Here is a 114055-nt window from a genome sequence, read left to right as displayed (position 1 = left end):
CCAGGTGCGCGCCCAGGGCGGCGGCACGGAGGCGCTGCGCGACCCCGCGCTGCGGACCGTCGTGGCCGAGGACGGCACGGCCGTGCTCGGCGTGACCCTCGCCATCATCGGCATGGTGCTGCACATGATCACCGGGCAGGTGGTGTGGGAGGCGTCCGCGTCGATCGCGATCGGACTGCTGCTCGGCTACGTCGCCTACCGCCTCGGCCGCGACGCCCGCGACCAGCTCATCGGCGAGGCCGTCGACCCCGAACTGAGCGACAGGATCCGCGAGTTGCTGGCGGCCGAGCCCGAGATCGACAGCGTCGAGGCGCTGTTCACGATGCGGATGGGGCTCGACTCCACGATGGTCGCGGCCCGGATCGACCTGGTCCCCGGGATGGACAGCGAGCGGGTCGAGGAGGTCTCGGTGCGCATCAAGCGGTCGCTCGGCGAGGCGGTCTCCGAAGCCGGCGAGATCTTCCTGGACATCACCGACCGGCCGGTGGAGGAGGAACGGAGAAGCCCCGCCGCGACGGGGGAGCGCGGCGGGGCCTGAACGTCGGATGCCCGACGGTCACCGGTTCATGCGCCCCGGAAACAAGAAAATCTCTCCGGGCCGGTCAGTCCCCGGTACTCAGCTTCCGGCGGCCGGTTCGAGGACGAACACGGGGATCTGCCGGTCCGTCTTCGTCTGGTACTCGGCGTACGGGGGATACGCGGCGACCGCCCGCTCCCACCACACGGCCTTCTCGTCGCCGGTGACCTCGCGGGCCGTCAGGTCCCACTTCCCCGGTCCGTCCTGCAACTCGACGTGCGGATCGGCCTGGACGTTGAAGTACCACACCGGATGCGTGGGCGCGCCGCCCTGCGAGGCGACGACGGCGTAGACCCCGTCGTGCTCGACACGCATCAGCGGGGTCTTGCGGATCTTCCCGCTCTTGGCGCCCACCGTCGTCAGCAGGATGACGGGCAGACCGGTGTCCGCCAGCGTTGTCCCCTTGGTACCGCCCGAGCTCTCGTACAGCTCGACCTGGTCGCGGACCCACTGCGACGGGCTGGGTTCGTACTCGCCCTCAAGAGGCATGGCATTCGTCCCATCTCGCGTTCTACGGCTGTCTGGCACCGAGATTCAACACCAGCCGGTGCGTGATTCATCCATACCGCGGCTCTCTTCGGCCACGCCCCCTCCACCGGGTGATGACCTCGGAGGTAATCGCACCGGAAGGACCTCTCCGGCACAGTCGGCACCCCGCACGATCACCGGCCGAGGGAGAGCGCCCGATGTCCACGACCCCGACCACCCGCACCGTCGTGGAAGACCTGCTGCACCGGATCGGCCACGCCGAGCCCGAGCGCATCGCCGAGTTGTACGCCGAGCACGTCGACTGGAGGCTCGACTGGCCCGAGGACGAGCACGGTCGTCCAGCCACCCCGTGGATCCGGCACCGTGCCACTCGCGCCGATGTCGCCGACCACTTCCGGGATCTCGCAGCCCACCATGTGCCGGGACAGGTGGGCACGGAGATCGAGCGCATCCTCGTCGACGGCCAGGACGCGGTGGTTCTCGGCGAGATCCGGCTCACCGCCAGGCCCACCGGACGGCCGTATCGCGCCAGGTTCGCTCTTCATCTCACCGTCCGGGACGGGGTGTTCGTCCGCTGTCACGTGTACGAGGACAGCCTCGCCGTGACCTTGGCCTTCGCCCAGGCGGACTGCGGGACTCCGGTCGCGGGCGGGTGACGTCGGACCGGTCCCGCGACCGTGATCGTCGAGTCGGCCGGGGCCATCAGGTTCGGCCAGATTGTAGGTACCACCGATCTGGCCGAACTTCAGGTGGCCCTATAGGTGCCTCGGGCATCTAATGAAGATCGGCAAGACGCACTCTTCGTCTGCGAGGTCTTCCATGACGGATCTGACGGAACTGACGGCTCCGACCGACCTGCCCGAACCCGTCTCCTTCCCACAGGACCGCACCTGCCCCTACCACCCGCCCGCCGGCTACGACCCCCTTCGCGCCGCCCGCCCGCTGACCCGCGTCACGCTCTACGACGGCCGCACGGCGTGGCTCGTCACCGGACACACCGCCGCCCGCGCACTGCTGGCCGACCAGCGGCTGTCCACCGACCGCAGTCAGCCCGACTTCCCCGTGACCAACGAACGGTTCGCGGCGGTCCGGAACCGCAAGGTCGCCCTGCTCGGCGAGAACGACCCCAAGCACCGCACCAAGCGGCGGATGATGATCCCCGCCTTCACCGTCAAACGCGCCGCGGCGATGCGGCCCGACATCCAGCGGATCGTCGACGAACTGCTCGCCGCGATGATCGACCGGGGTCCGACCGCCGACCTGGTGTCCGCGTTCGCGCTGCCCGTTCCCTCGATGGTGATCTGCGCGCTGCTCGGCGTCCCGTACGCCGACCACGAGTTCTTCGAGGCCCAGTCCCGGCGCCTGCTGCGCGGTCCGAAGGCCGAGGACAGCCAGGACGCCCGCGATCAACTGGAGGCGTATCTGGGCGAGTTGATCGACCGCAAGCGGCAGAGTCCGGGCGAGGGGGTGCTGGACGACCTCGTCCGGGACCAGCTGAACGAAGGGGCGCTGGACCGCGAGGAGTTGATCTCCCTCGCGATCATCCTCCTCGTCGCGGGCCACGAGACGACCGCCAACATGATCTCCCTGGGCACCTACACGCTGCTGCTCCACCCCGAGCGGCTCACCGAACTCCGGGACGATCCAGGGCTGTTGCCCGACGCGGTCGAGGAACTGATGCGGTCGCTGTCCATCGTGGACGGGCTGATGCGGCAGGCTCTCGAGGACATCGAGGTGGACGGCACGACGATCCGGGCCGGCGAGGGGGTGATCTTCTCGGCCGCGGTCATCAACCGCGACGAGGACGTCTACACCGCCCCGGACACCCTGGACTGGCACCGGCCCACCCGCCATCACGTCTCGTTCGGCTTCGGCATCCACCAGTGCCTCGGCCAGAACCTCGCCCGCGCCGAACTGGAGATCGCCCTGCGCAGCCTCTTCGAGCGGCTGCCCACGCTGAGCCTGGCCGTGCCGGCGGAGGAGATCCCCTTCAAACCCGGCGACACGATCCAGGGGATGCTGGAACTCCCCGTGACCTGGTAAGAGGCTGCGCACCATGCACACGGAAATCCACATCGACAAGGACATCTGCATCGGGGCGGGCCAGTGCGCCCTGGCCGCCCCGAACGTCTTCACCCAGGACGACGACGGCTACAGCACGGTGCTGCCGGGCAAGGAGGACACGGACGACCCGATGCTCAGGGAGGCGGCACGGGCCTGCCCGGTGAGTGCGATCACCGTGTCGGACACGGTGGGCTGAGCGGGTACTTCATGGAGGGCGGCGGGCTCGTCGGGCTGAGCGGCTCCTGGGCGCGCTGGCGGGCCGGCTGGGCCGAGCGGTTCCTGAGCAGGGGGTGGCCGGCCCGCCGGGCCACCCCCTCCTGCCGCGAAGCCGGCACCCGCCGGCCCGCCCGCCTCAACCCATCACCCCAAGCACCCCCACCTCGACTCCCCGCAAACCCTTCCGCCCCGCGACCACCTCGTACGCGGCAACCCGCCCACCCTCGACCCTCACCCGGAGAGCCAGCAACAGCCGTCCCCCCGGCGCGACCACGATCCCCACGTCCCCGTCGACGAGTGCGAGTGTCGCGAACCGGGTCCGGTGCCGCAGCAGTACCGTCCCCTCCGCGACCGCCCGGGCCCCACGCAGCTCGGCCGAAACGCCGGGCGGCAACACGGCGGGGTCGGCGTGCCGGACGACGTCGGGGGCGAGGACGTCGAGCAGCGCGCCCAGGTCACCGCCCCGCGCGGCGGACAGGAACGCCTCGACGACCTCCCGGTGCCGGTCGAGTTCGGCGCCCGGCACCACCGGCGTGCCCCGCACCTTGTGCCGGGCCCGGCTGGCGAGCTTCTTCGCGGCGGGCCGGGACCGGTCCAGGACGGCGGCGACGCTGTCGAACGGCACCGCGAACAGGTCGTGCAGCACGAACGCGACCCGCTCCGCCGGACCCAGCGTGTCCAGCACCACCAGCAGCGCGAGCCCCACCGAGTCGGCGAGTACGACCTCGTCCTCGGGCAGGTCGTCGGTGCTCGGCTCCGGCAGGTCGTCGCCGTAGGGATCCTCTCGTCGGGACGCGCGCGAGCGGAGCATGTCCAGGCAGATACGGGAGACGACCGTCGTCAGCCAGGCGGTGAGGTTGTCGACGCCGTCGTCGCCCGTACGGCTGAGCCGGAGCCAGGCCTCCTGCACCGCGTCGTCCGCCTCGGCGAGCGAACCCAGCATCCGGTACGCGACCGCCCGCAGCCGCCCGCGCCGCTCCTCGAACCGCTCCGCCAACTCGTCGTGCCCCCGCATGGGTCACCTCTCCTCGCCGTGCTCCGTCACCAGTCCGACGAACCCGAACCGACCGAGGTGACCACACCATGCTGCTGCACATCGACTCCAGCGCCGACACGACCGCCGACTCCGTGACCAGGCAACTCACCCAGGCCTTCGCGCGGACCTGGCACACCCACCACGGCAGCACGGCGGACCACCGCCACCGCGACCTGTCCGCCGCACCGGTGCCGGCGATCACCCCCGCCTACACCACCCTCGGTCGCCGCGTGGAACGCGAGGGATTCGTCCCGCCCGCCAAGGTCCCCGCCCTGATCGAGACCGCGGACGAACAACACGAGTGGGAGCTGACCCTGCCGCTGGTCACCGAACTGCTGGGCGCCGACACGCTGTTGCTCGGTGTCCCCATGTACAACTTCTCCGTGCCCGCGACCCTCAAGGCATGGATCGACCGCGTCACCTTCCCCGGCGCGCTCACCGACCCGGACACCGGCGAGAGCCTCCTGCGGCACACTCGCGTGGCCGCCGTCATGGCACGCGGCGGCGGATACGGCCCCGGCACCCCGCGCGAGCACTTCGACTTCCAACAGCCTTACCTGAAAGCCTACTTCGGCAACCTGGGCGTCCTGCCGGAGAACCTCCACCTCGTCGTAGCCGAACTCACCCGGGTCGATGTCCTGCCCCAACTGGCCGGCCTGGAGCACCTGGCGGCAGCTTCCCTCGCCCAGGCCCGTTCCGCGCTCACGGAACTCGCCGCCGCCTGACCTCAGTTGGCGCGCGACAACGCCAGGGCCGCCTCGCGCGCCTCCGCCGCCGGCTCCGTGCTCCCCGTGATGCCCGCCGTGACCATGGCCCCCTCGGCCAGCAGGAACAACTGCCCGGCGAGTACGTCGGGCAGCCCCGCTTCCGCCACGAGCCCGGCGAGATACGCGCGGAACGCCCGCTTGTGCGCCCGTACTTGGGTCACCACCCGCTCCGAGGTGGCGCCCAGTTCGCCGTAGGAGTTGATCCACGCGCAGCCGCGGAAATCGGCCTCGCCGAACCACTCCTCCAGCCAGTCGAAGACGGCCGGAATCCGTTCCTGTGGATCATCGTGCCGCTCGACGTGCTCGGCGAGGCGTCCGCGCCAGCGCAGGTCACGCCGTTCGAGATACGCCTCCACCAACTCCTCCTTCGCGGGGAAGAGTTGGTAGAGCCGCTTGAGGGAGAGCCCGGATGCGGTGCGGACGGCGTCCATGCCGACGGCCTGAACTCCCCGTCCGTAGAACAGCTTCTCGGCGGCGTCCAGTGCCTGCTCCCGGGCGACCTCGCTGTCCATCGAACCGACCCCTTCTTGACCTGAGAACGTGCGTTCTCTACGTTAGCAGTCATCTGGAGAACGCACGTTCTCCGAATCTTGCCGCTCTGGAGACGACCATGGCCGACCGCCCTCCCCTCCCGCCCTTCACCCGTGAGACCGCCGCCCAGAAGGTGCAGGCCGCCGAGGACGCCTGGAACACCCGTGACCCGCAGCGGGTCGCGCTCGCCTACTCGGAGGACTCCGTCTGGCGCAACCGCGACATCTTCGTCACCGGCCGCGCCGAGATCGTCGCGTTCCTCACCGCGAAGTGGGCCCGCGAGCAGGAGTACGCGCTCCGCAAGGACCTGTGGGCCTTCGACGGCAACCGCATCGCCGTCCGCTTCCAGTACGAGTGCCGGGACGCCGACGGGCAGTGGTGGCGGTCGTACGGCAACGAGCTGTGGGAGTTCGACGAGCACGGCCTGATGACCCGGCGCGAGGCCAGCATCAACGACCTGGCCATCCTGGAGCAGGACCGTCGCGTCTTCGGCACGCGGTCCGAGGAGGAGCGCGGGCGCTCGTTCCCCCTTCAGTAGGCTCCCCGGGTGATCGAACAGGACTCGAAGCCCTTCCTCTACGTCGTCTGCGCCGCAGGGATCGCCGCCGGCGTCGGCCAACTCATCGCAGCCGCGCAGGAGTTGGACTGGGAGGTCGGGGTGATCGCGACCCCGGTCGCCGCGTCCGGCTTCTTCGACGTCCCCGCCGTCGAGGCGCAGACCGGCCGCTCCGTCCGGTCCGCCTGGCGCGTGCCGGGCGACCCGCGTCCCTTTCCGCCGCCGGACGCGGTGGTCGTCGCGCCCGCCACCTTCAACACCATCAACAAATGGGCGGCCGGTACGGCGGACACCCTCGCCCTCGGCACCCTGTGCGAGGCGTACGGCCTGGGCGTCCCGATCGTCGTACTCCCTTGTGTGGCCGACGCGTTGGCGGCCCACCCCGCCTACCAGGAGAGCCTGGTACGGCTGCGCGGGATGGGCGTGCGGTTCGGGGACCCGTACTCCGGCGAGGACCAACCGGACGGCGGGCGACCGGAGTTCGGCTGGGAGAGGGCGCTGGACCTGCTCTAGCCGCAGGTCACGGTCGGTCCCGCCAGCATGCCCCCGGTGTACAGCGCCTGGCCCTGCGGCATCCAGTACCCCAGCTTCGAAACCACCGTGGAACAACGGGACTTGAGGGCGACCCGGACCACCACCGTGTCCGGGTGGCCCGGCTGGAGATCGGTGAGCGCGCAGTCCAGGGCGTGCGGGAGCCGGTCCTGCGACGGGTGGCGGCCGACCAGCGGATTGACGCAGCGCGGGTCGGACGTGGTCAGCTCCGCACCCGTGCCCTCCTCCGCGATGAGCCCGAACCGCGCGCTGCCGTCGCCCTCGTCGCTGTGCCGGTGGACCGTGTACGTCAGCGTGGTCACCGAGTCGGGCCGCAGCGTGCTCCGGTCGACCTCGATGCCGTGGGTGACCTTCGGCCTCGGCGCGGTCAGGGTCAGCGTGGAGCGGACGGTGCCCTGCAGGTCCACGCCCTCGGGCGCGGAGCGGACGCGCACGGTGGCCGTGAAGGCGTACGTCCCCGGGCCCGGATACTGCCCCGACCCCGGCAACGTGCCGGACGCGGCCGTCCCGCCGTCACGCTCGGCGGTCCAGGTGCCCGAGGTGCGGCACGTGTACCGGACGGCCGACCTGAGCTGTCCGCAGGTCGCGGGAGCCGAGACCGCCATGGTCGGGGTGCCGCTGCCCGCGCAGAGGCTGACGACGGCATGCTGGCCGTGCGCGCCGTGCAGGGTGCCCGCCGGCGCGCACAGGGTCGACGGCGGCTCGGGCGGGGACGGTGCAGGGTCCGTGCCACCCCACGCGGGCGACACCAGGGCCAGCGGCAGCGCGGCCGCCCCCATCAGCAGAGTCCTCAATCCGGTCGAACGTCTCGGCACCGCGTTCCTCCCGTACGGCCACGACCGGCCTGGTGCCGGTCGCCTGCGCCGAGGATGCGGGACTCCGGTCGCTGCCCGGTCGCTCCCACGCCGGGCGGCCGGGACTGTCACACCAACGCCGGACGGCCTTCAGTGCCCCAGGCGGACCCGCAGTTCCGGCTGCAGCAGCTCTCCATGTGCCGCGACGAGGTCGTCGCACAGGTCCCAGATCCGCTCGACCGGCAGGGCCGCCGCCGTCGCGGGGTCGGCCATCGCCGCGTGCCGGATGTGGCGCGGGTCGCCGTCGGTGGCCGCGCGGACCACCAGGTCGGTGACGGAGACATAGGCGCTGTTGAGGGCCGCGCACTGCGGGGGCAGGGCGCCGATCCGGGTGGGCTGGACCCCCAACGCGTCGACCAGGCACGGGACTTCGACGACCGAGTCGGCGGGGAGGTTGTCGATGAGGCCGCGGTTGGGGACGTTGCCGTAGACCGTGCGGGGCGTGCCGGTGACGATGCTGTGGATGATCTGCGGGGCGTACTCCAGCGTGCCCTCGACGGGGAGCGGGATACCGGAGGCGAGGGCGTCACGGGTGCGTTCGTAGCTCGCGGTGTTCTCCTCGACGATCTCCAGGTACGCGCCGACCGGCAGCCTTAGCCGCTCGATCTCACTGTCGTGGTGGAGATACCAGGGCACGTACTCGGCGGAGTGCTCGCTGGTCTCGGTGGGGTAGTGGCCGAGTCTGCGGTACATGTCGACGCGGACCCGGCGCAGGAGTTCGGGGTCCTTCGCGATCGTCTCGTCGAGGAGTGGGTAGAGGTTCTGCCCGGCTTGCTCGAAACGCAGCACCCACGCTTGGTGGTTGACGCCCGCGGCCAGGTAGGAGACCTCCTCGAAGGGGACGCCGACCAGCTGGGACAGGTCGTGCATCGTCCAGTACACCGAGTGGCACAGGCCCGTCGCCTTGAGGGCGGGGGCGATGCGGCTCAGGTAGAGGAGGTTCATAGCCATCGGGTTGGTGTAGTTCAACAGGTGCGCGTCGGGGCAGAGTTCGGCCATGTCCTCGGCGAGCGACCGCAGGACCGGGAAGGTGCGCAGCGCCCGGAAGATGCCGCCGATGCCGAGGGTGTCGGCGATCGTCTGGCGCAGGCCGTAGCGGGCCGGGATCGCGAAGTCGGTGCGGGTGGCCTCGTTCATGCCGACCTGGACGATGTTGACGACGAAGTCGGCGTCCGCGAGGGCCGATCGGCGGTCCAGGTGCGCGGTGATCTCCGGCCCGGCGCCGCGTACTTGAGCGATGTGCCGGGCGGCGCCCTCGGCCGTCGCGAGGCGTTCCGGGTCGATGTCGTGCAACGCGATCCGGGCGTGGGCGAGTTCGGGGAACGCGAACAGGTCGGCGAGCAGGCCCTGCGTGAACACCACACTGCCGGCGCCCACGAAGGCGATCCTGACGTCGGTCATCTGGCTCCTCTGAGGATGGGTCAAATACCGTGCGTGGCTCATCCCTTGAGGCCGCTCGACGTCAGCGACTGGATGAACGTCTTCTGCGCCAGCAGGAACGCCACCAGCACCGGCACCACCGTGATGACGTTGCCCGCCATCACCGCCGACCACTTGGTGTGGTGCTGTCCCTGAAAGGTCGTCAGGCCCAACTGGAGCGTGTACTGGGTGTCGTGGTTGATCGCGATCAGCGGCCACGACAGGTCGTTCCACGTGGACAGGAACGTGAGGACGGCGACCGTGGCGAGCGCCGGCCGGGCCAGCGGCATCACGATCGAGAACAGCACCCGCAGCCGCGAACACCCGTCGATCCAGGCCGCCTCCTCCATCTCCCTCGGCAGCGCGAGGAAGAACTGCCGGAACAGGAACACCGCGAACGGCGTCACCAGCGACGGCAGGATCAGCGCGCCCAGCGTGTCGATCAGCCCGAACCACTTCATCACCAGGAACGTCGGGATCATCGTCAGCTGGAACGGCACGACCATCGTCGCCAGCATCAGTCCGAGCAGCAGCCGCGACCCGGCGAACCGCATCCGCGCGAACGCGTACCCGCCGAGCGACCCGAGCAGCAGATTCGACACCACCGCCACCGACGCCACGATCAGCGAGTTGGCGAACCAGCGCGGGAACATCGCGTTGCCCAGCACATAGCGGTAGCCGCCCAGGTCAATTCCCTTGGGCCACAAGGCGGGTGGGAAGCGGTTGATCTCCGCGTTCGTCATCACCGAGCTCAGCAGCAGCCACACGAACGGCAGCGCGAAGCACAACGCCAGCGGCGCCAGCACCAGATGCCACGCACTCACCCGTCGCGCGCTCATCGCACACCCCCGTCCGTACGGCCCTGCCGTCGCCGTACGACCCGCAGCGCGCCGCCCGCGACCAGCAGCGCCACCGCGAGGACGTACGCGGACGCGGCGCCGTAGCCCGCGGTGAACATCTGGAAGGCCTGCTGCCAGACGAAGTAGACGATCACCGTCGTCGAGCCCAACGGGCCACCCTTCGTCGTCACATAGATCAGGTCGAAGACCTGGAGCGAGGTGATGAACTGCCACAGCAGCAGGAAGACGGTGACCGGGGTGAGCGCGGGTAGCGTCACATGGCGCAGCACCTGCACCCGGCCCGCGCCGTCGATGCGGGCCGCCTCGACGAGTTCGGGCGGCACGTCCTGGAGCGCGGCCAGGTACACCACGACGCAGAAGCCGACCCCGCTCCACAGCGAGATCAGCACCAGCAGGTACAGCGCCTGGTCCGGGTCGGCGAGGAAACCCTGTGCGGAGATGCCGAGGTGGTGCAGCAGCGCGTTGGCGACGCCGAACTCCGGGTCGAGGATGAACGAGAACAGCACGCCCTGCGCGGTCGCCGACACCACGAACGGGATGAACACCAGCGTGCGGTACAGGCCGATGAGCCGGATTTGGCGGTTGAGGGCCAACGCAAGCGCGAGTCCGCCGACCAGGCTGAGCGGCACGTACAGGGCCGCGTACAGCAGCGTATTGCCCACCGCCGTACGGAAGTTGGGGTCCTGGGCGAGGGCGCGGTAGTTGTCGAGGCCGACCCAGCGGCCGGGCGTGACCAGGTCGTCGGCGCGGAACGAGAGCAGCAGCGACCAGACGACGGGCACGACGCTCAGCCCGAGGATCACCACGACCGACGGACCGATGAACGCCCAGGCCGTGGACCGCTCTTGGCGGGCGCGACGGCGGGCGGCGCGGCGCGCGGCCTGAGCGGTCGCGGCGGGTTGCGCGGGGAGGGTGAGGGCGCGGGGCAGTGTGGACATCGGGGTCTCCCGGAAGGGGGAAGTCACCTGGGGATCAGCAGGGCCGCGTCGGCCTTGTCGGCGCACGAACGGAGCGCCTTCTCGGGGGAGTCCCGGCCGAGCAGGACGGAGACGATCGCCTCGCCCAGTGCCTGCGAGATCTGCGGATACGCGGCATGGACGGGCCGGACGCGGGCCGAGCGCAGGGTGTCGGTGAAGACGTCGAGCCCGACCGTACGGGCGCTGTGCTCCCGCCACTCAGGTCGCGCGGCGGTGCCCGTGCTCAGCGGCAGCCCGCCCGCCGAGATGTCCCAACGGACGTCGTGGACAGGGGAGTTCATCCACTGCACGAACTCCACAGCTGCCCGGGACCGGGCCGAACCGTTGTCGAAGACCGTCCACGTGTCGGGCCCGGAGATGGTGACCGCGTGCCCGCTGTACGTCGGCAGCGGCACGACCCCGTAGTCGATCTTCGCCGTGATGATGTCGGGCAACTCCCAGGGTCCGGTCGCGACCATGGCCATCCGGCTGTTGAGGAACACCTGGTAGAGCTGCTCGCTGCCGGGCTTCGTGTCGAGGTACACGCTCTTGTCGCGGCCGAGTTGGGCGAGTGTGCGCAGCGCCCGGACGCCCTGGTCGGCGAAGCCGATGTGCTTGCCGTCCGGGGCGACGACCTCGCCGCCGAGATCCCACAGCATCGGCCACAGCCGCCACACCGTGTCCTCGTCGCCCACGGCCGGCCAGCCGGTGCCGAAGACGCCCCGGTCGTGGTCGGTCAACTGCCGTGCCGTGTCGGTGAATTGCTCCCAACTCCAGCCCGGCTTCGGGTAGTCGAGCCCGGCCTGCCGGAACAGCTTCTTGTTGTAGACGACGGCCAGCGAGTCGAGCACCGCGGGCGCGGCCCGCACCCGCCCGTTGACGGTGACCGCGTCCCGCACCGGCTTCCAGAACGTGTTCCACGGTGTCGGCCCGTTGTGCATCGCGGACGTCAGGTCGACGACCCGCGGGCTGCGCGCCACGCTCGCCAGGTCCGAACCGAAGATGTAGGCGATGTCCGGGTAGGACCCGGCGGCGAGCGCGGCGGTCACCTTCTGGAGCATCGCGTCGGCCAACACCCCGCCGCCGCCCGGGTCCACACGGATCGTGGGGTGGGTCCGGTTGAACTCGGCGACCAGTGCCTCCACCGCCTTGCGGCCCGTGTCGACCTGCCCGTGCCACAGCTCCACGGTCACCCGGCCGTCCGCGCCGACCCCGTCCGAGGCACCGCCCGCACACCCGCTCGCGGCCCCGAGTGCGGCGGCCCCGAGCAGCAGCCCACGGCGTGACATCCCGTTGCCCATCACGGCCTCCTCACCGCACCTTGCGGACGTAGTCGGCGCTGCCGGGCGTCGACACGTCCACGTCCCGGCGCACGATGCTGAGCCTCCCGGCGAAGCCCGAACGGGCTTTGCGCAGACCGGAGTCGGAGTACTCGATGACGATGACCCGGTCGGCGAAGGCCTTCGCGTACTCCCCGCACTCGTCGTACTCCGCGCACTCCTCCGCGATCGCGAAGTCGAGGCCGAGCTTCTTCCTGAGCCCCGCCAACTCCACGGTGTTCTTCTGGGCGATGGCCAGGTGCCGGGCGTGCGCGTGCCGGGAGAGCAGGGCGATGAAGGCGGTCGCGTCGTTCGCCGTCAGGAGGCCGCGGGAGCGGGTGTAGCTGTCGTAGTTGTCCGGCTCGACGGCGTCGAAGCCCTTCGCCGCGCAGCCGTCGATCCACCGGTTCACCCGCGCCGCCACCCGCTGCCGCTTCGCCGCCGTACCGATGTCGAGCAGCGCCTCGCCCCAGTCCTCGTCGACCACCACCTCGCCGTCCGCGTCGCGCAGCAGCAGGTCGGCCGGCCAGGAGGCGCGCTCGTCCGGCTGGGCCTGGAAGGCGTTGACGTAGCAGATGTTGTAGAGGCCCGGCGCGGGCGACGCCGTACGGTCACGGCTGACGATCCGGACGCCGGCCGGCGGGGGATAGGCACCGCCGATCTGGTAGTCGAAGTCGGCGTGGAGCGGCGGGAGTTGGAACGCTCCGGGCGCCGGAAGCGAGGCGCTCGCCGATGGGCCGGGGCGTCTCGACGGCATGGGGCTCTTCGACGGGGTGGAGCTTCTCGACGGTGCCGCGCGGGACGGGCTCTCCGACGGCGCCGCGCGCGACGGCCGGTCCGGCGCCGAGCTGTTCGAGGTTCCGCACGAGGTCAGAACCGCGGCGGTCGCGACAGCGCCGCTCAGGACAGCGGCCGTCCCGAGACCTCCGACGCGGGAGACACCCTTGACGGGCATGTCCGCTCCATCAATCGCGGGTACGACCCCGCCTCGGACCGGATGGAGCCGCGGTCCTGGCGACTGTGGCCGGGCTTGGAACCTGTCCGCTACCGGCTGGGCGCACCTCTGCGTACCGCGCCGCACGCGCGGGCACGTCCAGGATCAAAGCGCCCGGCCGCGCCACTCGTCAAGGGTGCGCGCACATGAGCGACTTCGAGTACCCACGAAGTCGTACGCTCCGAAGCGGTACCGAACTCGAAGGCAGGAGCAGCAACGATGCAGTACGTGAAGCTCGGTTCGACCGGCCTGGACGTCTCGCGGATCTCTCTGGGCTGCATGACCTACGGACTCCCGGACCGCGGCACCCACGAGTGGACCCTCGACGAGGAGGCGTCGCGCCCGCTGATCCGGCAGGCGCTGGAGGCCGGGATCAACTTCCTCGACACGGCGAACGTGTACTCCGACGGCACCAGCGAGGAGATCACCGGCCGGGCGCTGAAGGCCTTCGCCCGCCGTGACGAGGTCGTCCTCGCTACGAAGGTGCACGGCAGGACGCGTCCCGGACCCAACGGTGCCGGACTCTCCCGCAAGGCGATCATGTCCGAGATCGACCACAGCCTGGAGCGACTCGGCACCGACTACGTCGACCTCTACCAGATCCACCGCGCCGACCCGCACACCCCCGTCGAGGAGACGATGGAGGCGCTGCACGACCTGGTGAAGGCGGGCAAGGTCCGCTACATCGGGGCGAGTTCGATGTACGCGTGGCAGTTCGCCAAGCACCAGCACATCGCCGAGCGGCACGGCTGGACGAAGTTCGTGTCGATGCAGAACCACTACAACCTCCTCTACCGCGAGGAGGAGCGCGAGATGCTGCCGCTCTGCGCGGACCAGGGCGTGGGTGTGCTGCCCTGGAGTCCGCTGGCGCGCGGCCGTCTCACCCGGGACTGGGGCACCACCACCGAGCGCAGCAGCACCGACAACTTCGGCAACCGCCTCTACCAGGACGGCGACCGGGCCATCGTCGAAGCGGTCACCCGGATCGCCGGCGACCGGGGCGTCCCGCGCGCCCAGGTCGCCCTCGCCTGGCTGCTGCACCAGAGCACGGTGGCCGCGCCGATCGTCGGTGCGGCCAAGCCGCAGCACATCGAGGACGCCGTGGCCGCCGTAGAACTGGAGCTGAGCGACAAGGAGTTGGAGGAGCTGGAGCAGCCCTACACTCCGCACGCGATCAGCGGGCATTCCTGACGCAGCTCGGCAGGGCTTGCTCCCGGTCACCCTGAAGCGGCTCAACAGGGCTTGTTCCAGGTGCTCTTGACGGACCGTCAGTGCGGGCCGTGCGGTGCGAATTCCGTGCCGCACGGGCCCGCCCCGGCGCTCTCCGCCAGCGGCACCCGCTCGCCGCTCATCGAGATCGTGCGGTAGAAACTCCCGATGCGGTCGGCCGAGCGGCCCACGTAGTGCCCGATGAACGAACGGCGGAAGCGGTCCGGGCTGCGGTTGGGCTGCGAGCCGTGCACCAGGCTGCCGTTGAAGAACAGGACGTCGCCGGGCGCCATGTCGACCGGTACGGGCGTGAGCCCCGGCGGCGGTGGCACGTACTCGCGCGCGAAGGACACCCCGGGATCCGCCTCCTCCGGGCAGAACACGTCCATGCGATGAGTGCCGGGCACGACCTCCAGGCCGCCGTTGTCCCGGTCGATCTCGTCGCACGCGATCCACGCGGCCACACACGTGCCCGGCTCGGCCCGCAGATAGAAGTTGTCCTGGTGCAGCGCCTGGCCGCGCGCTCCCGGCGGCTTGAAGTAGAACATGCTCTGCGCTGCCAGTACTTCCTCGCCGAACAGGCGCTCCAGGACGCTTCGCAGACGCGGGTCCAGGAGGAGACGCAGGGCGAGTCGGCTGATCTCGTGAGGGTGCATCACCCTCGGGTGGGTCCGGAGGGGATCGTCGGAGACGCGTGGTTCGAAGTGCCCGGGGACCGGGCCGGACGCGTGCAGCGCCGTGAACTCCGCGCAGAGCCGGTCGATTTCGTCGTACCTGAACAATCCGCGCGCGACCGTGAACCCGTCCTCCTCGAACGCGCCGATGTCCGTGGCCGTCATAGGGACCTCCTCGGTGTTATGTCACACCACAGTGTCAGGAGGCCGGGCGTGTGCCTATTGGTTGGTCGTGAACTCCCTCATCGGTGATGGCGGGGAAGCCGTCAACTCCCGTGACGCCAGTGACTCGTCGGGCAATGGGCCGGGCTGCCGGAACATGACCTGGGAAAACCGGATGAAGGCCGTCCCCTCGTCCGACGCTCGGGGTCCGCCGGGCGGCCTCCGGTCAATGGTTTCGGGATTTCCCGTGTGGATACGGTGGCAATCCCATAACGGACCCGATTGACGAATCGTCAAATTGGGTGGACCGGACCGCAATGCACAAAACCCAGGGAGACCTTGTTCCGCCTCGCTGGCCTGTGCAAAGGTGTGCCTGTCGGCGCGCGGGCACATAGATGATTCCCCTCCGCGCGCTCGAGGCCGCTCCCGTACGTCACCCCCCTTGCTTCAAAAGAGCTGCCCCAGGCGGACGTTCGGGATGCCATCAATCGGACGGGTGGACTTTGTCGACCTGTCGACGGGGTCGCATACCCGCCGGTATGGACCGAATTCCACGTTTCACCTGGAGGAATGCAGCCGTGAAGGACGCAGGTCCCTCGAATTCCCCGAGTTCCGCTCACCACTTCGAAGTGACCGACGAGCAGCTCAGCGCCGAGCTGAAGAAGTGGACGGGGACGACGCCCGCGCTGCAACCCGTCGGCGAACTGCTGGACCGGCACTGGGAAGCGGCCTTCGCCTATGCGCGGCTGTGCACCGACGGACCGCATCACGCCGGAATGCTCACCACGGCCGCTTTCACCCGGCTCTTCGGGGAATCCCTGCGGCAGTCGGGACCGACCGCGGCCTGGCGCCCCCAGGTACTGGTCACCGTGCGCCGTATCGCCGCGGAATGGGTCGCCGACCACCGGCAGGAAATGCTCCACCCCGATCTGCGCTGGGCGAGCGGCGACGGCGACCGCGGCGCGGCCCGGATGCTGCCCGTGCCCGAACGGCGCCTGCTCTCCCGGGCGTTCCAGCGGCTGCCCCAGTCGGCCCGCACCCTGCTCTGGCACATCGAGGTCGAGTCCGAACCCTTCTCGATACCCGCCGGACTGCTGGGCCTGGACGAAGGAGGCGCCGACGTCGAACTCGGGCGCGCCCGCGGCCGGTTGCGCGAGGAATGCCTCCAGGTCCACCGCGAACTCGCCCAGGACGACGAGTGCATGCGGTACATCCGGCTGCTGGACGTCACCTTCCGGCGCGGCGGCGCGGAGGTCGACCCGGACCTCGCCATGCACCTCAGCGTCTGCAAGCACTGCCGGTACACCGCCGACCAGTTGAACCAGTTCAACGCCGGGCTCGGCATCGCGCTGGCCGAAGCGGTGCTCGGCTGGGGCGCGCGGGCCTACCTGGAGGTCAGGGCCGGCAGCCGCGTGCTGCCCGCCGAGGTGTCGTCCGCCTCGACCGAACTCGCGGTGCACCCCGGCCCGCGGCGCGGCGAACTCAGATCGGCCCACAAGGCGGCCCGGCGCGTCCGCCGCCGCAACCTCGCCGTGGCCGTGCTGACCGTGAGCGGACTGGTCGTCCTCCCGCTCGTCCTGTGGTCCATCGGCGGCTCCGGCGGCGACAAGACCACCACGGAGAGCCAGGCCGCCGGCGCCGCCGGCACGGGCAAGGAATCCGCCGACCCCTCCTGGGCCAGCAAGAACGACACCACCCAGGGCACGCTCAGCGGCCGGCTGCACAACGTCGAGTCCGGCCTGTGCATCGGCGTCGCCGGCAACAAGCCCCTCAAGGGCAACGACGCGGAACTGCAGACCTGCTCCTCGGCGGCCGGCCAGCAGTGGTCGTACGAGACGGACGGCCGCCTGCGCAGCACCGCCGACCCCGGCCTCTGCCTCGACTCGCACCTCGCCTTCGAGGTACAGCTCGCCCCCTGTACGAGCGCGTCCTCGTCGACCGCGAAGAACATCCGCTACGACTTCACGCTCCAGGGCATCCTCGTACCGCGCTGGAACCAGGACCTGGCGCTGACTCCCGCCTCCACCGACGGCGGCGGCGCGCTCGTCCTGAAGAACCGGGCGGACGGCTCGGCGCAGCGCTGGGTCTTCGACACCTCGAAGGCCGACCCGCAGATGCAGGTCGTCAACTGGGACACCGACAGCACCGGCTCGCCGACCCCGACGACGAAGAAGGCCACCCCGACGCCCTCGAAGACGCCGACGGCGACGCCCACCCCGACGCCGAGCGCGTCGACCCCGCAGTCCACGCCGACGACCTCGGCTCCGACCATGGACTACTGCGACTACTACCCGTCGTACTGCACGGGCGGCAGCCAGGGCGGCTGGGGCGGAGGCGGCGGATACGGGGGCGGAAACGGCGGCGGAAACGGCGGCGGTGGACACGGCCGCTGAGCCTCAGTGCGGCGGATGCGGCGGAGGTGGCGGCATGGTCGAGATGCCCGGCGCCGCCTCCGGCCACACCAGCAGCACCGGACAGGGCGCGTGATCGACGGCGAACCGGACGGCGGGCCCGAGACTGTGCGGGCCGAGCCGCGCCCGGTCGCCGTCCCGGGCCAGCACCAGCAGATCGGCGTCCCCGGCGGCGGCCACCACCTCGCGCTCCACGCGCCCGGCCCGCTCCGTCAGGGTGCACGGCCGCCCCAGCCGCTCGGCCGCCGCCTCCAGCAGCTCCGCAGCCGACGTACTCCCCAGGTCCTCCAGCCGGGTCCCGGGATCGCGCTGCGGACCACCCCGGCCGAGCAGCCCGGCGAACGCGCCGTGCGCGACCCCGGGCAAGTCCGGTCCGCTCACATGCAGCAGCACCACCTCGTCCGCCTCCGGCGCATGCGTCCGTACGGCGTCCACGCAGGCGGGCCATGTGCCCTCGACCAGCCAGGCGATCACACGCATTCGGCCTCCCTCGGTGTCAGAGAACCTGGAGCGACACCCACAGTGCCAGCACCGCCGGGACGAGCGCGGACGGCACGGCGAGCAGCCCCAGCTTCGTGAACTCCTTGAGATCCACGCCGTGTTCGTGCTGATGCACGATCCGCCGCCACAGCAGCGTCGCGAGCGACCCGGCGTAGGTCAGGTTCGGTCCGATGTTCACCCCGAGCAGCACGGCGAGCACGGCCCCGGGCCCGGACTGCGCGGTCAGCGGCAGCAGGACCAGGACCGCCGGCAGGTTGTTGATGAGGTTCGCCAGTACGGCGGCCAGGGCGGCGATCCCGAGGAGCGCCGCGATGCCGGTCCCGCCCGGCAGGAGGTGCCCGAGCGCGTCCGAGAGCCCGTTGTCCACCACGGCCCGCACCACGATCCCGAGCGCCAGCACGAACGCGAGGAAGGACGGCGCGGCGGCCCGCACGACCGTGAGCGGGGTCGCCTGCCGCCGTAGCAGCGCCCGGCCGGCGAGGACCAGCGCGCCCGCCAGCGCGGCCCAGGCCGGATCGATGCCGATCGCCGAGGTCAGCACGAACCCGGCGAGGGTGCAGGCGACGGTCGCCAGCGCGAAGACCGGCAGTTCGGGCTTGTCGCCGGACGTAGGGGAGGGTGCCGCCGCGGCGAGGTCTCGGGCGAAGAAGCGCCGGAACACCAGGTACTCGGCGCCGATCGCGACCAGCCAGGGCAGCACCATCAGCCCCGCGAAGCGGGTGAAGCTCAGGCCGCTCGCCGCGAACGCGAGGAGGTTCGTGAGATTGGAGACCGGCAGGAGCAGCGAGGCGGTGTTCGAGAGGTGCGTGCAGGCGTAGACGTGCGGCTTCGGACGGACACCCATCCGGGACGCCGTCGCGAACACGACCGGGGTCAGCAGCACGATGGTGGCGTCGAGACTCAGGACGGCCGTGATCAGCGAGGCCAGCGCGAACACCGCCGTCAGCAGCCGACTCGGACTGCCCTTCGCCCACTCCGCCATCCACGCCCCGCAGGCCCGGAACAGCCCCTCCACATCGCAGAAGTGGGCCAGCACGAGCACCGCCGCCAGGAACCCGACCACCGGCCCGAGCTGCTCGGCCTCCGCCCGTGCGTGGTCGAGCGAGATCGCCCCGGTGGCCACGGCGATCCCGGCGGCGGGGACCGCCATCACCGCCTCCGGCCACCCGAAGGGACGTACGACGGCCCACACGAGGACGGCGACGAGCAGGACGACGGACAGGGTTTCGGCGAGCGGGGTGTTCAGGGGACGGTCCTCCGGGACGCGGGACGTGGTGCCCGCCCCATGTAACCAGGCCGCGGCGCGCAACCCGTGATCAGGAACCCGTACCCGCGCTGAACACCGTCAGACGCACCGAGGACGAGTTGCCCGACACAGGCACCGCGCCGTTCGTCCACGTCACGTGCAGCGCGTCCTTCTCGTCGGGCGGGGTCACCGCCAGCCGGCTGGGGGTCGCCGTCTTCGCGCCGCTGATCTCCGGGTTGGAGAAGGTCAGGCCCGCCCAGGCGCTCTGCCCCGGCTTCAGCGTGACCGTGGTGGCGGTGCTGCCGGACTCGCGCTGCGGGTCGTCGCCCAGCTGCGTGCCGGACGCGTTCAGGAACGCGGCGCCGGGATAGCCGCGGACCGTGCAGGTACGGCCCGACGCGTTGGTGAGGACGATCGGGAAGTTCTCCTGCCCGGCGCCCGGGTCGTTGCCGCCGACCTTCGCCTTCAGCTCGGAGGTGTGGCACCGGCTGCTGCTCGCGGTGCCGGTGTTGGTGCTCGTGCCGCCGGAGCCCGAGGACGTGGAGGTCGACGTGGAGGAACCCGACGAGGTCGAGTCCGAGCCGGTGGCGGTGTCGGTGCCGCCCGACGTGGAGGCCGGCGTGCCGGACCCGTCGGCCGAGGCGTCGCCGCCCGCCGGCGCGGCCGTACCCGACTCGGTCTGCGGGCTGCTCACCGTGCCGCTGCCGTCGCCACAGGCCGTCGTCAGGCCCAGTACCGCGACCGCGCTCACGAGCAGGGCCGCCCGGCGCAGGGACTGAGACGTGTTCGCCATCTTCAACACTCCTGGAAGTTCACCGCACAGCGCCTCGCGCGCTGTCACAAGGGTCCGATGCGGGTGCGCGTCGAAAGGTTCGCGGGATCACCGGATTTTTTTCTGACAGTGATGTCGACAGTGATCAGGTGACCCGCAGCGACCGGAGTATGCGCGCGGTCGCGTCGCCGCTGTGCTGCCGGATCTGGACGTACACCTGGGGCTGCGCGGCGCCGCCGACCATGCGGAGCGCGGTCTCCGAGAGGGTGCCCGTGCTGCCCGAGCAGTCGCTCCAGGTGCGGATCGTGCCGCGCCAGGTGGCGTTCGAGTAGGCGCGGCTGCCGTCGTAGCGGCAGCCGGAGTGGGCGATGCCGTCCACCTCGCTCGTCACGCTGCCGTGCTCGCTCAGGCCGATGAACACGCCGTTCACGTCCGCCGACAGGTCCGGCCACTTCGACAGGTCGTCGGCGACGGCCAGCCCCGGCTCCTGCCCGGCCGTCAGCCCGAGGGCGTGCGGATTCCAACCCGAGTCACGCAACTGACGGCCCCACGCATTGGGCACATCGGCCACGATCCGGCCGGTGCTGTCCTTGACCCGCAGATCTGAACTCCCGGGTGACGACGACAGGTTCAGCACCGCGGTGGCCGCGCCGGCGGCCACCACGACGAACAGCCCCGCCATCAGCGCGACACTCCGGTGCCGACTGTGCGGCCTGCGTTGCCTGCGCGTGGGGGCAGCCTCGGCGGTCAGCCGCTCCAGCTCCTCCGCGAACTCCCGCGCCGTCGGCCAGCGCCGCTCCCGGTCCGGCTCCAGCGCGCGGAGGAGGGCACGCTGGACGTCGGGGGACACGTCCGGCCGCAGCCGGTCAGGTCGTACGACCTGACCGGGCGCCCCCGGGACCGTGCCCGTGAGCAGCTCGTAGCCGACCGCGCCCAGGCTGTACACGTCGGCGCGCTCGTCGATGCCGTACCCGGGCTGTGCCTGCTCCGGCGGCTGATAGCCCGCCGAACCAGCGGCCAGGGTGAGGCCGGACCCCTGCGCCAGGCTCTTGGCCAGGCCCAGGTCGGCGAGCAGGACGCGATAGCTGCCGTCCGGGGCGGTGCGCAGCAGCACGTTGGTCGGCTTGATGTCCCGGTGGACGATCCCCGCCTTGTGCAGAGCGGCGGCGCCCCGGGCGGCCAGCGCGGTCAGCCGCAGCGCCTCGGGGACAGGCAGGGGGCCCGCGGTGAGCAGATCGGCGAGGGTGCCGGCGTCGGCGTACTCCATGACGAAGTACGGCCGCCCGTCGGGCAGCTCACCGATGTCGTAGACCTGCACCACCCTGTTCGAGTCGGCCCGGCGCAGCAGGCGGGCCTCGGAGAGGAAGCGGTCGACGATGTCGAGGCGGTGCGCCCAGTTGTCGGCGAGGACCTTCACGGCCACCGGGGCTTCGAGCACGTCGTCGTGCGCGAGCCAGACCGTGCCGAACGCGCCGGTGCCCAGGCGGCGTTCGAGTCTGTAGCGGCCGATCTGTTCGACGAAGTGCATGGGACTATCATGCCTGCTCGTAGACCGAGGCGGAGGAGTGGATCCAGTGCGGGACACGGTACGGACCGAGGAGCTGGCGCGGCGGGCCGCGGCCGGTGACACGGGTGCCCTGGACGAGCTGCTGCGGTCGATCGGCCCCGAGGTCCTGAGGCGGTGCGGGCGGTTCCTGCCGTGCCGTGAGGACGCCGAGGAAGCGGCGCAGGACGTACTGATGCAGGTCGCCCGGAAGATCGGCACGTTCGAGGGCCGCAGCCTCTTCAGCACCTGGCTCTACACGGTGGTCGCCAACGGCTCGCGGCAGAAGTACCGCGAGCTGAAGCGGCGGGCCGCCGAGCAGCCGGCCGAGATCGACACGTCACAGCACGTCGACCCGCGCACCACGAGCGTGATCGCCGGCTCGAAGATCGACCTCCTGGAGGCGCTGGAGCGCCTGGAGCGGGAGCAGCCGCACCTGGTCGCGCCGCTGGTGTACCGGGACATCTGCAATCTGGAGTACGCCGACATCGCCGAGCGCCTCGGCATCCCGCTCGGCACCCTCAAGTCCCGGCTGCACGAGGCCCGCCGTCAGGTCAGGCCCTGGCTGACCGACCTCTCCTGAGCCGACCGACCTCTCCTGGCACGGCTCAGACCTCGTCGAAGAGGGACAGCTCCGCCCAGATCGTCTTGCCGTCGGCCGTGTGCCGGCTGCCCCAGCGCTGGGTGAGCTGCGCGACCAGGAGCAGGCCGCGCCCGCCCTCGTCCCAGGTCTTGGCGCGGCGCAGGTGCGGGGCCGTGTGGTTGGTGTCGGAGACCTCGCAGATCAGCGTGGTCGCGTCATGGATCAGCCGGAGCCGGATGGGGTGCGCGCCGTAGCGGATCGCGTTGGTGACCAGCTCGCTCACCACCAGCTCGGCCGTGAACCCGGCCTCGCTCAGGTTCCACTGGTCGAGCTGTTCTACGACCTGCTTGCGGATCGGGGCGACGAGTGACGGGTCGGCCGGGATGTCCCAGGTCGAGACCTGCTCGGCCGGAAGTCCCTGCGTGCGGGCCAGCAGCAGCGCCACGTCGTCGGCGGCACCGCCCGGCGGGAGCACGGCGTGCAGGATCCGGTCGCAGGTCTCGTCCAGGGAGTCCGAAGGGGCGTACAGGGCGTCGAACAGCAGCCGTTGACTGTCGTCGAGGTCCCGCTCCCGGCTCTCGATCAGCCCGTCGGTGTACAGCGCGAGCACGGTGCCCTCGGGCAGCTCGAACTCGGCCGACTCGAAGGGCAGCCCGCCCAGGCCCAGCGGCGGTCCCGCGGGCAGGTCGACGGGCTCGGGCGGACCACCGGGCCGGATCATGACCGGCGGCGGATGCCCGGCACGGGCCAGCGTGCAGCGCCGCGACACCGGGTCGTACACCGCGTACAGGCAGGTCGCGCCGACCTCGCCCGGGCTGCCCTCGCCGCCGGCCTCCGCGGACAGCCGTACGACGAGGTCGTCGAGGTGGGTCAGCAGCTCGTCGGGGGCCAGGTCGATGTCGGCGAGGGTGCGGACGGCCGTGCGCAGCCGGCCCATGGTGGCGGAGGCCTGGATACCGTGGCCGACGACGTCCCCGACGACCATGGCGACCCGCATCCCGGACAGCGGGATCACGTCGAACCAGTCGCCGCCGACCCCGGCGCGTGCCGCCGGCAGATAGCGCGAGGCCGCTTCCAGGGCGGCCGTGCGCGGCAGTTTGCGCGGGAGCAGGCTGCGCTGGAGGGCCAGCGCGGTCTCGCGTTCGCGGGAGAAGCGGCGGGCGTTGTCGATGCAGACGGCGGCGCGGGCCGTGACCTCCTCGGCCAGCAGCACGTCGTCGTCGGCGAACGGGTCGATGCGCCGGTACCGGGTGAGGACCGCCACGCCGAGGGTGACGCCGCGGGCCTGGATCGGTACGGCCATCGAGGAGTGGATGCCGTACTCCTCCACGCGCCTGGTGCGGGTGCGGTCCCAGGCGAGCCAGAGTTCGAGGGCCCGGCCGGAGGCGACGAGCGTGCGGCCCGCGACCAGCGCGTCGGCCTGCGGGGACTGCTCCGGGTACAGGTTCAGCTGGCCCGGTTTGGCGACGGCCTCGGGGCTGCCCTGCTGCACCGACTGGTGCGCGGCCCGGCGCAGCCGGATCGGCGCGGTGATCGCCGTCGGGGGCTCACCGCCGTGCTCCTGCGGGTCCAGCAGGTCGATGCTGACGAAGTCGGCGAGGGCCGGCACACAGACGTCCGCGAGCTCTTGGGCCGTACGGGTGACGTCGAGGGTGGTGCCGATGCGGACGCTCGCCTCGTTGACGAGTTGCAGCCGCTCCCGCGACAGGTAGTTCTCGGTGAAGTCGTGCGCGGCCAGGCACACGCCCCGCACCCGGCCCTCGGCGTCGGTGATCGGCGCCATCCGGGCCAGCCACGCGTGCGCGGTGTCCTCACCGCCGGTGCGCATGTAGATCTGGAAGTCCTCGGCGGTGCCGGAGGTGAGCACGCGCAGCATGTACTGCTCCAGCTCCGAACTCTGCGTCTTCCCGCCGATCTCGGTGATCCGCAGCCCCTGGATGCGCTCCTCGGGCAGCCCGATCACATCGGCCATCGCGTCGTTGACCCGGCTCAGCCGCAGTCGCTCGTCGTAGACCGCGATGGCGCACGGCGACTGGGTCAGCGCGGCGGTCGCGAGAGGGTCCTCGGAGGCGGGCGGACCGCCCCCTTCCAACGGTGTCACGACGAGCCAGTCGCCAGGCCCGCCGTCCCGGGGCCGCCGGTGGTGGGCCAGCAGCCACACGGGCACCGCTCGCCCGTCGCGATGGCGCAACGAGACCGTGCCGTCCCAGCGGGCACCCGTGATCCCGGGCAGCGCCTCGGCACCGCCGGCCAGCAACCGCACGGCCGGGCGGCCCACGACCTCGTCCGCGGTGTGGCCGAGGAGCCGCCTGGCCCCGTCGTTCCACTCCACCAGAGTGCCCGCGTCGTCGATGACAACCCGCGCCGTCGCGGCATCGTCGAACGGGTAGACCGGTCTCATCGTCGCCACTCCATTGCGCGCACTCACAGTGAACAGACACGCCACTTGCGTTCCAGCCTAGTGCGTCACAGTCCCGCGCGGACGAGAACCCCCAGGGCCGGGGGCCGCGGTGGGCAAGGGGGAAAACCGGTCGAAGTGGCACACGGGACAGCTGTCCGCCTCCGCACCCTTGACGGCCCGGAGTGGCACCCCGTCAGAATCTGTTCGGTCACGATCAGTTGTGAGTACTTCTGGGCCCTGATGAGGGAGAGCCGCCATGACGGTCACTCGCAGATCGGTTTTGATCGCTTCCACGGCCGCGCCGACGGCCGCATCACTCCTGTCCGCCCCGCCCGCACACGCCGCCGCAGCGGGCGTGTCCGGCCGCCGCACGGTCCCCCTCCGGGACGGCTGGCGCTTCGCGCTGGTCAACCCGGGCGGGATCACCGACCCGACCGGCGCCTACGCCACGGCAGCCGCCCCGGACTACGACGACTCGGCCTGGCGCCAGGTCGCGGTCCCCCACGACTGGAGCATCGAACAGACCCCCACCACGGCATACGGCACGACCAGCGGCACCGGGTTCTTCCCCGGCGGCCTCGGCTGGTACCGCATCGCCTTCACCCTGCCGCCGGTCTTCACGGGCAAGCGGATCTCGGTCGAGTTCGACGGCGTCTACATGGACTCGTACGTCTTCTGCAACGGCACGCAGGTCGGCCAACACCCCTACGGATACACGGGGTTCGCCTTCGACCTCACCGACCTGGTGCACACCGACGGCACCACGGAGAACGTCGTCGCGGTGCAGGTACGGAACCAACTCCCCAGCAGCCGCTGGTACTCGGGCAGCGGCATCTACCGCGAGGCCCGCCTCGTCATCACCGAACCGGTGCACGTCGAACGGTGGGGCACGTACGTCACGACCCCGGACGTCACCGCCGAGCGAGCCGTCGTACGGGTACGGACGACCGTGCTGAACGAGTCGGGCACCGCGAGCGAGGTCGAGATCGGATCGCGGGTCGTCGACCCCGGCGGCCGGACGGTGGCCCGCGCCGGCTCCACGGTCACGGTCGCCGACCGCGGCACCGAGACCCATGAACTCACCGTCCCCAAGCCCAAGTTGTGGGGCATCGAGACCCCGGACCACCGCTACACCCTGGAGACCGAACTGCGGGTGGCCGGCAGGAGGGTCGACACGTACAGCACCCCCTTCGGCATCCGCACCTACCGCTTCGATCCGGACGAGGGCTTCTCCCTCAACGGCACGCACACCAAGATCAAGGGCGTCGACCTCCACCACGACCAGGGCGCCCTCGGCTCCGCGATCAGCCTTGACGCCGTACGCAGGCAGTTGAGCATCATGAAGTCGATGGGCGTCAACGCCTTCCGCACCTCGCACAACCCGCCCTCGCCCCAAATCATCCAGGCCTGCGAGGAGTTGGGCATCGTGATGATGGTCGAGGCCTTCGACTGCTGGCACACCGGCAAGACGACCTACGACTACCATCGTTTCTTCGACGACTGGTGCGAGCGGGACGCCACCGAGATGGTCCTCGCCGCCCGCAACTCGCCCGCCGTGGTGCTGTGGTCCATCGGCAACGAGATCCCCGACTCCACGTCCACCGCGGGCCTCGCGATGGCCGACCGCATCATCGGCGCGGTCAAGGCGGCGGACGACACCCGGCCGGTGGTCATCGGCTCGAACAAGTACCACGGGATCCCCGCCAAGGGCTCCGCCGCCGACCTCATGCTCGCCAAGCTCGACGGACTCGGCCTCAACTACAACACCGCCAAGTCGGTCGACGGCCTGCACGCGGCCTATCCGGACCTGTTCCTCTTCGAGTCGGAGTCCTCCTCGGAGACCTCGACACGCGGCGCCTACCAGGAGCCGGAGCACCTCAACACCGGCGAGAACTACACCCCGGGCCGGCGCGACACCTCCTCGTACGACAACAACCTCGCCTCCTGGACGATGAGCGGCGAGTACGGACACAAGAAGGACCGGGACCGGAAGTGGTTCGCGGGCCAGTTCCTGTGGTCCGGCATCGACTACATCGGGGAGCCGACGCCGTACGACGTCTTCCCGGTCAAGGCGTCCTTCTTCGGCGCGGTCGACACGGCCGGCTTCCCGAAGGACATGTACCACCTCTTCCGCAGCCAGTGGGTCGGCGAGCCCATGGTCCATCTGGTGCCGATGAGCTGGAACCACCAGCCGGGCGACACGGTCGAGGTCTGGGCCTATGCCAACGTCGACACCGTCGAGCTGTTCCTCAACGGAAAGTCCCTGGGCGTAAGGGAGTTCGACACCAAGACGACCACCGACGGCCGCACCTACCTGGAGACCACCGAAGCCACCGGCGACGACAAGACCTTCACCACCGGCCCCTACCCGGGCAGCTACACCAGCCCGAACGGCAGCGCGGGCAAGCTCCACCTGATGTGGAAAGTCCCGTACGAGCCGGGCGAGTTGAAGGCGGTCGCGCGCAGCGGCGGGAAGACGGTCGCATCGGACGTGCTGCGCACGGCGGGGGCCGCGCACGCCGTGCGCCTCACGGCCGACCGCAAGTCCCTTGCCGCCGACGGCCGTTCACTGGTCTTCGTGACCGCGGAGGTCGTCGACGCCCACGGTGTCGTCCTGCCCGACGCGGAGGATCTGATCGCCTTCGAGGTGAGGGGCGGGTCACTGGCCGGGCTCGACAACGGGCGGGAGGAGAGCGTCGAGCGTTACCAGGCAAGCACCCGAACCGCCTTCCACGGCAAGGCACTTGCAATCGTGCGGTCCGGTACGAAGGCGGGCTCGCTGAAGGTGACGGCGCGGGCGGAGGGGCTGCGGGGCGGGACGGTGACGGTGCGGACGACGCCTGGCCGGGACGTGGCCGCGACGTCGGCGCCGCGCTTCGAGGCCGACCACCCGGCGCCCCTGAACTACCCGTACGCCGACGCGAGTTACTCGGGCCGACCCGACACGCTCCCCGCCGCCATGCTCGACGGTGACTCGGCGACCGGCTGGTCCAACGCGTTCGCGAAGTCGGCCACGGCTCTGCTGCCGGGGTTCAGTGGGGCTCGTGCGGAGGACTGGGTGTCGGCGGACTGGGGGAGGGGGCGGTCCTTCGACCGGGTGGAGGTGTCGTTCACGCTGGACGGGACACACAGTCTGCCTGCGGCGGTGGCGGTCGCGGTGTGGGACGGGCGCAGGTGGGTGCCGGTCGCGGAGACTGCCGTCGACTGGGCCACGGCCTCGGACGCTCCGACCGTCATCACCTTCGGTGCCGTGCGCGGATCGCGGGTGCGGTTGACGCTGACGAGCAGCCACCCTGGGACTGCTCAAGGGGCCCTACGGATCAGCAAGTTGGAGGCTCCGGCAGGGTAAGGAACAGGTAGCGAAGTCGTCGACGGCCCGGACGGGAACGTGGCCTGTCCGGGCCATTGACGGGGTGTCGGCAAGCGGAGCCGCTGAACTACGGCTCACGCTCCACGAGTTCCCTCGGGCTCTTGTGTGCGGTCAGCGTGTGGAGTTCGGCCTGGTCGAGTGGTCGGTGTACCTCCACGTACTCGCCGTGCGGCAGGCGCTTGATGATCCCCGTCTCGCGGCCGTGCAACACCCGTTCCGTGTCCCGTAGTTGGAGACCCAGGCAGATGCGGCGGGTCACGACGAAGGCGACTGTCGGTACGACGAACACCGCCACCCGCACGGCCCACGTCACCGTGTTGATCGACAGGTGGAGGCGGGTCGCCACGATGTCGTTGCCGCCGCCGGCGAGGAGGATCAGGTAGAGGCTGATCCAGGCGACGCCGATGCCGGTGCGGGTGGGGCGGTTGCGGGGGCGGTCCAGGAGGTGGTGTTCGCGTTTGTCGCCGGTCCGCCAGGACTCCAGGAACGGGTACACGCCGATGAGGACCAGGAGGAGCGGGAAGACGACGATGGGGATGAGTACGCCGAGTACCAACGTGTGGCCCCAGAAGGTGATTTCCCAGCCCGGCATGACGCGGACCAGGCCCTCCGCGAAGCCCAGGTACCAGTCCGGCTGGGCGCCCGTGGAGACCTGGTCGGCGCGGTAAGGGCCGTAGGACCAGACGGGGTTGATGGAGGCCACCGCCGCGAGGAGGGTGAGGGCGCCGAAGACCAGGAAGAAGAAGCCGCCCGCCTTCGCGAGGTAGACCGGCATGAACGGGGTGCCCACGACGTTGCGTTCGGTGCGGCCGGGGCCCGCGAACTGGGTGTGCTTGTGGTGGACGACCAGGATGAGGTGCACGACCACAAGTGCCGCCATGATGCCCGGGATCAGCAGGACGTGGAGTGAGTAGAAGCGGGACACGATGTCGTGGCCGGGGTACTCGCCGCCGAACAGGAACATCGAGAGGTACGTCCCGACGATCGGGACCGACAGCAGCGCGCCGTCCACGAAGCGCATACCCGTGCCCGACAGCAGGTCGTCCGGGAGCGAGTAGCCGAAGAGGCCCTCGAACAGGCCGAGGAACAACAGGGACCAGCCGAACAGCCAGTTGAGCTCCCGCGGCTTGCGGAACGAACCCGTGAAGAAGTGCCGCATCATGTGCGTGAGCATCGCGGCGATGAACACCAGCGCCGCCCAGTGGTGCAACTGCCGGACCAGCAGCCCGCCCCGCACGTCGAAGCTGAGATGCAGCGTCGAGGCGTAGGCGTCGGACATCCGGATCCCGTTCAGAGGCACGTAACTCCCGTGGTACGTCACCTCGTTCATCGACGGGTGGAAGAACAGGGTGAGGTAGATGCCCGTCAGGATCAGGACCACGAAGCTGTAGAGGCAGATCTCGCCGAGCAGGAACGACCAGTGGTCCGGGAACACCTTGCGCAGATACTGCTTGCCGAGGGTGTGGATGCCGAGGCGGCCGTCGAACCAGTCGGCGACGCGTTCGCCCCGCGAGGGGTCGGAAGTGCGGGTCACTGGTCCGCCCCCTCGTCCTCGTCCTTGTGGACGTGCGTGAGCTTCTCGGGGTTGGTCACGATGTAGACCCCGGACACCTGGTCGCCCTCGGGCGTGAGGTCCATGACCATCACCGCGTACGGCGAGTCGCCCTCGAACAGCACGGCCGCGTCGTCGCCGTTGACGCGGCGGTAGCGCAGCTCCAGGTCCTGGGGGCCACGGCGTCGGCTCGCGAACGAGTTGATGAGGCGGACGGCCTTGTCCCGGCCGTGCACCGGGCGCAGTCCCGCCGGCTTCCGGTTGCCCCCACTGTCGGTCCACACCGTGACGTCCGGCGCGAGGATCTCCATCAGCGCGGCGAGGTCCCCGCCGATCGCCGCCCGCACGAACCGCTCGGTCGCTTCCCGCCGCACCCGGGGATGCGCCTCGTACAGCGGCCGGCGCGCGTGCACATGGGCCCGCGCCCGGTGCGCGAGCTGCCGTACGGCGGCCGGGGTGCGCTCGATGATGTCCGCGATCTCGGTGTGGGCGTACCCGAACACCTCGTTGAGGACGAAGACCGCGCGCTCCAGCGGGGTCAGTGACTCCAGGACGACCAGCATGGCCAGCGACACGGACTCGGCGCGCAGGGCGGGGTCCACGGGATCGTCGTCGGCGGGCTGGTCGACCAACGGCTCCGGGAGCCAGGGGCCTACGTACGTCTCGCGGCGGCGGGTGACCGTGGCGCGGCGCTGGAGCGCGTGGTTGACCGCGATGCGGACGAGATAGGCGCGCTGGTTGGTGATCGTGTCGAGCGGGGAGCGCCGGGCGCGCGACGTCCAGGACAGCCAGCTCTCCTGGAGGACGTCGTCGGTGTCGGCGACGCTGCCCAGCATGTTGTAGACGAGGCCGAACAGCAGCTCCCGGTGGTCCATGAAGACAGTGGTCGCCTCATCGGTGACAGCGATCCCGGAAATCTCGGACATGTATGCGCCTCCCCAGTGGCGTGCTCACTACTGCGAGGGGCGGCGGGGGTCGGAATGTGACAGCCGACGGCCTGAATGTGACGTACGTCTCGGGAAAATCGCGCGGTGTCACACCCGTCGGCCGGTCGCCCTCTTGAACGCGAGTCCGACGTGCGGTCGGACGCGTAGCCGGATGTTCGGAAGTTCGGATGCAAGGAGTCGGCATCGTGTTCAAGAAGTGGCACGGCAACCCCTGGGCGATCCTCATCACGCTCTCGCTCGGGTTCTTCATGACCCTCCTCGACCTGACGATCGTGAACATCGCGATCCCTCAGCTCGGGGAGGACCTCGGCGCGTCGCTGGACGAGATCCTGTGGATCGTCAACGCCTACACGCTGGCGCTGGCCGTCCTGTTGATCACCGGCGGCCGCCTCGGCGACCTGCGCGGCAAACGGAACCTGTTCGCCGCCGGAGTAACCGTCTTCACCCTGGCCAGCCTCGCCTGCGGCCTCGCGCAGGATCCCGCCCAGCTCATCGGGTTCCGCGCGGTGCAGGGGTTGGGCGCGGCGCTGCTCATGCCGCAGACCCTGTCGATCATCGCCGAGGTGTTCCCGGCCGACCGGCGCGGTGTGGCGATGGGCATCTGGGGCGCGGTGGCGGGGGTGTCGGGCGCACTCGGTCCGATCCTCGGCGGGGTGCTGATCACCCATCTGTCCTGGCGCTGGATCTTCTTCGTCAACCTGCCGATCGGCGCGTTGGTGCTCGTGCTCACCATGGCGGTCATCCCGGGCGCCGGGCGTACGGTGCGGCGTCGTTTCGACACCCTCGGCGTCGTCCTTGCCTCAACTGCCTTGTTCTGCCTGGCGTTTGGACTGACGGAGGGACAGCGGTACGACTGGAACGCCGGGATCTGGAGCCTGTTCGGTGCGGCCGTCGTTCTCTTCGCCGGGTTCCTGGTGCACGAGCGCGGTCTGCAGAACGGTGAACCCCTGGTCCCCTTCTCGCTGTTCAAGGACCGGAACTTCAGTCTCATCAACTTCGTCGGCGTCACCGTGTCGTTCGGTGTGGTCGGGATGTTCCTGACGCTGACGATCTATCTGCAGTCCGTGCTCGGCTTCAGTGCGCAGAAGGCGGGGCTCGTGCTGTTGCCGGTGGCGCTCGGCTCGTTCGTGATGGCCGGGCCCGCGGGGGCGCTCGCGGACAAGGTCGGCGGCAAGTTCATTCTGATGGGCGGCTTGCTGGCCTGGGCGGGTGGACTGGTGTGGGTCGTCGGTGTCGCGGACGTCGGTACGGGGTGGTTGACCATCGCGTTCCCCTTGTTCCTCACGGGGTTGGGGGTCGGCTGCACGTTCGCGCCGATGGCCACGGAGGTCATGCGTAACGTTCCGCCCCGGCTCGCGGGGGCCGCGTCCGGTGTCACCAATGCGCTGCGGCAGGTCGGGTCGGTGCTGGCCGGGGCGGTGATCGGGGCGATGCTTCAGGCTGAGCTTGCGTCTTCCTTGACCGAGCAGGCACGGGCTCGGGCCGGTCAACTCCCCGTCGCTTACCGGGAGTCGTTCGTTGCCGCGTTCTCGAAGGCGGAGTCGGATGTCGGTGCGGGGCAGCAGGGGGGTGCGCCGGGTGGGGTTCCGCATGGTGTTGCCGAGCGGATGCGGGTGCTTGGTGGGGAGGTGTTCGGGCACGGGTTCGTCCATGCGATGGGGCCCGCCGTTTATGTCGCTGTCGCTGTTCTGCTGGCCGGTGCGCTCGCTTGTCTTGCCGTGCGGCGACACCAGGGGCCTTCCGGTAATCCGCATGCCCTGCCCATGTCCGAGCCTGAGTTGGAGGAGGCCGCGCGATGACTGTCGGTGGCGTGGGCTTTGGAGGTACATAGTTGGCTGCGGGTGGGTGGGGGCTGGTCGCGCAGTTCCCCGCGCCCCTAAAAAGCGGACTCGGCTTTGCCGGTCCGCTTTTTTAGGAGCGCTGTTCTGCAGCGCGTTCATCAGTCGCCCTCAAGTCGCGTCGTGGAACACCAAGCCCAACGCGTGACGTCTGCCGGAGCGTACGGTGCTCACCCCGTGTCGCATCGGGCCGGACGACCAGCCGCGTTTCGTGCGTACCGGGCGGTCGCGGGTCGTGAACACGAGGCCGTGGCCCTGCTGGAGCGGGGTCGCGGTGGCCCGGGACTGGGCTCGGGGGCGTTGCTCGACCATCAGGAACTCGCCGCCCGTGTAGTCGGTGCCGTACTCGTCGAGGCCGATCACCACCTGGAGCGGGAAGACCAACTCGCCGAAGACATCGCGGTGGAGGGCGTTCCAGTCGCCCTCGCCGTAGCGGAGCAGGATCTGCGCCGAGCGGTCCTGGCCGGCGGCATGGCAGCGGGCCAGCCACTCGTCCAGGTCGTCCGGCCAGGGGGACGGGCGGTCGAGGCGGGCCGCCCAGTCCCGGGCGATCGGCAGCAGGCGCGGGTAGAGCGCGGCGCGCAGGGCGGCGATCGGTGCGGGCAGGTCGTGGGTGAAGTAGCGGTACTCGCCGGAGCCGAAGCGGTGCCGGGCCATGTCCACGGTGGTGCGGAACAGTTCCGGCTTCTCGTACAGCGCGGCCAGGTCGCGGCACTCGGCGGGTGTGAGCAGCTGTGCCGTCGGCGCGCTGCCGTACAGGTCCAAGTCCTCGGCCAGAGCTGACCAGTTGGTGGCGTCCATGACCAACTCCCTCCTTGTCCTCGTCATCCGTCAGCCGAGCATCGGCTGCAACGCGCCCTCGTGGGTGAGCAGTTGAACCTTGCGTTCGACACCGGCGGCGTACCCCCGCATCGAGCCGTCCGCGCCGATCACGCGGTGGCACGCGCGGACCAGCAGGAGCGGGTTGGCGCCGAGTGCCGCTCCGAGTGCCCGGACTTCGGCGCGCGGCACGCCCAGGCGCTCGGCGAGGGCGCCGTACGTCGTCGTGGTGCCGTACGGGATCTCGTCGAGGGACTGCCAGACGCGCTGCTGGAACTCCGTTCCCTCGGCGGCGAGGGGGAGTTCGAAGCGGGTGAGGTCCCCGGCGAAGTACGCGGACAGCTGGCGGGTGGCCTCGGTGAAGGCCTCGTCGTCGCGTTGCCAGTCGGCGGGGATGGCCGGGTGGTCCGGCATGGTCAGGGAGGTGAGGGTGGTGCCGGTCGGCGACTTCTCGCCGGTCAGGAGCAGCTCGCCCAGGGGGCTGTCGGTGAGTGTGCAGACGGTGTTCATGGAGACGAGTCTGCTCCGGAACCGTGGTCGGGACCGGCGGGATTCGGACATGGAGGTGGGACCCGCTCGGTACCGTCGGACGTACCTCTTGACCTGGTGGTATTTACGGGTAAGTACCCGAGCGGTACCGTGTTGGCATGCCAGCTCTCAACGTGGAGTTCAGCGAGCGCGAGCTTGAGGACCTGCGGCAGATCGCCAAGGAGCGCGGTACCTCGATGAAGGCGCTCGTGCGGGAGGCGGCCGCGGCCGACATAGCCCGGCACCGCGCGCTGCAGGAGGGCGCCGAGGCGTTCCGCCGGTTCTTCGCCACGCACGCCGACGAGTTCGCCGCCGCGTTCCCGGACGACGAACCGGCGGCCAAGGGCGAGGGGCGGGTCGCCTGACGCATGCCCGTCACTCCGGTCATCCATATCGACGTGCCCTGGCTGCTCCAGCGCCATGAGGAAGTCCTGCCGGACCAGCCCACCATCAACGACTTCTCGGCGTTGGTCGCAGCCGTCGCCCGACACCGCGTCGATCCGCCCCGGCTCGGCATCGACTCCGACCCGGCCTGGCGGGCCACCGCCCTGCTGCACACCCTCGCCCTGCTCAAGCCCCTGCCCTCGGCCAACGCCCGCTTCGCCTGCGCCACGGCGGTCGCCTACATGTTCGTCAGCGGCGTCGGCATCGATCCGCCCTACGGCGCCCTCGTCGACCTCGCCCGCGATCTGATCTCCGGCAAGACGGATGTCTACGGCGCGGCGGACCGGCTGCGTTCCTGGCAGATCTGAGCGGCAAGCCTGGCAGGTAGGTCTGTCTAGCGGTCCTCGTCGAGCCGGGCGATCTCGTCGCGCTCCAGCGGGGTTTCGCGCGAAGGTGCTTCGCCGGCCGCGGCCCGGGCGTCGCCCTGGCGAGGCGTCTCGTCGGCCGCGGTTCGCGGGTCGCCCCGGCTGGAGAGTTCGCCACTCGCCGCCCGCCGATTTCCCTCCGGGGGCGTCTCGCCGACCGGGGCCCGTGCATCCTCCCGCCAGGTTGTCGCGCCGGACGCCGTCAGGCTGCCCAGCAGGCCCAGCAGTTCCGCGCTGCGGCTCCCCGGCTCGGCGTGGAAGACCACCACGCTCAGCGCGTTCGTACCGGGGATCTCGAACTTGTTCGACCGGAGCTCGAAGTCGCCGACGAGCGGGTGGGTGAGGAGGCTGGTCCGGCCGAGCATGGGCCGTACCTCGTGGCGGCTCCACAGCAGCCGGAAGCGGTCACTGCGCACGGACAGCTCGCCCACCAGCTCCACCAGCCGGGGTTCGTCGACGTCGGGGCCGATGTGGCCGCGCAGGGTCGCCACGCCCTCGGCGGTCAACTCCTCCCAGTCACGGCGCAGTTCACGCTCGTCGGGGTCGAGGAACACCGCCCGCAGCAGGTTCACACCCGGCGTGTAGTTCGGGGACAGCGCCCGGCACAGCGCGTTGGCCGCGAGGCAGTCCGTGAACCGGTTCTGCACGTATGCCGGGTGGCCGGACCAGGTGTCGAGCAGCTCGCGGACGCTCACCGGTACCGCCTCGGGGCGCCTGACCCGTCGGCGGGACACGGCGGGCCGCTCCGGCTGCGCGAGGCTCAGCAGATGGGCGGTCGCGGAGGTGTCCAGGCGCAGCACCCGGGCGAGCGCCTCCAGCACCTGCGCGGACGGGTTGCGGTCGCGGCCCTGCTCCAGCCGCAGGTAGTAGTCGGAGCTGATACCGGCCAGCAGGGCGACCTCCTCCCGGCGCAGCCCCGGCACCCGGCGCAGCCCGCCGCCGCTCAGGCCCACGTCCTCGGGCCGGATCCGCTCCCGGCGGGCCCGCAGAAACTCCCCGAGCGCGTTCTTGCTGTCCACACCACCACCGTAGGTCCGAATCCCCGGAGGTGCGTGTCCCTGCCACTACCAGGAACATCCGGGTACTGCCTGCCCGGCCGGAACCCGCGCAGAGTCGATGGCAGGACCGAACCGTCCACCCCCCCCTGTGAAAGGCGCGCCATCATGGCCGACACCGTCTCCGGCGGCACCCTCACCCTCGCCGAGGGCCTCACCCTCACCCGCATGGGATACGGCGCCATGCAGCTCGCCGGTCCCCACGTCTTCGGCCCGCCGAAGGACCGCACCGAAGCGGTGGCCGTCCTCCGCGAGGCCGTCGAGCGGGGCATCACCCACATCGACACCAGCGATTTCTACGGCCCCGTCGTCGTCAACGAGATCATCCGGGAGGCCCTTCACCCCTACCCGGACGACCTGCGCATCGTGACCAAGGTCGGCGCCCGGCGCGGCCCCGACGGCAGCTGGATCATGTCCCGGCACCCCGAGGACCTCAAGGCGCAGGTGTACGACAACCTCCGCAACCTCGGGCTCGACGCGCTCGACGTGGTGAACCTGCGGGTCGGCACCGATCACGGCGCCTTCGAGGAGTCGATCGGGGAGGAGTTCGGCGCCCTGGCCGAACTGCAGAAGGCCGGGCTGATCCGGCACCTCGGGGTGAGCACGGTCTCCGCCGCCCAGCTGACCGAGGCCCAGGCCATCGCGCCGGTCGTCACCGTGCAGAACCTGTACAACCTGGCCAACCGGGAGGACGACGCCCTCGTCGAGCGGTGTGCCGCGGAGAACATCGCGTTCGCCGCGTACTTCCCGCTGGGCGGCTTCACCCCGCTGCAGTCGCGGACCCTGTCCGAGGTGGCCGCGCGGCTGGACGTCTCGGCCCAACAGGTCGCCCTGGCCTGGCTGTTGCAGCGGTCGGCGACCACCGTCCTGATCCCCGGCACCTCCTCCCGCGCGCACCTGCGGGACAACATCGCCGCCGCGGACCTGGTGCTGCCGGCCGACGCGATCGCCGAACTCGACACCATCGGCCGGGCCACCGACTGACGCGGGGGAGGGCGGGGGTGGGCCGCCCCCGCCCTCGGGGCCGCCGACCGAGGGCGGGAGGAGCAAGGTCGGCGGCCGTTTGGCGCGGGAGAGCCGCCGTCCAGCGCGTGGCCTCCGAGAAGGGCCGAACCCAGTGGACCGCGGTGAGCCGTGTGCCGGGAGCGTGCGTGACGCACCGGCGTGTGCGCATGGTTCACACGGGGCGCATGGAAAGTCGAAAGCCGGTGCTGGTGAACCGAGTTGTCACCGCATCTGACTTTCTTTCAATGGTATGGAAGTTACCCAAGTGCCTTGTTGGGTCGGGTGGGTTGTGCAAGGGTGAAACACCCGCGCGCGGGGGCTAATGCCCGGGGCTCATTCACCTGTTGATGAACCGAATCCGAGGAATCCACTTCGTGTCCATCCCGCATCCCCCTCGTCCTCCTTACCCGCCGCCGGACGGCGGGGCCCCCGAGGAATCCGACGAGACCCTGGCCGCCCGGCTGCGGGGCCGTCCGGAGGGCGAGGCCGCTCATTCCGTCGCGCTGCTCATGGCACGGCACTGGCGGCCGGTCGAGGATTACGCGGGCATCTGTCTCGCCGCCGAGGGGACCGTGCCCGCCATGGCCGCGGCGGCCGCCTTCCACCGGGTGTTCGACCGGCTGACGTTCGGCGAACACGGTGTGGCGCTGCGGCCCCGGCTGCTGCTGACCGTGCGCGACACGATCCGCGAGTGGTCGACGGAAGAGCGGATATCCAGTGTTGTTCCCGACCTGGGGAATCCCTCCGGGGGCCGCGCCATGCGGGCCGCGAAGTCGATGACGGCGGAAAATCGCAAGCTCGCCGAGCGCTCTTTCCAGACCCTTCCGCCGTTCGCCCAGTGTCTGCTGTGGCACACCGAGGTCGAGGCCGAGTCGATAACCGTGCCGGCGGCCCTGCTCGGCATGGATACCGACAACGCGTCGGCCGCTCTCCAGCAGGCACACGAAAAATTCCGCGAAGGCTGTGTACGCGCACACCGGGAACTCGCACCGACCCAGGATTGCCGCTTCTACAACCGACTCCTCGACGTCCCGATTCGGCGCGGTGGCGGACTGCTGCCGGATGTCCAGCAGCATCTCGCCCAGTGCCGCCACTGCCGTTTCGCCGCCGAACAACTCAGCTATTTCGAAGGCGGGTTGGGCGTCCTCCTCGCCGAGGCCGTGCTCGGCTGGGGCGCCCGCCCCTACCTCGAGTCACGGCCCGGCCGCGCCCGCCGAGACCCACGGACCAGGACCGTGTCCCGGCACGGCGGACACACCGGCGGCAGCACGGGACGGCACCGGCTGCTGTCCCGCATCCCCGCACCCGGCCGCCGTCTCGTGGACGCGGCCCGGTCCGCCCGGTCGGAACGGTCGTCCCGATCGCTGTTCGTCGGCGTCGGCCTGATCGGTGCCGGGGTCCTCGCGACGGTGTTCGCCGTCGTCCTGTGGCCGGACCACAGTGGCGGCACCTCCGGTCCCGTCGCCTCCAGCACCACCAACAGCGGCTCCGGACACGTGTCGTCGTCGGTACCCGGCACCGCCCGGCTCCCCGCCACAGCCCAGCGGACGCGGCTGCACAACGCCGCCGCCGGCCTGTGCCTCGACATCCGCGGCACCGCGAAGGCCGGCGCCGGCACCGTCCTGGCCGTCTGCTCGTCGGCCGAGACCCAGGAGTGGTCGTACGACACCGACGGGCTGCTGCGCAGTGTGGCGAGCCCCGGGCTGTGCCTCGACTCGCACGCGGACGCCGGTGTCGTCGTCCTCGGCACCTGCGCCGACGCGAAGACCGGGCGCGGCGACGATGTCCGCTACGACTTCACCGTGCAGGGCGAGTTGCTGCCCCGCTGGGACTCGCAACTCGCGCTCACCTCCACCACCAAGGACCCGGGTGCCGACATCGTCCTCAAGGTCCGCGACGGCTCCACCGCACAGCGCTGGCTGACCGACTCGGTGACGGCCAGCCCCGGTTCGCTGTCGATCGCCGGCACGGGAGCCCCGTCACCGCGCCCGGCGAAGGTCGCGGACCGGCTCAACTGACCACATCGGAAGGCAACGTGCCGGTCAGGTAACCGGCGGCATTCTGTACGGCGGCCAGCGCGATCCGGAGCACCGTCTCCCGGGTCACGCCGCCGACGTGCGGCGAGAGCACCACGTTCGGGGCCTTGAGCAACCGCAGGGCCGGGGTTGGGGGTTCGGGGTCGAAGACGTCCAGGCCGGCACCCGCGAGGGCCCCGGTTTCGAGGGCGTCCGCGAGGGCGTCCTGGTCGATCAGGGCGCCCCGCGCGGTGTTGATCACGAACGCGCTCGGCCTGAGCAGCGCGAGCCGCTCCGCGTCCAGGAGATGCCGGGTCCCGTCGGTGAGCGGCGCGTGCAGGGTGACGTAGTCGGAGACGCGCAGCAGTTCGTCGAGCGGGACGTGCCGGGCGCCGCCGAGCCTGGCGGTCGTCTCCTCGGGGACGGGGCGGCGGCCGGCGTAGACGACGGTCATGTCGAACGCGGCGGCGCGGCGGGCGACTTGCTGCCCGATGGCGCCCAGCCCCACGATGCCGAGCGTCTTGCCGGACAGCTCGGTCAGGGATCGCTGCAACCGGGGGAGCGCCCGGTCGCCCCCGACGAGCGCGGTGTGCGCGGGGACGAGTTGCTTGGCCAGCGCCAGCATCAGGGCGAAGGTCTGCTCGGCCACGTTCCGCGCCTCGGCACCGCTGGAACCGATGGTGCAGACGACGACCCCTTGGGCGCGGGCGGCGTCCAGGTCGACGTAGTCGAAGCCGTGACTCGCGCACTGCACCAGCTCCAACTCCGGTGCTGCGGCGAGGTGTTCGGCGGTCACCGGGGAGAGCGCGGTGATGACGACGTGCGCCGCGCGCAGGGCCTGCGGGTCCTCGTCGACCGTCTCGACGACGGTGACGTCCACCCCGTCGGGCAGCAGCGTCGCGAGTCCGGCGCCTGCTTTCCGGCCGCCCATGTGGGGTGGGACGACGGCCAGGACGTTCTTCGTGGAGGGCATGCGAAATCCTCGTCGGGGTGGGGGAGAAGGGCGTCTGTGCGTACGTCAGGACCGGGTGGCCGACTCGACGAGTATCCGGGCCAGTTCGCTGGGCTGGGAGAACATCGGCCAGTGGCCCGTGTTCATCCGGACCAGCTCCCAGCGCCCGCGCTCGACCAGTTCGTCGACCGGGGCCGGCAACTCGTCGCCGTCGAGCAGGCACTTGATGTAGGTGGCCGGGAGGTCGGCCAACGGGTAGGCCAGGACCGCCGGTTCGGTGAGCGCGGCACCCGGGTGTGGGGTCCCCTCGGTGACGATGCGCGTGATCTGCTCGTCCGTGAGGTCCTGGCCCGCATAGTCCGCCGGGTCCAGGGGCGGCCAGTCGCCGCCGTTCTCGTCGAGCGACTTCCTGATGAAGTCGCTCGGGAAGCTGTCCAGGAACGACTCCCCGTCGACCGGCACGTTCGCGTCGACGAACACCACCCGGGCCAGCCGGTCACCGATCCGCTCAGCGGCTTGGCCCACAGGCACACCGGAGTAGCTGTGCCCGACCAGGACGACGCCCCGCAGATCGAGGCGCTCGATCTCGTCGACGATGTCCTGGACATGGGTCTGCTGCCCGGCCGGAACCCCCTGCTTCTCCGCCAGCCCGGACAGGCTCAGCGCGTGCACCTCGTGCCCGGCCCCGCGCAGCTCGGACACCACCTCGTCCCACGCCCACGCACCGAGCCACGCGCCCGCCACCACCACGAATCGAGTCATGCTCCCAACGTAACCGCCGGGTCTGACAACGACCTTCCCGGAACGATCAGACCGCCCGCGCCACGGCCCGCACCGGCGCACCGTCCGCCCCCGGCAGCCGCAGCGGGAACAGGAACAGCTCCAGGTCCGGGAGACCCACCACCTGATCGAGACCCGTGAGGTTCTCGGCGATCACCCCGCCCGCGCCGCACAGCACACGATGCGCGGGCAGCCCCAAGTCGGCCGTCACATCGCCGGGTTCGGGCGTCGGATCGACACTCAGCGCGTCGACCGCGACCGTACGGACCCCCGCCGCGACGAGTGCCTCGGCCGCCTCCGGGGTGAGCCACGGGTGGGCGAGGTAGCGGTCGGTGCCCCAGTACGCCGACCAGCCCGTGGCGAGCAGGACGAGGGAGCCCGGCCTCAACTGCCCCAGCGCGGGCGCCAGTAGGTCCGGCGTGATCGGCGCCCGGTCCGGCAGCCCTCGTACGTCGGCCACCATCGCGTGTCCGCCGAAGCGTTCCAGAGGGAGTTCGTCGAGGCGGGGCCACGCGTCGTCCACGTGGTACGGGGCGTCGACATGCGTGCCCGACTGCGAACCCATGTGCAGCTGAAGGACGTTGACGCCGTCCCGGTGTGCGCGCAGGGCGACCGAGACCTCGACGGCCGGGTCACCGGGATACACGGGCATCCCGGTGACCACAGGTACCGACAGGTCGATCCAGGTCGACATCAGCCGGCCTCGGCAGCCACGGTGGGTGCCTCGATCGCCACGCCGGGGCCGGTGATCGGCGGCACCGGGACCTCGACGGTGCGGGCCAGCCGTGCGCCCTCGGGGCCGTACGCGGCGCGGGGTTCGGGGAACAGCCGGAGCAGGCCCAGGAACAGCACGGCGGCCACGGCCAGCGACAGGGGCAGACTGATGTCGACGCCGTTGGCGAGGTCGCCGAGCGGGCCGACGAACTGCCCCGGGATGTTGGTGAACAGCACACCGACGACGGCGGCCACCCACCAGGCGGTCATGCCGCGCCAGTTCCAGCCGTGCGCGAACCAGTAACGCCCGCCGCGCTGACGGCGGTTGAAGACCTGGAGCGCGTCCGGGTCGTACCAGCCGCGCCGGGTGTAGAAGCCCAGCATCATCACGACCATCCACGGCGTCGTACAGGTGATGATCATCGTGGCGAACGTCGAGATCGACTGCACCAGGTCGAAGCCGAAGCGCCCGATGAAGATGAACGCGATCGACAGCACACCGACCAGGAACGTCGCCTGCACCCGCGACAGCCGGGGGAACACCGAGGAGAAGTCGAGCCCGGTGCCGTAGAGCGAGGTCGTGCCCGTCGACATGCCGCCGATCAGGGCCAGCAGACAGACCGGCAGGAAGAACCAGCTCGGCGAGATCGCGAGCAGTCCGCCGACGAAGTTCGGGGCGGCCGGGTCGACGTACTTGGGGGCCTTCGCGGCGATGATGCTCGCGGTCGCCAGGCCGAAGACGAACGGCAGCAGGGTCGCGATCTGGGAGAGGAACGCGGCCCCGACCACCTTGCGGCGCGGGGTGTTCGCCGGGATGTAGCGCGACCAGTCGCCGAGGAACGCGCCGAAGGAGACCGGGTTCGAGAGCACGATCAGAGCCGCGCCGATGAACGACGGCCAGAACAGCGACTGGGTCGCCGCGTCCGCCGAGGACGTGAAGACTCCGGCGTACGACGGGTCGAAGTCACCGGCGAAGGCGATCGCGCCGAGCAGGAACAGAACCGTCGCGGACAGCACGGCGATCTTGTTGACGAACAGCATGAACCGGAAACCGTAGACGCACACCGCGAGGACGAGCACGGCGAACAGCGCGTACGCGACGACGTAGGAGAGCGTGCTCTGCTCCAGGCCGAACAGGCGGTGCGCGCCGCCGACCAGGGCGTCGCCGGAGCTCCACACCGAGATGGAGAAGAACGCCACGGCGGTGAGCAGGGACAGGAACGAGCCGACGACCCGGCCGTGCACACCCAGGTGCGCGGAGGAGGCGACCGCGTTGTTCGTGCCGTTGACCGGGCCGAACACCGCCATCGGACACAGGATCAGCGCGCCCACGACGACTCCCAGGAGCGTGGCCGCGAGGCCCTGCCAGAAGGAGAGGCCGAACAGGATCGGGAAGGCACCCAGCACGCAGGTGGAGAAGGTGTTGGCACCGCCGAACGCGACCCGGAACAGGTCGAGCGGGGTGGCGGTGCGGTCCGCGTCGGGGATGCGCTCGACGCCGTAGGTCTCGACCTCGGTCAGGGACTGGCTCGGCGCGGCGGGGGAGGGCTGCTCGGACAAGGGGGACAAGGGGGCTCCAGCGGGGGACGGCGGTGGAGCGCGTTGTAGCGCGGTGGCGGAGTGGACGGCCGTTCACGCGCGCGGGGTGGGCGGGGTGAACGGATGCCGTCCTCAGGGGGTCTGCCGACGTTATGGCCGGCCGCGACACCCGCACCAGAGGACGGTTCATCCATCTTCCGTGCCGTGGGTGGAGGAATCATCCACCGCTGTTCCTATGCGGTGTCGCCCGGGGCGTCCTCCGGTTCGGCGTCGGGGCCCTGGGCGCGGACCCGCTGGACGTGTTCGAGGGAGTCGCGCAGTTCGCTGAGCCAGTCGTCGGTGTGACGCTGGACGAGACGCACGCACCAGGCGAGCGCGTCGCTGCGGCTGCGCGCCACGCCGGCGGCGATGAGGGTGTCGAGGACCTGGCGCTCGGGCTGGCGCAGCCGGGTCATGACGGGCGCGGAGATGTGCGTGAACAGGGACCGCTCCCCGGCGCACTCCACACCCCAGGAGACCTTCCTGCGGAACCGGTGCTCGGCCTCGCGCGCGAGGGCGATCCGGGTCTTCCGGGTGCGCTCGCGGAACTCCTGGACCCGGCCCTGGACGGCCGCTTCCTTCTCGGCGTCCGAGACGTCCTCGGCGAGCTTGGGCGCGGGGATGCGGCCGATGACGGTGACCTCCTCGCGGTCGACCGTGACCTCGACCAGCTCCTCGAACAGGTCGTCGGGCAGACGGCCGGTGAACCAGCCGCGAAGCTTCTCCTGCTGCTCTGTCGTAATCATGTAATGACGATTACTCGCAAGCAGAGCGAACGCAAGGGGCTGCGGCGGAGTGCGCCGAGAGCTGAAGTGGAATGTTTCGGGACTGTTTCAGGCCGATTGGTGAGCATGGGTAAACCGGCCATCCGACCTGATTCGGCGATCAAGAACCGCGCAGTTCCGGGCTTGATGCGATCGGATTCTGTTACTTCACGCCACTGATTCAACACGCAAGGTTACTGAAACCTGTGGGTGGGATGTGAGTTTCCGCGACGGACTCGGCAGAGTGGCGCCCGCCGGTCCGGCACCGACCGAGCAGGGCCGGCATCTCTTCGAACCGATCGGTTCGTGATCGGTTCGTATCGAGCGGAAGGATGCACACAATGCGGAACACCGCGCGCTGGGCAGCGACCCTGGGTCTGACGGCCACCGCCGTCTGCGGACCCCTGACCGGGTCCGCCCTCGCCGCCCACGGAGCCGGCCCGGCCGCGCTCTACGCCCCCTCGGCCCTGGTGCTCACCATGGGCCACGGCGACGACGCCGCCCTCGCCACACCGGAACGCGCGGTGACCCTCACCTGCGCGCCCACCTCCTCCGGCACCCACCCGGCCGCCGCCGAGGCCTGCGCCGAACTGCGCGGTGTCGGGGGCGACTTCGACGCCCTCACGGCCCGGGACGGCGTGCTCTGCAACAAGCTCTACCGCCCCGTCGTCGTCACGATCGACGGTGTCTGGCAGGGCAGACGCGTCTCCTACGAGCGCGTCTTCTCCAACGAGTGCGTGAAGGACTCCTACGGATACGGAGGCGTCTTCACGTTCTGAGAGACCGGGACCGCGCGGTCTCCGTGAGCAACAGGGAGGGTCCGTAGCTGGGGAGTGCGTGCCCCTGTCGCGGAGTACCGCGGTCCCGCAACCAGGGGTCGGCCGGGCGGTGTGGGGTCGCCCGTGCCGGCCCCTGTCATCGTTCGGGGCTCTCGGCCTGCGCCGGCAGCACCCGGAGTGGCGGAAAACGGCCGAGCAGCCCCGAGGCACGCAACAGCCGGTCGATGCGCGGCCCGTCGGACACCACACGCAGCCGCCCGCCCCGCTCCCTGGCCCGCCGCTCGGCCCGGCACAGCACGCGCAGCCCCGAGCAGTCGAGGAACTCGACGGGCCGCAGATCCACCAGTACGTCGGGCTCGTCGACCGAGGTCGCGGCGTCCAGATGTTCCACGACGAAGCCGGCCGTCGCCATGTCGATCTCGCCCGAGACCTCGACCACCGTGAAGGGGCCCCCGGACCGCGTGCGGGCACAGGAGTTGGCCGCGGGGCTGTCGCGTTCGTCCGCTTCCGCTGTCATGGCCGCTCCACCTCGGCACGGGGCGCATTCGGTCTCGGTAGTTACCCCGGAGGAGCCCCGAACATCCCCGACACGCCGTCCGCAAGATCTGGTTCACTCGACATGGTGAACTTCGGTCAGAAAGGTTGACTTTCTGTCAGTAGGGCAATGAAGAGGGGCCGCCGTCTCCCTGCGGACGGCGGCCCCTCGGTCTGTGCGGCTCAGGCTCGGGCGGAGCCGGTCACATGTGGACGACCGGTGCGGCGTCCGCCTCCTGCTGCGGAACCCCGCGACGGTAGAGCGCCAACGCGATCAGCGTGCCCGCGGCGAAGAAGCCCGCCGACCACCAGAACGCGGTGGTGTAGCTCTCGATCGTCGCCTGTGCCTGGACCAGCTTGCTGCGCGCGTCCTTCCCGGCCAGGTAGTCGGTCGCGGCGCTCGCGGCCAGCGTGTTCAACAGCGCCGTACCGATCGAACCGCCCACCTGCTGCATGGCGTTGACCGTCGCCGAGGCGACACCCGCGTCCTCGGCGGCCACACCGCCCGTGGCGAGCTGCATCGCCGGCGGCATCACCATGCCGAGACCCGCGCCGATCACGATCAGCTGCGGGAGCACGTGGGTCGCGTAGGACGAGGTGGTCCCGATGTCGGTCAGCCAGGCCATGCCGACCATGGCGATGGCGAAGCCCAGCGGAATGATCACCTTCGGGCCGAGTCGCGGCACGAGCATCGTGGTGCCGATCTGCGCCATGACCATCAGTGCGCCGATCATCGGCAGGAACGCGACACCGGTCTTGGTGGGGCTGAAGCCCAGGTTCAGCTGCAGGTAGTAGGTGAGGAAGAGGAACACACCGAACATGCCCGCACCGGTGATCAGCACGGCGAGGAACGAGGCGCCCCGGTTGCGGTCGAGCAGGATGCGCAGCGGCAGCAGCGGGTGCGCGGCCCGGTTCTGCCACCAGGCGAAGGCGGCGAGCAGCACGACGCCCACGATCAGGAAGCCCCAGGTCTGCGGCGAACTCCAGTCGTGCGTCTCGGCGTTGGAGAAGCCGTAGACGAGGGAGAACAGACCACCGGCGACCAGGACCGTGCCCGGCACGTCCAGCTTGGAGCCCGCGGCGTCGCGGTGGTTGCTCAGCAGGACCCAGCCGCCCGCGAAGGCGACGAACGCGATGGCGACGTTGACGTAGAGCGTCCAGCGCCAGTCGAAGGCGTCGGTCAGCACGCCGCCGAGCAGCAGGCCCACCGCGCCGCCGGCGCCGGCGATGGCGCCGTAGACGCTGAAGGCCCGGGCGCGTTCACGGGCGTCCGTGAAGGTCGTGTTGAGCAGGGACAGCGCGGCCGGCGCGAGGAGCGCGCCCGCGACACCCTGGAGGGCGCGTGCGGTGACCAGCATCTCGAAGCTGGTGGCGGCGCCGCCGAGCGCGGAGGCCGCGGCGAATCCGACGACACCGGCGAGGAAGGCGGTCTTCCGGCCGAACAGGTCGGCGATACGGCCGCCGAGCAGCAGCAGGGAGGCGAACGCCAGGGCGTACGCGGTGACGATCCACTGTCGGTTGCCGTCGGAGAAGCCGAGGTCCTTCTGGGCCGACGGCAGGGCGATGTTCACGATGGTGGCGTCGAGAACCACCATCAACTGCGCGACGGCCACGATCGCGAGGATCCACCACCGCTTGTTGGAGGACGCGGACTGCGCCTCCCCGGCACCCGACCGGGTGTCTTCGGTCAATGTCTTCTGGGACATCGGGAACCACTCCAGGGAAGTCGTTCGGGGTTTACCAAAACGTAAACGAAACGGTTTCGTACACATCGGAGACTAGACCACTTTCTGCGAAACGGCAACGTTTCGCAGAAGGCAGGGAGCAGGCATGCGCAGTGGCGTGTTCGAGGTCGACGGGGCCGGGCTGTACTACGAGGTACGCGGCACCGGCCCGGCGCTGTTGATGATCAGCGGGGCCGGGGGAGACGCCGGCTACTACTCCGGCATCGCCGAGACGCTTTCCGACGCTTTCATGGTGATCTCCTACGACCGGCGCGGCAACTCGCGCAGTACCGGCAGGTCGGAGGCCCCGATGGACCTCGCCGTGCAGGCGGCCGACGCCCGCGCGCTCGTCGACGGACTGGCCGACGGCCGGGCGCTGGTCTTCGGCAACAGCGGCGGCGCGATCATCGGCCTCACGCTGGCCGCACTGCACCCGGAGGTGATGACGGGCCTCATCGCCCATGAACCGCCCGCAGCCACCGTCCTGCCCGACGGCGACCCCGGCCGCGACTTCTTCGCCGAACTGGCCGCACTGTACGAGCAGGGCGGGGCACCCGCGGCCGGTCGCCGGTTCGCGGAGACGACCCGCGGCGAGGGGACGTACCGCTGGCCCGCCGACCTCTGGCAGCGGTTTCTCGGCAACCAGGACCACCTCTTCGGCGCGGAGTGGCCCGGCTTCGCCGCCTTCCGGCCGGACGAGGCCGCGCTCAAGTCGGCCCCGTTTCCTGTCGTGTTGGGCGCGGGCGTGGAGGACCGCGGTACGTACTACGCCCGGCCGTCGATCGAGATCGCCCGCCGGATCGGCGTGCCCTGGGTCGAATTCCCCGGCATCCACATGGAGTTCCTGCGCAACCCGCTCCAATTCGCGGCGGCCGTACGGGTGTTGGCGACCCAGATGCACAGCCGCACGGGCGATGTCCCGCACCTCTGGCAGGGCATCGCTCAGTGAGGACCGAGCAACTCCGCGACCAACACCCGCCGCAGCCACGCCCGATAGGCGTCCCGAGTCCAACCCCGATGCCTGCGCAGGAGTTGATGCATGTGCGGTGACGCCAGGGCGTAGAGCGTGTCGGCGGCGGTGTGCGCGTCGAGGCCCGGGCGGAGGGCCCCGCGCTCCTCGAGTGCCGTGGCCAGAGCCAGATGTACGCCGTACGTCGCCTCGGCGCCGGCGTCCGCCGACGCCCGCATGTCCGGGTCGGCGCCGGCCGCCTCGACGGTCACCATGATCAGGTCACCGGCGCGTTCCAGCAGGTCGGTCATCTGGTCGACGGCACGGCCGATCGCGCGCTCGGGGTCGGGCTCGTCCCGGATCGCCAGGGTCTCGGGGCGCTCCGGGACGGCCACCGGTTCCTCGTCCCCGGCGAGCGTGACGCCCAGGGTGTGCCCGAACAGGGCGGCCTTGGTGGGGAACGCGTCGTACAGCGTGCGCTCGCCGACACCGGCCAGCGCCGCGACTTCTTTCATCCGGGTGCCCGTGTATCCGTTCTCCGTGAAGAGCCGCGTGGCCGCCTCCCGGATGCGGGTGCGGGTCGTCGCTGCCGCCTCGGCGCGCTTGACCGAGCGATAGGGCCTCTTCTGGTTGACGGGTTCAGGCATGGGGAGGAGTCTAGAGGAAATCGGCGCAGTCGTACTGCGGTGAAATGAACGAGGAGCGTGAGAGCCATGCCGGAGCTCGCCGGAATCCATCACGTGAAGATGCCCGTCACCGACCTCGACCGCTCACGCGACTGGTACGGCCGCGTCCTCGGCTTCAAGGTCACGTACGAGTTCCAGGACGCGGACGGAGTCGTGCGCGGGGTGGCGGGGGAGGTCCCGGGGCTCGGTGACTCGATGCTCTGCCTGCGCGTCAACTCCCAGGCTGCGCAAGGCTGTCAGGGCTTCGACCCGGTCAGCTTCGCGGTCCCGGACCGCACCGACATCGAGGCGTGGGCCGCCCACCTCGACACCCTCGGCATTCCGCACTCGCCGGTGATCGAGGCGTCGATCGGCTGGCTGCTGGTGTTCAACGACCCGGACGGTCTCGACCTGCATCTGTACAGCTGGGCGGCGCACGGGGTGGATCACGGGGATGTCGCGGGCTATGGCCGCCCGGTCGCCTGAGGGACGGTTCGCTCCGGGTTTCGGATGCTGTATTCCTTGACGGGAATATAACCAGCGAGGCATGTTGGGGTCATGTCCGACGCCTCGCTCTGGACCGCCCTCGCCGATCCCCACCGGCGGGCCATCGTCGGCCTGCTCCTGGAGCGGCCCCGGCCCGTCGGCGAGATCGTGGAGGCATGCGGTCTGAGCCAGCCGAGCACGTCGAAGCATCTACGGGTGCTGCGTGACGCGGGCCTGGTCCGCGTACGGCAGGACGCGCAACGCCGTGTCTACGCCCTCGACCCCGCGCCGATCGCCGAGCTCGACGCCTGGCTCGCCCCTTACCGCGAACTGTGGAACCGCAGCCTGGACAGGCTGGGACAGAGGCTCGACGAGACCTCGGACGACGACACCTCGCCACCCACCCCGAAGGACTGATCCACCATGTCCGTCGACCTCACCGGTACGTATCTCACCCTGGACGACGGCCGCGCCGCCGTCCGTTTCAGCCGTACCTACGACCAACCCCTCGACCGCGTCTGGCAGTTCGTGACCGACCCCGACGAACTCGCCCAGTGGTTCCCCTCCCGCGCCGATTTCGACCTGCGTCCCGGCGGGGCGGTCACCTTCAGCGGGGACCCCAACATGCCCGAGTCGACCGGCCGGGTCATCGCCGTCGACGCGCCCCGGCACCTGTCCTTCGAATGGGGCGGCGACGAGCTGCACTTCGACCTGGAGGAGGTCGAGGAGAAGCGCACCCGCTTCACGCTCACCAACGTTCTCGGCGCCGCGGACACCGCGTCCCGCAACGGCGCGGGCTGGGAGGTCTGCCTGGCCGCGCTGGACGCGAAGGCCCGTGGTGAGCAGGTCGAGGGGCCGCACGCCGGTGCAGGTGCGCCCTGGAAGGCGTTCTACGAGGGCTACTTGGCGGCCGGGGTGCCCTCCGGCGCGGTCGTGCCGGGCCTGGACTGACGCACCCCGGGCCCGGTCGACCCGTCACGCCATCTGCCGCCGCACCAGCTCGTGCAGCCGACCGCCCGTGTCCGCCAACAGCTCTGCGGGCGGCCCCTGTTGGGCGACCTTGCCGTCCTCCATGACGACCACGCGATCGGCGTCGAGCACGGTCGACAGGCGGTGCGCGATGACGATCCGGGTGGCGTTGAGGGCCTTGGTGCTCTCGATCACCGTGCGCTGCGTCTCGTTGTCCAGCGCGCTGGTCGCCTCGTCGAAGAAGAGGATGCGTGGTCGGCGGATCAACGCCTGGGCGATCATGAGGCGTTGACGCTGGCCGCCCGACACCGCGCCGCTGCCGGAGACGATGGTGTGCAGGCCCATCGGCATCCGCTTGATGTCCTCGGCGAGTCCCGCCATCTCGGCCGCCGCCATCGCCTCCTCCGGTGTGAACGGCTCGGTGCCACAGATGACGTCCAGGATGGAACCTGTGAACGGCTGCGCGTGCTGGAGCACCACCCCGCACTGCCGCCGCACCGCCGACTGGTCGAGGGCGCCCAGGTCCTGGCCGTCGTAGAGGACGCTGCCGGAGACCGGTTTGTCGAAGCCGATGAGGAGGCGGAGCAGGGTGGACTTGCCGCAGCCGCTGGGGCCGACGATCGCCACGAACTCGCCAGCGCGGACATGGAAGGACACGTCGTCGAGGACGAGGGGGCCGTCGTCGGCGTAGCGGAAGGAGACCCGGCGGGCCTCGATCGCGCCGGACAGCCGGCCGGGGCGGGTGCTCGCGGTGCGGACCTCCGGGGCGGCGTCCAGGACCGGCCTGATCTCCTCGAAGAGGGGGAGCGCGGACACGGCCGAGACGAAGGCGCCGGTGAGGCTGGTGACGGAGGTCAGGAGCATCGTCACCGAGGTGTTGAAGCTGAGGAACGAGGCCGCCGACATGGAGCCGCGCGCCGGGCCCGCGAGGATCATGAACATCAGCAGGGTGCAGACCGGCAGATACACCGCGCCCATCACCGTGGTGAGGTTCTTGATCCGGCCGACCCTCTGCTGCAACTCCCGGCTGCGGGCGAACTCGGAGGCCCAGGCCGCGTAGGCGTAGTTCTCGGCCGCCGCGACGCGGAGTTTCGGCAGGCCGCGCAGGGTCTGGAACGCCTGGTTGTTCAGCTTGTTGTTGAGGACGACCAGCTTGCGCTGCCAGCGCACCTGCCACAGGCCGAGGCTCAGAAATATGGCCGCGATCACGACGAGCATGCCGATCGCCGCGAGCGCCATCGAGGGGTTGTACCAGAACAGCAGGCCCAGGTTCATCACGCCGACCGTCACCGACTGGGCGACCACCGGTCCGACTCCCGCCAGCAGACGGCGGATCGAGCTGATGCCCATCGCCGCACTGGCGAGTTCACCCGTCGAGCGCTCGGTGAAGAACTTCGTCGGGAGTCTCAACAGCCGGTCCCAGACGGCCGGTTGGAGCGTCGCCTCGATACGGCCCTCCAGGCGGAGGATCGTGAGGTTCTCCAGCAGCATGAAGGCCGCCGCGACGACGCTGGTGATCATCACGGCCAGACAGACCTGGACGATCAGGTTCGTCTGCGCCTTCGGCACGAACTCGCCGAGCACCTTGCCCGTCGCGATGGGTACCAACGCGCCGATGGCAACCGTCACCAGCCCGCTGATCAGCAGGTTCGTCAGGTCGCCGGCGGTGCCCTGCATGCTGAAGCGCAGCAGCCCGAACGGGTTGAGCCGGCGCTCGGGCAGCGGACGGTAGAACATCACCGCGCGCGGTTCGAACTCCTCCGCGTTCGCCTTCTCGACAGGTGTCTCGCGCCCGGTCGCCGGATGGACGGCGACATAGCCGCCGCGCCGCCACAGCAGTGCGACCGGCGCCCCGGACAAGGCCCGATGGCCGACCAACGGGCCGACATTGTCCCGCCACCAGCGCCCGTCGAGCCGTACGGCCCGCACCCGGACCCGGGAGGCGAGGGCGATGCGCTCGACCGGGTCGAGGCGGTCGCTCTCGCTGCCGCTCTGCGCGGGCTCGGCGAGGGAGAGGCCGCCCGCCTCGGCGACCAACTTGCAGGCCGCGTACGACGCGTCGGCGTCCGCGGCCGTCGTACGCCGGGCCGAGGACTTGCCGATCGACGCCAGCAGGGTCCGGTCGGCCTGTGCGCGCACCGCCTCACCGGCCTTGATACCGGCGGCGGTTCGCGTCTCGTGGGTGCGCTCCAGCTGCTCGATCCACTTGTCCAGCGTGGACAGCAGCCGGTACTGCTGGTCGACCATGCCCTGCCAGACACCGGGGTCCATCAGCAGATCGGCCGCTGCCTCCGCGCCGTACATCGAGCCGTACTGCACGCTGCCCGGCGGGACCTGCATCCAGAAGACGTCGTCGTCGGTGGGCGCGGCGGCCCGTTCGGTGGCCATCGGAGCCTGGAAGAGGATGGAGAGTCCGCGGCCGACACCGAGGGCGAGGGCGTATTCGAGCGGGCTCGAAGTCGGCGGCACGTACTGGGGGTTGCCGTACTCGTCGTACGACCAGGTCTGGGTGTTCGCGGGCTGGTACAGCTCACGCAGGTTGATGCGGTGCACCACGCAGTCGCGCAACGGGCGGGCCACCAAGGTGTGTTGGGGACCGGTGACCGGGCCGAGCAGCAGTGAGCCCGCCTCCAGCCGGCCGAGGTGGTGCCAGTGGCCCTGCTGTACGGCGTCCACCGCGAACAGGTCGATGGCGCCCGACGCTACCAGCCACAGCACCTGCGGGCCTTCGAGGTCGAGGCGGTTGGACCCGGCGCAGTCGATCGGCGTGCCCAGGTTCCCCAGCGCGCCGAGGACCAGGTCGCCCTCGTGAACGGACGTCATCTCACCGCTCCTTGACCAGCGTGGCGTACGCGCCGCCGGCCGCCACCAGGGCGTCGTGCCGCCCGCGTTCCACGATCGTCCCGTGTTCGAGGACGACGATCTCGTCGCTGTCGCGCACCGTGCTGAGCCGGTGCGCGATCACCACGCAGGCGCAGCCGCGCTTGCGCAGGTTGTCCATCACGACCAACTCGGTCTCCGCGTCCAGCGCGCTCGTCACCTCGTCGAGGACCAGGATGCTGGGCCTGCGCACCAACGCCCTTGCTATCTCCAGGCGTTGACGCTGACCGCCGGAGAAGTTGCGCCCGTCCTGCTCGACCCGGCTGTGGATGCCACCGGGCCGCCGCATCACCACGTCGTACAGGGCCGCGTCGCGCAGCGCGTCCTCCACGGCCTCGTCCGGGATCGACGGGTCCCACAGCGCCACGTTGTCGCGGACCGAGCCCTCGAAGAGGAACACGTCCTGGTCGACGAAGGAGACGGAGGCGGCGAGGGCGCCGCGCGGGATGTCCTCCAGCCGGTGGTTGTCGATGCGGATCACGCCCTCCCAGGGCGTGTAGAGACCCGAAATCAGCCTGGAGACCGTGGACTTGCCGCTGCCGGAGCCGCCGACCAGTGCCACCTGCTGGCCCGGGCCGACGGTCAGGTCGAAGCCGGTGAGCAGCGGCTTGTCGAGCGGGCTGTAGCCGAAGGTGATGTTCTCCAGCTCGACGTGCCCTTGCAGCCGGCGGGTCGAATCGGCGCCGCCCGCACGGGAGTAGAGGGGATCGGCCTGGAAGTTCTCGACGTCCTTGAGGCGGGCCACGTCGGCCGCGAAGTCCTGGATGCGGCCCGCGACGCCGTTGAGCCGGGTGATCGGCGCGGTGAAGCGGGTGACCAGTGCCTGGAAGGCGACCAACAGGCCTACGGAGATGTGTCCTTCGACCGCCCGCATGCCGCCGATCCAGAGGATCAGCGCGCTGTTGAGGGAGGCGAGCGTCGGCGCGACCACGCCCAGCCAGGCGCTCGGCACCCCGAGCCGCTGCTGTTCCTCCAGGGTGGTGGCGTGCTGTCCGGCCCACTTGCGGAAGTAGCCGTCCTCGCCGCCGGTCGCCTTCATCGTCTCGATCAACTGGAGCCCGGTGTAGGCCGTGTTGGTGAGCCGGGCGCTGTCGGCGCGCAGCTTCGCCGTACGGGTCGCGCGCAGCCGGATGACGACCCGCATCGCCACCACGTTCAGCAGGGCAACACCTATGCCCACATACGTGAGTTGGGGGTCGTACGTATAGAGGAGGAACGCGTAGAGCACCACGACCACCGCGTCCACGCCCGCCGCCGAGAGGTCGCGGGCCAGGGTCTCGGCGACGGCGTCGTTCGACTGGAGGCGCTGCACCAGGTCGGCCGGGCTGCGCTGGGAGAAGAACGTCACCGGGAGCCGCAGCAGATGGCGCAGGAAGCGGGCGCTGGAAAGAGTGGAGGAGATGATACGGCCGTGCAGCAGGTTCGCCTGTTGCAGCCAGGTCAGCGCCAGCGTGAGCAGGACGCACGTCCCCATCGACGCGAACAGGACGCCCAGCAAAGACGTCTGACCGCCTATCAGGAACATGTCGATGTAGGTCCGGCTGAGCGCGGGCATCGCCGCACCGACCAGTACCAGCAGCAGACTCGCGAGCACGGCGGCGGGCATCGTGCCCGCGGTGCCGCGCAGCCGGGCCGGCATCGCGCCCAGGACGCCCGGCTTGCGCCCGCCCTTCTCGAAGCCGTCGCCCGGTTCCATGACGAGGACGACACCGGTGAAGCTCGCGTCGAAGTCCTCCATGGGTACGAACCGGCGCCCTTTTCCAGGGTCGTTGATGTACACCCCGCGCCGGCCGAAGCGGCGCCCCATGCCGTCGTAGACGACGTAGTGGTTGAACTCCCAGAACAGGACGGCGGGGGAGCGCACTTCGGCGAGTGCGGCCGTGTCCATCTGCATGCCCTTGGCCGTGAGGCCGTAACTACGCGCTGCTTTAAGGAGGTTGCTGGCGCGCGAGCCGTCGCGGGAGACGCCGCAGGCGATGCGGAGTTCCTCCAGCGGGATGTGACGGCCGTAGAAGCCGAGCACCATCGCGAGGGAGGCGGCGCCGCACTCGACGGCCTCCATCTGGAGGACCGTGGGTGAACGGACCGTCTTCGCGCGGCCCTTGGGGACCGGGCGTTTCGGCGGGGCGGAGCGGCGCCGTGAACGGGTGTCCTGTGCGGGGCTCATGGCAGCAGCCAATCGAGGGGGCGCTGATCGGCCAGCCGGATCGAGGCCGAGGCCATGGTCATGGAGGTGAGGGCGAAGGGGGGTCCGTCCTGGGACGACCACTTGTAACCGCTCTTCGTCCGCGCCGACTTGTCGAGCTTCACCAGCACGGCCACCGGGCGGCCCTTCTTGGTGAACTGCTCGCCGAGCTGGCTGTCCCCGAGGAACGCGGAGATCTGCTGCGCCGACTCGGCGGACCGGTCCACCGCCTTCACCCGGCCGCGCAGCACGCCGTACGTCTGCGTCGGAGCCGACGAGACGGTCAGGTCGACGGAGGCGTTCGCGGGGATGGAGGCCGCGTTCTCGGCGGGCACGTACACCGTCGCGTAGAGCGGATCGGTGGCGTGCGCGACCTTCTCCACGGCGGCGACGTTCGCGCCGGTCTGGATGATCTGGCCGATGGTCGCGGCGAGCGCGGTGACCCGGCCCGCGGCGACCGTGCGCACGACGGAGTCGCCGTCGCTCGTACGGACCTTCAGCACAGGGGAGTCGGCGGGCAGCTGCTCGCCTTCCTGCGCGAGGACGGCGGTGACCTGTCCGGCCACGGGACTCTGCAGGATGTAACTGCCCTCCCCGTGCGTGAGGATGGCGGACGCGCTGACGGTCGACGCCACCGATCCAGTCACCGCCCACACGGACGCGGCGGCCACCACGACCACCGTCACGGCGAGCACGAGCCAGCCCTGCGGACGCGCGAAGCGCACCGGAAGATCGAGCTCTTCGGGCGACTGGAGCTTGGCGAGGGCCTGTTGGCGGAACTGCACGGGACTTCCCTCACCTGTGGGAGAGATCTTTTACGGCACCCGAAATCCCGGAGCCGGGAAACGGCTCCGGGACTCGGTGTAACAAGGTGCGATCAGAGACCGGCGACCAGGTTCGTGACCGGGGTCACGTTCAGGCCGGTGGTGCCCTCGACCGTGCCGATGACCGAGTCGACCAGGCCGGAGACCGGGACAACGCCGTCGACCAGGCCGGTGACGGTGCCAAGGGCGTTCACGGACAGACCACCGGAGACGTTGTCGAGCTCGGCGTCGGAGATCTCGACGGTCTCAACCTGGGGGGTGGAGTTCATGGGGGAACTTCCCTTCATATGGATATTCACAAGGGGGGAGCGGCCCCCCTCTGGGGACAGACGACGGCCGCGACCGCAGGCGCCGAGCGCCGTTTCCGGAGCCCTCGTGGCTCCTGCGGTGCGATGGATCAAAGCACGCCGCCGGTGGACGCAGCCAATCAAACTCCGGTCCCACCAGGGCACTTGAGCCCCAGGAGCCCCGATCCGTGCAGGCGTGGGCACGAGGTGTCGGCGACTTCTTCACACGCTGCACGGCATCGTTCCGCGGGAGGGCTTGCGGCGCCGAAGCGGAATGGGGCACTCCCCACCAAAGGCGTTGCTGGGGGCGTGTGCATGTGCAGATCCGTCGAGTCCGGTGACTTCGTTGGGTACGCGCTGTGCAGATTCCCTGAAGCGAGGATTCCGTCCACTGTTCTCGACGGAACGTCGCCGACCGATCGCTGTCCGTGTCGGACCCGGAGTTGATCGGGAGCGGACCGGGAGTGTGTGAACTGCCCACTGGCACGGGCAGGTTTGGGCGGCACCGATTCGATCAAGACATCCGGCCGCTCACCGCGCGCCGGACGGACGGGGGCCGCTGCGCCGCAGGTACTGGCCCGCAGCCCCTTCGTACCCCTGCCGGGTCAGGGCTTGGACATGGCCGATTCCCGGTTTCGTAAAGGAAGTTGGGAAACGGAATTGAACGCGCCACGTGACACGTGCGTATCAACGGGCATCCAGGCGCCCCCCATAAGCCGTCGCCCCGGCGGCACAGACCCCGGTCCCCAGGAGGTCGAGCAGTTTGAGTCACAAGCGAATTCCGAAGCGCAAGGCCGTCATAGCCGTCGGAGGTGTCGCTGCTCTCGGAGCGGCGGCGATCCTGCTGCCGAACGCCAACGCGTCCCAGGACAACTCGGCAGGCGCCGCCACCCCCAAGACCCTCAAGGCGACGGGCGCCTCCGACCTCTCCTCGCAGCTCGCCGGACTGCTGGGTGACGCCTTCGCCGGGTCCTACTACGACAGTGCCACGCAGCAGCTCGTCGTCAACGTGATCTCGGGCGACAACAACAACGTGGTCGTGCAGGCGGAGAAGGCCGGCGCCAAGGTGCGCGAGGTGCAGAACAGCACCGCCGAACTCACCGCCGCCGCCCAGGTGTTGAAGACCAAGGCCACCGTCCCCGGCACCGCCTGGTCGGTCGACCCGAAGACCAACAAGATCCAGGTCCTCGCGGACAGCACCGTCACCGGCTCCGACTGGGACACCGTGCTGTCGACCGTCAAGAGCCTCGGCACGAACATGGCCACGGTGAAGAAGACCGCCGGCTCCTTCAAGACGCTGGTCTCGGGCGGCGACGCCATCTTCGCCCAGACCGACCAGGGCGGCGTGCGCTGCTCCCTCGGTTTCAACGTCACCGCGAGCGACGGCACCCCCGCCTTCCTGACCGCCGGACACTGCGGCGTCGCGGCGAAGCAGTGGTCCGACTCGCAGGACGGCCAGCCGATCGCCACGGTCGACCAGGCCACGTTCCCCGTCAACGACTTCTCCCTCGTGAAGTACGACGACCCGGCGACGCAGACCACGAGCGACGTCAACGTGGGCAACGGCCAGACGGTCCAGATCACCCAGGCCGAGGACGCCACGGTCGGCACCCAGGTCTTCCGGATGGGCTCCACCACCGGTCTGCACGACGGCACGGTCACCGGCCTCGACGCGACGGTCAACTTCCAGAGCGAGACCGACCCCAACGGTGTCGACACCGTCAACGGCCTCATCCAGACGGACGTCTGCGCCGAGGCGGGTGACAGCGGCGGCTCGCTCTTCACCCAGGACGGCGGCGCGGTCGGCCTCACCTCCGGCGGCAGCGGCGACTGCACCAGCGGCGGCGAGACCTTCTTCCAGCCGGTCACCGCCGCGCTGACCGCGACCGGGGCCACCCTCGGCGACGCGGGCGCGGGTGCCGGCGCGGGCGACGACACCGCCACGGCGGACCCGTCGGCGACCGCCGCCGACCCGTCCGCGACCGACGGCACGGGCGACCAGTCCGGCGCCGTGGACCCGAACGCGACCGACGGCACCGGTGACCAGTCCGGCGCTGTCGACCCGTCCGCGACCGACGCCAGCGGCACGGGCGAGGACCAGAGCGGCACCGGCCAGGACACCGGCAACGGGGCCGACGACGGTTCGTCGCTCACCTCGAACCACTGATCCGACCCCTTCCATCAGGTCGGCGGTGGATCGGTCCGGCCCTCCGGCGGGAGGGCCGGACCGCCTGCGTTCACGTCGGTCCCGGCTCCCGGGCCCGCAGCAGAAGCAGTGCCACGTCGTCGTTCCGCTCCCGTGCCGCGGCACTGTGCCGCACGAGTTCGTCGGCGATCTCCTCCAGCGGCAAGTCCCCTGCCGCTGCGAGGCGTTGGCCCAGTTCGGCCAGGGCGTCCTCGATGTCGACGCCGGGTGACTCGATGAGCCCGTCGGTGTAGAGGACGAGGACGGAGCCGGGCGCGAGATCGACCTCCGTCGTCGGATAGACGGCGTCGGCGTCGATGCCCAGCAGCGGACCGCCCGCCAGGTCCAGCACCCGTACCCGCCCGTCCGGCCGGCGCAGTAAGGGCGGCGGATGCCCGGCGCGCGCCATCACGGCCGTACCGCGCGCGGGATCGAGCCGTAGATACAGACAGCTCGCGAAGAGTTCGGAACCGAGGTCGATCAGCAGCCGGTTGGTGCTGCGCATGACCTCCTCCGGAGCCTGACCGACGGTGGTGTACGCGCGGACGGCGGTCCGGATCTGCCCCATCAGACCGGCCGCGGTCACGTTGTGCCCCTGTACGTCACCGATCACGGCCGCCAGGCCCTCGGAGGTCACGAGGTCGTAGAAGTCGCCGCCGATCTCCATCCCTTGAGTGGCCGGCAGATAGCGGGCGGCGGCCTCGATGCCCGGCAGCGGCGGCAGCGAGTGCGGGAGCAGCGCCTCCTGCAAGCCGTGCGCCAGCTGGTTCTTCGCGTCGTAGAGCAGGGCACGCTCCAGCGCCTGCGCGATCAGCCCGCCCAGACTCGTCAGCACGGCCCGCTCGTCCGCGGGGAAGACATGCGGCTCCCCGTAGGCCAGGACACAGGTGCCGACCGGGCGTCCGGACGCGATCAGCGGGAGATACGCCCAGGCCGCGAACCCGTCCGGGGTCGCGTGCCGGCTCGGATACAGCCGTTCCAGCTCCTGCCGGGAGTCGAAGAACGCGGGCACACCCCTGTTGAGGGCGGCCGTGCCCGGTGTCGTGCCGTTCAGCGCCATCCCCTCGAAGCGCTCCACGACATGCGGGTCCGGATAGCCGCGGTGCCCCAGTACATGCAGCCGCCCGCCCTGCGAACCGAGGACGACCAGCGCCTGGCTGCCCACGGCCGGGGCGACCTCGTCCGCGATCAGCTGCACCACGTCCTCCACCCCGACCGCCTCGGTGAGCGCCCCGGCCAGGCTCAGCACCTGCGAGATGGTCACAAGCCGCGAGGGCCCCTCGCCCAGCTGCGGTGCCGCGCGGCTCAGCTCCGTCACCGCCCGCGCCCGGCTGATCCGTACGCTCAGCCCGGTCGTGCTCGGATACAGCCGGAACGACAGCCACTCGCCCGGCGGCCGCAGCGCCACGAACGACGTGACCTGCTGACTGAGCAGCGCGGCCCGGTAACGGTCCTCGTACACCGGGTCGTTGAGCCAGGGCACCGCCGCCCACAACTGGGTGCCGAGCAGACTGCTCACCGACATGCCGAGCAGCTCCCCGGCCGCCGCGTTCGCGAAGCCGACCCGCCCGTGCAGATCCAGCGAACACAGCCCGTACGGCAGCCGGGCCACCATCCGCGCCGCCTCTACCGTGCCCAGCGTCCCGGCCACGCTCGCCGCGGGCCCGGTGGCGAGCAGATCGGGCTCCGCCCGCACCGGGTGGCGCTCCTCGGCGGCACGCTCCAGCCGCACCGCGAGCCGGTCGCAGGCGGAGGTGAGCTGGTCGCGGTCCCGGTCGGAGAGGACCGGCGGATGCGAACCGGGCCAGGTCACGAAGACCGAGCCGTAGACCGTCGACGCCGTGGCGATCGGCACTGCGGCCAGCGCGAAGGGGTACGGCAGCACCACCGCGATGCGCGGATAGCGGCGGGCCATGTCCTCCTCGCCGCCGACCCAGATCAGCCGCCGCTCGCGCACCGCCTCGGCGACCGGGATCGGCGCGCTCAGCCCGACCCGCTCCCAGGGCGCCGCGAAGGCGCGCGGCAGCCCGGCCATCACCGCCATCTCCAGTACCGGCTCGTCGGGCGTCAGCAGATACACCGCGCCCGAGTGCGCGTGGACGCCGTCCATCATCGCGGCCAGCGCGAGAGACAGCATCGGCCGCCCGACCGGCGCTCCGGCGACCACCGGAGCCTGCCCGTCCGACACGCCGACCACCTCCTCGTACGGCCAAAGGGGCGCGCCTGTGTCGAGAACCCGAGCGCGCGGAGGCCCGAAGGGCTGAGCACGGTCGGGCTCTCGACACAGGCTCCGTCGCCCCGGAGGCCGTCACTGTCACAGCGCGGTCTCAGTGATCAGGCTCCACCCTGGGGGCCCGACGCGCACGGCGAGCGAGCTCGTTCCCCGGCGGGGAAGCGCGCGCCCGTACCCCGAAGGCCCGGGTCGTATACCTCCCGAATCGAAGCGCGCGGCGGCGTACGAGCGCCTCGCGTGCGCCCCCGCGCACCCTGTTGGCCGGATCTCCGGGCTCGCGCGCTGTCACGGTCGCGAACAATGGGGCACACGCGAAACCACCGTGAAACCGGCGAACGGCTAGCTGAGGGGACGGCAGTGATCCGGCTACTTCTGGTGCACGACGCGTGTCTGGTGCGATCGGTCCTGGCGGAGTGGCTCCGCCGCGAACCCGGCCTCGGAGTCTGGGACACCCCGTGGCACTCCGCACCCGGTCGCGTCCGGTCCGTACGGCCGGACGTCTGCGCGGCGGACCTCGACTGCGACGACGCGTACGGAATCCCGCCACTGGGCGAAGTGGGCCCACGCGGCACCGGCCCCACCCCTCCCGGCCTCCTCGTCCTGGCCACCGCGCACCGCCCCGGCCTGCTGAAACGCGCGCTGGAGGAGGGTGCGCTCGGCTACGTCGACAAGGCGAGCCCACCGGACCGGCTGGTGCACGCCATCCGTCGCGTCGCCGAGGGGAAACGTTTCGTTGACGACTCGCTGGGCTTCGGATTCCTCAAGGCCGCGGAGATGCCGCTGACCCGCAGAGAGCTGAGCGTGTTAACCCTGGCCGCCGAGGGCGCCTCCGTCGCGGAGATCGCCGGGAGCCTGCACCTGTCCCACGGGACCGTGCGCAACTACATGGCGGCCATCACCCGCAAGACCGGCGCCCGCAACCGCATCGACGCGATCCGTATCTCCCAGGGCGAGGGCTGGCTCTGACGACCAACTGCCCACCAGGTCCCGATAGAGCGGAGAGCGACGGAGCAGATCGCTGTGCGTACCGAGCGCGGTGTCCTGCCCGTCCATGACGAGCACGCGGTGGGCTCGGCGCGCGGAACTGATCCGATGCGCGACGACGACGAGCGCGGCACCGCTCCGCTCCCGCCGGGCGAAGGCCCGCTCGGCGCGTTCCTCCGCTTCCGGGTCGAGGTGGCAGGTGGCTTCGTCGAGGAGGGCGAGGGGGGCGTAGGAGAGGTAGGCCCGGGTGAGGGCGATCAACTGGCGTTCGCCTGCGGAGAGCGCGGCCGGGTCGACGGGGGAGTCGGGCCCGCCGAGGGTTTCGAGCAGCGGGGAGAGTCCGACGGCTTCGGCCGCGGAGAGCAGCTCCGCCCGGGGCACGGGGTCCGGTCGCAGGTGGCTCAGATTGTCGGCGAGGGTCCCGCCGAATACGTACGCCTCCTGGGGTATCAGCACGCGCTGGGCGACTGTCTCGGACACCGGACGTCCGTACATCCGGATCGTGCCGTGTCCGGGCTTCAGCAGCCCGGCGGCCAGGGCGGTGAGCGTGGATTTCCCGATACCGCTCGGGCCTACGACGGCCAGGTGGGCGCCTTGGGGGAGGGCGAGGGTGAGGTCGCGGAGGACGGGGGCGCCGGCGGCGCCGTAGGCGAAGGTCACGGAGGTCAGGGAGAGGGCCGGGGGGTTGGGGTTGTCGGGGGCGCGTTCGGTGGCTTGAGGGAAGGGGAAGTGGACAGGTTCGCCAGCCAGTTGTGAGGCGGGGTGGGGGACGGTGGTCTGAGTACCGCTCGGGTCCATGACGGCCAGGTCGGCGCTTTGGGCGAGGGCGGGGTCGGTATCGCGAAGGACGGGCTCGCCAGGTGGTGGTGCGGTGAGGTGGGGGACCGGGGTCGAAGGTCCGGAGGCCGACGCAGGTGTCAGGCGGCGCAGGACCACCGCGAGGCGGGAGCCGCTGGTGCCCAGGCCGTGGACCAGGTTCTGGAGGGCGGGCAACAGGGACTGGGTGACGTAGGCGAGGGCGCCGACCAGGCCGCCCGGGGTGACGCCGTGGCCGAGGAGCCAGGGGGCGGTGGCGAGGAGCAGCACGATCGGCAACTGGCCGCCGATCGCGAGGGACGCCACGCGTAGGACGCCCCAGCGGGCCAGTGAACGGGCGGCTCGCAGTTCGGCGTCGACGAGGTGCCCGGTGTCGCTGGCGACCCGTTCCTCGGCACCGGCCGCCGTGATGTCCCGCAGGCCGGGGCAGACGGTGCCCAGCCGGTCGGCGAGGGCCTCGTCGGCGAGGAGGAAGGTCTCCTGCCGCCGGGCCAGCGGACGCAGGGTCGCCGCGAACAGGCACACCCCGGTGACGAGCGGTGGTGCCACGACGAGAAGCAGCAGCGGGTCGAGTGAGCAGAGCCCTGCCAGCGCGCCCACGGCGGTGAACACGAACGACCGGGACACCATCACCAGCCCCGCGAAGGTGTCCCGGGCCAGCTCCACCTGCTGGGTCAGCCCCGACAACGCCCCGCCGTCCGCCTCCCGCACCCCGCGCGCGACGACCCGCTCCACGAGCAGATCCCGGAGCGGTTCGACCAGATCGGCGACACCGCGGTAGACCCGCCCGGTCCCGAACGCCCCGACGACGACCCCGACGCCCGCCACCCCGAGCCACGCGAGCCCGACCCCACCCCGCCCGACGAGAAACCCGGTGTCCAGTGCACGGGCGAGCCCGTACCCGACGAGAAAGGTCTGCCCGGTTTCCAGCACGGACCAGACGGCGAGACGGACCAGCACCGGCCGGCGGGCACGGAGGAAACGGAGGCCGCGGCGGGGGAGGGTGCCGGTGTCGGGGGGTGGGGTGGTCTTTCGCGGTGGGGCGTCGGGGGGAGGGGGTTGGTGTGGTCGGCGGTGGAGGAAGCGCAGGCCACGCCGGGGCGATGGCTCGGCCTCCGCCGACCGGGTTTCGGGTTGCGCGGGTTCTTGCCGTCGCGGGTGAAGGAAGTGCAGGCCGCGCCGGGGGACACTGCTGCCGTCGCGGGGCCGGATGGGGCGCGTCGTCGCCTTCGGCCGGGCATCCAGCGGTGTCGGCTCCTCTCGCTGCCGCCGGAGGAAGCGGAGGAGATGCTGATGGATGCCGCCGCCGCGCTGGGGGGTGCTGCCCCTGTCGTGGGGCTGGGGGGATGGCATGGTCTCTGTCGACCGGGCTTCGGGCGGCGCGGATTCCTGCCGCCGGTGAAGGAAGCGCAGGCCGCGCCGAGGGGCGTTGCTGTCGGGGTGGGGCTCGATGGGTCGCGTCGGCTCGTTCGACTGGGCTTCGGGCGGTGGCGGTTCCTGTTGTTGCCGATGCGGGAAGTGGCGGTGCCGATGGATGTCGTCGCCGGTGCGCCGTTCGGTCTCCGTCGGCTCGGCGCTGGGCGGCGCCGGGTTCTGTCGTCGCTCGCGTAGAACAGGGAGACCGCGCCCACGGCCACCACCGTCGTCGTCTGTTCCGGTGCGGCGTCCGGTCGTCTCGGCCGCGCCACTCCGTCGATGTTCCCCGGGCCCGCGCCGCGTCAGTTCTTCCGCGAGGTCCGTCGGAGGGTTCGGTTCCGGGTGAACGCCAATGTCTTCGTGGCAGGTGGGCACCCCCTGGCCTACCCGATCGTCCCCGTTCGGCATCGGCCCGCTCCGTCCGTCCGCCCGCTCCTCCCCGCCCGGCATCGGTGCCCCCTCCCCACCTGACATCAGCCCGCCCCGCCCTCTGCGTCCCGAACTCCTTCGCGCGAGCCCCTCTCCCCGCCTCCGGAATCCTCGATGCCCCGCCTCGCCCCCTCCGCCTCCCCGAACACCCCCCGATACCCCGCCACCTCCCACAACTCCGCATGCGCCCCCACCGCCCGCACCCGCCCCCCGTCCAGCCACGCCACCAGATCCGCGCGGGCCGCCGTAGCCGCGCGGTGGGCGATGAGGAGGCGGGTGCCGTTGGAGTCCGGGCCCGTGAGGGACTTCGTGATGCGGTGTTCTGTGATCGTGTCGAGGCTGGAGAGGGCGTCGTCGAGGATCAGGACACGGCCCTCATGGGCGAACGCCCTTGCCAGGCCCAGGCGTTGGGACTCGCCGCCGGAGTGGGGCGCGTCGGCGACGGGAGTGGCGTAGCCGTGCGGGAGGCGGCGGATGAACGTATCCGCGTGGGCCTTTCGCGCCGCATCCCGGACGCCGGCGGGTGACGGCGACCGTAGGCCGAACGCGATCGTGTCCTCCATCGTCGTGCCAAGCAGGGCCGGGCGGTCGAAGGCGTAGCCGATCGCGGTGCGCAGCTCGTCGTGGCTCAGGTCTCGGAGGGGGATCCCGTCGAGGAGGACCTCGCCCGCGTCCGGGTCGGTCAGGCGGCCCGCGACCGCCGCGAGGAGGGACTTGCCGGCGCCGGAGCGGCCGACGACAGCGAGGGTCGTGCCGCCGGGGACCACCAGGTCGATGCCGTCGAGGACGGTGCGTTCGCCGTGCCGGGCGGTCACGCCGCGCAGCTCCAAGTGGCCGGGGCCCGGCGGGAGTTGGCGGTGTCCGTGGATGGTGGCCGGTTCGGCGAGGATCTCGTCCAGGCGCTGGGTTGCCGCCTTCGCGCGGAGCAGGCCCGACAGTTGGCCGACGAGCACTCCTACGCCGGTCGCCAGCACCGCGTACCGGGACGCGGCCAGCACCTCGCCCACCGTCACTCGCTGTCTGGTCAGCAGGTAGCCCGCCACGGCCACGACGGCCAGTTGGAGGAGGGGCGCCACGGTGACCGCCTGCGCTGCGGCCCGTCCCTGTACCCGCCACATGCGGTGGCCCGCGCGGGAGAGTTCGGGCAGCGGTCGCAGGATCCGTACCGTCTCGCGGTCCGCCGTACCCGCCGCCTGGATCGTACGGAAGCCGCCCATCGCCTCCGCGAGCGCCGACGCGATCCTGCCCTGGATCCGCTGGTAGCGCGTCACGCACTCCGAGGTGTCCCGGGCGAAGGCACGGAGGAGGAAGGTGAGGACCGGCGCCCCGGCCAGGAACACGGCCGCCAGCCACGGGTCGATCAACGCCAGTGCGACCACGCCTCCGACCGGTGCCGCCAGTGCCGCGAGCAGCGCGGCCACCGCACCCGGTGCCGTCCCGGCCTGCGCGGCGTTCCCGACGAGCCGGGCCACCAACTCCCCTGCTCCGAAACGGGTGTTGGCCCGTGGGCCCACGGCAAGCACATGTCCGGTGACGCGTCGGCGCAGCCACGCCGTCGACCCGGCCGTGACCGTCCCGCCGAGCACCGTCCCGCACGCGTCCAGCACTCCGATCAGCAGCACCAGCCCCGCGCACCCCCACACCCAGCGCGCCGCCGGGGCATGCGCCAGCAGGTGGTCCAGGGTCCGGCCCAGCACGGCGGGCAGCAGTAACGCGGCCGCCGTGGACGCCGTACTGACCGCGCCCAGCGCCGCACAGCGCACACCGGCCGCGCGGACGGCCGACCGCAGCAGCGAACCGGCCACCGGGGTGCCTTCGGCATGCGTCGTCATACGGCGGCCCCTCGGGTGATGTGACGTGGACCCCGGGCGGCCCTCCCCTCGTGGAAGGGGGCCGCCCGGAGCCGTGGGTTCACCGAGTCGTCAGAGACAGAGCAGAACGCTCGCCGCGCTGACGCAGGAGAGCAGGCTGACGGTGCTCGCGCCGCCGCCGTCGTTGTGCTCGTCGGATTCCATCGTCTGCAGGTCGAGAAGTGCCATGAGATGTCCTTTCGTTGTGGGGACGGGGTGGTGGTGTCACGACTCCGTCAGGTTGCGGAGCCGCGCTGAGTGGGCCGCCGGAGCGGCGGCAGGAAGGGCAGCCCGGGCGCCGACCCGGCATCGCCGAAGGCCGCGCCGAGCGCGAGCAGGCACCCGGCGGTTCCGGTGCCGAGGTCCATGGACAGCCGCATCATCTGGTGCCCGGGGAAGGCGAGTTGGCCCTCGTACGACATCGCGAACCAGCCGAGACCGGTGACCTGTTCGGCGAGCCTGTGGGCGTCGGCGCCCGGTGCGGTCGTACGGGCGAGATGCAGGATCATCCCCGCGCGGCCCTGGAAGAGACCGGGCTGCGCGTAGAAGCGGGAGGTTGCGGCGGTGAGGATGCCTGCGCGGGCGCGCTCGAACTCGCCGTCCTCGTCCAGGACTTGGGACAGGAGGTCGTCGAGGACCATGCCCAGGCCCACGCTCCCGTCGCCGAGGTAGGGCAGCGTCCGCCAGCCCTCGTCGACCTCCAGGCCGCCGCCGCGCTGCACGACACAGCAGTCAAGGTCCCGGCGCAGGGCGTCAGTTGCCGCGTCGAGCATCCGCCGGTCGCCCGTCGACTCGTACTGCCGCAGCAGGAACAGCGCCGGTCCGCTCGCGCCCCGCAGCAGTCCGGCCCGCCGCCGGGGAGTGTCGGGGCGCGGTTCCGCGAGGCGTCGTACGAGGATGTCCGCGGCCTCCGCCGCCCGCTCGCGCAGCTCCGACTCGCCTGTGTCGGCGGCCAGTTGGCCCAGGACCAGGCCGAGGCCGGCCAGGCCGCCGTGCAGGTCGGAGGAGAGGTTCTGCCAGCGTTCCGCGAGGATGCCGGCGATCAGGTCGAGGGCGCGTTGGCGGTGGCCGAGCCGGTCCAGGACGTGGACGACGCCCGCGAGTCCGTCGTACAGGCCGAGCGGGGTGCCGATCGGGGGCGGCGCGGTGCGGTCGAGGAGCCAGCGTTCACCCTCCTCGTAGCGGTCGGCGCCGGTCGCGTCGAGGGCGTACAGGACACCGGCCGCGCCGTGTGCCAGGCCGAGTCCGCCGCCGTCGGAGAACTGGGCGACGTCGCCCGGGAAGAGGCGGTCGTCCCGGTCCGGGGTCGCGGAGGCGAGGATCGCCTTGACCATCGAGTCACGGCTGTGGGGCCAGTCGCCGGGCCGTACGAAAGCCGGAGCCACCGAGCCCCCGCCCCGGGTGATCTCCGCGACCGCCTTGTCCAGGAACTCCCTTGGCACGTCCGGGAATTGGCCCGCGATCACCTCGGCCAGGTGGGCCGCCTTCCCGCGGTCGACCACGAACAGCGTGGTCACCGGCAGGAACAGGGCGAGCCGCAGACACGCCAGCGCGTACCGGTCGACGTCGATGCCCCGGCGGTCCGGCGGCGCGAAGAAGCCTGGGTGGGCGACGACTTGGCGGCCGTTCTCCTCGGCCGGGGCCGCCGCCTCGAAGTCGATGAGGAACACCGACTCCTCGTCGGGCGCGACGATGACGTTGAAGATGTGCAGGTCGTTGAAGACGATCCCGCGCGCGTGCACCGCCTCCATCGCCCGCTCCACCGCCGCGTGGATCCTCAGCGCCCACGCCGTGTACGCGGCGACCGCGTCCGGTTCGGGATCCGGGGTGAGCAGCGGATGCCGTTCCGCGAAGAAGGAGTTGAGGGGGCGCCCCTCGATGAAGTCCATGACCAGGAAACGGTGTTCACCCAGCAGGAACCAGTCCCGCACCTCGGGCACCACCCCGGTCCCGGCGACCCGCTCCAGCGCCAGTTTCTCCCGCTCGAGCCGGGCGATCGCGTCGGCGCCGTCCGAGGCGAGCCCCGCGTGCGGCCGCCCCTCCTTGAGGACGACCTTGCGCCCGTCCCGGGTGTCGGTGCCCGCGTACACCCCGCCGCCGTTCGAGAAGTGCAGTGCCTTCTCGATGCGGTACGGCAACTCGCCCACCGTCGTGGTGTTGCGCGCCGCGAGCTGCGGCTCCAGGAACGCCGGCAGCGTCACCCACTCCGGGACCTGGAAGGACGGCGCCCGCCGGTCCGGCACCAGCTGCCCCGCGCCGTCGCGCACGGCCGGGACCAGTGAACCCCGCTCGTCGACGACGAAGGTGCGCGCGAACGCGCCGTAGCGGACGTAGAGCGGGCCGTCGTCCCAGCGGAGGTCGGTGAGGATGTACGGGCCCTCGAAGCCCTCCAGGAGTTTGCCCAACTCGCTGAGGATCTCGTGGAGTCGGGCCTCGTCGGACGGGTAGACCGTGACGAACTTGCCGCTGGTGTCGCGGCCCGCGTACTTCGTGTTGCGCAGGTGCAGCAAGTGCGGACCCGGCACGAACTTGAACGGGATGCGGCGCGGGACGCAGTAGTCCCACACGAGGGCGGCGACACGGTCCGCGTTCGCCCGGGTGGCCGAGGCGTGGATCTTCCAGCCCTGGGCCGGCCCGGGTAAGGGGCCGCCGTCCTCGTCGAGCGGGGTCAGCGTCAGCCAGTCGCCGATGCGGGCCGAGCTCCAGCCCTCCGGGACCTCCCGGCGCGCCGTGTCGAACAGGGGCGCGGCGGTGTCCGTGCCGGGTGCGGACAGGCGGTCCGGTGTCTCGTAGAAGTGTCGGTCGGCGAGCGCGTACACCTCGTACCGCTTGTCCATGGTCGTCCCCCTCCTTGGCCCGGCTCGAATCTCCCAGCCGGGCGACGGACGCGGACAGTCACGCCTGTCACGAGATCCCTGTGCGGAACGCATGCGTAAAGATTTGTTCGGCACCTTTCGACCCGGAAACGGGTCCATCCGGTCCCTCATCTCCACGGAATGGTCACAGGGGCTGCGCAGTCGGCGCATAAGCGCTGTAATTGCGGACGTGGTCAGTGAGGGCACTGAGGGACGCGGAACGCGAACGCTGCGTGCCGAACTTGCCCTCAAAACGCTCACTGTCGATCTCGACCCCCGCGAACGGCTGCGCCGCGTCCTCGAACAGGCCCTCGTCTTCACCGGTGCGAGCTTTGCCGGGGTGTACACACCCGGTGACGACGCCGACCTCCTGTGCCTGGTCGAGTCGGTCGGGGTGCCGCGCACGCTGTACGGGCTGCGGGACGGCTATCCGGCGGCCGGGGGATCACCGGTCGCCGAGGTACGCCGGGCCGGGCACGCGGTGTTCCTCGGGCCCGACGAACTGGCCGCCGGCTTCGACGCGCGACGGCTGCCGTCGGGGGAGTTCCATCTGGCGGCGCTTCCCGTGCGCGGTGACAGGGGCGGCGGCTGTCTCCTCGCGGTCGGCGAACGCCCGGACGGCTTCGGCACCGAGGACCGCGCGTGCCTCGCGCTGATCGCCGAGGCGGTGGCGATCCCGGTACCGGCCGAGTCGGTGGCGGGCGAGGACGTGGCCGCGGGCGCGTTCGACCTGGCCATGGACACCGGGCGGGTCGAGGTCGGCGGCGACGTCCTGGAACTGTTCGGGCTCGGTCCCGGCGACTTCGACGGCAAGGTCGAGACTCTCCTGGGGCTGACCGTGCCGGAGGACCTGCCCTCGCTGATGTCCGTCGTCGAGGCCGACCACATGGCCATCGGCGACCGTGAGCTGGAGTTCCGGGTCCTGCAGCCCTCGGGCACGCCGAAGTGGCTGCGGCTGCGCGGTCGGCTCCTGCCCGGTGGCGACGGCCGCCCCGCCCGCCTCGTCGGCACCGTCGGCGCCGCCTCCCAGCTGCGCTCCGGCGTCAACGACGTGGCGCGCGTCCAGCGCCTCGCCGCCGCCCTCGCCATGGCAGGCACGGTCCGCGACGTCAGCCAGGCCGTGGTCGCCGCCCTGCGCAAACCGCTGCGCGCCGACCGGATCGCGCTCGCCGAACTCGAGGGCGACCGGCTCGTCGTCACCGTCCTCGACCCGCCCGAACCGGAGGCCTGGCCCGAGCTGTGGCGCCTGGAGTGGCGCAGCGAATGGCCCGACGCACCCGTGCGCGCAATGCCCACCCTCGCCGCCGCCCTGCGTGAGGGCCGCGCCGCGATCTGGCCCGCGGGCACCGACCTGGAACCCGCCCTCGCCGAGGTCGGACCCGGCGGCCTCGCCGTCCTGCCGCTGTCCGCCGGCGGCCGGGTCTCCGGTGCCTGCCTCATCGGCTGGGACGACCCGCACGTCTTCGGCCCCGACGAACGCGCCCTGCTCACCGCCTCCGCAGGCCTCGCAGGCCAGGCCCTGATGCGCGCCCACGCCTTCGACGCCGAGCACGAACTCGTCGGCATGCTCCAGCGCCAGCTGCTGCCGCGCCGCCTGCCCACCCTGCCCGGCGCGGTCGCCGTGGCCCGGTATCTGCCGACGACCGCCGGTCTCGAGGTCGGCGGCGACTGGTACGACGTGATCCCACTGCCCGACAACCACGTCGCCCTCGTCATCGGCGACGTCCAGGGCCACAACGCGGGCGCCGCCACCCTGATGGGCCAGATGCGCACCGCGCTGCGCGCCTACGCCGTCGAGGGACACCCGCCCGACGTGGTCGTCTCGCACGCGAACCGCCTCCTCATCGACCTGGAGACCGACCTCTTCGCCACCTGCTGCTACGTCGACGTGAACCTGGAGGAAGGTTCCGCCTGGTACGTGCGGGCCGGTCACCTCCCGCCCGTCCTGCGGCACCCGGACGGCAGCACCGAGATCCCGTATGCGGACGGCGGACCGCCGCTCGGCGTGGTCACCCAGGCCGACTTCCCGATGAGCCCGCTGCGGCTCCAGCCGGGCACCGTCGTCGCCCTCACCACCGACGGCCTCGTGGAGTCCAAGGAGGCAGACATCGACGAGGGCCTCGACCGCCTCGCCCACGGCCTCGCCGTCTCCGACCCCGCCCACCTCGGCCTCGTCGCCGACGCGCTGCTCGGCAACGCCCGCCGTGAGGACGACGTAGCCCTCCTCCTCATGCGCTACGACGGCCTGGCCACCCGCCCCCGCCGCGAGAACTGGACGGTGTGGCGCGTCCCGGAGGCGGCCCGGCACGCCCGCCGCTTCACCAAGCGGACCCTGCGCACCTGGGGCGTCACCGAGGAGACCGACACGATCCTGCTCGTGGTCTCCGAGCTGGTCACCAACGCCCTGGTGCACACCGACGGGCCGGTCCGGCTCGACCTCACCCTCGTCAACCGGCGGTTCCGCGTCGCCGTGGCGGACTCCTCGCCGCGCACGCCCGTCAAACCGACCAGCATCGGCTGGGAGGCCACCGGCGGGCGCGGCATCCTTCTCGTCGAGGCCATGTCGGCGGCCTGGGGCACGGTGCCCGTGAGCGGCGGCAAACAGGTGTGGGCCGAGATCGCACTCGACGGGTAGGCGGCCGCACGGGTGCCTGTCCGGGCGCGTAGCGGCAGGTCGGGGCGGTCGCGCGGGTCCGCCGTGATGGGGTGCGTGCTTGTGGCACACACCTTCGAAGAACTGGTCGAGAAGCACCGCGCGGCCCAGGCGGCACGCGCCCGGGTCCAGGAGATGCGGGACTCCCTGGGCGCCCCCGCCCACGAACCCTGGACCGAGGCCCAGACCGACACCTACGAGACCGCCTGGCGGGCCTGGCGCGACCTCGCCCGTGACATGCAGGCCGCAGCGGACGAGTACGCGCGGGACGAGGGCCTCGACCGGGCCGAGGTCGAGGCGGACGTAGCACGGGCTGCGGGCGATTTGTCCGGTCCGTCGGGCGGTTAGACACCTCACGGCCTACTCATCGTTGGCTGGTCGTAATAAACGAACATAGGGAGGAACGATGCACGTCCGAAGATGACGCTAAGGTGAAGCGATGAAGGCTCTCGTTCTCTCCGGCGGCACTGGATCCCGCCTGAGGCCGATCACGCACACATCGGCAAAACAGCTCGTCCCGGTGGCCAACAAGGCCGTCCTTTTCTACGGGCTCGAATCACTCGCCGACGCGGGAATCACCGAGGTCGGCATCATCGTCGGTGACACCGCGGCGGAGATCGAGGAGGCGGTGGGTGACGGGTCGAAGTTCGGCCTGAAGATCACCTACATCCCGCAGGACCGTCCCCTCGGACTGGCCCACGCCGTACTGATCGCGCGCGAGTACCTCGGCGACGACGACTTCGTGATGTACCTCGGTGACAACTTCATCGTCGGCGGCATCACCGGCCTCGTCGAGGGCTTCCAGGCCAACAAGCCCGACGCGCAGATCCTGCTCACCCACGTGCCCGACCCGCGCTCCTTCGGCGTCGCGGAACTCAGCGAATCCGGCCAGGTCATCGGCCTGGAGGAGAAGCCGGAGCACCCCAAGAGCGACCTCGCTCTGGTCGGTGTCTACCTGTTCACGCCCGCCATCCACGACGCCGTGCGCGCCATCAAGCCGTCCTGGCGCGGCGAGCTGGAGATCACCCACGCCATCCAGCAGCTGATCGACGACGGCGCCGACGTGCGCTCCTCGGTCATCCACGGCTACTGGAAGGACACGGGCAACGTCGTCGACATGCTCGAGGTCAACCGGACCGTCCTGGAGAGCATGGACCGCCGCATCGACGGCGAGGTCGACGACGCCTCCGAGACCATCGGCCGCGTGGTGATCGAAGAGGGCGCGCGCATCGAGCGCTCGCGCATCGTCGGACCCGTCATCATCGGGGCCGGAACCGTGGTGAGCGACTCCTACGTCGGCCCCTTCACCTCGGTCGCGGAGAACTGCAGGATCACCGACAGTGAGCTGGAGTTCTCCATAGTGCTGCAGGACTCGTCCATCGCCGGGGTGGGCCGGATCGAGTCCTCGCTCATCGGCAAGCACGTCGAAGTGACCCCCGCTCCGGGGGTACCCAGCGCCCACCGCCTCGTTCTCGGAGACCACAGCAAGGTGCAGATCCGTTCATGAATCTCCTCGTCACCGGCGCCGCCGGCTTCATCGGTTCCACGTACGTCCGCACGCTCCTCGCCTCGGACGCGCCCGACGCGCCCCGCATCACGGTGCTGGACAAGCTCACGTACGCCGGCACGCTCGACAACCTGGACATAGGCCACCCGCGGCTGGAGTTCGTCCAGGGCGACATCTGCGACGCCGAACTGGTCGACAAGCTGATGGCCGAGGCGGACCAGGTCGTCCACTTCGCCGCCGAGTCCCACGTGGACCGCTCGATCAACGGCGCCGCCGACTTCGTCCGCACCAACGTGGTGGGCACCCAGGTCCTGCTCGACGCGGCCCTGCGCTACCGCACCCCGTTCGTGCACATCTCCACCGACGAGGTCTACGGCTCCATCGAGACCGGCTCCTGGCCCGAGACCCACCCGCTCGCGCCCAACTCGCCGTACTCCGCGTCGAAGGCGTCCTCGGACCTGCTCGCCCTGGCCTACCACCGCACCCACGGCCTGGACGTCCGCGTCACCCGCTGCTCGAACAACTACGGGCCGCACCAGTTCCCCGAGAAGGTCATCCCGCTGTTCGTCAGCAACCTCCTCGACGGCAAGAAGGTCCCCCTCTACGGCGAGGGCCTCAACGTCCGCGACTGGCTGCACGTCGAGGACCACTGCCAGGGCATCGAGCTCGTCCGCACCAAGGGCCGGGCCGGCGAGGTCTACAACATCGGCGGCGGCACCGAGCTCAGCAACAAGGAGCTCACCGGCCTCCTGCTCGAAGCCTGCGGGGCGGACTGGGACCGGGTCGAGCGCGTCGAGGACCGCAAGGGCCACGACCTGCGCTACTCCGTCGACTGGTCCAAGATCCACGACGAGCTCGGCTACCAGCCGCAGCACGACTTCGCGAGCGGCCTCGCCGACACCGTCGCCTGGTACCGCGACAACCGCGCCTGGTGGGAGCCCCTCAAGGCACGGGTGGAGCGCGGCTGATGAAGTGGCTGGTCACCGGTGCCGGCGGGATGCTCGGCCACGATGTGCTGGACGAACTCGCCGGACGCGGTGAGCAGTTCGTCGGTCTCGACCGCGCCGCCCTGGACATCACCGACCACGCGTCGGTGGACCTGGCGTTCGCGGAACACCACCCCGACGTGGTGGTGAACTGCGCGGCGTACACCGCCGTGGACGACGCCGAGACCGACGAGAAGCGGGCCCTTCGCATCAACGGCGAGGGGCCCCGGCTCCTGGCCCGCGCCTGCGCCGCCTCGGGCGCGCGGATGGTGCACGTCTCCACCGACTACGTCTTCGACGGCGAGGCCCGCAGCACGCCGTACCCGGAGAATCACGCCACCGCCCCCCGCACCGCGTACGGCCGTACCAAACTCGCGGGCGAGCAGGCCGTGTTGGAGGAACTGCCCGATGCGAGCGCCGTCGTGCGCACGGCTTGGCTGTATGGAGCCCACGGGGGTAACTTCGTCCGCACGATGATCGAGCTGGAAGCACGTCGCGACACTCTCGACGTCGTCGACGACCAGCACGGACAGCCGACCTGGACCGCCGACGTCGCCGTACGGATCGCCGATCTCGGCGCCCGGATCGGCCAAGTCGAAGGCGCGCACGGGGTGTTCCACGCGACCAGCTCCGGCGAGACCAGCTGGCACGGTTTCGCACAGGAGGTGTTCCGGCTCATCGACGCCGACCCGGAGCGCGTCCGCACCACCACGAGCGCGGCCTTCGTCCGTCCCGCGCCCCGCCCCGCCTACAGCGCCCTCGGGCACGAGCGGTGGCGGGAGGTCGGCCTGGAACCGCCGAGGGACTGGCGGTTCGCCCTGCACGAAGCACTTCCTCACATCCGCAAGGAGATTTCTTCGTGAAACGTCATGAGTTCCTGCGGGGGCTCCACAAGTCAACCGCGAACCGCAACTACCTGGAGATCGGCGTCAACGACGGCCGCAGCCTGACGCTCTCCCGGGTGCCCAGTGTTGCGATCGATCCCGCGTTCAAGGTGGTCACGGAGATCCGCTGTGACGTCCACCTGGCGAAGGCGACCAGCGACGACTTCTTCGCCCGGGACAACCCGCTGGTGCACCTGCGGGGCGGTCGCCACCCGCTGCGTCAACTGGCCCGCAACCGCAGCCCGTTGGGCTGGTGGCGGACCACCACGCTGGACCTGTCGTTCATCGACGGCATGCACCTCTTCGAGTACGCGCTGCGCGACTTCATCAACGTGGAGAAGCACTCGGACTGGGCCAGCGTCATCGTCTTCGACGACATGCTGCCCCGCAGCATCGACGAGGCCGCCCGGGACCGGCACACCGACGCCTGGACCGGTGACGTCTACAAGCTGGTCGAGATCCTCAACCGCTACCGTCCCGACCTGGTGACGGTCCTGGTCGACACCCAGCCCACCGGTCAGCTCGTGGTCTTCGGCGCGGATCCCACCAGTACCGTCCTCAAGGACAAGTACGACGAGATCATCGCCGAGTTCGAGGTCCCGGACCCGCAGAAGGTGCCCGAGGCGATCCTGGAGCGCACCACCGCGGTGCAGCCCGAGGCACTGCTCGGCGCCGGTTTCTGGGGCCCCCTCGCGGCAGCCCGCAACCGCGGGACCAAGCGGTCCCGCGGCTGGGAGCCCCTGCGCCGCTCGGTGGAGCAGCTCAGCGTCAGCCGCTGACCTGCCCACTCCGCAGTCGCTCGTAGTAGGCGGAGCAGTCCGCGTAGGACGGAAGAAGTCCTGACTGCTCCGCCTCTGCCAGTGTCGGAGCCTCCGCGTCCTTGTCGGAGAGCACCGGCTCGAAGCCCTCGGGCCAGGCGATGCCCAGCGCCGGGTCGAGCGGGTTGATCCCGTGCTCACGCCCGGGGGAGTACCCCGTCGAGCACAGGTACACGACCGTCGCGTCGTCGGTCAGGGCCATGAACGCGTGCCCCAGACCCTCCGCGAGGAACACGGCGTGCTTGGTCTCGTCGTCCAGCCGGACGGCCTCCCACTGACCGAACGTGGGAGAGCCGACGCGGATGTCCACGATCACGTCGAGGACGGCGCCGCGCACACACTTCACGTACTTGGCCTGGCTCGGCGGCACGTCGGAGAAGTGCACTCCGCGCACCACACCCCGCCGCGAGACCGAGCAGTTGGCCTGGGACAGAGCCAGGTCGTACCCGGTGGCCTCGCGGAACTCCTCACCGCGGTACCACTCGTGGAAACTGCCCCGGTCGTCAGGGAAGACCTTGGGTTCCAGGACCCAGGCGCCTTCAATCCCCAGTGATCGCACGTTCTCTTGTCCTCCGGCTTGCTCGGGTACCGCAACTCGCTCTCGGGTACCGCTACTTGTTCAGGGCGCGCTTCAGCTTGCGCGCCACCCGGTAGGCCAGACCCGGCTTGGGCTTGGCGGCCACCGGCTTCGGCGCCGGCTTGGGCTCGGCGGGCTTCGCGGCCTTCGGCGCCGCCTCCACCCGGATACCACCGGCGTCACCGGCCAGCCGCACCGGCAGCGCCAGGAAACGCTGCCCGGTCGCCGCCGGGGTCAGACACACCGACGCGTTCCACGCCGCGTCCTTCAGCTCCGCGGCCGGCACCTCGGCGGCCAGCCGTGCGCCGGAGGACTCGGGGGAGACCACACCGGGCACGTCCAGCGTCGTACCGGACGACTTGTGGGTCAGCCGCAGCAGTACGTCGGTGGCGGCGGGGACGTAGAAGGGGAGCAGCACGCTGACGCGGGCGCCGGTGACCGTGAAGTCGCCGGGCTTGAGGTCGGCGAGGCCGAGGCGCTTGCTCGCCTTGTCGACGTCCAGAGAGAAGTTGCCGTGCGGCTCCGTGTAGTACGGCAGGAGCACCTGACCGGCGACGACACCGGCGTGCCCGGCGTTCTCGCCGTGCTGCGGGACCGGGCCGAGGCGGCACTCCTTGTTCCAGGAGCCGATGACGACACGGACGTAGGTGTCCCAGAGGCCGCTGCCCAGCGGGGAGCCGACGGCCGCGGTGGCGGGGTCGATGGTCGCCGTGGCGTGCAGCACCAGGCGGACGCCGTCGCCGTCGGGGACTGTCTCGTGCGAGATCTGCACGGGCTGGAAGTGCGAGGCGGCGCTGGTGCGTTCGCGGACGACGAGGTCGGCCGTCGCCTTCTTGAAGTTGGCGGTGGCGTCGGCCGTCAGCATGGCGGTCGCCTCGGCGAGGGTCTTCGGCTCCGGGTGCTTGGGAGCGGGGGCGCCCTTGGCCTCGAAGACCGCCGGCTTGCCGTCGATGACGAACTCGGCCTGGTAGTGGACGAGCAGCTTGCCGTCCCGCCACTCGATCTCGCCCGGGACGGCCTTCGGCTTGAGGGAGGCCTCCCACTCGGCGAGCTCGACGAGGTCGTCGTAGCGGTCGGCGGCGGCGAGGGCCGCGACGACCCGCAGGCGCGGGCCGAGACCGGCCGCGACACCGGGGCCGAAGCGCTCGGTCATGACACCGCGGATCTCCTTGAGGAGTTCACGGCGGTAGTCGTCGGGGGCCTTGAGCAGCCGGCCGCCGCCGAGGCGCTCCATCATCTCCACGCGCAGCCAGCGGCGGAAGATCTTGTCGCGGGCCGCACCGGGCTCGGTGTACTTCTCGACGACGTCGAGGGCCTCGCGCAGGTTCCTGAAGTAGCCGACGGGGTCGAAGCGTTGGAAGCCGGCGTTCGAGGCGTCCTCGCGCTTGATGTGGTAGTAGCAGACGTAGTCGCTGAGCACGGCGACGTTGTCCGCGGCGAGGTAGGCCTCCGTCACGAAGACGTGGTCCTCCAGGCGCCGACGCCCTTCCGGGAACCGCAGGTTGATGCGGTCGAGGAACGCGCGGCGGAGCATCTTGTGCGGGGTGAGGCTGTCCATCAGCGGCGCGGTCGCGACCGACGCGTGCGGATAGTTCTTGCGGAACAGCTCCACGGGTACGGCGCGACCCTTGCCGGCCATCTTGCCGACGATGACGTCGGCGCCGTTGGCCACGCCGTACTCGTACATCCGCTCCAGGGCCTCGTCGCCGAGGTAGTCGTCGTTGTCGACGAACATGACGAACTCGCCCTTGGAGGCGGCGATCCCGACGTTGCGGGGCTTGCCCGACCAGCCGGACGCCTCCTGGTGGATCACGTGCATGTGGGGGTGCTCGGCGGCGATCTCGTCGAGCCGCGCGGGCGTGCCGTCCGTCGAGCCGTCGTCGACGAAGATCGCCTCGTACTCATCGTTGGGCAGCGACTGCCTGAGGAGAGAGGAGATGCAATCCTCGATATAGGGCCCTGGGTTGTACACAGGGACGACGACACTGACCTTGACCGACATCCGGCTTCTAGCCCCCTTGTTTGCGCCGCCCGTCCCCTGTTGTGGAACGGCGCGGTGGGCTGATGCTAACCCGGTCCGTCTCGATGCCGCCCATTGGGCTGGTGTTGGGCAACGGTTTACCTGACGTGGCCGGAGGTCACCTCGCGTCGCGGGTCTTGGCCAGAAGCTCCAGGATGTCGGCGGTGGTGCCCGTTTCGCCCAGTCGCGGGAAGATCCGCTCGATGCTGTGGGCGTGCGAGACCGCGTCCAGGTCGCTCATCGCGTCCGTGGCCAGGGTCACGTGATAGCCGTGCTCGTGGGCGGCCCGGGCGGTGGACTCGACGCCGATGCTGGTGGCGATGCCGGTCAGCACGATCTGCGTGATGCCGCGGCGGCGCAGCTGTACGTCGAGGTCGGTGCCGTGGAAGGCGCCCCAGTTCCGCTTGATCACGTGGATGTCGCCGGGGTGCCCGGCCAGCTCGTCGACGATGACGTCCCAGCCCTCGGGGCGGGCCCCGCCGCCGCCGGCGCGCTGCTGCTCGCTCCGGCCGGGCACTGCGTCCGCGCCGTCGGCGGCGAAGGTGACCCGGACCAGCACCACCGGGAGCTCGGCGGCCCGGAAGGCGTCGGCGAGTTCGACGGTACGGGCGACGACCTCGGGCCCGCTGTACGGCTGGGTCGGGGCGCCGACGATGCCGCCCTGGAGGTCGATCACGACGAGGGCGGTACGCGGGTCGAGGGTGGTGAGTGCCATGGGGCAGGCCTTTCAAGGGTGTTGGGGATTCCGGGGGGTCAGGCGGCTTGGGGGGTGAGAGTGCGCAGGGAACGGTCGGGCAGGGTGATCGCCAGGAGCAGCGCCGACCCGATCGCCATGAACAGGGCCAGATCGTGCAGTCCCGGGGTGTCGGCGCGGTGCGGGAAGAAGGCCGCGGTGGCCGCGGAGGCGGCGAGTGCGCCGAGGTACATGAAGGTGCGCAGCAGTCCGGCGGCGGACGCGATGCGCGCGGGCTCGGCCTGCCGGTACAGGGCGTTCTGCCCGGCCAGACCCAGCAGCCCCTGCGGTACGCCCAGCACGGCGCCGACGGCGAGCAGCAGCCAGACCGGACTGCCGGCGCCGACGAGGAACAACCCCGCACAGCCGACGACCTGGACGGCGCTGCCGACGAGGAGCTTGGCGCGGATCGCCTCGCGGCGCCCGGTGAGGGTGGAGACACCGAGAGCGGTGGCCGACAGGGGCAGCAGGATGAGCCCGGCGGTCGAGGCGTGCAGCCCGCGCCCCTCCTCCAGCCACTGCGTATAGCCGTAGAGGAAGGCGTACGAAGTGGTGTAGCCGAGGAACTGGCGGATGTACGTGGTCACCAGGGGCAGGTTGCCGCCGAGGACGCGCAGGTCGACGAAGGGTTCCGGGACGCGGAGTTCGCGTTTCGCGAAGGCGACGGCCGCGGCGGCGCTGAGGACCGGGAGGTACCACTCGGAGAGCCTGGGGGCGGTCAGGAACATCATCAGCGAGACCAGCATGACGGCGAACAGGAGCATGCCGGGAGGGTCGACGTCGCGTCGGGCGCCGGCCGCGTCTTTGTCCGTCTTCGGGAGCCGTAGCGCGCCGAGGACGAGACAGGCGATGGACAGCGGCACGTTGACGGTGAAGATGGCGCGCCAGCCGCCGACGCCGATGAGGAAGCCACCGAGCGTGGGTCCGATCACCGACACCGTCTGGGCGGAGACGGCGAGCGCGGTGAGGACACCGGTGGGGCTGTCCTTGCCGGTGCGTTCGGCCTCGCTGCGGGTCAGCTGCATCGCGGCCGGATACGCGGCCGAGGTGCCGAACCCGAGCAGGACCCGGGCCGCGATCAGCACGCCGAGCGACGGCGCGAGGGCGCCCATGACTCCGGCGATGCCGACCAGGGCCGTACCGATGAGGTAGAGCCGGCGCGGCCCGTACATGTCGACGAGCCGCCCGATGACCGGCTGCCCCACGGCCGTGGCGAGATACAGCGCCGAGACCAGCCAGACCGTCCGCGAGGGCGGGGCCCCGAAGGCGATGCCGATCGGCACGAGGGCCACGGCGATCATCGAGGAGTTGATCGGATTCAGTACGGAGCCGAGGACCATCGGCGCGATCAGCCGCCGGTCGAAGCCGGCCGGTGCGGGACGCGTGGTCCGTGCTGGCCGGGAGAGCTTGGGTATCACTGCTCGGAAAGCCGTTCCATCAAGGCCAGCGCGTCGAGAATCGTCCGCCGTTCCTGCTCGGTGTACCGGTCCTCGAAGGCCCTCGCGAGCCACTCCCCGCGGACCTGCCGGTTGCCCTCGATCCGCTCGCGCCCGGCCTCGGTGAGCGTGACGAGTTGCCTACGGCCGTCCTCGGGGTCGGGGCCGCGCCGGATGAGCCCGTGCTGGTCGAGGGCGGCGAGGGTGGCGGCCATCGACTGCGGCCTGACCCCCTCGGCCGACGCCAGGGCGCTGGCCGTGGCCGCGCCGTGCTTGCCGACGAGGGTGAGCGCCGACTCCTGCGACGGGGTCAGGTCCTCGTCGGTCGCGACCTCACGGATCCTGCGGCGCAGCCGGCTGAGCACGATCCGCAGATCGCGGGCGGAGCGGGCCGCGGAGTCGGAGATTCCCGCGGGCGTCTCGATGGGCTGGTGATCCATACCTCCACCGTAGAACTGCCAGGAGAGACTGTCCAGTCTCAACTGAACAGGCTGAACTGTAGATCGCGTACGGTCCCGGGTGCACTCCTCCAGCACCACAACCGCCCCTACGCTGAGACCGTGCGCCTGCTTCTGATGTCCGACACCCACCTCCCCAAGCGCGCCAAGGAACTCCCCGCGCAGCTCCTCGCCGAACTCCCGCGCGCCGACGTCGTGTTCCACGCCGGCGACTGGGTCGACACGGCCACCCTCGACCTGCTGGAGAGCCGCAGCCAACGGCTCATCGGCGTCCACGGCAACAACGACGGCCCCGAACTGCGCGCCCGCCTCCCGGAGTCGGCCTACGCCGAGCTGGGCGGGCTGCGCTTCGGCACCATCCACGAGACGGGCCCCGCCCAGGGCCGCGAGGCACGCTGTGCGGCCCGATTCCCCGACCTGGACGTGCTGGTCTTCGGGCACAGCCACATTCCCTGGGACACGACCGCTGCGGGCGGGTTGCGCCTGCTGAACCCGGGGTCCCCGACGGACCGGCGACGCCAGCCGTACTGCACGTACATGACGGCGACGGTGAACGACGGCAGGCTGACGGATCTCGTACTGCACCGGTTGCCGCCGAGAAGCTGACGTGAGGGTGACCGTCAACTCGCGGTGCAGCCCCACGACTTCATCCTCGGGACACGGGCCCTCGATGGATCGCCCCCATCGTCCCCGTCAACGGCGCCCCCGTCCCACCCCACCGCAGCGCGACGATCTCGGCCGCCACGGAAACGGCCACCTCCTCGGGCGTACGCGCGCCGAGATCGAGGCCGACGGGTGAGCGCAGGCGGGCCAACTCGACCTCGTTCAGGCCGGATTCGAGCAGTCTCCGCATACGTTCGTCATGCGTACGGCGACTGCCCATTGCCCCGATGTACGCGGCCGGCCGGCGCAGCGCCTCCTCCAGCAGGGGTACGTCGAACTTGGGGTCATGGGTCAGGACGCAGATCACCGTCCGCTCGTCGGTGTCCGTGCCGCGCAGACAACGGTGCGGCCAGTCCACGACCACCTCCACACCCGCCGGGAACCGCTTCGGCGTGGCGAACACCGGGCGGGCGTCGCACACGGTGACCCGGTAGCCGAGGAAGTCACCGATCCGGGCCACCGCCGCCGCGTAGTCGATCGCGCCGAAGACCAGCATCCGGGGCGGCGGCGCGAAGGAGTGCAGAAACACGGCGACAGAGTCCTCACGCCGCTCACCGCGCGGGCCGTAGTGCCGCAAACCGGTTGCGCCGAGGGCGAGTTCACCGCGGGCGTCGGCCGTGACTGCTACGTCCAGGCCGGTTGGGCCGAGGGTGCCGAGAGTGCCGGGGATGTCGGAGGTGTTTGAGGCGTCAGGGGTGCTCGCGGTGTTGAGAACGCCAGGGGTACCGGGCGTGCTGGCGGCGCCGAAAGCGCCAGAGGCGCCGCGCCCGCCGAGGGCACCGGCCCCGCCCAGGGCACCGCCTCCGCCGCCGCCCCCCACCCCCTCCGGCCAAACCGCAAGCGTGGCCCCCCGCACCCCCGGCCCATCGACCACCGTCGCCACCGTCACCGGCTCACCCGCCGCGACCGACCGTGCCACCGCCCCGAACGCGGGATCGATCTCAGGTGTGACGGGCCGTACCAGCACGGTGATCTCGCCGCCGCAGGTCAGCCCCACCGCGAAGGCGTCCTCATCGCTGTACCCGAAGGTCTCCAGGCGGGCCTCGCCGCTCGCGACCACCTCCCGCGCCAGTTCGAAGACCGCCCCCTCCACGCAGCCGCCCGACACACTCCCCACGACCTCGTCACCCGGCCCCACCGCCATCGCCGCACCGGGATCACGCGGCGCGCTGCGGCTGACCGCGACCACCGTGGCCAGGCCGAACGGGGCGCGCGCGGCGTACCAGCCGCTCAGCACCGGGAGAAGGTCACGCATGCTCGGCTCCTGTCAGCACCGCCCACCGCCGGACCCCGCAAGCCTCGCATCCGGGCCCTGGCCTGCACCGGAGCGCCACGCCACCCCACCTCCCCGGCCCGGCATTAATCCGTTGCCCCCGGACCCCGCCCCTGCTGCACTACCGGAGACGAGTCAACGACGACCGAGGAGCACTGAGATGCGCGCACCGTTCATGTCCACCCAGGAAGGAAGGCCCCCCTCATCAAAGGACATGACACCAGGTGCACTTGCTCAACCTCGGAATCCTCGCGCACGTAGACGCAGGTAAGACCAGCCTGACCGAGCGCCTCCTGCACTCGGCCGGTGTGATCGACGAGATCGGCAGCGTCGACGACGGGAACACCCGCACCGACACCCTCGCGCTGGAGCGCCGCCGCGGCATCACCATCAAGTCGGCCGTCGTCTCGTTCCCGGTCGACGCCGTGACCGTCAACCTGATCGACACCCCCGGTCACCCGGACTTCATCGCCGAGGTGGAACGGGTCCTCGGCGTGCTCGACGGGGCCGTCCTCGTCGTGTCGGCCGTCGAGGGCGTCCAGCCGCAGACCCGCATCCTGATGCGCACACTCCAATGCCTGCGCATCCCCACGCTCCTCTTCGTCAACAAGATCGACCGACGAGGCGCACGCTACGACGACCTCCTCTCGGCGATCTCCGAACGGCTCCGGGCGGCCGTCGTGCCCATGGGCTCGGTCGAGGGACTCGGGACACGGGAGGCCGGTTTCGTGCCGGGCCTCGACCCGCGCGCACCCGTCGTCCTCGCCGAGCACGACGACGAACTCCTCACCGCGTACGTCGAGAACACCGTGTCCTACGACCTCCTGCGCACAGCCCTCGCCGACCAGACCCGTCAAGTCCTCGTGCACCCCGTCTACTTCGACTCCGCCATCACGGGCGCCGGCGTGGACGCCCTGATCACCGGCATCAAGGAACTCCTCCCCGCAGCCGAAGGAGACCCCCAAGGCCCGCTCTCCGGCACGGTGTTCAAGGTCGAGCGCGGCCCGGCGGGCGAGAAGATCGCCTACGCACGCATGTTCTCCGGCACCCTCCGCACCCGCGACCGCATCACCTTCGGCGACACCAGGGACAGCAGCGACACCAGCCCCGCCGGCGACACCCGCGAGGAGGGCAAGGTCACCGCGATCACCGTCTTCGACCACGGCACGGACATCGCGTCCGACTCCGTCCCGGCAGGCCGCATCGGCAAGCTGCGAGGCCTCGGCGAGATCCGGATCGGGGACTCGATCGGCGTACCGCGCAAGGCGGTTGAGCACTTCTTCGCGCCTCCCACCCTCGAGACCGTCGTCGTCCCGGCCCCGGACACCGACCGCCGGTCCCTCCACCTCGCCCTCACCCAACTCGCCGAACAGGACCCCCTGATCGGCCTGCGCCACGACGAAGAACGCCAGGAGACCGCCGTCTCCCTCTACGGCGAGGTCCAGAAGGAGGTCATCCAGACCACGCTCGCCGACGAGTTCGGGGTGCACGTCACCTTCCGCGAGACGACCCCGCTGTGCATCGAGCGGCCCAACGGCACCGGCGCGGCTGTCGAGTTCAACAAGAAGGACCCGAACCCCTTCCTCGCCACGGTCGGCCTGCGCGTCGACCCGGGCCCGGTCGGCTCCGGTGTGCGGTTCGGCCTGGAGGTGGAGCTGGGCGCGATGCCGTACGCCTTCTTCAAGGCCGTCGAGGACACCGTGCGCGAGACGCTCGGGCAGGGGCTGCACGGCTGGCGGGTCACCGACTGCGCGGTGACCATGACGCACTCCGGCTACTCGCCCCGGCAGAGCCACGCCCACCAGGGTTTCGACAAGAGCATGTCGAGTACCGGCGCCGACTTCCGCGGACTGACCCCGCTCGTCCTCGTAGAGGCGCTGCGGCGGGCGGGCAGCCAGGTGTACGAGCCGATGCACCGGTTCCGCGTCGAGGCACCGGCCGACACCCTCGCCGCCCTGCTGCCGGTGCTGGCCGCGCTGCGCGCCGTACCGCAGACCACCGAGACGCACGGATCGCTGTGCGTGTTGGAGGGGGAGGTGCCGGCGGCCCAAGTGCACGGACTGGAGCGGCAGTTGCCGGGGCTGACGCGCGGGGAGGGCGAGTGGGAGTGCGCCTTCGACCACTACGCGCCCGTCGCACACGGCACCGTTCCGGAACGGACACGCACCGACCACAACCCGCTGAACAGGAAGGAGTATCTGTTGAACGTGACGCGTCGAGTGGCCTGAAATGTGTCAACAGGGCTTGCGGAGCACATACTTACTCATGAGTCAGAAGTGTTGACAGTGTCCGGAAATCACCGGACTGTAGTGGACATGACGAATGTCCGGGCGCGCTTGATCGTGATCCTGGTTGTCCTCTGCGGATTCCTGTCGGTGGCGGGTGCGGGTCCCGCCTCCGCCGCCACCCCCACCGACTCCCTCTGGTTCGACGGCTCACCGCTGACCGTGCAGAACGGCGGCTTCGTCGACAGCTACGGCCGCCAGGTCGTGCTGCGCGGCTACAACGTCTCCGGTGAGACCAAACTGGAGGAGAACAGCGGTCTCCCCTTCGCCTCGGTCGCCGATGCGAAGAAGTCCGCGACCGCGCTGCGCGCCCTCGGCGGCGGCAACTCGGTCCGCTTCCTGCTCTCCTGGGCCCACGCCGAACCCGTACGCGGCCAGGTCGACACCACCTACCTGGCCGCCGCCACCGCGCAGATGCAGGCGTTCCTCGACGCCGGCATCCGCGTCTACCCCGACTTCCACCAGGACCTCTACTCCAAGTACCTGTTCAACAGCGGCAGTTGGTACACCGGCGACGGCGCCCCCAAGTGGGCGGTGACGCTGGGGAGTTACCCGCAGGAGTCCTGCGGGATCTGCCTCTTCTGGGGTCAGAACATCACCCAGAACGCGGCCGTGACCAAGGCGCAGTACGACTTCTGGCACAACAACTACGGCGTCCAGGACGCCTTCCTCGTCACCGCGCAGTCGACGATGACGTACATCCAACAGCACCTGAGCACCGACGAGTTCGCGGGTGTCGTCGGCTTCGACCCGTACAACGAACCTTTCGCCGGCACCTACGACTCCGGTCAGACCAGCCGCACTTGGGAACAGAACCTGCTCTGGCCGTTCTATGTGAAGTTCCGGGCCCGGATGGACGCGGCCGGCTGGACCGCCAAGCCCGCCCTCGTCGAGCCGAACCTCTTCTGGAACTCCAACATCTCAAGTCAGGTGCAGGAGGGCGGACTTCTCGACGCGGGCACGCTCGGTTCGCGGTACGTCTTCAACACCCACTTCTACGACCAGAAGGCGATCTCCGGCATCCTGATGTGGGGCAACGCGGCCGACGGTCAGTACTCGACCGACTTCGGGACGGTCCGTGACCGGGCCGCCGCGGCCGGCACCGCCGCCATTGTCAGCGAGTTCGGGCACCCGCTGTCCGGAACGGTCGCTGGCAAGGCGCCGACCGTCCTCAAGGCGATGTACCAGGCCCTCGACTCCCGCCTCCCGGGGGCGAGTTGGTGGTCCAACCCGGCGGGCTCCGGTCCCGTCCTGTCCGGCACGCAGTGGCAGTGGGACATCTACAACGGCCGCCACGACGAGTTGATGAACGACAACCCCGACAAGGTGCTCACCTCCGGCGACGCCTGGAACGACGAGGATCTCTCCGCCGTCAACATGACCGACTCAGGCACGGTGACACTCCGTCAGGACGCCCGTCTCCTCGACCGGATCTACCCGAGCGCGACCGCAGGCACCACGGTCGCCTTCACCTACGAGGACCGCTCCCGTGACGGCTCGACGACCCTGACCTGGAACCCGGTCCCCAGCTCCCTCCCGAACGTGTCCTCGCTGGTCGGCTCCGGCCAGTACGGCCTGCTGATGTGGCGCTCCAACACCTCCACCGCACCGACCGAACTCCACCTCCCGGCGTCCTTCCCGGCCGCGTCCACCACGGTGGTCTCCGACCTGGGAGCGATCTCGGGCGTCCCGGCGTACACGACATCGACCCCCATCGGCTACGCCAACGAACCGGGCGGCACCGGCAGCCACCGCCTGCTGCTCTCCGCCACCGGCTCGGGAACCCTGCACTACGTCCTGATCACCAACGGCGCGTCGAGCCCCTCCTCGACGCTGCTGAGCGCGGCCAAGTCCGAACTGGCCACCTGGGCGGCATCGCACAGCTGAGCACCACAGGGGCGCCGGTCTTCCTGAAGACCGGCGTCCTCTCGTTTTCATGTGAAGACATCCGAACAAATGCAAATTCGGAGTGAACTTGATGAGAAGTGAGGAAGGAGTGCTCTTTTCCGCAAGACCACGGACACGACAAGATTGGCCGGTGGTCAACGAGACAGGGGTGTGACAGTGGTGGGCAGGCTCAAGGCGCCGACCGGTCGTTACGGCGGCAAGTCCGCCGAGCAGCGTCAGGCCGAGCGGCGCGGACGCTTCCTGGACGCCGCGCTCCAGCTGTTCGGCGACACCCCCGGCTACCGGGCCACGACCGTCGCTGCCCTCAGCGAGGCGGCCGGCCTGTCCACCCGGCAGTTCTACGAGGAGTTCCGCAGCCTGGAGGACGTCCTGGCCGCCCTCCACCTCCAGGTCAACGACTGGGCCGAGGAGGCCGTACTCGTTGCCCTGAAATCCGCGGAGGGCCTGCCGCTCGCCGAGCGGTCCACCGCGATCTTCCACGCGTACGCCGCGAACGTCACCGTGGATCCGCGCCGTATCCGCATCACCTTCGTCGAGATCATCGGCGTCAGCGCCCGGCTGGAGGAACAGCGGCTCGCCCGGCGTGCCCGCTGGATCAACCTCATCTGCGCCGAGGCGCGGGCCGCCGCCCAGCGCGGGGAGGCGGCGCGGCGCGACTACCGGATCGCCGCCGCGGCCTTCATCGGCAGCGTCAACGGCCTGCTCCACGACTGGAGCGCGGGCTGGGTGGACGCCACGCTGGACGAGGTCGTCGAGGAACTGGTCCGGCAGCTGCTGGGCATCATGCAGCCGCCCGGCTGGAAGCCCTAGACCGGGCCGTCCGTGGCGTGCTCGTCCAGGCGGCGAGCCAGCGCGCGTACGAGATCACGCAGCGCGGCGGGACGTTCGATGACGAACGGGCGGTCGAGGGCGGCGAGGACCGGCGGGATCCACTCCAGCCGCTCGGCCCGGATCCGGACGTGGACCCATTCGTCGCCACCGCCGGGCCCTGAATCGTCGGTCGGGACCGTCGACAGGGTGGCGATCTCGGCCGGGAGCCGCGTGCGAATGTGCTCCACGCTGCCCCGGATCCGCAGCGACACATCGTGGGTCCACGGCGTGCGCGCGAGGCTGTCCAGCACCGTGGTCGCCGGGTCGAAGTCGTCCGGGACGGCGAACGAGCCGGGTCGCACACTCATCGAGGTGATCCGGTCCAGGCGGAACGTGCGCACCTCGCCGTCGGCAGGGTCGGCGCCGGTCAGGTACCACCGTCCGGCATGCGCCACGAGACCGTACGGCAGGACGGTACGGTCGCTGCCGCGGCCCTTGCGGTCGGTGTAGCCGATCGCGACCGGCCGCCGATGGAGCGCGGCCTCGGCGAGTTCGAGCAGCACCCCCGTCTCCGGGACGGTGGCGGTACGGGGCCGAGCGGTGAAGTCCGCCGTGTCCAGCAGGGCGTCGAGCCGTCGGCGCAGGGCGGTGGGCAGGACCCGCAGCAGTTTCGCCGTGGCACTCTCGCTCGCCGCCGCGGAGGTCGTGACGAGCCCCGCCTTACGGCCGGCCAGCAGACCGAGCACCACGGCCAGTGCCTCCTCGTCCGTGAACATCAGCGGCGGCATCCGATAGCCGGGGGCGAGCCGGTAGCCGCCGTAGCGGCCGCGGACCGAATCGACCGGCACGCCCAGTTCCAGCAGGTGGCCGACGTAGCGGCGGACCGTGCGTTCGTCGACGCCGAGGCGGGCCGCCAGGTCGGGGACGGTGCGGAGGCCGCCGCCCTGGAGGATCTCCAGCAGGGCGAGTACGCGTGCGGTCGATGTGGTCACTCCGAAAGTCTGCCTCCGATACCGGGTGGAAGCTGTCCGGTATCGGTCCTAGCGTGGGAGACGTCCCTTCAGCCGGCACCGCATCCGACAGGAAGACCCTCATGAACTTCGTCTCGATCCGCGTCATCACCGACGACGTCACCCGCCTCGTCGGGTTCTACGAACAGGTCACCGGCGTCACGGCCACCTGGTCGACCCCGGACTTCGCCGAACTCGTCACGCCCGCCTGCACGTTGGCGATCGCGAGCACTCGTACGGTGGCGCTGTTCGGTACCGACTCGGCGCAACCCGCCGCCAACCGATCGGTGATCACCGAGTTCCGTGTCGCCGACGTCGATGCCGAGTACGAGCGGCTGGCGCCGCTCGACTGCGAGATCGTCCAGAAGCCGACGACGATGCCCTGGGGCAACCGCTCGCTCCTCTTCCGGGACCCCGACGGCAACCTGATCAACTTCTTCACCCCGGTCACCCCCGAGGCCGTGGCGCGGCAGGAGCGCTAGCTCAGGGCGGCCAGGGCGGCGAGCACGGGCGCGACGCCGTCCTCGGCGCGCACCCGGGAACCGAGAGCCTTCGCGCGCTCGGCACAGGCCGGTTCACCCGTGGCCCGTACGAGCGCGGCGGACAGGGACTCGGCGGTCAGTCCGCGCAGCGGTACGGCAGCGGGAGCCACCCCCAGGGTGACCAGGCGCGCGGCCCAGAAGCCCTCGTCGAACTGGATCGGTACCGGTACGGCAGGCACCCCGGCGCGCAGCCCGGCCGCGGTCGTCCCCGCGCCGCAGTGATGGACCACGGCAGCCATCCTCGGGAACAGTGCCGAGTGCGGGACCTCGCCGACGGTCAGGACGTCGTCTCCGGCCGCTTCGAGGCCGCCCCAGCCGCGCTGGACCACCCCGCGCAGCCCGGCCAGGCGCAGCGCGCGCACGATCTCGGCGCTCAGCCGCTCCGGATCGGGCACGGTGGCACTGCCGAGTCCGACGAAGACCGGGGGCGGACCGGAGTCGAGGAAGTCCCGGAGTTCCGGCGGGAGTTGGGCGTCGCCGTCGTACGGCCACCAGTAGCCCGCCACCGTCAGTCCGGGGCGCCAGTCGGCCGGGCGGGGCACGATCAGGGGGCTGAAGCCGTGGTGGACGGGCCAGTTCTGGCGTTCCCGGGAGCGGAGTGCGGTGCCGGGTCGGGTGCGGGGCAGGCCCAGTCGGGAGCGCACCTCCGGTACGGCGGTGGTGAAGACATGCTCCACCGCCCGGTTCACCCCGCGTCCGGCGACGCGGTTGCCGACCGCGCCCCAGGAGCCGCCGCCGAGCACCGGCGGCGCGAACTCCCCTGTCGGCGCCAGGGGTTGGAGGTACACGCCCATGCTCGGCAACGACAGCCCTTCGGCGACGGCATGCCCCAGCGGCCCCAACGAGCTGGACAGCAACAGGACTTCACTCGCCCTGGCGGCCGTCACGAGGTCGTCGGTCATCCGCCCGACCAGCGCCCGCGCCATCGTGACCACCCGCAGCAACTTGCCCCCGCCCGAGGCGCTGCGATGCAGCCCGCGCCCCCGCGAGGATTCCAACTCGGCCCGGGGATCCACCGGGAGAGCATGGAAGCCGACGCCCGAGCCCGCCACCAGAGGCGCGAAACTCGCGTGGGTGACGAGGGTGACCTCGTGGCCGGCCCGGGCCAGGGCATGCCCGAGGCCGGTGTATGGGGCCACGTCGCCCCGGGAACCCGCTGTCATGATCGCTACGCGCACGCCGGTCAGTATCGCGCCCGGTGGCCGACGGGTGGGGGATTCCCGCCGGGAGATTCCAACTGCCCCTCGTGTCACAGCCGTTGACTTCGCCCGCGGGTGGTTCTACTTTCAGCGCGCCGTTTCGTTCGGCGACCCGATCCAGGTTCGAAATATCGGCAAAGGAGCCGCATGTTCCGCACCCCCATCCTGCGCGCCTTAGCGATGGCCGCAGCGGCAGTCACCCTGCTTCTCGTCACCAGGCCAGCCCCCGTGGACCCCCTCCAGGCGGCTCCCGTCGCCTCGACGACCCGTCAAATAGCGGTCCCCGCCGCCCCGATGGGCTGGGCCTCCTGGAACAGCTTCGCCGCGAAGATCGACTACAGCGTCATCAAGGCGCAGGTCGACGCGTTCGTCGCCTCCGGCCTCCCCGCGGCCGGCTACAAGTACATCAACATCGACGAGGGCTGGTGGCAGGGCACCCGCGACAGCGCGGGCAACATCACCGTCGACACCAGCGAGTGGCCCGGCGGCATGAGCGCCATCGCCGACTACATCCACAGCAAGGGCCTCAAGGCCGGCATCTACACCGACGCCGGCGCGAACGGCTGCGGCTACTACTACCCGACGGGCCGCCCCGCCGCCGCGAACACCGGCAGCGAGGGCCACTACGACCAGGACATGCTCCAGTTCTCGCAGTGGGGCTTCGACTTCGTGAAGGTCGACTGGTGCGGCGGCGACGCGGAGGGCCTCGACGCGGCGACGGCATACAAGGCGATCAGCGCCTCGGTCACCAAGGCCACCGCCAGCACCGGCCGCGCGCTGACCCTCTCGATCTGCAACTGGGGCAACCAGAACCCCTGGAACTGGGCCCCCGGCCTGGCCCCCATGTACCGGACGAGCACGGACATCATCTACTACGGCAACTCGCCGTCGACCACGAACATGCTGTCCAACTTCGACCAGGGCCTGCACCCGGCCGCACAGCACACCGGCTACTACAACGACCCCGACATGCTGATGGTCGGCATGTCCGGCCTCACCGCCGCCCAGAACCGCACCCACATGGCCCTCTGGGCGATCTCCGGCGCACCCCTCCTCGCCGGCAACGACCTCACGACCCTCACCACCGAGACCACCGGCATCCTCACCAACCCCGAGGTCGTCGCGGTCGACCAGGACGCGCGCGGCCTCCAGGGCGTCAAGGTCGCCGAGGACACGACCGGACTCCAGGTCTACGGCAAGGTCCTCTCGGGCCTCGGCAACCGCGCGGTCACCCTCCTCAACCGCACCTCCTCCACCCAGAACATCACCGTCCGCTGGTCGGACCTCGGCCTGACAACAGCGTCCGCCACCGTCCGCGACCTGTGGTCCCGCGCCAACATCGGTTCCTACGGCACGAGTTACACGGCCAGCGTGCCGGCGGGCGGCTCCGTGTTCCTGAAGATCAGCGGCGGCACCGAGGCGGCGAGCACCAACTACACCGCCACCTCCACCGGCAAGTACACCGGCGTCAGCGCGGCGAGCACCGGCCTGAACGTCGTCGACGTGACGTACACCAACACGGGCTCCGCGGCCGTCACCGGCACCCTCCAGGTCAACGGCCAGACCGCGACGACGGTCTCCTTCCCGCCGACCGGCTCCAGCGCGGGCACCATCTCGGTGCAGGCCGACCTGTCCAAGGGATCGGCCAACTCCCTCACCCTGACGGGCAGTTCACTCCCGACCCTGGGCACGATCAACGTCCAGCCGATCCCGGGCACGAACGGCTCGCTGGTCGTCGGCACCCAGTCCGGCCGCTGCGCCGACGTCTACAACAACACCATCACCAACGGCACGCAGGCCGAGATCTGGGACTGCAACGGCGGCCAGAACCAGGCCTGGACTTACACCTCCCGCAAGGAACTCGTGGTGTACGGCAACAAGTGCCTGGATGCCTACAACAACGGCACCACCAACGGCACGAAGGTCGTCATCTGGGACTGCAACGGCCAGAACAACCAGAAGTGGACCGCCAACTCCGACGGCACCCTGACCAACGTCAACGCGGGCCTGTGCCTGGACGCGTCCGGCGCCGCCACGGCCAACGGAACCCAGCTGATCCTGTGGACCTGCGGCACGGCGACCAACCAGAAGTGGACGCTGACCTAGCCGTACCGGCTCCTGCGCGGCACACCGTCCCGCCGGTCGTCAGGACCGGCGGGACAGCGCGTCCCTAGGCGAGCGCGACGGTGACCAGACCCGTCGCCGCGAGCAGGGCACACGTCAACAGGCAGGAGGCGAGGGCACGTTGGCGCAGTCGCCGGTACGTCTCCTCGTACTCGTCCCGCAGTTGACGGCCCCGCTCGGCCGTGCGCTGCCACGACAGGCGGGTGAGAGTCAGGTACTCCGCCTCGAACTGCCGCTCCACCTCGACCCGTTGACCGTCGGTGAGCCAGTCGAGCCGCGTCGCGAAACGGGCTGCGGCAGCACGGCTCTCCGCGTGGGCGGCGGCGATCAGCAGGTGGCCCTCGATGTCGTTGAGGAAGGCCCCGGTGTCGAGGGGGTGTTCGTCCATCGCGGTCACCGGGGCGTCAACTCCCGTTCCAGGGCGGGCACCTCGGCGTGATGGAGGTCGAAGGCGGGGGACTCGCTGCGGATGCGGGGGAGCGATACGAAGTTGTGCCGCGGCGGCGGGCAGGACGTAGCCCACTCCAGTGAACGGCCGTAGCCCCACGGGTCGTCGGTCTCGACCTTCTCCCCGTACTTGGCCGTCTTCCACACGTTGTAGAAGAACGGCAGCAACGACAGGCCCAGCAGGAACGAGAAGATCGTCGACACCGTGTTGAGTGTCGTCAGGCCCTCCACCGCGAGGTAGTCGGGAATCCGGCGCTGCATCCCGTTCACGCCGAGCCAGTGCTGGACCAGGAAGGTGCCGTGGAAGCCGATGAACAGCGTCCAGAAGGTGAGCTTGCCGAGGCGCTCGTCGAGCATCTTGCCGGTCATCTTCGGCCACCAGAAGTGGAAGCCGGAGAACATCGCGAACACGACGGTACCGAAGACCACGTAGTGGAAGTGGGCGACGACGAAGTACGAGTCCGAGGTCGAGAAGTCGATGGGCGGGGCGGCGAGCATGACACCGGTCAGGCCGCCGAACACGAAGGTGATGAGGAAGCCGGTGGCCCAGAGCATCGGGGTCTCGAAGGACAGGGACCCCTTCCACATCGTTCCGATCCAGTTGAAGAACTTCACGCCTGTCGGTACGGCGATGAGGAACGTCATGAAGGAGAAGAACGGGAGGAGGACTCCGCCGGTGACGTACATGTGGTGGGCCCACACGGTCACGGAGAGACCGGCGATGGAGATCGTCGCGGCGACCAGTCCCATGTAGCCGAACATCGGCTTGCGGGAGAAGACCGGGATGACCTCGGAGATGATGCCGAAGAACGGCAGCGCGATGATGTACACCTCTGGATGGCCGAAGAACCAGAAGAGGTGCTGCCACAGCAACGCACCGCCGTTGGCGGCGTCGAAGACATGTGCCCCGAATTTCCGATCCGCCTCCAGCGCGAAGAGCGCGGCGGCGAGCACGGGGAAGGCCAGCAGGACCAGCACGGCGGTCAGCAGCACGTTCCACACGAAGATCGGCATGCGGAACATCGTCATGCCCGGTGCGCGCATGCAGATGATCGTGGTGATGAAGTTGACCGCACCGAGGATCGTGCCGAAGCCGGAGAAGGCCAGACCCATGATCCACATGTCGGCGCCGACGCCGGGGGAGCGGACCGCGTCCGAGAGCGGTGAGTAGGCGAACCAGCCGAAGTCTGCCGCACCCTGCGGGGTGAGGAAGCCTCCCACCGCGATGGTCGAGCCGAAGAGATACAGCCAGTAGGCGAACATGTTCAGGCGGGGGAAGGCGACGTCCGGGGCGCCGATCTGCAGCGGCATGATCCAGTTGGCGAAGCCCGCGAACAGGGGCGTCGCGAACATCAGCAGCATGATCGTGCCGTGCATCGTGAACGCCTGGTTGAACTGCTCGTTCGACATGATCTGCAGGCCGGGTCGCGCGAGTTCGGCGCGCATCAGCAGCGCCATCACGCCGCCGATGCAGAAGAACCCGAACGCCGTGACCAGATACAGCGTGCCGATCGTCTTGTGGTCCGTGGTCGTCAGCCACTTGATGCTCTTGAGGTCTCTCACGCCCCGCCTGTGTCCGCGCCGGACCTGCGCGTCACACTTGACGGACGCGAGGAGAATCACGGAACCGGGTGTGACGATCGCCCCGGTGCCGGACACGAACGGAACATGAGCAACGACGAGAACTTCGCCGCTGCCTATCGCGAGCACTACTGGGCGGTCAGCCGCTATGTTGCGCGGCGACTGGACGGGCGGAACGGCGAGGTCGAGGAAGTGGTGGCGGAGGTCTTCACCGTCGCCTGGCGCCGCCGTGCGGATCTGCCGCCGGCGCCGTTGCCCTGGCTGTACGGCGTGGCCCGTAACTGCCTGGCCAACACGGTGCGGGGGTACGGGCGGCGGCGTCGGCTCGTCGATCGGCTGGGCAATGACGAGGCCGCGCATGGACGGCAGGTCGAGGTGGGTCCCGAGGCGGATGCCCCCGGGGGCTGGGTGCACGAGGCGTTGGCGCGGTTGTCGTCGGCCGATCAGGAGGTGCTGCGGCTCACGGCGTGGGAGGAGCTGGGGGTGGAGGAGGTCGCCGTTGTTCTTGGGTGTGGTGTGCGGGCTGCGGCGATGCGGTTGCATCGGGCTCGGCGGAGGTTGAGAGCGGAGATTGATCGGCTTGCGGTGCTCGGAGGTTCGGGGTGTTGAGCGTTCTTGGTGCCGCGATGTGTTGTCGGTCGGCTGCTGCGGCGTCGTGGCTGGTCGCGCAGTTCCCCGCGCCCCTATGGGGCGCCACAGTCACCCTGAAGGAACGTCGCCATGGCTGATGAGCTTGAACTACTGCGTAGCGCCAACCCGTTCACCAGCGATGGGGTCCTCTACGGTGACGGGCCGCTTGATCGTCAGGCCGAGCGGGGGCTCAACCGGCTGTTGTATGAGCGGCGTTCACGGCGTCGGCGACTGGTGTGGAGCCTCGCCGCCACTGCTGCCGTCGGGGCGACCGTACTCACCCTGGTGGTGGGAGGGCCGAGCAGTACTCCGGCGGTGGCGGCTCCGCGGGCGCTTGTGGTGCAGGCGCACTCCACTCCCGTTTCCCTGAAGCAGCTCGCCGCACTCGCGGCGGCCGTCGCGGTCGACGGAACTCCCGCTCTGCGCAGGGGGACCCACGTGCAGTCATGGAGTCTCGGTATGTCCGACGACAAACCGCCGGTCACCATCCCCGAGGAACGCATCGTGCGCTGGAACGCGGACGACAGTCACACGGAACGTCTCGTCGAGGACGGGCATGTCCTCAAGGAGACGACGTTTCCGCCGAGTTGGAGCGATGTCCCGCCCGATGCCCAGCCTCCGCACGACGTGGCGGGACTGCGGGCGTACCTCCAGGAGACGGCGTACAGCAAGACGCCGTTGACCACGCCCGAACTCCTCAGTGCGGTCGGGGAGTTGCTGGACCACTGGACGCTCGGGGCGCGTGAGTCGGCCGCGTTGGCGCGGCTGCTCGCGGGGGCGGACGGACTGCGGCCGGTGGGGGAGGTGACCGACCGGCTCGGGCGGCACGGGCAGGCGTACGTCTATCAGCGGTCCGCCACCCGCCTGATGCTGATCATGGACCCGGCCACCGGCGCCGTCCTCGGAATGGAGAGCACCTTCACGAAGGACCAGCCCGAGTACGGCGTCAAGGCCGGGGACGTCATGGAGTACAGCGCGTGGACGCGCTGATCACACCCCGAGCTGCCGGGCGGCGGCGGTCACCGTCTGTTCGAGGAGCGTGGCGATCGTCATCGGGCCGACGCCGCCCGGCACCGGCGTGATCAACGAGGCGCGTTCGGCGGCGGACTCGAAGTCGACGTCGCCGATGTTGCCCGCGTTGTAACCGGCGTCGATCACGACCGCGCCGGGCTTGATGTCCTCGCCGCGGATCAGCCGGGGGCGGCCGACGGCGGCGACCACGATGTCCGCCTCGCGGACCACCGCCGACAGGTCCCGGGTGCGGGAGTGGCAGTACGTGACCGTCGCGTCGCGGGCCAGGAGCAGCATGCCGGCCGGCTTGCCGAGGATCGCACTGCGGCCGACCACGACGGCCCGCTTGCCGGACGGGTCGACGTCGTACTCGTCGAGCAGCCGCATGATCCCGCCGGGCGTGCAGGACACGAAGCCCGGCAGGCCGAAGCTCATCGTCGCGAACGACGCGAAGGTGACGCCGTCCACGTCCTTCTCCGCCGCGATCGCCTCGAACGCGGCCCGCTCGTCGATGTGTTCACCCATCGGGTGCTGGAGCAGGATGCCGTGCACGGCCGGGTCGGTGGAGAGCGCGGTGAGGGTGGCGACCAGTTCGGCGGTGGTCGTGGTGGCGGGCAGTTCGACGTGCCGGGACGCGATGCCGGCCTTGCGCGAACGGTTCTGCTTCATCCGGACGTACGTGACGGAGGCCGGGTCCGCGCCGACCAGAACCGTCGCGAGACAGGGCGCCGTACCGGTGCGTTCCGTGAGGTCGGCGGCCTTCTTCGCGGTGTCCTCGACGATGCGCCGGGCGAGCGCTGTGCCGTCCATGAGCCGTGCCTGAGACATGATCCACTCCTGAGCTGGTTGACCAATCGCCCAGGCGCACGGCATCGACTCCGCGTGGGCCGCTCCACGGTGGTGCTCCACCTCAGCGCCAGTCACGACCCACGAACAGCCTAACCGACGGTCCTACGACAGCCCCGGCCCGCTCAGCCACGCCGGAAACCCCGCGTCCGACCGGCAGGCGGCGGCGGAAGCGAGCGGGACCGTGCCGCCCGCAGCACCGACCCCAGCAGCGTGGCGGACGCGCGCAGGCCCGCTGCGGAGACCGGTGTCCGCCGGCGAGCCGCAGCGGAGCGCGCGGGTGCCGTGGTCGCCGAGAAGGTCCAGGTCAGACGGGTGCTGACGCGGACCCTCGGCACCAGTCCGGCTAGCCGTCCCATGCCTGGATCATGGTCTGCCGGGTGATCTTGCCGTCCTGCAGCAGGAGCATCGACTCGGCGAGGACCCGCGCCCCGTCCGGGTACTGGCACGACTCGCTGTAGGCGACCCGGTCCCCTTGTACGACGCACTCCTCCAGCTTGTGCGTCATGTCGCGGCTGTAGACGTCGGCGAGCATCGCGCCGATCTCGTCCCGGCCGTGCAGGACCTTGGGGTGACTGGGCTGGGTCTGGTGGTCGACGACGTGGATCTCGGCGTCGTCCGCGTAGAGCGACAGAAGTGTCGCCGCTGTGTGCTCTTCGATGCCCCGGCGCAGGGCTTCGGAGTCGAAGCCGGGGCGTGCCGCGGTGCCCATGGTGACCTCCTCGGAGGGTCGCGGCCCACACAGGAGCGAGCCGCGACGGGCCTCTCCTACGAGACTCCTCCGTCGTACCGGGGTCGGCAAACGCAGCGGCACGCTCCGCCTCACGGGTGAGCGGTGCCCGGTACCCGTGACCGCGCGGGGACCGGCCGCGTTGCTGAGGGCATGATCTCAACACGACGTATTGCCGCCGCCGTTGGTCTCGCCGTCGGGGTCACCGGCCTCGTCGCGCCGATGGCGAACGCCGCCGACGCGCCCGCCTTCAAGGACGGCAAGGTCAGCCCGGTCGCCCTGCTGGACTCGCTCGCGGTGAGCGAGATCCCCGCCGAGCACCGGGCGGAGGTCCCCCGGGTCGCCAACCAGCTGCAGGGTCTGAACCACCTGAACGACCTCCAGCAGCTGCACCAGGTCACCGACATGGCCGCGCCGGTGACGGGACTCCTCCCCAGCATCGAGCCGTGAGCCCGCAGCACTGATCCCGCGGAGCACGAAGACCTCGAGGGCCGTCCGGAAACGGGCGGCCCTCAGCCGTTCCCCGGGATCAGCCCGCCGTCGCCAGGAACTGCGTCGCCGCCAGTTCCGCGTAGAGCGGGTCGGCGGTCACGAGTTCCCGGTGCGTGCCCACGGCACGGACGCGGCCCGCGTCCATGACGACGATCCGGTCGGCCATCGTCACCGTGGACAGCCGGTGCGCCACGACCAGGACCGTCGTCGTTCGGGCCACATCGGCGACGGTGTCGCGCAGGGCCGCCTCGTTCACCGCGTCGAGCTGCGAGGTCGCCTCGTCGAGGAGGAGCAGACGGGGGTGGCGCAGGAGCGCGCGGGCGATGGCGACGCGCTGGCGTTCGCCGCCCGAGAGGCGGGTGCCTCGGTGTCCGACCAAGGTGTCGACGCCCTTCGGTAGCCGGGCGAGCAGGCCGTCGAGGCGGGTTGTCCGCAGGACGCGGGTCACGGCGTCGTCGTCCGCGTCCGGGTTGCCGAGCAACAGATTGTCGCGCAGGGAACCCGACAGGACCGGGGCGTCCTGCTCCACGTAGCCGATGGCGGACCGGAGTTGGGACAGGTCCCAGTCCGCGAGGTCCCGGCCGTCGAGGGTGATCGCGCCGGACTCGGGGTCGTAGAAACGCTCGATGAGGGAGAACACCGTGGTCTTGCCCGCGCCGGACGGGCCGACGAACGCCGTCATGCCCTGGGCCGGTATCCCGAAGGTCACGCCGTGGTGGACGTAGGGGAGGTCGTCGGCGTAGCGGAAGCGGACGTCGTCGAAGGTGAGGGCCGCGGGTTCGGCGCCGGGGGAGGGCAACTGGGCGGGCAGGGACGGGGGTTCGGCGGGGAGGTGGAGCGCCTCCTGGATGCGGGAGAGGGCCGCGGCGCCCGTCTGGTACTGCGTGATCGCACCGACGACCTGCTGGATCGGCTGCATGAGATAGAAGACGTAGAGGAGGAAGGCGACCAGCGTGCCGATGTCGATCGCACCCGTCGCCACCCGTGCCCCGCCCACCGCGAGGACGGTGATGAAGGCGACCTGCATCGACAGTGCCGCCGTATTGCCCGCGGCGGCGCTCCACTTGGCGGCCCGCACACTCTGCCGCCACGACTCCTCGGCCGCCGCGTGCAGGGTGCGTTCCTCACGGTCCTCGGCGCCGGACGCCTTCACCGTGCGCAGCGCGCCCAGGATCCGCTCCAGCGAGGCGCCCATCACGCCGACCGCGTCCTGCGCCTGCCTGCTGGCCCGGTTGATGCGCGGCAGGATCAGGGTGAGCACCGTGCCCGCGCCCGCGATCACGGCCAGGGTGACGCCCAGCAGCACCGGGTCAACGAGGCCCATCATTACGACAGTTGCGACGAGTGTGAGCCCTCCGGTGCCGAGCCCGACCAGCGAGTCCGTGGTGACCTCGCGCAGCAGGGTCGTGTCCGAGGTGATGCGGGCCATCAGGTCGCCGGGCTCGCTGCGGTCCACCGCGCTGATCCGCAGGCGCAGCAGATACGACGACAGGGCGCGCCGCGCACCGAGCACCACCGACTCCGCGGTACGCCGCAGAACGTATGAACCCAGCGCGCCCAGCGCCGCGTTGGCGACCACCAGCGCCGACATCGCGAGCAGCGCCCCGGTGATCGTCCGGTCGTGCGACAGGTCGTCGATGAGCCCCCGCGCCACCAGCGGCAGCAGCAACCCGGTGCCCCCGGTGACCAACGAGAGCAGCGCACCCGCCAACAGGGCCCAGCGGTGCGGTCGTACGTAGTCGAGGAGCAACCGCCAGGCCGGCGGACCGCTCTGCGTCCCTGCGATGCTCACGGCGCTCCTCGGGAGTCGGTCGGAACACTCAGGCTACGTCGGCCGCGATCGATCACGGTGATGGTCAGGGGGCGTGGCCGGGACGTCAGCGTGCCCTTACCGATCAGTCACGCGTAGGGTCGGAGGCGGGGACAACGGCGACGAAAGGGTTCAGGACCATGGCGCAGGAAGTACGCGGCGTGATCGCACCGGGCAAGAACGAGCCGGTCCGGGTCGAGACGATCGTCGTACCCGATCCCGGACCCGGCGAGGCCGTGGTGAAGGTACAGGCCTGCGGGGTCTGTCATACCGACCTGCACTACAAACAGGGCGGCATCAGCGACGACTACCCCTTCCTGCTCGGCCACGAGGCGTCCGGAATCGTCGAGTCGGTCGGCGAGGGCGTCACCGACGTCGCGCCCGGCGACTTCGTGATCCTCAACTGGCGTGCCGTGTGCGGGAATTGCCGGGCCTGTCTGCGTGGTCGCCCCTGGTACTGCTTCAACACCCACAACGCCAAGCAGAAGATGACCCTCGCCTCGACAGGGCAGGAACTCTCCCCGGCCCTGGGCATCGGCGCCTTCGCCGACAAGACGCTGGTCGCCGCCGGACAGTGCACCAAGGTTGATCCGGCCGTCTCTCCGGCCGTCGCCGGGCTGTTGGGCTGTGGCGTGATGGCCGGCATCGGCGCCGCCATCAACACCGGTAACGTCGGTCGCGGTGACACCGTCGCGGTCATCGGGTGCGGTGGGGTCGGTGACGCGGCGATCGCCGGGTCCCGGCTCGCTGGCGCGGCGCGGATCATCGCCGTGGACATCGATGATCGGAAGCTGGAGAAGGCCCGCTCCATGGGGGCCACGCACACCGTCAACTCCAAGACGAACGACCCCGTCGAGGCGATCCGTGAACTGACCGGTGGCTTCGGCGCCGATGTCGTCATCGAGGCGGTCGGTCGCCCGGAGACGTACAAACAGGCCTTCTACGCCCGGGACTTGGCGGGCACGGTCGTCCTCGTCGGTGTGCCCACGCCCGAGATGAAGCTCGAACTCCCGCTCCTGGACGTCTTCGGACGTGGCGGCTCGCTGAAGTCGTCGTGGTACGGCGACTGTCTGCCTTCCCGCGACTTCCCGATGCTGATCGATCTGCATCAGCAAGGGCGCCTGGACCTGGCCGCGTTCGTCACGGAGACGATCCAACTCGGCGAGGTGGAGAAGGCGTTCGAGCGGATGCACGGCGGCGATGTGCTGCGTTCGGTGGTGGAGCTGTGATGGGCGCTCGTATCGAACACCTCGTCACCTCGGGGCAGTTCAGCCTCGACGGCGGTACCTGGGACGTCGACAACAACGTGTGGATCGTGGGCGACGACCACGAGGTCGTCGTCATCGACGCCGCCCATGACGCCGACGCCATCCTCGCGGCGATCGGCGACCGCAGGCTGACCGCCGTCATCTGCACCCACGCGCACAACGACCACATCGACGCCGCTCCCGAACTCGCGGACCGCACCGGCGCCACGATCTGGCTGCACCCCGACGACCTGCCGCTGTGGAAGCAGACCCACCCCGACCGCGACCCCGACGCCCATCTCGCCGACGGCCAGGTGATCGAGGCCGCGGGCGCCGACCTGAAGGTCCTGCACACGCCGGGACACGCGCCCGGCGCGGTGTGCCTGTACGACCCCGGGCTCGGCACGGTCTTCACCGGCGACACCCTCTTCCACGGGGGCCCGGGCGCCACGGGACGGTCGTACTCCCACTTCCCGACCATCATCGACTCCATCCGGGACCGGTTGCTGACCCTCCCGCCCGAGACGAAGGTGCTCACCGGACACGGCGACTCGACGACCGTCGGGGCGGAGGCCGCACACCTGGAGGAGTGGATCGCGCGGGGCCACTGAGACACCGCCGAATACCCGACAGAAGGTGTCCGGCTTCTCCTGCACGATCGACAGGACAGCGAGTCGAACGAGCACGGGAGGCCGGACATGCCGGGACCACTGGAAGGCAAGATCGCGCTGGTCGCGGGGGCGACGCGCGGAGCGGGACGCGGGATCGCCGTGGAACTGGGCGCGGCCGGTGCCACCGTCTACGTGACCGGGCGCAGCACCCGCGCCAAGCGCTCCGAGTACGACCGGCCCGAGACCGTCGAGGACACCGCCGACCTCGTCACCGCGGCCGGCGGCCGGGGCATCGCCGTTCCCACCGACCACCTGGACTCCACGGCCGTACGGGCCCTCGTCGACCGTATCGACGACGAACAGGGCCGCCTCGACGTCCTCGTCAACGACATCTGGGGCGGCGAGCACCTCTTCGCCTGGGACACCCCCGTCTGGGAACACGACCTCGACAAGGGCCTCCGCATCCTCCGGCTGGCGGTCGAGACCCACGCGATCACCAGCCACCACGCGCTGCCCCTGCTGCTGCGCCGCCCCGGCGGCCTGGTCGTCGAGATGACCGACGGGACCGCCGAGTACAACCGCGACACCTACCGCGTCTCCTTCTTCTACGACCTCGCCAAGTCCTCCGTCCTGCGCATGGCCTTCGCTCTCGGCCACGAACTCGGTCAACGCGGCGCCACCGCCGTCGCGCTCACCCCGGGCTGGCTGCGCTCGGAGATCATGCTCGACCAGTTCGGCGTAGGCGAGGACAACTGGCGCGATGCCCTGCCCCAAGTCCCGCACTTCGCCATCTCGGAGACCCCGCGCTACGTCGGCCGCGCCGTCGCCGCCCTCGCCGCCGACCCCGAAGTGGCCCGCTGGAACGGGCAGTCGCTGTCCAGCGGCGGACTCGCCCCGGTGTACGGCTTCACGGACCTCGACGGCAGCCGCCCGGACGCGTGGCGGTACCTGGTGGAGGTACAGGACGCGGGGAAACCGGCGGACGTGACCGGCTACCGGTGACGTGCGAGGTCAGATCTGGGTCACCGGCCAGCGCCCCGAGTGGCCCGGTGGCAGCGCCAGATCATCCCGTACGGCCGCGTAGTAGCCTTCGCGCCTGGCGCGCTGACGCTCCATCAACTCCCGCCAGGCCTCCGGGTCGTGGGTCTCCGCGCGCATGAACCGCTCCATCGCCATCACCGCGCCGACCCACGCCCGGGCCTTGTCCACCACCTCCGTGCTCCCCAGCAGGAGCAGCGCCTCACCGGGCGGATCCCGGTCCACGGTCGCCTCGGCCAGCAGCGGTTCCGCCTCGGCCGGGGACAGCGGGTGCGGATGCGGGTCGTTGCCGAAGTGGGAGGCGACCCGGTACGTCAGGGTCACCGACTTCTTCAGCGAACGGGCGTACTCGGCGTACACCTCCAGCCGCCGCTCCTCCCATCGGGCCGCCCGCTCACGGCGGAACCTCGCCTGATCGCCCCGCACGATCGCGACGTACGAACCGAGGGCGCCGATCACGACACCGATCAGCGCGGGAAGTTGCTGTATGAACCCGTTCATGTCCGCACGCTATCTGCCGAGTTGATCGTTCCGGCAGTACGTTCGGGACCATGACTGACACAACGCGCTTCGAGGGGTACGGAGTTCTCGTCACCGGTGCGGCGCGCGGCATCGGCGCGGCCATCTCCCGGCGGCTCGCGGAGGAGGGGGCGCGGGTTCTGGTGACCGACGCCGATCTGCCCGAGGCGGAGAAGACGGCGGCGGCGCTGCGTGAACTCGGTCTGGCGACCGAGGCGTTCGGCTGCGACGTGGGGGACCGGGAGGCGGTGGAGCGGGCCGTCGCCCGGGCCGTCGAGTCCTTCGGGGCGCTCGACGTCCTGGTCAACAGCGCCGCGCACTGCACGCCCGACCTCCCGCTCTTCGAGGACGAGCCCGACGACGAGTGGGCCCGCGACCTCGACATCACGCTGACGGGGACCTACCGCTGCTGCCGCGCCGCACTCCCGCACCTGGTCGCCTCGGGACGCGGGGCCGTGGTCAACATCGGTTCCGTGAACGGCAGTCAGGACTTCGGCAACCACGCCTACAGCGCGGCCAAGGCCGGACTCACCTCGCTGACCCGTACCCTCGCCGGCCACGCCGGTCGGCGCGGCGTGCGGGTCAATCTGGTGATGCCGGGGACGGTACGGACCTCCGCGTGGGAGGGCCGTGACGCCGAACTCGACGCGGTCAGCGGGCTGTTCCCGCTCGGCCGGGTAGGCGAGCCCGAGGACATCGCCGCGGCCGTCGCGTTCCTCGCCTCGCGGGACGCCTCTTGGATCACCGGCACCACCCTCGCCGTCGACGGAGGGCTCACCGCGGTCAACTCCGGGTTCCGGCAGTCCCTTTCAGAGCGCGGGGCCAGGGGGCAGTGAAGCCAGCGCCGCCAGCACCCGGTCCGTATCGGCCTCGGACGTACGCCAGTTGCTGAACGCGGCGCGCAGCGCGGGTGTCCCGTCGTAGGCCGTCGGCGTCAGGAACGCCTCGCCGGTGGCGGCCACGGCCTCCGCGACGGCCGCCACCCGCTCGTGCGTGGGGTTCTCGGCCAGAGTGAAGCAGACGACGTTCAGCCGGACCGGCGCCGACAGCCGCAGGCCCGGGAGTGCGGCGATGCCCTCCCCGAGCCGGTGGGCGAGAACCACGTTGCGCTCGACGATCTCGCGGTGCCCGGCGCGGCCGTAGGCCATGAGGGAGAACCAGGCGGGGAGGGCGCGCAGGCGTCGGGAGTTCTCGGGGGTGAGGTGGAGGAAGTCGGGGTCGCCGGTGGGTGAGCCCAGGTACGGGGACGCGTTGTGGAACACCCTGGTCTGCAGGTCGCGGCGGCGCGTGAACTGGACGGCCGCGTCGTAGGGCACGTTGAGCCACTTGTGGAGGTCGACGCAGACCGAGTCGGCCGCGTCGAGACCGTCGACGAGGTGGGCGTAGGCGGGGGAGAGCGCGGCGAAGCCGCCGAACGCGGCGTCCACGTGCAGCCAGAAGTCGTGCCGTTCCTTGAGGGCGGCGATCGCGCGCAGATCGTCGAAGTCGACGGTGTTCACCGTGCCGGCGTTCGCGACGACGATCGCCGGGCGGCCCTTCAACTCGGAGAGTGCGGCGTCGAGTTGGGCCACGTCGACGGCTTCGCGGTTTCCGGCGAGCACGGGCACGTAGCGCATCCGGTCGCGGCCGATGCCCAGCACGGACAGCGCCTTGGTGACGCTGGAGTGCGGGCTGCCGGAGAGGACGTCGACCGGGCCGAGCGCGGCGGCGCCGTCCTGGGACACGTCCACGCCCAGGCGCTCGCCGAGCCACTCGCGGGCTACGGCGACACCCACCATGTTGGACACGGTCGCGCCGGTGACGAAGGCCCCGGAGTGCGCCTCGCCGAGCCCGAACAGCTCGCGCAGCCAGCCGACCGTCTCCCGCTCCAGGGCCGCCGCCCAGGAACCGGCCGCGCCGGACACGTTCTGGTCGTAGGCGCTGGTCAGCCAGTCCCCGGCGACCGACGCGGGCGTCGCGCCACCGGTGACGAAGCCGAGGTAACGCGGGCCCGCCGACCCCGAGAGCCCGGGTGCCCACCGCTCCGCGAACCGCGCGAGAGCCGCCTCGCCACCGGTCCCCTCGACCGGCAGCGGCTCCCCGTCGGGCGCCTTGTCGAGCCGGACGACCGGCCGCTCGGCCATCCCGTCCAGCTCACGGGCGGCGAGGTCACGGGCGGACTGGAGGAGGGCGGGGAGCCGCGAGAGGTCGTCGGCGAGAGTGCGCTGCATGGGCGGCAGCGTAGGCGGAGGCCGCGGGTGGGGTATCGGGCCACTTCGACGGAACTGGACTGGATCACACGCGGGCGCGCCGGTGTCAGTCGTCCCGGTGGGAGCGGTGCGGGAGGTGGCCCTGGCGCAGCCGGAGCCAGGTGTCGCGGGCGCGGCGGCCCGCGCGGGTGCGGCTGTGCGCGACCATCTCACGGGCCTCCTGCTCGGACGCGGCCATGGCAGAGGACCCGCGCAGCGGCTTGCGTGCGGTCTCGCGCAGGAACAGGGCGGCGATCACTCCGATCACGCCCGCGACCATGAGGTAGTAGGCGGGCACGAGTTCGTTGCCGGTCACGTCGACCAGCGCGGAGGCGATCAGCGGGGTCGTGCCGCCGAACAGGGAGACGGAGAAGTTGTACGCCAGGGACAGGCCGCCGTAGCGCAGATGGGTCGGGAAGAGCGCGGGGAGGGTCGCGGCGCTCGTGCCCGCGAAGCAGACCAGGAACAGGCCGAGGATCACGCAGCCGATGGCGGGGAGCACGATGCCGCCCTGGCGGATGAGCTGGAAGACGGGGATCGCGAAGACCACCATGGCGCCGCCGCCCCACAGGAACAGCGGCCGCCTGCCGTACCGGTCCGAGGAGCGGCCGACGACGGTGATGGTGAGGGCGACGAGCACCATGGTGCCCAACACCAGGAGCTGGGCGGTGAGTTCGGACTCGCCGAGGGTGGAACTCATGTAGGTCGGCAGGTACGAGGTCACCATGTAGTTGGTGACGTTGTAGAGCAGGACGAGACCGACGCAGACGAGCAGGGCCTGCCAGTGGTCGGTGAACACTTCCTTGAGGCGGCCCTTGCCGGACATCCGGGCCTCCTCCCCACGCTTCTCCTCGACCTCCTGGAACGCGGGTGTTTCCTCCAGCCTGAGCCGCATGTAGAGGCCGATGATCCCGAGCGGTCCCGCGACGTAGAACGGGATCCGCCAGCCCCAGTCGACCATCTGGTCCTCGGACAGAGCGGCGGTCAGGACGGTGACCAGGCCGGAGCCGAGGGAGTAGCCGACGAACGTGCCGAAGTCGAGCCAGCTGCCGAGGAAGCCGCGCATCCGGTCGGGGGAGTACTCCGCGATGTAGGTGGTGGCACCGGCGTACTCGCCGCCGGTCGAGAAGCCCTGCACCAGCCGGCAGAGCAGCAGCAGGACCGGTGCGGCCAGGCCGATCGTCCTGTAGCCCGGCAGGAAGCCCACCGCGAACGTGCTGATCGCCATCATGATCATGGTGACGGCGAGGACCTTCTGGCGTCCCACGCGGTCGCCGAGGGGCCCGAACACGAGCCCGCCGAGCGGCCGGACGAGGAAGGCCGCCGCGAAGGTCGCGAACGTCGAGATGACCTGGGCGCCCGGTGAGCTGCCCGGGAAGAAGACCTTGCCGAGGGTCGAGGCGACGTACGCGTAGACGCCGAAGTCGAACCACTCCATGGTGTTGCCCAGGGCCGCGGCCGACACGGCCCGTCGTACGGCCGGCCGGTCGGCCACCTTCACGTCGTCCGCGCTCAGGGCCTTCTTGCGCCGGCGCAGCAGCGTCCGCACCATCCGTTCGGTGCGCGCGTTTCCCGAGCCGAGCCCACGTCGCGGTTCGTTCGGGCCTGCGGGGTCCCGCTTGTCTGACCTCATGTGCACCTGTGCGTGTCGTCGGTGGGTTCCGCTTCGCGCTCCGTGCGGTCCGCGGAATGCTGATTGATCACGCCTAACCGGTGCGGCCCACCTGGAAACCCGTCGTCCGCTTACGGAGGCCGTCTTCCGTGGAGCCGGCCCGGCGGCGGAGAATGTCACCGTTTCGTCGCGGTCCGGCCCGGGCCACAACCCTGCCGCCCGCGCACCGGTCTAGCTGGCAGAGATCGCAGTTCCGGCTGAGGGGGAGGTTCCGACATGGGGGACATACGCAGACGAGGCGCCATAGCGCTCGGTATCACCGGGCTGGTGGCACCGCTCACGCTCGTGCTGGGCGGCGCTCCGGCGCAGGCGGCGACGAGCTGTACGACGCAGAAGGGGCCATACCAGAAGCAGGTCGAGAAGTTCCTCGGCCGGCCGGTCGACGGGAAGCAGTCCGCCGCCGACTGCAAGGCCATCAAGGCCTTCCAGACCAAGCACGGCATCACGCCGAACATCGGCTACGCGGGATCCGTCACCTGGGGCGTGATGGACCTCATGAACAAGCAGAAGGCCGTGGGCAACAAGCCGAACGCGGCCGGCAAGTGCCCGACGAACAAGGGCCGCATCGCCTGCGTCAACCTCACGCTCCAGATCAGCTGGATCCAGGACGGCAGCCGACTCGTCTACGGCCCGGTCCCGGTGCGCACCGGCCGCAACGGCTACGAGACCCGCACCGGTCTGAAGAAGATCTACTGGCGGGACATCGACCACGTCTCGAACATCTACAACGTGCCGATGCCGTACAGCCAGTTCTTCGACGGCGGCCAGGCCTTCCACTCGGTCAGCCTCAGCATGTGGAACCCGCCGGGCTCGCACGGCTGCGTCAACATGACTCCGGCCACCGCCAAGAAGTACTGGTCGCTGCTGAAGAACGGCGACGACGTCTTCGTGTACGGCCGCAAGCCGGGCACGTGACCTGAGCGCCCGGCTTGCTCAACTCCCCTGGTGCGACGTGTTGTTACTCGGGTGCGTCCCCGAAGTCCGGGATCTCCAGCCTCGCCCCGCCCTGCCGTGCCGAGTCGTGCGCGATGATGCCCGGCAGGGTGTAGCGGGCCGCGACCCACGCGTTCACGCTGGGCAGGGTGCGGGAGTTGACCGCGGTCACGAAGTCGTCCGCCAGGAAGTGGTGGCTGCCCTCGTGGCCGTTGTGCAGGTTCTCGAACTCCTTCGGCAGCCGCGACCGGTCGTGCACCGGCGCCGAGCCGGAGGTGAAGGCGGCCCGAAGGTCCGGTGCGATGTGCTGAAGTGACGGATCGTCAGGAGACATGGTGGGCTTGGGCTCCAGCAGCTCGCTGATGTCCTGCACCCCCTTCTTGTCCTGCCAGAACGCCACCGTCGCGAGCTGCTCCATGCTCGCGTCCGTGCCGAAGAACCGGAAACGCGACTCCCGGATCTGCGAGGGATAACCCACCCGCCGGAACTCGTTCGTACGGAACGAACCGCCGCCCGCGACCTCGAACAGCGCGGTGGCGTTGGAGAAGTCGTTGCCGAACTGGCTGACGTCCTTGTCGAACACCCCGTCCCCGCGCTCGTCGACGACACCGATCGCCGACACGCTCACCGCGTGCGTCTGCCACGCGCCGAGCACCCCGCCCACCGAGTGCGTCGGGTAGAGCAGCGGCGGATAGCTGGCGGTGGCCTTCCAGTTGTCGCCGCCGCTGTACTGGTACGCCTCGTAGAACCCCAGGTCCATGTCGTGGACGTAGTCGCCCTCGGCGTAGAAGATCCGCCCGAAGGCGCCCTCCGCGATCTGGTTGCGGGCGTGCACGGTCGCCGGGTTGTACTGGCTGGTCTCGCCCATCATGTACGTCAGTCCGGTCGCCTTGACCGCGTCGATGATCGCCGCGATCTCGTCCGTGCTGATCGCCATGGGGACCGCGGAGTACACGTGCTTGCCGGCGCCGAGCCCCTTCAGGACCAGGGGGCCGTGCGTCCAGCGCTGGGTGAAGATCGCGACGGCGTCGACGGCCTTCGACTCCAGCATCGCTTCGTAGGAGGGGAAAGTGCCCGCCAGCCCTTGTTCGGCGACCAGTTGCTCCGCCCGTTCCGGCAGGAGGTCGGTCACATAGACCTCGCTCACGCCTGGGTGGGCCTGGAACAGTCGGGCGAACTGGCCGGAGAACTGGCCTGCTCCGACGATGCCGAGGGAGAACGTCATGGGTGCGTGTCCTTCTCTGACGGGGATTTCCCTGAGCGGAAATCACTGAACGAACATCACTGAACGAACATCATTGGCCGAGGATGAAGTTGATCTGCTTGTTGGTCTTGCTCAGGCCGCTCACCGGTGCGTCGTTGGCGTAGACGTCCTGCATGGCGGGGCGCATCAACGCGTACACGTCCGCCGAGTAGTTGGTGATCGGGAAGGAGAAGGTGGCGAAGTCCTTCTTGTCGGCGACCGGCCGGGTGAAGGCCGTGACGTCGATGCCCTTCTTCTTGTAGGCGGCGACGGCGGCCTTCGTGCCGTCCGGGGTCGCGGGGAAGACGATGCCGTAACTTCCCACCGTCTTCTGGCAGTTGTCCGATGACAGGTAGGTCACCCACTTTCGCGCGCCCGCCTTGTTGTGGGCGTTCTTGGTGATCGAGTCGGCCAGTCCGTTCATCATGGTCGCCCGTTTCCCGGTCGGACCGGTAGGGGTATATGTGGTGCCGATCTTGATTCCCTTGGCCGCGGCGTACGTGGAGATCATCCAGGCGCCGTCGAACGCGGTCGCCGCCTTGCCTGCCGCGATCTGCGCGTTGGGCGGGTTGGCGCCGTCGCTGTAGTCGGTGAACGGCGCGAGATAGCCCTTCTTCGCCAGGCCGAAGTACCACTTGACCGTCGACTGGTAGGTCTTGCTGTCGTACTGGTACTTCGTGCCCCAGCGTGTCTTGTCCGTGTAGTTCCAGCCGGCCGAGGCGGTGAAGGGACTCCACGTCGTCTGGCCGTCGGAGTCACCGGCGCCCCCGGTGGCCATGCCGTACACCTTGACGTGGTGCTTGTCGAAGCCGGGTTCGTCGCCGCGCTTGCCGTTCCTGTCGACGGTCAGATGGGCGATGGCCTTCTCGAAGGTGCCGCCGTCCGTCGGGTTCCAGGACAGGCTGTTGAGCTGATCGGCCCTCAGCCCGGCCGACTTGGCCATCTTCTGGTTGTAGAAGAGGGCGACGGTGTCCCAGTCCTTGGGCGTGCCGTACTGATGTCCGTCCTGGCCCTGCCAGTTGGCGGCGAGACCGGGCTGATAGGCGGACGCGTCGATGTCGAGGTCGTCCAGCGGCTGGAGCACCTTCAGGTCGGCGAACTGGCCGAACTTCTGGATGTGGTCGGTGAACACGTCCGGCTGGGTGCCCGCGATGAAGCTCGCGGTGAGCTTGGTCCAGTAGTCGGCCCAGCCCAACTGGGTGATCTTCACCTTGAGTCCGGGGTTCTGCTGCTCGAAGCCCTTCGCGCAGGCCTGGTAGGCGGGGAGCTGGTTGGAGTCCCACAGCCAGTACGTCACCGTGTCCGAGGACGAACCCACCGAGTCGCCCTTCGCGCAGCCCGCCGTCAGGGACAGCGCGAGCGCCCCGGTCAATGCCATGACCGTACGAAATCGCATGCCCTGCCCCTTACTTGATTCCGGTGAAGCTGATGGAACTCACGATGCGGCGCGCGAACACCCCGAAGAGCAGGAGCATCGGGAGCGCGGCGATCAGGGTCGCCGCCATCAGGCCCGACCAGTCGTAGCCGGTCTGCGGGGTCTGTGAGCGGAAGATGGCCAGTGCCACCGACAGCACGCGGGAGCTGTCGCTGTAGGACACCATCAGCGGCCAGAAGTAGTCGTTCCAGGACGTGATGTACGTCAGCACGCCCAGGGTGAGGACCGGCGTGGACGCCATCGGGAGCAGCACCCGGAAGAAGACGCGGATCTTGCCCGCGCCGTCGAGCAGAGCGGCCTCCTCGACCTCGCGCGGGATGTTCATGAAGAACTGCCTGAGGAAGAACACCGCGAACGGCGTCATGAACATCGTCGGCAGCGAGATGCCCAACAGGGTGTCCACGAGCCCGAGTTGCTTGATGAGGACGAAGTTCGGCAGCAGGGTGAAGATCGCCGGCACCATCAGCCCGGCCAGGAACAGCCCGAACATCCGGTCCCGGCCGCGCCAGCGGAGCCGGGCGAAGGCGTAGGCGGCCATCGCGGAGAAGAACACCTGGCAGACGGTGATCAGGGTCGAGACGATCACCGAGTTGAGCAGATAGCGCCAGAACTTCAGCCCGCCGCCCGAACCGCCCTGTGCGATCGCCTCCTTGGTCGACTGGAGGCCGAGCGCCCGCTCGAAACCGCCGGTGGTGAAGTCGACCGGCAGCGGGTCCGAGGGGTGGGCGGCGAGACCGGTGTTGGTGGAGAGCGCGGTGCGCAGGATCCAGTAGAAGGGCAGCAGAGTGATCAGCATGATCGCGGTCATCGCGACCCAGGCGGCGACCTTGCCGACGGAGGGCCGGGGCCGGGGCGGCCGTACGACCTCCCGCTTCGCCGTGGGCGTAGGGGTGTTGGGCACGTTGGGTGTGGTGGTCAGGGTGGCCATGTCGACTCCTTCCGGTCAGCCGAGGTCGGTCTGGCCGGCGCGGGTGAGCCGGTACTGGAGGAACGTGATCGCGCTCAGGACGATCAGCAGGGCCACGGACATCGCGGACGCGTAGCCGAACTGGAAGCGCCCGAAGGCGGAGCCGTAGATGTAGTACTGGAGGACGTTCGTCGCGTTCGCCGGGCCGCCCGCGGTGGTCACCGCGACCGTGTCGAACACCTGGAACGAACCGATCACCGTCATGATCAGCACGACCGCCAGCACCGGGCGCAGCAGCGGCATCGTGATCCGCCAGAACATGCGCCACTCGCTCGCGCCGTCCACCTTCGCGGCCTCGTACATGTCGCCCGGGATGGCCTGGAGGCCCGCGAAGAGCAGCAGCGTGGTGTAGCCGACGTGCCGCCACACGTTGATCAGGGCGATCGTCGGGATCGCCCAGGTCTTGTCGGCGAGGAACGGGATGTGGTCGAAGCCGAGGCCGCCGATGATCTCGTTGCCGATGCCGAGCTGGGTGTCGAGGATCCACAGCCAGACGATGCCGGCGACGACGTTCGACATCAGGTACGGCGTCAGCACGATCCCACGCAACAGGGCGGACTGGGTGAGCCGTTGGAGCAGGACCGCGATGGCGAGGGCCGCCACCGTCTGGATGCCGATGTTGATGAGGACGTACTCGACGGTGACCTTCAACGACGACCAGAAGATGGGGTCGTGGACCATCCGGTCGTAGTTGTCGAGACCCACCCACTTCGCCGGGGTCAGCAGGTTGAAGCGGGTGAAGCTCAGATAGATGCCGCGCAGGGTCGGCCAAAGCAGGAAGACCACGAAGCCCAGCAGGGCCGGGGCGATGAACACCGCCGCCAGCCGACCGTCGCCGCTGTCTTCACGGGCCCGCGGCCTGCGGGTCGGGGGACTGCTTGAGGCGATGGTCATCTGGAGACTCCCTTGTCTACGACGGCTCGTCCTCGGGTCACTTACTTTCGTCGCGAAAGAATCCAGGCGTCAATAGCCGTGCAGGGATCTTTTCTGTGCGGGAATGTGGCCGTAGAGTGGCCCTGTTACTTCCAGAGGAAAAGAAACCTCGGGGAGAGAGACCTTGTGGGAGTGTGACCCTCATGACCACACGTGCCGCCAGCTGGCAGCCGCTGAGCCCCGGTGAACGCTCCGTCGCGATCGAGGTGCTCGTCCACGGCCCGCTGTCGCGCACCGACCTCGCACGCCGGCTCGACCTCTCGGCGGGCAGCCTCACCCGCCTCACCAAGCCGCTGATCGAAACCGGTCTGCTGGTCGAGGTCCCCGACGGCGGCGGCCCGGCCGAGGTCCGCCAGGGCCGCCCCTCCCAACCCCTCGACGTGGTCGTCGAGTCGCGCACGTTCGCCGGGTTCAAGGTCACCGAGGACACGGTCTACGGCGTCGTCACCACCCTCAGGAGCGAGATCGTCGCCCGCCTCGACCGGCCGCTCACCACCCACGATCCCGCCCAAGTGGCCGATCTGCTGGGCGAGATGACCGGCGATCTCACCGCCCGGTTCCCCACGCTCACCGGCATCGGTATCGGCGTCGGCGGACTCGTCCAGGACCGTGCCGTGGTGGGGGAGTCGGCCTTCCTGCAGTGGAGCGACGTCCCGCTGGCCCAACTCGTGCAGGAGCGCACCGGGTTGCCGGTCGTCGTCGAGAACGACGTCGCCGCCCTCGTCGAGGCCGAGACCTGGTTCGGCGCCGGGCGCGGCCTCGACCGCTTCGTCGTCCTCACCATCGGCGCGGGCATCGGCTACGGCCTCGTCCTCGGCGGCAAGCGCGTGCCGTACGCCGAGGAGGACCGCGGGTTCGGCCGCCACTGGATCCTGAACCCCAACGGCCCGATCACCCCCGCGGGTCAACGGGGCAGCGCCGTCTCGCTGTTGACCATTCCCAGCATCCGCTACCAGATCCGGGCCGCCACCGGACTCGACCTCACCTACGAGGAGATCCTCGCCCGCGCCGCCGCCGGTGAGTCCATGCCCGCCCGCGTCATCGACGAAGCGGCCCGCGCGCTGGGCACGTTGGTCGCCCAGATCGCCAACTTCGTGCTCCCGCAGAAGATCCTGCTCGCCGGTGAAGGCGTCGGCCTGATCGACGTGGCCGGCAAGACGGTGGACGACACGCTCCGCGCCCACCGGCATCCGCTGGCCGCCCCGCTCGACGTGGAGACGAAGGTGTCCGACTTCCATGACTGGGCGCGTGGCGCAGCGGTGTTGGCGATCCAGGTGCTGGTGCTGGGTGTGGCCGGGGTGTGAATTGCGTTACGGGGCTTGACAGAT

Annotated in this window: 100 protein-coding genes, 2 pseudogenes and 1 riboswitch (1 of these 103 cut by a window edge); of the genes and pseudogenes, 45 read left to right on the top strand and 57 right to left on the bottom strand. The window is 70.4% G+C overall.

All coding sequences use genetic code 11. The features are described from left to right. A protein-coding gene (locus OG504_RS06865) for a cation diffusion facilitator family transporter (RefSeq protein ID WP_405988920.1) crosses the window boundary here: on the top strand, positions 1–538 show its 3' portion. The gene continues 434 nt to the left of window position 1, outside the view; only the last 538 of its 972 coding nucleotides appear in the window; the start codon falls outside the window, past its left edge; it ends in the stop codon at positions 536–538. A 78-nt stretch (positions 539–616) separates the two neighbouring features. Here OG504_RS06865 and OG504_RS06860 read toward each other — a convergent pair whose 3' ends face one another. After that, on the bottom strand, positions 617–1066 hold the full coding sequence (locus OG504_RS06860) for a nitroreductase family deazaflavin-dependent oxidoreductase (RefSeq protein ID WP_405988919.1): 450 nt from the start codon (positions 1064–1066) through the stop codon (positions 617–619). 197 nt (positions 1067–1263) lie between these two features. Between OG504_RS06860 and OG504_RS06855 the strand changes: the two genes are divergently transcribed. The 3 genes from OG504_RS06855 to OG504_RS06845 all read left to right on the top strand — a co-directional run bounded on the left by OG504_RS06855 (position 1264) and on the right by OG504_RS06845 (position 3326). Further along, the gene (locus OG504_RS06855; protein ID WP_405988918.1) at positions 1264–1722 is read left to right on the top strand and encodes a nuclear transport factor 2 family protein; all 459 of its coding nucleotides are present in this window, start codon (positions 1264–1266) and stop codon (positions 1720–1722) included. A gap of 163 nt (positions 1723–1885) precedes the next feature. Beyond that, entirely contained in the window at positions 1886–3109 is a 1224-nt protein-coding gene (locus OG504_RS06850; protein ID WP_405988917.1) for a cytochrome P450, read from the top strand. Between the two features lie 13 nt (positions 3110–3122). Next, positions 3123–3326, top strand: a complete 204-nt coding sequence (locus OG504_RS06845) for a ferredoxin (RefSeq protein WP_405988916.1) — start codon at positions 3123–3125, stop codon at positions 3324–3326. A 156-nt stretch (positions 3327–3482) separates the two neighbouring features. Here the strand turns inward: OG504_RS06845 and OG504_RS06840 are convergent, their stop codons facing one another. Then, positions 3483–4361, bottom strand: a complete 879-nt coding sequence (locus OG504_RS06840; RefSeq protein WP_405988915.1) for a sigma-70 family RNA polymerase sigma factor — start codon at positions 4359–4361, stop codon at positions 3483–3485. Between the two features lie 68 nt (positions 4362–4429). On the opposite strand from OG504_RS06840, the gene OG504_RS06835 reads away from it, so the two are divergent. Beyond that, positions 4430–5107 carry an FMN-dependent NADH-azoreductase gene (locus OG504_RS06835; protein WP_405988914.1) on the top strand — a complete coding sequence of 226 codons (678 nt, stop codon included), beginning with the start codon at positions 4430–4432 and terminating at the stop codon, positions 5105–5107. 2 nt (positions 5108–5109) lie between these two features. Here the strand turns inward: OG504_RS06835 and OG504_RS06830 are convergent, their stop codons facing one another. Further along, entirely contained in the window at positions 5110–5661 is a 552-nt protein-coding gene (locus OG504_RS06830; RefSeq protein WP_405988913.1) for a TetR/AcrR family transcriptional regulator, read from the bottom strand. A 98-nt stretch (positions 5662–5759) separates the two neighbouring features. On the opposite strand from OG504_RS06830, the gene OG504_RS06825 reads away from it, so the two are divergent. Further along, positions 5760–6218, top strand: coding sequence for a nuclear transport factor 2 family protein (locus OG504_RS06825; RefSeq protein WP_405988912.1), 459 nt, complete (start codon positions 5760–5762; stop codon positions 6216–6218). A 9-nt stretch (positions 6219–6227) separates the two neighbouring features. After that, positions 6228–6749, top strand: a complete 522-nt coding sequence (locus OG504_RS06820) for a flavoprotein (RefSeq protein WP_405988911.1) — start codon at positions 6228–6230, stop codon at positions 6747–6749. Here the strand turns inward: OG504_RS06820 and OG504_RS06815 are convergent. The 6 genes from OG504_RS06815 to OG504_RS06790 form a co-directional block, all read right to left on the bottom strand. Further along, positions 6746–7603 carry a hypothetical protein gene (locus OG504_RS06815; RefSeq protein ID WP_405988910.1) on the bottom strand — a complete coding sequence of 286 codons (858 nt, stop codon included), beginning with the start codon at positions 7601–7603 and terminating at the stop codon, positions 6746–6748. The genes OG504_RS06820 and OG504_RS06815 overlap by 4 nt on opposite strands. Positions 7604–7732: 129 nt before the next feature. Then, positions 7733–9043 carry an alpha-glucosidase/alpha-galactosidase gene (locus OG504_RS06810; RefSeq protein ID WP_405988909.1) on the bottom strand — a complete coding sequence of 437 codons (1311 nt, stop codon included), beginning with the start codon at positions 9041–9043 and terminating at the stop codon, positions 7733–7735. A 38-nt stretch (positions 9044–9081) separates the two neighbouring features. Continuing rightward, positions 9082–9900: a carbohydrate ABC transporter permease gene (locus OG504_RS06805; RefSeq protein WP_365299403.1), complete on the bottom strand. Its 819-nt coding sequence runs from the start codon at positions 9898–9900 to the stop codon at positions 9082–9084. Further along, complete coding sequence (locus OG504_RS06800) at positions 9897–10859, bottom strand: carbohydrate ABC transporter permease (protein ID WP_405988908.1); 963 nt, start codon at positions 10857–10859, stop codon at positions 9897–9899. Before OG504_RS06800 ends, OG504_RS06805 begins: the two co-directional genes overlap by 4 nt. 23 nt (positions 10860–10882) lie before the next feature. Then, positions 10883–12178: an ABC transporter substrate-binding protein gene (locus OG504_RS06795; protein WP_405988907.1), complete on the bottom strand. Its 1296-nt coding sequence runs from the start codon at positions 12176–12178 to the stop codon at positions 10883–10885. Between the two features lie 10 nt (positions 12179–12188). Then, a complete protein-coding gene (locus tag OG504_RS06790; RefSeq protein WP_405988906.1) occupies positions 12189–12953 on the bottom strand; it encodes an endo alpha-1,4 polygalactosaminidase in 765 nt (254 codons plus the stop codon). A 456-nt stretch (positions 12954–13409) separates the two neighbouring features. Between OG504_RS06790 and OG504_RS06785 the strand changes: the two genes are divergently transcribed. Beyond that, entirely contained in the window at positions 13410–14381 is a 972-nt protein-coding gene (locus tag OG504_RS06785) for an aldo/keto reductase (protein WP_405988905.1), read from the top strand. A gap of 77 nt (positions 14382–14458) precedes the next feature. Here OG504_RS06785 and OG504_RS06780 read toward each other — a convergent pair whose 3' ends face one another. Beyond that, positions 14459–15238: a phytanoyl-CoA dioxygenase family protein gene (locus OG504_RS06780; protein WP_405988904.1), complete on the bottom strand. Its 780-nt coding sequence runs from the start codon at positions 15236–15238 to the stop codon at positions 14459–14461. A gap of 575 nt (positions 15239–15813) precedes the next feature. Between OG504_RS06780 and OG504_RS06775 the strand changes: the two genes are divergently transcribed. After that, on the top strand, positions 15814–17628 hold the full coding sequence (locus tag OG504_RS06775) for a ricin-type beta-trefoil lectin domain protein (protein ID WP_405988903.1): 1815 nt from the start codon (positions 15814–15816) through the stop codon (positions 17626–17628). A 3-nt stretch (positions 17629–17631) separates the two neighbouring features. On the opposite strand, the gene OG504_RS06770 is transcribed toward OG504_RS06775, so the two are convergent. The 4 genes from OG504_RS06770 to OG504_RS06755 all read right to left on the bottom strand — a co-directional run bounded on the left by OG504_RS06770 (position 17632) and on the right by OG504_RS06755 (position 21693). Then, entirely contained in the window at positions 17632–18126 is a 495-nt protein-coding gene (locus tag OG504_RS06770; protein WP_405988902.1) for a universal stress protein, read from the bottom strand. Between the two features lie 16 nt (positions 18127–18142). Further along, the gene (locus tag OG504_RS06765; RefSeq protein WP_405988901.1) at positions 18143–19456 is read right to left on the bottom strand and encodes an arsenic transporter; all 1314 of its coding nucleotides are present in this window, start codon (positions 19454–19456) and stop codon (positions 18143–18145) included. A 7-nt stretch (positions 19457–19463) separates the two neighbouring features. Then, positions 19464–20186: a DUF4232 domain-containing protein gene (locus OG504_RS06760; RefSeq protein WP_405988900.1), complete on the bottom strand. Its 723-nt coding sequence runs from the start codon at positions 20184–20186 to the stop codon at positions 19464–19466. 124 nt (positions 20187–20310) lie between these two features. Beyond that, on the bottom strand, positions 20311–21693 hold the full coding sequence (locus OG504_RS06755; protein WP_405988899.1) for a serine/threonine-protein kinase: 1383 nt from the start codon (positions 21691–21693) through the stop codon (positions 20311–20313). Positions 21694–21739: 46 nt separating this feature from the next. Between OG504_RS06755 and OG504_RS06750 the strand changes: the two genes are divergently transcribed. After that, positions 21740–22291, top strand: coding sequence for an RNA polymerase sigma factor (locus OG504_RS06750; protein ID WP_405988898.1), 552 nt, complete (start codon positions 21740–21742; stop codon positions 22289–22291). A gap of 25 nt (positions 22292–22316) precedes the next feature. Here the strand turns inward: OG504_RS06750 and OG504_RS06745 are convergent, their stop codons facing one another. After that, a complete protein-coding gene (locus OG504_RS06745) occupies positions 22317–24692 on the bottom strand; it encodes a SpoIIE family protein phosphatase (RefSeq protein WP_405988897.1) in 2376 nt (791 codons plus the stop codon). Between the two features lie 256 nt (positions 24693–24948). Here OG504_RS06745 and OG504_RS06740 point away from each other — a divergent pair, with 256 nt between their 5' ends. Continuing rightward, positions 24949–28041: a glycoside hydrolase family 2 TIM barrel-domain containing protein gene (locus OG504_RS06740; RefSeq protein WP_405988896.1), complete on the top strand. Its 3093-nt coding sequence runs from the start codon at positions 24949–24951 to the stop codon at positions 28039–28041. A gap of 88 nt (positions 28042–28129) precedes the next feature. Here the strand turns inward: OG504_RS06740 and OG504_RS06735 are convergent, their stop codons facing one another. Then, positions 28130–29596, bottom strand: coding sequence for a cytochrome bc complex cytochrome b subunit (locus OG504_RS06735; protein ID WP_405988895.1), 1467 nt, complete (start codon positions 29594–29596; stop codon positions 28130–28132). Continuing rightward, positions 29593–30540, bottom strand: a complete 948-nt coding sequence (gene sigJ, locus OG504_RS06730; protein WP_405988894.1) for an RNA polymerase sigma factor SigJ — start codon at positions 30538–30540, stop codon at positions 29593–29595. The genes OG504_RS06735 and sigJ overlap by 4 nt, the downstream gene beginning before the upstream one ends. Positions 30541–30746: 206 nt before the next feature. Here sigJ and OG504_RS06725 point away from each other — a divergent pair, with 206 nt between their 5' ends. Continuing rightward, positions 30747–32360 carry a DHA2 family efflux MFS transporter permease subunit gene (locus tag OG504_RS06725; RefSeq protein ID WP_405988893.1) on the top strand — a complete coding sequence of 538 codons (1614 nt, stop codon included), beginning with the start codon at positions 30747–30749 and terminating at the stop codon, positions 32358–32360. A gap of 150 nt (positions 32361–32510) precedes the next feature. Here OG504_RS06725 and OG504_RS06720 read toward each other — a convergent pair whose 3' ends face one another. Both OG504_RS06720 and OG504_RS06715 read right to left on the bottom strand, forming a co-directional pair. Continuing rightward, positions 32511–33200 (bottom strand): 2OG-Fe(II) oxygenase, encoded by a 690-nt coding sequence (locus OG504_RS06720; RefSeq protein ID WP_405988892.1) that lies wholly within the window; start codon positions 33198–33200, stop codon positions 32511–32513. Positions 33201–33230: 30 nt separating this feature from the next. Continuing rightward, positions 33231–33728, bottom strand: coding sequence for a methylated-DNA--[protein]-cysteine S-methyltransferase (locus OG504_RS06715; protein WP_405988891.1), 498 nt, complete (start codon positions 33726–33728; stop codon positions 33231–33233). A gap of 137 nt (positions 33729–33865) precedes the next feature. Here OG504_RS06715 and OG504_RS06710 point away from each other — a divergent pair, with 137 nt between their 5' ends. Both OG504_RS06710 and OG504_RS06705 read left to right on the top strand, forming a co-directional pair. Next, complete coding sequence (locus OG504_RS06710; RefSeq protein ID WP_033278861.1) at positions 33866–34111, top strand: hypothetical protein; 246 nt, start codon at positions 33866–33868, stop codon at positions 34109–34111. 3 nt (positions 34112–34114) lie between these two features. Beyond that, entirely contained in the window at positions 34115–34498 is a 384-nt protein-coding gene (locus OG504_RS06705; RefSeq protein ID WP_266865812.1) for a toxin Doc, read from the top strand. Between the two features lie 248 nt (positions 34499–34746). Here the strand turns inward: OG504_RS06705 and OG504_RS06700 are convergent. Next, positions 34747–35574, bottom strand: a pseudogene (locus tag OG504_RS06700) (helix-turn-helix domain-containing protein); the annotation flags it as partial. A 144-nt stretch (positions 35575–35718) separates the two neighbouring features. Here OG504_RS06700 and OG504_RS06695 point away from each other — a divergent pair. Together OG504_RS06695 and OG504_RS06690 are read left to right on the top strand one after the other, a co-directional pair. Further along, on the top strand, positions 35719–36594 hold the full coding sequence (locus tag OG504_RS06695) for an oxidoreductase (protein WP_405988890.1): 876 nt from the start codon (positions 35719–35721) through the stop codon (positions 36592–36594). Between the two features lie 395 nt (positions 36595–36989). Then, complete coding sequence (locus OG504_RS06690) at positions 36990–38633, top strand: RICIN domain-containing protein (protein ID WP_405988889.1); 1644 nt, start codon at positions 36990–36992, stop codon at positions 38631–38633. Here the strand turns inward: OG504_RS06690 and OG504_RS06685 are convergent. The 5 genes from OG504_RS06685 to OG504_RS06665 all read right to left on the bottom strand — a co-directional run bounded on the left by OG504_RS06685 (position 38626) and on the right by OG504_RS06665 (position 43400). Further along, positions 38626–39603 (bottom strand): 2-hydroxyacid dehydrogenase, encoded by a 978-nt coding sequence (locus tag OG504_RS06685; RefSeq protein WP_405988888.1) that lies wholly within the window; start codon positions 39601–39603, stop codon positions 38626–38628. The genes OG504_RS06690 and OG504_RS06685 overlap by 8 nt on opposite strands. Before the next feature lie 45 nt (positions 39604–39648). Next, entirely contained in the window at positions 39649–40344 is a 696-nt protein-coding gene (locus OG504_RS06680) for an alpha/beta fold hydrolase (RefSeq protein ID WP_405988887.1), read from the bottom strand. Positions 40345–40390: 46 nt separating this feature from the next. Next, a complete protein-coding gene (locus tag OG504_RS06675; RefSeq protein ID WP_405988886.1) occupies positions 40391–41056 on the bottom strand; it encodes a cyclase family protein in 666 nt (221 codons plus the stop codon). After that, positions 41056–42636 (bottom strand): purine-cytosine permease family protein, encoded by a 1581-nt coding sequence (locus tag OG504_RS06670; protein ID WP_405996268.1) that lies wholly within the window; start codon positions 42634–42636, stop codon positions 41056–41058. The genes OG504_RS06675 and OG504_RS06670 overlap by 1 nt, the downstream gene beginning before the upstream one ends. A gap of 212 nt (positions 42637–42848) precedes the next feature. Continuing rightward, a complete protein-coding gene (locus OG504_RS06665) occupies positions 42849–43400 on the bottom strand; it encodes a hypothetical protein (RefSeq protein WP_405988885.1) in 552 nt (183 codons plus the stop codon). A 359-nt stretch (positions 43401–43759) separates the two neighbouring features. Here OG504_RS06665 and OG504_RS06660 point away from each other — a divergent pair, with 359 nt between their 5' ends. Then, complete coding sequence (locus OG504_RS06660; RefSeq protein WP_405988884.1) at positions 43760–44197, top strand: protease inhibitor; 438 nt, start codon at positions 43760–43762, stop codon at positions 44195–44197. A 136-nt stretch (positions 44198–44333) separates the two neighbouring features. On the opposite strand, the gene OG504_RS06655 is transcribed toward OG504_RS06660, so the two are convergent. Both OG504_RS06655 and OG504_RS06650 read right to left on the bottom strand, forming a co-directional pair. Beyond that, positions 44334–44714, bottom strand: a complete 381-nt coding sequence (locus OG504_RS06655; RefSeq protein ID WP_405988883.1) for an STAS domain-containing protein — start codon at positions 44712–44714, stop codon at positions 44334–44336. A 220-nt stretch (positions 44715–44934) separates the two neighbouring features. Beyond that, positions 44935–46437 carry an MFS transporter gene (locus tag OG504_RS06650; RefSeq protein WP_405988882.1) on the bottom strand — a complete coding sequence of 501 codons (1503 nt, stop codon included), beginning with the start codon at positions 46435–46437 and terminating at the stop codon, positions 44935–44937. Between the two features lie 124 nt (positions 46438–46561). Between OG504_RS06650 and OG504_RS06645 the strand changes: the two genes are divergently transcribed. Beyond that, positions 46562–47404 (top strand): alpha/beta fold hydrolase, encoded by an 843-nt coding sequence (locus tag OG504_RS06645; protein ID WP_405988881.1) that lies wholly within the window; start codon positions 46562–46564, stop codon positions 47402–47404. Here the strand turns inward: OG504_RS06645 and OG504_RS06640 are convergent. Beyond that, on the bottom strand, positions 47398–48051 hold the full coding sequence (locus OG504_RS06640) for a TetR/AcrR family transcriptional regulator (RefSeq protein ID WP_405988880.1): 654 nt from the start codon (positions 48049–48051) through the stop codon (positions 47398–47400). The genes OG504_RS06645 and OG504_RS06640 overlap by 7 nt on opposite strands. Positions 48052–48117: 66 nt before the next feature. Here OG504_RS06640 and OG504_RS06635 point away from each other — a divergent pair, with 66 nt between their 5' ends. The 3 genes from OG504_RS06635 (at position 48118) to OG504_RS06625 (ending at position 49506) form a co-directional block, all read left to right on the top strand. Further along, entirely contained in the window at positions 48118–48555 is a 438-nt protein-coding gene (locus tag OG504_RS06635) for a VOC family protein (RefSeq protein ID WP_405988879.1), read from the top strand. Between the two features lie 72 nt (positions 48556–48627). Next, positions 48628–48972 (top strand): metalloregulator ArsR/SmtB family transcription factor, encoded by a 345-nt coding sequence (locus tag OG504_RS06630; protein ID WP_327399337.1) that lies wholly within the window; start codon positions 48628–48630, stop codon positions 48970–48972. Positions 48973–48978: 6 nt separating this feature from the next. Continuing rightward, on the top strand, positions 48979–49506 hold the full coding sequence (locus OG504_RS06625; protein WP_405988878.1) for an SRPBCC family protein: 528 nt from the start codon (positions 48979–48981) through the stop codon (positions 49504–49506). A gap of 24 nt (positions 49507–49530) precedes the next feature. Here the strand turns inward: OG504_RS06625 and OG504_RS06620 are convergent, their stop codons facing one another. The 4 genes from OG504_RS06620 to OG504_RS06605 all read right to left on the bottom strand — a co-directional run bounded on the left by OG504_RS06620 (position 49531) and on the right by OG504_RS06605 (position 55682). Continuing rightward, on the bottom strand, positions 49531–52347 hold the full coding sequence (locus OG504_RS06620) for an NHLP bacteriocin export ABC transporter permease/ATPase subunit (RefSeq protein WP_405988877.1): 2817 nt from the start codon (positions 52345–52347) through the stop codon (positions 49531–49533). Position 52348: 1 nt separating this feature from the next. Then, positions 52349–54571: an NHLP family bacteriocin export ABC transporter peptidase/permease/ATPase subunit gene (locus OG504_RS06615; RefSeq protein WP_405988876.1), complete on the bottom strand. Its 2223-nt coding sequence runs from the start codon at positions 54569–54571 to the stop codon at positions 52349–52351. Next, positions 54568–55374 (bottom strand): HlyD family efflux transporter periplasmic adaptor subunit, encoded by an 807-nt coding sequence (locus OG504_RS06610; RefSeq protein WP_405988875.1) that lies wholly within the window; start codon positions 55372–55374, stop codon positions 54568–54570. Before OG504_RS06610 ends, OG504_RS06615 begins: the two co-directional genes overlap by 4 nt. A 92-nt stretch (positions 55375–55466) precedes the next feature. Next, on the bottom strand, positions 55467–55682 hold the full coding sequence (locus tag OG504_RS06605) for a type A2 lantipeptide (RefSeq protein WP_405988874.1): 216 nt from the start codon (positions 55680–55682) through the stop codon (positions 55467–55469). Positions 55683–56463: 781 nt separating this feature from the next. Between OG504_RS06605 and OG504_RS06600 the strand changes: the two genes are divergently transcribed. After that, positions 56464–57867 carry a S1 family peptidase gene (locus tag OG504_RS06600; protein WP_405988873.1) on the top strand — a complete coding sequence of 468 codons (1404 nt, stop codon included), beginning with the start codon at positions 56464–56466 and terminating at the stop codon, positions 57865–57867. 70 nt (positions 57868–57937) lie between these two features. Here OG504_RS06600 and OG504_RS06595 read toward each other — a convergent pair whose 3' ends face one another. After that, the gene (locus OG504_RS06595) at positions 57938–60082 is read right to left on the bottom strand and encodes a SpoIIE family protein phosphatase (protein ID WP_405988872.1); all 2145 of its coding nucleotides are present in this window, start codon (positions 60080–60082) and stop codon (positions 57938–57940) included. Positions 60083–60418: 336 nt separating this feature from the next. On the opposite strand from OG504_RS06595, the pseudogene OG504_RS06590 reads away from it, so the two are divergent. Beyond that, positions 60419–61000: pseudogene (locus tag OG504_RS06590) on the top strand (LuxR C-terminal-related transcriptional regulator); the annotation flags it as partial. Here OG504_RS06590 and OG504_RS06585 read toward each other — a convergent pair. Beyond that, positions 60923–62878, bottom strand: a complete 1956-nt coding sequence (locus tag OG504_RS06585) for an ATP-binding cassette domain-containing protein (protein ID WP_405988871.1) — start codon at positions 62876–62878, stop codon at positions 60923–60925. The pseudogene OG504_RS06590 and the gene OG504_RS06585 overlap by 78 nt on opposite strands. A 102-nt stretch (positions 62879–62980) precedes the next feature. Here OG504_RS06585 and OG504_RS06580 point away from each other — a divergent pair, with 102 nt between their 5' ends. Then, positions 62981–63529: a hypothetical protein gene (locus OG504_RS06580; protein ID WP_405988870.1), complete on the top strand. Its 549-nt coding sequence runs from the start codon at positions 62981–62983 to the stop codon at positions 63527–63529. A gap of 278 nt (positions 63530–63807) precedes the next feature. On the opposite strand, the gene OG504_RS06575 is transcribed toward OG504_RS06580, so the two are convergent. The 3 genes from OG504_RS06575 to lanKC all read right to left on the bottom strand — a co-directional run bounded on the left by OG504_RS06575 (position 63808) and on the right by lanKC (position 68450). Next, positions 63808–65595 carry an ABC transporter ATP-binding protein gene (locus OG504_RS06575; RefSeq protein WP_405988869.1) on the bottom strand — a complete coding sequence of 596 codons (1788 nt, stop codon included), beginning with the start codon at positions 65593–65595 and terminating at the stop codon, positions 63808–63810. A gap of 90 nt (positions 65596–65685) precedes the next feature. Next, positions 65686–65802, bottom strand: coding sequence for a SapB/AmfS family lanthipeptide (locus OG504_RS06570; RefSeq protein ID WP_033278838.1), 117 nt, complete (start codon positions 65800–65802; stop codon positions 65686–65688). A 47-nt stretch (positions 65803–65849) separates the two neighbouring features. Then, positions 65850–68450, bottom strand: coding sequence for a class III lanthionine synthetase LanKC (gene lanKC / locus OG504_RS06565; RefSeq protein ID WP_405988868.1), 2601 nt, complete (start codon positions 68448–68450; stop codon positions 65850–65852). A 208-nt stretch (positions 68451–68658) separates the two neighbouring features. On the opposite strand from lanKC, the gene OG504_RS06560 reads away from it, so the two are divergent. The 6 genes from OG504_RS06560 (at position 68659) to OG504_RS06535 (ending at position 75277) form a co-directional block, all read left to right on the top strand. Beyond that, complete coding sequence (locus OG504_RS06560; RefSeq protein ID WP_405988867.1) at positions 68659–71103, top strand: SpoIIE family protein phosphatase; 2445 nt, start codon at positions 68659–68661, stop codon at positions 71101–71103. Between the two features lie 81 nt (positions 71104–71184). Next, complete coding sequence (locus OG504_RS06555; protein ID WP_405988866.1) at positions 71185–71469, top strand: hypothetical protein; 285 nt, start codon at positions 71185–71187, stop codon at positions 71467–71469. 91 nt (positions 71470–71560) lie between these two features. After that, positions 71561–72628, top strand: a complete 1068-nt coding sequence (locus tag OG504_RS06550; protein WP_405988865.1) for a glucose-1-phosphate thymidylyltransferase — start codon at positions 71561–71563, stop codon at positions 72626–72628. Next, positions 72625–73596, top strand: a complete 972-nt coding sequence (gene rfbB, locus OG504_RS06545; RefSeq protein WP_366435371.1) for a dTDP-glucose 4,6-dehydratase — start codon at positions 72625–72627, stop codon at positions 73594–73596. The genes OG504_RS06550 and rfbB overlap by 4 nt, the downstream gene beginning before the upstream one ends. Next, entirely contained in the window at positions 73596–74477 is an 882-nt protein-coding gene (rfbD, locus tag OG504_RS06540; RefSeq protein ID WP_405988864.1) for a dTDP-4-dehydrorhamnose reductase, read from the top strand. Before rfbB ends, rfbD begins: the two co-directional genes overlap by 1 nt. Further along, the gene (locus tag OG504_RS06535) at positions 74474–75277 is read left to right on the top strand and encodes a class I SAM-dependent methyltransferase (protein WP_405988863.1); all 804 of its coding nucleotides are present in this window, start codon (positions 74474–74476) and stop codon (positions 75275–75277) included. The genes rfbD and OG504_RS06535 overlap by 4 nt, the downstream gene beginning before the upstream one ends. On the opposite strand, the gene rfbC is transcribed toward OG504_RS06535, so the two are convergent. The 5 genes from rfbC to OG504_RS06510 all read right to left on the bottom strand — a co-directional run bounded on the left by rfbC (position 75267) and on the right by OG504_RS06510 (position 80522). Continuing rightward, positions 75267–75875: a dTDP-4-dehydrorhamnose 3,5-epimerase gene (gene rfbC / locus OG504_RS06530; protein ID WP_405988862.1), complete on the bottom strand. Its 609-nt coding sequence runs from the start codon at positions 75873–75875 to the stop codon at positions 75267–75269. The two genes, OG504_RS06535 and rfbC, sit on opposite strands and share 11 nt — an antisense overlap. A gap of 52 nt (positions 75876–75927) precedes the next feature. Further along, the gene (locus tag OG504_RS06525; protein WP_405988861.1) at positions 75928–77895 is read right to left on the bottom strand and encodes a glycosyltransferase family 2 protein; all 1968 of its coding nucleotides are present in this window, start codon (positions 77893–77895) and stop codon (positions 75928–75930) included. A 136-nt stretch (positions 77896–78031) separates the two neighbouring features. Next, entirely contained in the window at positions 78032–78628 is a 597-nt protein-coding gene (locus OG504_RS06520) for a hydrolase (RefSeq protein WP_405988860.1), read from the bottom strand. A gap of 38 nt (positions 78629–78666) precedes the next feature. Next, the gene (locus OG504_RS06515) at positions 78667–80064 is read right to left on the bottom strand and encodes an MFS transporter (RefSeq protein ID WP_405988859.1); all 1398 of its coding nucleotides are present in this window, start codon (positions 80062–80064) and stop codon (positions 78667–78669) included. Then, on the bottom strand, positions 80061–80522 hold the full coding sequence (locus OG504_RS06510; RefSeq protein WP_405988858.1) for a MarR family winged helix-turn-helix transcriptional regulator: 462 nt from the start codon (positions 80520–80522) through the stop codon (positions 80061–80063). Before OG504_RS06510 ends, OG504_RS06515 begins: the two co-directional genes overlap by 4 nt. A 120-nt stretch (positions 80523–80642) precedes the next feature. Here OG504_RS06510 and OG504_RS06505 point away from each other — a divergent pair, with 120 nt between their 5' ends. Then, positions 80643–81146 (top strand): metallophosphoesterase family protein, encoded by a 504-nt coding sequence (locus tag OG504_RS06505; RefSeq protein WP_405988857.1) that lies wholly within the window; start codon positions 80643–80645, stop codon positions 81144–81146. A 40-nt stretch (positions 81147–81186) separates the two neighbouring features. Here OG504_RS06505 and OG504_RS06500 read toward each other — a convergent pair whose 3' ends face one another. Beyond that, complete coding sequence (locus tag OG504_RS06500) at positions 81187–82458, bottom strand: XdhC family protein (RefSeq protein WP_405988856.1); 1272 nt, start codon at positions 82456–82458, stop codon at positions 81187–81189. 242 nt (positions 82459–82700) lie between these two features. Here OG504_RS06500 and OG504_RS06495 point away from each other — a divergent pair, with 242 nt between their 5' ends. The 3 genes from OG504_RS06495 to OG504_RS06485 all read left to right on the top strand — a co-directional run bounded on the left by OG504_RS06495 (position 82701) and on the right by OG504_RS06485 (position 87479). Then, complete coding sequence (locus tag OG504_RS06495; protein WP_405988855.1) at positions 82701–84704, top strand: GTP-binding protein; 2004 nt, start codon at positions 82701–82703, stop codon at positions 84702–84704. Between the two features lie 87 nt (positions 84705–84791). Further along, positions 84792–86648: a cellulase family glycosylhydrolase gene (locus tag OG504_RS06490; protein ID WP_405988854.1), complete on the top strand. Its 1857-nt coding sequence runs from the start codon at positions 84792–84794 to the stop codon at positions 86646–86648. Positions 86649–86825: 177 nt separating this feature from the next. Next, on the top strand, positions 86826–87479 hold the full coding sequence (locus OG504_RS06485; protein WP_405996267.1) for a TetR/AcrR family transcriptional regulator: 654 nt from the start codon (positions 86826–86828) through the stop codon (positions 87477–87479). Here OG504_RS06485 and OG504_RS06480 read toward each other — a convergent pair. Further along, positions 87476–88471 (bottom strand): helix-turn-helix transcriptional regulator, encoded by a 996-nt coding sequence (locus OG504_RS06480; RefSeq protein ID WP_405988853.1) that lies wholly within the window; start codon positions 88469–88471, stop codon positions 87476–87478. The genes OG504_RS06485 and OG504_RS06480 overlap by 4 nt on opposite strands. Positions 88472–88572: 101 nt before the next feature. Here OG504_RS06480 and OG504_RS06475 point away from each other — a divergent pair, with 101 nt between their 5' ends. Further along, positions 88573–88971: a VOC family protein gene (locus tag OG504_RS06475; RefSeq protein WP_405988852.1), complete on the top strand. Its 399-nt coding sequence runs from the start codon at positions 88573–88575 to the stop codon at positions 88969–88971. On the opposite strand, the gene OG504_RS06470 is transcribed toward OG504_RS06475, so the two are convergent. Then, complete coding sequence (locus tag OG504_RS06470; RefSeq protein ID WP_405996266.1) at positions 88968–90194, bottom strand: glycosyltransferase; 1227 nt, start codon at positions 90192–90194, stop codon at positions 88968–88970. The two genes, OG504_RS06475 and OG504_RS06470, sit on opposite strands and share 4 nt — an antisense overlap. Positions 90195–90377: 183 nt before the next feature. On the opposite strand from OG504_RS06470, the gene OG504_RS06465 reads away from it, so the two are divergent. Then, on the top strand, positions 90378–92336 hold the full coding sequence (locus tag OG504_RS06465) for an RICIN domain-containing protein (protein WP_405988851.1): 1959 nt from the start codon (positions 90378–90380) through the stop codon (positions 92334–92336). Between the two features lie 64 nt (positions 92337–92400). On the opposite strand, the gene OG504_RS06460 is transcribed toward OG504_RS06465, so the two are convergent. Further along, the gene (locus OG504_RS06460) at positions 92401–92742 is read right to left on the bottom strand and encodes a hypothetical protein (protein WP_405996265.1); all 342 of its coding nucleotides are present in this window, start codon (positions 92740–92742) and stop codon (positions 92401–92403) included. Between the two features lie 5 nt (positions 92743–92747). Continuing rightward, entirely contained in the window at positions 92748–94364 is a 1617-nt protein-coding gene (ctaD, locus tag OG504_RS06455; RefSeq protein ID WP_405988850.1) for a cytochrome c oxidase subunit I, read from the bottom strand. A 105-nt stretch (positions 94365–94469) separates the two neighbouring features. On the opposite strand from ctaD, the gene OG504_RS06450 reads away from it, so the two are divergent. Beyond that, positions 94470–94991, top strand: a complete 522-nt coding sequence (locus OG504_RS06450; RefSeq protein ID WP_405988849.1) for an RNA polymerase sigma factor — start codon at positions 94470–94472, stop codon at positions 94989–94991. A gap of 111 nt (positions 94992–95102) precedes the next feature. Beyond that, on the top strand, positions 95103–96002 hold the full coding sequence (locus OG504_RS06445) for a CU044_5270 family protein (RefSeq protein ID WP_405988848.1): 900 nt from the start codon (positions 95103–95105) through the stop codon (positions 96000–96002). Here OG504_RS06445 and OG504_RS06440 read toward each other — a convergent pair whose 3' ends face one another. Both OG504_RS06440 and OG504_RS06435 read right to left on the bottom strand, forming a co-directional pair. Then, positions 96003–96851: a bifunctional 5,10-methylenetetrahydrofolate dehydrogenase/5,10-methenyltetrahydrofolate cyclohydrolase gene (locus OG504_RS06440; protein WP_405988847.1), complete on the bottom strand. Its 849-nt coding sequence runs from the start codon at positions 96849–96851 to the stop codon at positions 96003–96005. Positions 96852–96872: 21 nt separating this feature from the next. Then, a riboswitch (ZMP/ZTP riboswitch) is annotated at positions 96873–96957 on the bottom strand. 258 nt (positions 96958–97215) lie between these two features. Then, positions 97216–97581: a nuclear transport factor 2 family protein gene (locus OG504_RS06435; RefSeq protein WP_405988846.1), complete on the bottom strand. Its 366-nt coding sequence runs from the start codon at positions 97579–97581 to the stop codon at positions 97216–97218. A 171-nt stretch (positions 97582–97752) separates the two neighbouring features. Here OG504_RS06435 and OG504_RS06430 point away from each other — a divergent pair, with 171 nt between their 5' ends. Beyond that, positions 97753–98049 carry a hypothetical protein gene (locus OG504_RS06430; RefSeq protein ID WP_366491536.1) on the top strand — a complete coding sequence of 99 codons (297 nt, stop codon included), beginning with the start codon at positions 97753–97755 and terminating at the stop codon, positions 98047–98049. A 79-nt stretch (positions 98050–98128) separates the two neighbouring features. Here OG504_RS06430 and OG504_RS06425 read toward each other — a convergent pair whose 3' ends face one another. Continuing rightward, on the bottom strand, positions 98129–99883 hold the full coding sequence (locus OG504_RS06425; RefSeq protein ID WP_405988845.1) for an ABC transporter ATP-binding protein: 1755 nt from the start codon (positions 99881–99883) through the stop codon (positions 98129–98131). A 158-nt stretch (positions 99884–100041) separates the two neighbouring features. Here OG504_RS06425 and OG504_RS06420 point away from each other — a divergent pair, with 158 nt between their 5' ends. The 3 genes from OG504_RS06420 (at position 100042) to OG504_RS06410 (ending at position 102761) form a co-directional block, all read left to right on the top strand. After that, positions 100042–101130, top strand: a complete 1089-nt coding sequence (locus tag OG504_RS06420) for an S-(hydroxymethyl)mycothiol dehydrogenase (RefSeq protein ID WP_405988844.1) — start codon at positions 100042–100044, stop codon at positions 101128–101130. Further along, positions 101130–101759 (top strand): MBL fold metallo-hydrolase, encoded by a 630-nt coding sequence (locus OG504_RS06415; RefSeq protein ID WP_405988843.1) that lies wholly within the window; start codon positions 101130–101132, stop codon positions 101757–101759. Before OG504_RS06420 ends, OG504_RS06415 begins: the two co-directional genes overlap by 1 nt. Positions 101760–101846: 87 nt before the next feature. Then, complete coding sequence (locus tag OG504_RS06410) at positions 101847–102761, top strand: SDR family oxidoreductase (protein WP_405988842.1); 915 nt, start codon at positions 101847–101849, stop codon at positions 102759–102761. Positions 102762–102770: 9 nt separating this feature from the next. Here OG504_RS06410 and OG504_RS06405 read toward each other — a convergent pair whose 3' ends face one another. Then, positions 102771–103298 (bottom strand): hypothetical protein, encoded by a 528-nt coding sequence (locus tag OG504_RS06405; protein WP_405988841.1) that lies wholly within the window; start codon positions 103296–103298, stop codon positions 102771–102773. 50 nt (positions 103299–103348) lie between these two features. Between OG504_RS06405 and OG504_RS06400 the strand changes: the two genes are divergently transcribed. Beyond that, positions 103349–104152 (top strand): SDR family NAD(P)-dependent oxidoreductase, encoded by an 804-nt coding sequence (locus tag OG504_RS06400; protein ID WP_405988840.1) that lies wholly within the window; start codon positions 103349–103351, stop codon positions 104150–104152. On the opposite strand, the gene OG504_RS06395 is transcribed toward OG504_RS06400, so the two are convergent. Both OG504_RS06395 and proP read right to left on the bottom strand, forming a co-directional pair. Beyond that, a complete protein-coding gene (locus tag OG504_RS06395) occupies positions 104126–105526 on the bottom strand; it encodes a pyridoxal phosphate-dependent decarboxylase family protein (protein ID WP_405988839.1) in 1401 nt (466 codons plus the stop codon). The genes OG504_RS06400 and OG504_RS06395 overlap by 27 nt on opposite strands. An 85-nt stretch (positions 105527–105611) precedes the next feature. Next, the gene (proP, locus tag OG504_RS06390) at positions 105612–107096 is read right to left on the bottom strand and encodes a glycine betaine/L-proline transporter ProP (RefSeq protein WP_405996264.1); all 1485 of its coding nucleotides are present in this window, start codon (positions 107094–107096) and stop codon (positions 105612–105614) included. Between the two features lie 336 nt (positions 107097–107432). Here proP and OG504_RS06385 point away from each other — a divergent pair, with 336 nt between their 5' ends. Then, positions 107433–108131, top strand: a complete 699-nt coding sequence (locus OG504_RS06385; protein ID WP_405988838.1) for a L,D-transpeptidase family protein — start codon at positions 107433–107435, stop codon at positions 108129–108131. Positions 108132–108174: 43 nt separating this feature from the next. On the opposite strand, the gene OG504_RS06380 is transcribed toward OG504_RS06385, so the two are convergent. The 4 genes from OG504_RS06380 to OG504_RS06365 form a co-directional block, all read right to left on the bottom strand. After that, positions 108175–109374 (bottom strand): Gfo/Idh/MocA family protein, encoded by a 1200-nt coding sequence (locus OG504_RS06380; protein ID WP_405988837.1) that lies wholly within the window; start codon positions 109372–109374, stop codon positions 108175–108177. A gap of 70 nt (positions 109375–109444) precedes the next feature. Continuing rightward, positions 109445–110788, bottom strand: coding sequence for an ABC transporter substrate-binding protein (locus tag OG504_RS06375; RefSeq protein ID WP_405988836.1), 1344 nt, complete (start codon positions 110786–110788; stop codon positions 109445–109447). A gap of 10 nt (positions 110789–110798) precedes the next feature. Beyond that, a complete protein-coding gene (locus OG504_RS06370; RefSeq protein WP_405988835.1) occupies positions 110799–111755 on the bottom strand; it encodes a carbohydrate ABC transporter permease in 957 nt (318 codons plus the stop codon). Positions 111756–111770: 15 nt separating this feature from the next. Next, entirely contained in the window at positions 111771–112688 is a 918-nt protein-coding gene (locus tag OG504_RS06365) for a carbohydrate ABC transporter permease (protein ID WP_405988834.1), read from the bottom strand. 182 nt (positions 112689–112870) lie between these two features. Between OG504_RS06365 and OG504_RS06360 the strand changes: the two genes are divergently transcribed. Then, entirely contained in the window at positions 112871–114031 is a 1161-nt protein-coding gene (locus tag OG504_RS06360; RefSeq protein ID WP_405988833.1) for an ROK family protein, read from the top strand. Positions 114032–114055: the final 24 nt, after the last annotated feature.

The organism is Streptomyces sp. NBC_00986, assembly GCF_045162565.1.
In the GTDB taxonomy this organism is placed as follows: domain Bacteria; phylum Actinomycetota; class Actinomycetes; order Streptomycetales; family Streptomycetaceae; genus Streptomyces.
Note: the sequence above shows the minus strand (reverse complement) of the source record. Positions and strands in the feature narration are given on the sequence as shown.

Bases quoted from the DNA above. Each gene is read 5' to 3' on its own strand.
- OG504_RS06370 (WP_405988835.1), bottom strand. From the start codon at position 111,755: ATGGCCACCCTGACCACCACACCCAACGTGCCCAACACCCCTACGCCC.
- OG504_RS06435 (WP_405988846.1), bottom strand. From the start codon at position 97,581: ATGGGCACCGCGGCACGCCCCGGCTTCGACTCCGAAGCCCTGCGCCGG.
- OG504_RS06385 (WP_405988838.1), top strand. From the start codon at position 107,433: ATGGGGGACATACGCAGACGAGGCGCCATAGCGCTCGGTATCACCGGG.
- OG504_RS06400 (WP_405988840.1), top strand. From the start codon at position 103,349: ATGACTGACACAACGCGCTTCGAGGGGTACGGAGTTCTCGTCACCGGT.
- OG504_RS06760 (WP_405988900.1), bottom strand. From the start codon at position 20,186: ATGGCGAACACGTCTCAGTCCCTGCGCCGGGCGGCCCTGCTCGTGAGC.
- OG504_RS06695 (WP_405988890.1), top strand. From the start codon at position 35,719: ATGGCCGACACCGTCTCCGGCGGCACCCTCACCCTCGCCGAGGGCCTC.
- OG504_RS06705 (WP_266865812.1), top strand. From the start codon at position 34,115: ATGCCCGTCACTCCGGTCATCCATATCGACGTGCCCTGGCTGCTCCAG.
- OG504_RS06405 (WP_405988841.1), bottom strand. From the start codon at position 103,298: ATGAACGGGTTCATACAGCAACTTCCCGCGCTGATCGGTGTCGTGATC.
- OG504_RS06810 (WP_405988909.1), bottom strand. From the start codon at position 9,043: ATGACCGACGTCAGGATCGCCTTCGTGGGCGCCGGCAGTGTGGTGTTC.
- OG504_RS06710 (WP_033278861.1), top strand. From the start codon at position 33,866: ATGCCAGCTCTCAACGTGGAGTTCAGCGAGCGCGAGCTTGAGGACCTG.
- OG504_RS06800 (WP_405988908.1), bottom strand. From the start codon at position 10,859: ATGTCCACACTGCCCCGCGCCCTCACCCTCCCCGCGCAACCCGCCGCG.
- OG504_RS06420 (WP_405988844.1), top strand. From the start codon at position 100,042: ATGGCGCAGGAAGTACGCGGCGTGATCGCACCGGGCAAGAACGAGCCG.
- OG504_RS06830 (WP_405988913.1), bottom strand. From the start codon at position 5,661: ATGGACAGCGAGGTCGCCCGGGAGCAGGCACTGGACGCCGCCGAGAAG.
- OG504_RS06860 (WP_405988919.1), bottom strand. From the start codon at position 1,066: ATGCCTCTTGAGGGCGAGTACGAACCCAGCCCGTCGCAGTGGGTCCGC.
- OG504_RS06720 (WP_405988892.1), bottom strand. From the start codon at position 33,200: ATGGACGCCACCAACTGGTCAGCTCTGGCCGAGGACTTGGACCTGTAC.
- OG504_RS06360 (WP_405988833.1), top strand. From the start codon at position 112,871: ATGACCACACGTGCCGCCAGCTGGCAGCCGCTGAGCCCCGGTGAACGC.
- proP (WP_405996264.1), bottom strand. From the start codon at position 107,096: ATGGTGCGGACGCTGCTGCGCCGGCGCAAGAAGGCCCTGAGCGCGGAC.
- OG504_RS06790 (WP_405988906.1), bottom strand. From the start codon at position 12,953: ATGCCGTCGAGACGCCCCGGCCCATCGGCGAGCGCCTCGCTTCCGGCG.
- OG504_RS06575 (WP_405988869.1), bottom strand. From the start codon at position 65,595: ATGACGACGCATGCCGAAGGCACCCCGGTGGCCGGTTCGCTGCTGCGG.
- OG504_RS06650 (WP_405988882.1), bottom strand. From the start codon at position 46,437: ATGTCCCAGAAGACATTGACCGAAGACACCCGGTCGGGTGCCGGGGAG.
- OG504_RS06680 (WP_405988887.1), bottom strand. From the start codon at position 40,344: ATGACTCGATTCGTGGTGGTGGCGGGCGCGTGGCTCGGTGCGTGGGCG.
- OG504_RS06625 (WP_405988878.1), top strand. From the start codon at position 48,979: ATGTCCGTCGACCTCACCGGTACGTATCTCACCCTGGACGACGGCCGC.
- OG504_RS06465 (WP_405988851.1), top strand. From the start codon at position 90,378: ATGTTCCGCACCCCCATCCTGCGCGCCTTAGCGATGGCCGCAGCGGCA.
- OG504_RS06715 (WP_405988891.1), bottom strand. From the start codon at position 33,728: ATGAACACCGTCTGCACACTCACCGACAGCCCCCTGGGCGAGCTGCTC.
- OG504_RS06745 (WP_405988897.1), bottom strand. From the start codon at position 24,692: ATGAGACCGGTCTACCCGTTCGACGATGCCGCGACGGCGCGGGTTGTC.
- OG504_RS06430 (WP_366491536.1), top strand. From the start codon at position 97,753: ATGATCTCAACACGACGTATTGCCGCCGCCGTTGGTCTCGCCGTCGGG.
- OG504_RS06460 (WP_405996265.1), bottom strand. From the start codon at position 92,742: ATGGACGAACACCCCCTCGACACCGGGGCCTTCCTCAACGACATCGAG.
- OG504_RS06365 (WP_405988834.1), bottom strand. From the start codon at position 112,688: ATGACCATCGCCTCAAGCAGTCCCCCGACCCGCAGGCCGCGGGCCCGT.
- OG504_RS06525 (WP_405988861.1), bottom strand. From the start codon at position 77,895: ATGTCGGTCAAGGTCAGTGTCGTCGTCCCTGTGTACAACCCAGGGCCC.
- OG504_RS06500 (WP_405988856.1), bottom strand. From the start codon at position 82,458: ATGCGTGACCTTCTCCCGGTGCTGAGCGGCTGGTACGCCGCGCGCGCC.
- OG504_RS06780 (WP_405988904.1), bottom strand. From the start codon at position 15,238: ATGACGGCCACGGACATCGGCGCGTTCGAGGAGGACGGGTTCACGGTC.
- OG504_RS06835 (WP_405988914.1), top strand. From the start codon at position 4,430: ATGCTGCTGCACATCGACTCCAGCGCCGACACGACCGCCGACTCCGTG.
- OG504_RS06570 (WP_033278838.1), bottom strand. From the start codon at position 65,802: ATGGCACTTCTCGACCTGCAGACGATGGAATCCGACGAGCACAACGAC.
- lanKC (WP_405988868.1), bottom strand. From the start codon at position 68,450: ATGGACAAGCGGTACGAGGTGTACGCGCTCGCCGACCGACACTTCTAC.
- OG504_RS06825 (WP_405988912.1), top strand. From the start codon at position 5,760: ATGGCCGACCGCCCTCCCCTCCCGCCCTTCACCCGTGAGACCGCCGCC.
- OG504_RS06770 (WP_405988902.1), bottom strand. From the start codon at position 18,126: ATGCGTGTGATCGCCTGGCTGGTCGAGGGCACATGGCCCGCCTGCGTG.
- OG504_RS06855 (WP_405988918.1), top strand. From the start codon at position 1,264: ATGTCCACGACCCCGACCACCCGCACCGTCGTGGAAGACCTGCTGCAC.
- OG504_RS06850 (WP_405988917.1), top strand. From the start codon at position 1,886: ATGACGGATCTGACGGAACTGACGGCTCCGACCGACCTGCCCGAACCC.
- OG504_RS06640 (WP_405988880.1), bottom strand. From the start codon at position 48,051: ATGCCTGAACCCGTCAACCAGAAGAGGCCCTATCGCTCGGTCAAGCGC.
- OG504_RS06550 (WP_405988865.1), top strand. From the start codon at position 71,561: ATGAAGGCTCTCGTTCTCTCCGGCGGCACTGGATCCCGCCTGAGGCCG.
- OG504_RS06755 (WP_405988899.1), bottom strand. From the start codon at position 21,693: ATGCACTTCGTCGAACAGATCGGCCGCTACAGACTCGAACGCCGCCTG.
- OG504_RS06675 (WP_405988886.1), bottom strand. From the start codon at position 41,056: ATGTCGACCTGGATCGACCTGTCGGTACCTGTGGTCACCGGGATGCCC.
- OG504_RS06845 (WP_405988916.1), top strand. From the start codon at position 3,123: ATGCACACGGAAATCCACATCGACAAGGACATCTGCATCGGGGCGGGC.
- OG504_RS06470 (WP_405996266.1), bottom strand. From the start codon at position 90,194: ATGACAGCGGGTTCCCGGGGCGACGTGGCCCCATACACCGGCCTCGGG.
- OG504_RS06490 (WP_405988854.1), top strand. From the start codon at position 84,792: ATGACGAATGTCCGGGCGCGCTTGATCGTGATCCTGGTTGTCCTCTGC.
- OG504_RS06520 (WP_405988860.1), bottom strand. From the start codon at position 78,628: ATGGCACTCACCACCCTCGACCCGCGTACCGCCCTCGTCGTGATCGAC.
- OG504_RS06660 (WP_405988884.1), top strand. From the start codon at position 43,760: ATGCGGAACACCGCGCGCTGGGCAGCGACCCTGGGTCTGACGGCCACC.
- OG504_RS06510 (WP_405988858.1), bottom strand. From the start codon at position 80,522: ATGGATCACCAGCCCATCGAGACGCCCGCGGGAATCTCCGACTCCGCG.
- OG504_RS06475 (WP_405988852.1), top strand. From the start codon at position 88,573: ATGAACTTCGTCTCGATCCGCGTCATCACCGACGACGTCACCCGCCTC.
- OG504_RS06450 (WP_405988849.1), top strand. From the start codon at position 94,470: ATGAGCAACGACGAGAACTTCGCCGCTGCCTATCGCGAGCACTACTGG.
- OG504_RS06685 (WP_405988888.1), bottom strand. From the start codon at position 39,603: ATGCCCTCCACGAAGAACGTCCTGGCCGTCGTCCCACCCCACATGGGC.
- OG504_RS06620 (WP_405988877.1), bottom strand. From the start codon at position 52,347: ATGACGTCCGTTCACGAGGGCGACCTGGTCCTCGGCGCGCTGGGGAAC.
- OG504_RS06410 (WP_405988842.1), top strand. From the start codon at position 101,847: ATGCCGGGACCACTGGAAGGCAAGATCGCGCTGGTCGCGGGGGCGACG.
- OG504_RS06645 (WP_405988881.1), top strand. From the start codon at position 46,562: ATGCGCAGTGGCGTGTTCGAGGTCGACGGGGCCGGGCTGTACTACGAG.
- OG504_RS06665 (WP_405988885.1), bottom strand. From the start codon at position 43,400: ATGATTACGACAGAGCAGCAGGAGAAGCTTCGCGGCTGGTTCACCGGC.
- OG504_RS06440 (WP_405988847.1), bottom strand. From the start codon at position 96,851: ATGTCTCAGGCACGGCTCATGGACGGCACAGCGCTCGCCCGGCGCATC.
- sigJ (WP_405988894.1), bottom strand. From the start codon at position 30,540: ATGTCCGAGATTTCCGGGATCGCTGTCACCGATGAGGCGACCACTGTC.
- OG504_RS06635 (WP_405988879.1), top strand. From the start codon at position 48,118: ATGCCGGAGCTCGCCGGAATCCATCACGTGAAGATGCCCGTCACCGAC.
- OG504_RS06805 (WP_365299403.1), bottom strand. From the start codon at position 9,900: ATGAGCGCGCGACGGGTGAGTGCGTGGCATCTGGTGCTGGCGCCGCTG.
- OG504_RS06630 (WP_327399337.1), top strand. From the start codon at position 48,628: ATGTCCGACGCCTCGCTCTGGACCGCCCTCGCCGATCCCCACCGGCGG.
- OG504_RS06795 (WP_405988907.1), bottom strand. From the start codon at position 12,178: ATGGGCAACGGGATGTCACGCCGTGGGCTGCTGCTCGGGGCCGCCGCA.
- OG504_RS06395 (WP_405988839.1), bottom strand. From the start codon at position 105,526: ATGCAGCGCACTCTCGCCGACGACCTCTCGCGGCTCCCCGCCCTCCTC.
- rfbB (WP_366435371.1), top strand. From the start codon at position 72,625: ATGAATCTCCTCGTCACCGGCGCCGCCGGCTTCATCGGTTCCACGTAC.
- OG504_RS06840 (WP_405988915.1), bottom strand. From the start codon at position 4,361: ATGCGGGGGCACGACGAGTTGGCGGAGCGGTTCGAGGAGCGGCGCGGG.
- OG504_RS06740 (WP_405988896.1), top strand. From the start codon at position 24,949: ATGACGGTCACTCGCAGATCGGTTTTGATCGCTTCCACGGCCGCGCCG.
- rfbD (WP_405988864.1), top strand. From the start codon at position 73,596: ATGAAGTGGCTGGTCACCGGTGCCGGCGGGATGCTCGGCCACGATGTG.
- OG504_RS06605 (WP_405988874.1), bottom strand. From the start codon at position 55,682: ATGAACTCCACCCCCCAGGTTGAGACCGTCGAGATCTCCGACGCCGAG.
- OG504_RS06615 (WP_405988876.1), bottom strand. From the start codon at position 54,571: ATGAGCCCCGCACAGGACACCCGTTCACGGCGCCGCTCCGCCCCGCCG.
- OG504_RS06445 (WP_405988848.1), top strand. From the start codon at position 95,103: ATGGCTGATGAGCTTGAACTACTGCGTAGCGCCAACCCGTTCACCAGC.
- OG504_RS06380 (WP_405988837.1), bottom strand. From the start codon at position 109,374: ATGACGTTCTCCCTCGGCATCGTCGGAGCAGGCCAGTTCTCCGGCCAG.
- OG504_RS06655 (WP_405988883.1), bottom strand. From the start codon at position 44,714: ATGACAGCGGAAGCGGACGAACGCGACAGCCCCGCGGCCAACTCCTGT.
- OG504_RS06785 (WP_405988905.1), top strand. From the start codon at position 13,410: ATGCAGTACGTGAAGCTCGGTTCGACCGGCCTGGACGTCTCGCGGATC.
- OG504_RS06375 (WP_405988836.1), bottom strand. From the start codon at position 110,788: ATGCGATTTCGTACGGTCATGGCATTGACCGGGGCGCTCGCGCTGTCC.
- OG504_RS06415 (WP_405988843.1), top strand. From the start codon at position 101,130: ATGGGCGCTCGTATCGAACACCTCGTCACCTCGGGGCAGTTCAGCCTC.